Here is a 114,118-nt window from a genome sequence, read left to right on the forward strand (position 1 = left end):
CGAAAGCCCGCAGGGGCTTCCGTTTTACGATCACCATCTCAGGATCATCAGGTCTTCGTCATAATACTTCCCGCAGACTTTCAGGGCACGGGGCTCGGTTCCATACACTTTGAACCCCAAGGACGTGTAGAGCTTCCTGGCAGGGCCGTTATCGGTGACGACTGCCAGATGGATCTGCTCGAGTCCATCGGTTTCCCTGGCCCGCCTGATCAATTCTTCCAGCAGTGACTTAGCCATGCCCCTGCCCCTCGCTTCCGGCGCCACATACATGGCATAGAGATTTCCCCTGTGCCGCATCTTGGGGGACTCTTCGCGCTTGAACGTCACGATGCCGGCCAATGATCCGCCGTCCTGAAATGCCCCCAGGACAAACTGATCTTCATCCGGCTTTAATCGGCTTGCCACAAAATCAAGCGGAAAAGCAGCTTCCCGCTCGAACGTTGAACCAAAGGCTTCCGGATTGTTTTTCAAAGCGCCTAATCGGACTTGCTGGTACGAATGGGCGTCGGACTCGTTTAACAGTCGGATCTCCATCAGGGATTCTCCTTCACTGGTTGTCTGGTGTGTATATTCATTATGTCATTCTTATTTAATTCCGTACTTGGCCTTCCACGTTTCGCGCTGTTCTCCTGGATCGACTTCGCTTAAATCTTCATAGCCGTAGTCCATCTTGAACCGGCCATTTTTCTCCAGGATAAACGTGAAGCTTGTCCACTGTTCCTGCCTGTCTTCTCTGAAGACGCGCTGAAGGGAAAGCCCTGTTTCGCCAAGCTCATACTCCTTCATCTCGAAGTCATCTGGGTCCATATCAAATATCTCCGGAATATCGTGGCTGAGCACTGGACCTGTGCCCTCTGCAGGATAATAAAAGAAATAGGCGGTCGATGAATTATCCCAATCTTCCACGTAAAGAAAGACCTTTTCCCATTGCTCAGGGATCAGGTCATTCAACTGATTGGCGAGTGCTTGATAGATCTCTTCCGCTTCCCGAGCCAAATTCTTCACTCCCTGTTACTCGCTGAAAACATGCTTTGCTTCCCGGTGAACCTATTTTTCAATCAGATCAAGCTCAGACAAGTCCTCATAACCATAATCAACCCTCATGTTCTCGCCTCAATCCCGTACTTGGCCTTCCACGCTTTGCGCTGCTCCCCGGGGTCTGCTTCAGTCAAATCTTCATAGCCATAGTCGATATGGAATGTTCCATCACGGTTGAGAATGAAAGTGAGGTTCGTCCAAGGCTCTTGTCCATTCGACTCGAACGCTTTCTGTAGGGACAAGACCGTACGTCTAATCTTGCGTTCCTGCTGATGGAATTCCATCTTATCAATTGCAAAGCGCTCTGGAATGGAATAACTCAATATTGGTTTTTCATTGTTTTCAGGGTAATAGTAAAAATAGGCTGTGGAGTATCCTTCCCATCCTTCTACATAGAGTTTTACGTTTTTCCACTCTTCCGGTATCGTCTCATCAATCAATTCTGCGATTTCTTGGTAGATTTCTTCCATATTCATCACTTATTCCCCATTTCGAGTCTTGACCGACTTGCTCCATACCTCTATTCTACCGGGATACGGCTGAGCAGGTTTCCGATTGGAAGAAAAGAGGAGGAAAGACCCGGACGGATTGGGCGGAAAGCATCAAAAAGCCGGAAGGGGGATGTCCTCTTCCGGCTTCTGTTATATGGGTTATTACCTGTTGGGTTCGAATGATTACCCTGAATGCCTGAGTCTTAACCGTGGCTATACGAGCGATTACCAGTCGAATAAAACGCTCATTGTTTCGGCCTGAACAGTACTCTTTTCAAAACACCTACCACCAGACCGACAAGCAGGATCATCAAAACCAGGTAGCCGTTCGGCAGTTCTCCGCTATAGGCACTATAAACTACTGCTGAGACGATAATGACCAACAGCAATAAAAACCAGTCAAGCTTATCCAATCTCATCATTTCTCACTGCCTTTAACGAGATCACTCAGATTGTCGTCTTCACCGTAATGAACTTCAGCTCGGTCATACCGTCGATGGCGTATTTGACGCCTTCGCGGCCGTAGCCGCTCATCTTGACGCCGCCGTATGGCATGTTGTCGACTCGGAATGTTGGGATGTCGTTGATGATGACAGCGCCGGCTTCGATTTCGTCTGCGGCTTTCATCGCGGATTCGATGTCGCGCGTGTAGATACCCGCGTTCAGGCCGTACTCAGAGTCGTTGACGAGGTCGATCGCCTCATCGAGGTCCGAGTACTTCATGATCGTGACGATCGGGGCGAACACTTCCTTGCAGACGACGTTCATATCCGGCGTAACGTCGGTCATGACGGTCGGAGCGATGCCGTTCTGGACGCGCTCGCCGCCTGTGCGGACGGTCGCACCGACTTTTTTCGCTTCCTCGATCCATTCCATGGCGCGGTCCGCCTCGCCCGGATGGATCATCGAGCCGACATCGGTCGATTCATCTGCCGGGTCGCCGATCTGGAGTTTCTCCGTTTCTGCGACGAACTGTTCCACGAATTCATCGTAGATGTCGTCATGCACATACACGCGCTGGAGCGAGATGCACACCTGCCCGGCAAAGCCGAATGCGCCGGTGACGGCACGCGGCATGATCTTCTCGAGCGGCACGTCCGGCTCGACAATCAGTGCGGAGTTCGAGCCGAGCTCGAGCGTCAGCTTTTTCAGGCCGACCTTCGACTTGATGTCGAGCCCGACCGGCACGCTCCCGGTGAACGTCACTTTCTTCACGAGGTCATTCGTGATGAGCGGGTCGCTCAGCTCGCTGCCGCTTCCCGTCACGATCTGGAGGGCGCCGTCCGGCAGGCCCGCTTCCTTGAAGATCTCGGCGAGTGCCAGAGAAGATAGCGGCGTCTGTGTAGCCGGCTTCAGGACGACCGTGTTTCCGACAGCGAATGCCGGTCCGAGTTTGTGAGCGACCAGGTTCGACGGGAAGTTGAACGGCGTGATCGCCGCGACAACGCCGAGCGCCTCCCGCTTTGTCCAGCCGATGCGGTCCGTGACGCCTGGCGCCGCGTCCATCGGCACCGTCTCGCCGGATAGCGACTTGGCAGCTTCCGCCGAGAATTGGTATGTCGCGATCGTCCGGTCGATTTCGCCGCGCGCCGTCTTGATCGGCTTGCCCGCTTCCTGCACCAGCAGCTGCGCCAGCTCCTCCTTCCTCGCCTCGATCAGGTCAACCGCCCGGTAAAGCAGTTCGGCCCGCTCGTATGCCGGCCATTTCCTGAACTCGAGAAACGCCTCATGGGCGCCTTCAATTGCCTGTTTCACATCTTCTTCATCCGCTTTTGCAACCGTTGCAATCGCTTCCTGGGAATACGGCGACTTGAGCTCGTACGTGCGCGCCGCGTCCTTCCATTCCCCGTTAATCCATAGTTTCCAGTTTTCCATTTCCCAGCACCTCCCTGAATTCATTCTATACCCGTTCCGCGGGGCATCCAAATAAGGTACTCTGAATAAAACGAATATGGGGGAATGAACGATGAACGAACTGGATGTCGTGCTCCGGACAGGAGAATTCATTTCAAAAGAGACGATCAAAGAGCATTTGGCCGATGCGGGAATCAGAAAAGGTGACCGGATCATCGTCCACACTTCGTTAAAAAAAGTCGGCTGGGTATCCGGCGGCGAGCAGGCATTTGTCGAGGCACTGCTTAAAACCGTAACGGCAGACGGGACGGTCGTCATGCCTTCGCAGTCCTCGGACAACTCAGACCCGAGGCACTGGATGATGCCTCCGGTCCCGGAAGAATGGCATGAGCCGATCCGGCTTACGCTGCCGGCCTATGACCCCCGCCTGACGCACCTGCGCGGAATGGGCAAGGTCCCTGAATGCCTCCACCGCCATCCCGAGACAATCCGAAGCCCGCATCCGGCTCATTCGTTCATCGCCTGGGGACGCGATGCGGCAGAGTGGATGAAGGATCACCCTTTGGAGGACTCCTTCGGGGAGGGTTCCCCGCTCGGGAAGATGTACGGCTCTCGTATGAAGATCCTGCTCGTCGGGACCGGCTACGACTCCTGCACAGCCCTGCATCTGTCCGAATACCGGGCACCCGGCCTTGAGACCTACCGGGACGGCGCGGCCCTGCTGGTGGGCGGCGAGAGGAAATGGGTCGAATACGACATGGCGGATCTGGAATCCGACGACTTCCCGCCGCTCGGCATGGCATTCGAGCGAGAACGTCCGGAAGCGGTGACCCGCTGCAAGATCGGTCAGGCCGACACTCGGGTAATTGATATGGACCTGCTCGTAGATTTCGGAACGGAATGGATCACGAAGTGGCGGGAAAAGAAAAAAGTCGTTCAGACGGAGAAGACCGAATGATTCTGCATCGTTTTGGAGTGCCAACAGTAGGGTAAACTTAGGGAAATCGAATGAAGTGGGGGATGGATATGGCGAAAAAGGAACCGTTCATGGAAGAGACGTACGAGGACCGGAAGCTCCGCGAAGAGCTGGGGCGGCAGACCAACGCGGGATTTGCCCGGCTGGAGAACATGGAGATGGAGGCCGGCGCCATCGACCTTCCGACAGACGAAACCGCACTCGAACCTTTATCCGAAGAGGAAATCAAGCGCCGTGTCGGCTCCGGCAATTTCGAAGCGGCAAAGGATGACAAACAGACAGGATCCATCAACAGCTGACGTATGGCCGCATCGCTGCGGCTTTTTTATATGGGGCGCAGACGTACCGGGGCGAAACATTGACATATTTTATTGAGACGTTGCGTTCTTTCATTGAGATGTTGACATATCGAAGTGAGACGTTGCGTTATTTCATCGAGACGTTGACATAAGCGCTTATCAAACAGGGCTGACACCCGATGCGGATCATTTCCGCTCCGTGTGTCAGCCCTGTTTCCCAATTATTCATCCGCCAATATACGACATGCCGATTTTCTTCCGGTTGCGCGCGGTTTGTTCGGTGCGTTCGTCGGAATAGCGGTCAGCCCGATTTTCCCAGACGCCCGCGATGGCGGCCATGAGTTCTTCATCGGTAGCTCCGTCCCGGATCAGGCCGCGCAGGTCGAATCCGCCTTCCGCGAACAGGCAGGTGATCAGCTTGCCGTCGGATGACAGGCGTGCGCGGGTGCATGTCGAGCAGAACGATTCCGACACCGAGGTGATAAAGCCGATCTCCGCGCCGTTGTCCTTGTGGCGGTATCGCTTGGCGACTTCTCCGTAGTAGTCCTGCCCGACCGGCTCGAGGTCGTACACATCGCTGAGCCTGTCGAAGATCTCCTTCTTCGTCACCACGTCCCTGAAGCTCCAGCCGTTGTCGTTGCCGACGTCCATGAATTCAATAAACCGGAGCGTGATGCCGCGCTCTTTGAAATAAGCGGTCATCGGCAGAATCTCGGAATCGTTGACGCCTTTTTTCACGACCATATTCACCTTGATCTCGAAACCGACGTCCTTGGCGTAGTCGATCTGCTTCAGGATACGCGATGGGTCGACGCCCCGACCGTTCAGTTCACCGGAGATGACCGGGTCCAGGGCATCGAGGCTGATGTTCAGCCGGCGCAGGCCCGCATCATAAAGCGGCTGGGCATGCGCGCCGAGGAGCAGCCCGTTCGTCGTGAGGCCGATGTCTTCGATACTGCCGACGGAGAGGATCCGCTCCACCAGTTCCGGAAGCCCCCGGCGCATCAGCGGCTCGCCTCCGGTCAGGCGGATTTTCTTGACGCCGGCGTCCGCGAACAGGCGGGTCAGCCGGTGGACTTCCTCGAAGGTGAGCAGCTCCGACTTCGGGAGGAAGGCATAGTCGTCCCCGAATACCTCTTTCGGCATGCAGTAGGAACATCTGAAGTTGCAACGGTCTGTGACGGAGATCCGAAGATCACGGATCGGCCGTCCGAACCGGTCAGTCAAAGGCTGTCGGGTCATGTTCGCTTCCTCCTTCTCATTGCTCGTTCGGCGTGTTCACGTTCCGGAATACGGACAGGTCCGGATTCAGTTCCCGCGCGTCGATCCATTCTGTCTCCAAAGAAGCGAGAAACGGCATGACGCCCCGTTCGCCACGTGCAAGCGCTTCTCCGATGCGGCCGGCAAGCTCTCCGCTCCAGACACTGAACAGCGGAATCGGTTGGTTTTTCGTGCGGACGGCGGTCACATCCGCATCCGGGTCAGCCAGCGTGATGAGCTTCCTCACTTCCATCGGGCCGATGCCGGGCATGTCGCATGGCATCACGGCGAACCCGTCCGCGGGCCTCAGTTTCATAGCAGAACAGATGCCGGCAAGCGGACCGGCATCGGCAAACTCCGGAAGGTCCGTAATGACGTCCGCATCGCCAAACCGCCCTGCGTGTTCCGGCCGGGCGGAGACGACGACTCCACTGCAGCCGCCTTCCAGGAGCGCTTTGTGCGCCCTCTCCCAGAACAGCCGGCCTTCGTAATCGGCAAAGGCCTTCGGCGATCCGTATCTCCTGGACTGTCCGCCCGCGAGGACAATTCCCGTCGTCATCAGCCGCCGCTCACCGGCGGGATAATTGCGGCGGTGTCGCCTTCAGCGAGGACGTCCCCTTCCAAGGCATACTCCTCATTCACCGCAACACGCGCCCCGCCTCCGCGGATGCCCGGATACTTTTCCTCCGCCCATTCCAGCAGCTCCCCGACCGTCCTGCCGGCAAGCGGGGCCTGCTCCTCGGGAACACCCGTCAGATCACGGATGCCCGCGAAATACAGAAGATTGATCATGGATTTCGCACCTCCGGTTTTTTGTTCTGGTCGCCGATCCACTGCTCGCCTGTTTCCCAGATTTCCTTTTTCCAGATCGGCACATCCTGCTTGATGCGCTCGATGGCGTATTCATTGGCTTCATAAGCGGCTTTCCTGTGGGGCGAGGAAACGGCGATGACGACGGCGACTTCGCCCACGTCCAGTTCGCCGATCCGGTGGGCGATCGCGACGCAGGTCCCTTCCCACTTTTCTTCGATCTCTCCGCCGATCTGGGCCATCTTCTTTTCCGCCATCGGCACGTATGCCTCATAGCTCAGATAAAGCGTCCGGATGCCCTTTGTCCACTCGCGGACATGGCCGGTGAACGTGACGACGGCCCCTGCCTCGGGACGGAGAACGTGGTCCGCGTAACGTTGCGGGTCGATCGGCTTGTCGGTGATTTCATAGATGGACATGGCCTGTCCCCCCTTTTAGCCAGCGGCCGAACCAGCCGCGGATGGCTTCTGTGTCTTCCCTCATAACGACTTCCGGCGCACCAGGTGCGTCAGTGCCTGCAGTGACGGCGAGCCGGATATCCGGAAGATCTTTCAGTTGTTCCCAGTCCTCCGCGCTCCGCACGAGAACGATTTTCTCGAATGGCGCCTGCTTGAACCCCTCGACGAGGATGAGATCCGGCCGTGCAGCGGCCGCCAAACGAATCAATGGAAGAGGACCGGTCTCCGCTTCTCTCATATGAAGCTGGATCACCCCGTCTCCCGATACGGCGGAAGCCGCCGCCCCGTCCCGGAAGAATTTCATGCTGTCGGTGTCCGGGTCGGGCAGAGCGGGCGGACCTCCGTGGCCATGGTGCTTGACCGTGGCTGTCCGAAGCCCGAGGGAGGCAGCCTCTGCGATCAGTGTCCTGATCAGCGTCGTCTTTCCGCTGTTCTTGAACCCGGCGACCTGGAACACCCTCACAGTGTCCATTGGGCGCTGCCTTCCTCGACGCCGAGCAGCAGGACATCGACTTCGTCACCTTTCCTGAAGCCACGCGTCCCGCCCGGCAAGACGATCATCGCGTTGCCGCGGGCGATCGAGGACACCGCGTTGGACTTGTTGAATCCGGCTGGTGATGCTGTGTTGCCATCATAAACTGCTCGGACGAAACGGGTGAACGGGTTCGGCTTCGTGAAATCCTCGCCGAGCACCGCTTTTGTATGAGGCAAAAACAGCTTGTCCGCGCCCATCATCTTGAGGAGCGCCGGACGCGTGAACAGTTCGAAACCGGTAAAGCAGGACGAAGGGTTACCCGACAGGCCGAACAGCAGCTTGCCGCCGCCAGCGGCGACCGTCGTCACGCTGCCGGGGCGCATCGCGACTTTGTTGAACAGCACTTCGGCGCCAATTCGCTCATAGACGGCCGGCAGATAGTCGAAGTCGCCGACCGACACCCCGCCGGTCGTGATGAGCGCGTCCGTCTCGGAAAGCGCCCGCTCGACTGTCCCGACAACGGCGTCCAGATCGTCCGCCTGTGCACCGTATGTCCGGCATTCGATGCCCATCCGGCGGAGCTGTGCCTCGATCATCGGGCCGTTGCTGTTGCGGATCTTTCCCGGCGCAAGCGGCTCGCCGACGCCGACCAGTTCGGTACCGGTGGCAAGGATCCCGACGACCGGCCGCCTGGGGACCTTGACGTGCGTGTAGCCGAATGTCGCGAGCACCGCGACCGTCCCTGCGTGGATGTAGCTTCCGGCCGGCACAACTTCCTCCCCTTGAGCCAGGTCCTCGCCCTTCAGCGAGACGTTCTCAAGCGGCTCGAACGGCTTGCGGATCGTGAAGGTGTCCCCGTCCTCCACTGTCTGTTCGAACATGACGATGGCATCCGCGCCGTCCGGAAGCGGTGCCCCCGTCATGATGCGGGCGGCCTGTTTTTCGCCGAGGGTTTTATTCGAGACGCTTCCCGCCGGGATTTCATCGATGACGGTAAACCGGAGCCGGTTGCTTCCGGATGCGCCTGTGGTATCCCCCGAACGGACGGCGAATCCGTCATACGGCGACCGGTTAAACGGCGGCACCGGATGGGAGGCGGTTACCGGCTCGGCCAGGATCCTGCCCACGCTTTCTTCGAGCGGGACCGTCTCCGTCCCCGTCGGCGCGGCGTGTGCGAGCACCCGCTCCACCGCTTCCGCTACCGGTATCGGTTTCCGAATCTCCACCATCATGACCGCCTCCTGTTTGCATCTGCTATACTCGGATTATCCTGATTTTAACACAGCCCCCGGAAGGAGGATTCCCGTGTCAGACCTGACTCACTTTAACGACCAGGGCCGCGCCCGCATGGTCGATGTCTCCGATAAAGACGAGACCGTCCGGACCGCCGTTGCCCGCTCGTCCATCCTGGTGAATGAAACCATACACCGCCAGATCAGCGAAGGGACGAACAAGAAAGGGGATGTGTTCGCCGTCGCCCAGGTCGCCGGTATCATGGCGGCCAAAAACACACCCCAGATCATCCCGATGTGCCACCCGCTCCCGCTGAAGGGCATCGACATCTCTTTTAAGTGGAATGTGGATGAGGAAGCCGGCCATTACGAAGTGCTGCTGGAAGCAAGCGTCAAGACGAAAGGCCAGACCGGTGTCGAAATGGAAGCCCTCACTGCCGCATCGGCAGCAGCCCTCACCATCTACGACATGTGCAAGGCGGCCGGCAAAGAAATGATCATCGGCCCGACCATGCTGCTCGAGAAAACCGGCGGCAAGTCTGGGGATTACAAGAGAGACTGAATGATTGATTGGATGAAAACCGCCTGATGGGCGGTTTTTTTGTTGAACCACTAACCATGTACGATCCTGGCAGTTTCCGATACTCCAAGTCTGACCCCTTTACTCCAATTCCGGGCCCCTTACTCCAAACCGGTTGGCCTTACTCCATTTCCGGCCCTCTTACTCCAATTCAGCTGGCCTTACTCCATCTCCGGCGTTCTTACTCCATTTCAGCGTCCTTTACTCCAAATCCAAGATGCATTTCCTGCACTCTGCCTATTTCCTCAGCTCCGCAACAATATGGCGGATTTCCGGGATGATGAGGCGCTTCATGGCGAGGCGGACGGCGCCTCGCGAGCCGGGCAGGATGAAGACGGCCTTGCCCTGCGCGGTGCCGGCGGCGGCCCGGCTGAGCATCGCTTTCGTGCCGACATCCTCGGCGAAACTCAAATAGCGGAACAGTTCGCCGAAGCCGTCCAGTTCCTTTGACAGGAGCGGCCGGATCGCCTCGATCGTGACATCGCGCGCGGCGATCCCGGTACCGCCCGTCGTGATGATGGCGTCGATCTCCGGCTCAGCGAGAAGCGCAGTGATGACGTTTCGGATCTCTTTCGCATCGTCCGCTACCCATCCGCGCCCGTCGACAGCCAGGCCCGCGAGTTCGGCGAAGTGCTCGATGAGGGCGCCCGCGGTATCGTTGTCTTCCGTTCTCGTGTCACTCACCGTGAGGATCGCAATCCTGATTTCATTCGGTTCTTGTCCATGTGCCAACTGACTCCCCCCTTTCTCTAGCCGAACAGCCGGTGATAAAGTGTTTTGCCTTCGTCGGCCGTTTTGGCTCCGTGAATCAGCAACCGGCCGTCGCCAAACAGGACGAACCGTCTGCCGAACGCCCGAAATTCAATAAAATACGGCGTCCGGCGCGTCTTCGGATCGATCCTTCGCCCGATCGCCTCGCCGGCATTCAGCGACACGGCACGGGCGGGGTCGGGCAAAATCTGGACGGCATCGCGCCCGCAGAGGACAGCCGCATCGCCAGCCCGCCGGGGCCGGAGCTCCGGGTAAGACGGCGAATTGCCGCAGGTGGCGCATTCCGGGTCTCGGATCCGGGAAACGCCGATGTCCAGATGCGTGCCCGCCCACAGGTCGAAGTGATGCACCTTCGTCCGCATGGCGCCATGATTTCCGGTCAGCCATTTCATCGCCTCCGCGCATTGGATCGCAGCGGTCGCCGACACGGCCGGCGGAATGATGCCCGCGGTGTCGCATGTCGCACCCGTGGCGGGCAGCACCGGCAGGAGACAGCGGTAACACGCACCGCGGCCCGGGATAAACGGAAAGACTGTCCCCGAGCCCCGGACACACGCACCGTGAATCCACGGGATGCCGTGCTTCATGGAAGCATCATTGATCAGGAGCCGTGTCTCGAAGTTGTCCGTCGCGTCCATGATCAGATCGCTTTCCGACGCAAGCCTCTCCATGAGCGGCCCGCCGGCATTGACGAGTTGGGAACGGATGACGACGTCGCTCCGGATTTCCTTCAAGTGTTTTTCCGCCGCGACAACCTTCGGCAGCATCTCTTCCGCATCGGCCTCGGTGAACAGCGTCTGGCGCTGGAGGTTCGAGAGCTCGACATAGTCGCGGTCAACCAGGATGATTTCCCTGATGCCTGCCCGGACGAGCGTCTCGGCAATGGCGGTGCCGAGCGCGCCGCAGCCGATGACTGCCACCTTTGCTGCTGCGAGCCGCTCTTGCCCGCCTTCCCCGATCGGCCCGAATAATGTCTGCCTCGAATACCGTCCGTCCACGTCAGTTGCCTCCCCGACGGAAAAGAATGCCGGTCAGCGCCGCGCATCCTTTCCGTGTTCTTTCGTGATGTCGCTGAAGGTCCCCACATAGCGTACATGCTCGCCGGTCTCGTCACTGACGGCCGCGATGTTCAGCCACTGCAGGTACTCTTCCCCGTTCTTTTTCCTGTTCCAGATTTCGCCCTGCCACATGCCTTCTTCCTTAATCTGTTTCCACATGTTCCGATAGAACTCCTTCGGCTGGCGGCCGGAAGACAGCATATTCGGATTGTTGCCGACTGCCTCTTCCTCTGTATAGCCTGTCAGCTTCGTGAACATCGGATTGACCGCGCGGATTTTCCCGCCAGCATCCGTCACGAGCACGCCCTGGCCGGTCGACCGAAACACGTCCGCCTGCAGGGACAGCCGGTCAGAGTAATACAGCCACACGACAAGGATGAGGCTTGCGAGCGCCACCTGTGACAGCAGCATGAAGCCGATTGAATAGGCGCCGGTCACCGAATAGATGATCGAGAGGAGGATTGGCGGGAAGAAGCCGCCGAGACCGCCCATCATCGAGACGAAACCATTGGCGATCCCCGCCTGCTTGGCAAAGTAGAACGGCACGAGCTTGAAGATGACCCCGTTGCCTATGCCGGCGCTGATCGCGATGGCAATGCTGCCGACCGTGTACAGGCCGATCGACGGCGAGAACGCCAGGATGATCGCCGCGACCGTATAGACCGCGAATGTCCCGATCAGCAGGAACATCGGCTGGAACTTGTCGGCAAGCCAGCCCCCGATCGGCCGCAGGAATGTCGCGACCGCGATGAAGATGGCCGTTCGGATGCCCGCGTCGACACTGTCGAGCCCGAAGTTCCCGACTAGGAAGTTCGGCAGGTACACCGTGAAGGCGACAAATGAGCCGAACGTGATGAAGTAAAACAGCGAGAACAGCCAGAGTTTCGGATTGTCCGAGACCCCCTTGACCTGCTCGAACATCGACAGCCTGACATCCGGCTTCGGCTCCTTGCGGTCACCGAAGAAGAAGTTCAGGAGCGCAAAGGCGGCCAGGAGGATGAGGAACAGCTTGACCGTCGGCTGCCAGCCGATCTGGCCGGCGATGATCGGCGCGGCGAAGGTCGTGATCGCCGTCCCGATGTTCCCCGCCCCGTAGATCCCGTTGACGAGTCCGTGCTTTTCCTTCGGATAGTACTTCGGCAGCGAGGTGACGCCGACGGAGAACACCGCACCGCCGACGCCAAGGATCAGGCCGCCGATGATGAGGTCCGAGAACGTGTCCGCCTCGCTGATGTACCAGACCGGGAACAGCAGAAGGACGAAGCTCCACATGAACAAGGTGCGCGCGCCGATGAAGTTGGCATAATAGCCGAACGGCATGCGAAGGACCGAGCCCAGAACGACCGGCACCGCGGTGACGATTGCCAAGCGCTCCGGCGGAATTTCGATGTCCTGCGTGATAAATGAAATGAGCGAGGACAAAATGACCCATACCATGAAGCCGACCACGAGGTTTGCCGTCTGGAGCGGCAACTGAATCTTCTTGACCATCTGTTTCACCTACTCGGTTAGAGTTTTGACTACAGGTGCTGCAAGTGAGATCGCGAAAACTTCTCTATGATTCTATTTTAAATGCCTGCTCCGATGTGGGTAATTAGGGGGTTCCCTGTCCATGCCGGGGGAAACCCTGTATGAGAAAAAAGCCGCGCACGGAGGTGTGACAGCGGCCTGTGCCCATCAGACGATGAGCGTGTTCAGTTTTTCTGCGAGCGCGTCCAGGTCGTCCGCCCGGAGAAGCCGCTCGGCCATCGGGAAAAGAACCGTTTCTTCCTTGACGAAGTGGACGGTCAGCACCTCGAATGCTTCTCCGGCATCGCCGACGATCTTCCGGATCTGCTCCAAGGCAAGCTCTGAGAGGTCACCCCGCGTGTGATGGAAAAAATGGCCGATATAGGCGTCAATCTCCCCATGCTCTTCCTGGATGCCGACGATCGGTCCCTGTTCGAGCCCGATGTAGCTGCCGAGAACCGGGAAGAAATGCTCCTCTTCCTTGTCGGTATGGTTCTTCAGCGGGTCGAGGAAGCCGATGAGCTTCGCTTTAAGTTCGGCCAGAAGAGACAAGGCCGTGGCCCTGTCCAAATCTTCTTCCCGCTCGAACCGGAGGACGATGTCATGCCATTCCTCCGCGAGATGCATCAGGTAGCGGTGCTCGTTTTCCAGGAGCCGCACCGCCGGCTCCGTAAACTGCAGTTGTCCGTTTGCCATCTGCGACGCCTCCTGTCTGTTGAGTCAGGGTGGTTGCTTTCCGTTCCGTCACACGTTTTCCGTGGGGAAGCCCAAGAGCCGGCAATCTACTCCCCCTTCCTCAGAAGTTCAGCAGTTTTTTCCTGAGGGCGAATTCGACGAGTTCCGGGCGGCTTTTCAGGCCGAGCTTTTCCATGATTTTGGCTTTGTGCGCCTCGACGGTCTTGACGGAGATGTAGAGCATCTCGGCGATTTCCTTGTTGCCATAACCTTTGGCGACGAGCGGGAGAATCTCGAGCTCTCGCTTGGAAAGGAGCTCATACGGATCATCCGGAGCCATGGTGTGGTCGGCTTTGACGAATTCGCGGACAAGCGAGGTTGTCATCTTCGGATGGATGTATGTGCCGCCGCGCCTGATCGTGCGGATGGCGTGGAGCAGCTCCTCATCAGGGGCGTTTTTCAGCATGTATCCGGATGCGCCGCTTTTCAGGACGTTGAACAGATACTCCTCATCATCGTGCATCGTCAGGATCAGGATCTTCGTGTCCGGAAAATCCTCCTTGATCTTGCCTGTCGCAATCAGCCCGTTTTCACCAGGCGGCATGCTGAGATCCATGATCAGGAGGTCCGGATGATGCCTTGCGACCATCTTGTAGGCTTCGATACCGTCTGCCGCCGTCGCAACGACTTCCATGTCTTCCTGAAAATTGAGGATCATCGAGAAGCCGCTCCGGACGACGGCGTGGTCATCCGCGATGACAATCGAAATCTTGTCCATCAGCGGACCTCCTTTCCCTGGAGCGCCGGGACACTCAGACGGATTGTCGTGCCGGTGCCCGGCGCGGAGTCCACGTCAAGCGTGCCTCCGACCAGCTCCGCGCGCTCCTTCATGCCGTACAGGCCAAGACCCGTTCCCTCCGGTTTGTCGCCGGGACGGAATCCCGTGCCGCCATCCCGGACGGTGAGGAGGAGCCGGCTCCGATCGCCTTTGAGCATAACCGAAACCGAGTCCACATCCGCATACTTGAGCGCGTTCAGGATCGCCTCCTGGCACACCCGGTAAATGACGGTTTCAATCTCTGTTTCAAACCGCTTCACCGGCAGGTCGGATGAATAGTCGACGGTGAGGCCATACGTTTCCTCAAGGCGCTTGAAATGCGAGCGGAACGCCGCATCCAGGCCGAGGTCGTCGAGGGCGGCCGGGCGCAGCTCGACCGAGATGTTCCGGATGTCCTCCAGGAGTCTGGACAACGAGGCTTCGGTCTCCTTCACCTTGGCCAGCACATCCGCGTCACCCGTCATGTACTTCAGCACGCGGAGGTCGACGACCGCGCTCATGAGTTCCTGAGCCACCCCGTCATGAAGCTCACGGGAAATCCTACGGCGCTCGTTTTCCTGCGCATCGATGATATGCTTCATCATCTTGTTCTGATAGGCCTTTTCCTGCATGCGGTGCTGGCGCGTCATGTCGCGCAGCAGGAACACCCGGATGTCGTTTTCCGGGTCGACGGTATGGAATGAGGAGGCATACGGCACGAGGCCCTGCCCCTTCGTGTTCAGGTACAGCTGGAAGGACGAGAAGTCGCTGCGTTCCGGTTGATGGAAGTAGCAGTTCTCACACGTCTTCTGCCCGGTTTCATCCACATATCCGGCGCAGACCTGACAGAGCGCGCCATCATTGCCGTCGAGAAGCGCTTGCAGCACGTCGCGGTCGAGGATCTTTTCCGCCGCCGGGTTGGCGGCAAGCGCCCTGCCCTCCCCGTCAAAAAACAGGATGGCTTCGCTGCTCTTGTCGAACATCTTCAGCATCAGCTCATTCAGCAGATCCTGCTTTACGCTCACCGGGTCACCAGCTCCTTCCCGTCAAATCCGGGAAATGAGGCAGATGCCTCGGCCATCTCCATGCAAAGCGTTTCCGTCACCTCGGCACAGCCGTTCCGGTACCCGCCGAGCAGGACGCCCTTTACGCGCCCGCCGTCATAGAGCGGCACAGCGGCGATGCTGGTCAGCTCTTCGGTTTTGACGATCGGATAATCGAACACAACCGGCGTATGCCGGTCAGGGTCGATAAAGGGCACCAGCAGTGGTTTTCCGGTCTTGAAGACCGTCCCGGCAATGCCCCTGCCGGACCGGAGGACAATGCGGCGGTAGCGGTTGTTCAGGTTTCCGGACGCGAACCGCCAGCGGACCGAATAACCGCTCGGGGCGTCTTCCATCGCCAGCGCCATAAAGTCGAAGCCGAGCCGTTCCCGGAGCCTGTCGATCACATTCTGGTAGTTTGTCAGTTCATTCATCGCGGACCTCTCCCGTTTTTCCGCCCGATCGGCGTTCATTCTTCCTCTCAGCTTAATTCACCTTATGCCTCCTGTACAGGATGTAACTTCTGCCGACATACGACAGCGGGACGCTCCAGACATGGACAAGACGCGTGAACGGCCAGAGCGCGAAAATAAGGAAAGCAGCCAGAATATGAATCTGGAAAGACACCGGAACCCCGAGCATGTAGGATGCATCCGGACGCAGCAGGAACAGGTCGCGGAACCATACAGAAATCGTATCCCTGTAGTCGAATGCAGGATTAACGGCATTCGTCACGACCGTCGCGTACATCCCCATGAAGACGATGATCAGCAAAAGTGTGTTGACGATCATGTCGCTTGCGGAACTGAGCTTCCGCACCGCCTTGATCGAAAATCGGCGGAACGTCAGGATGAACATCCCGAGAAGCGTGACCAGCCCGAAGAACCCGCCGATCCAGATGGCGCCGAGGTGGTACATGTGGTCATTGACACCCATTGCCCGCATCCATTCCTTCGGGATGCCAAGTCCCGAGACATGGCCGAGAATGACCGGGATGATCCCGAGGTGGAACAGCAGGCTCCCGACCATAAGCTGTTTTTTTTCGATGAATTCACTGGACTTGGCCGTCCAGTGGAATTTGTCCACTTTATAGCGGTAGATATGTCCGACGACAAAGACCGCAATGCAGATATAGGGGAAAATCACCCATAGAAATTGGTCAACCATGAGCCGGTGCCTCCTCTAAACACGCTTTGAATGTTTCCCGCAGCCCCTTGATGAGGTGGAAATACGGACTTTCCTCCTTTTCGAGTGCTTTCATCAGGTGGTAGGTGCCGTCTTCTAGAACCCCCATCAGGATCCGGAAACTGTCGGGCGTGCGCGGGTCATCCAGCCATTCGGCGGCATAGAGGAACTCGCACATGAGCGGCAGGTAGTCGGACAGCTCCTCGTCCGGCATCTCCAGGCCGTACATCTCATAGAGCACCTTGAGCTTTGCGAGCATCTGTCCGCGCTCGCGGGCATCCTCGAACTTGAACCAGGTCATGTACAGCGCGCAGTCCTCCTCGAAGTCGAATGTCGCGGTGTACAGTTCCCTGAGCTCATCCAGGCTGAACGTCTGGACCTCCTCCCAGTACCGGAGTACATGGGCCCTTGCCGGATGGTCAGGGCCGAATGCCTCCCCGACCTGGTCCGGATGAAAATCCCGCTTGTCCGGCCACGTCAATTGGTTGGAAAAGAATCCGAATGAATCTTTGAACGTATACAGCTTCCGGTTATCAATCACGCCAGATTCCCCCGTAGAAGTTCTCTTCGTAGATCTCCTTGCCGGTCTTCGTCTCCGTGCCGGCTCCCGGACTCGCCGGTCCGCATCCGTCGCATCCCGCGCCGCCCGTGCCCATCGCGCCAAGGCCCATCGTGTCGCCGCCGAAGCCTGCGGATCCCTGCATGTCGTACGTGTTCATCCGGTTCTCCTTGTGGGAGGTCGGGATGACGAACCGGTCGTCATACTTCGCGATTGCGAGCAGTCGGTACATTTCCTCGGTCTGCAGGGCGGTCAGGCCGACCCGCTCAAGCCGGGATTCATCGAACTCTTTGCCCGACGACAGCGCGCGCATGTACTGGCGCATCATCGCCATGCGCTGGAGCGACCCCTTGACCGTCTCCGTATCGCCCGCCGTCAGCATGTTCGCGAGGTACTGGACCGGCGTGCGCATCTCCTCGATCGCCGGGAAGATCATGTCCGGGTTCTTGATCGAGTCCTTGCCCTCGAAGTAGTTCATGATCGGCGAAAGCGGCGGCACATACCAGACCATCGGGAGCGTCCGGTATTCCGGGTGGAGCGGGAATGCGAGCTGGTGCTCGATCGCGAGCTTGTAGACCGGCGAGTTCTGAGCGGCCTCGATCCAGTCCTCCGTAATGCCGTCGCGGCGCGCCTGCTCGATCACTTCGGGGTCGTTCGGGTCCATGAAAAGGTCGCACTGCGCGCGGTAAAGATCCTTCTCGTCCGGCGTCGAGGCGGCTTCCAGCACCCGGTCCGCGTCATACAGCAGGACGCCGAGGTATCGGATCCGGCCGGTGCACGTTTCCGAGCAGACCGTCGGCAGGCCTTCCTCAATCCGCGGGAAGCAGAACGTGCACTTTTCTGCCTTGTTCGTCTGCCAGTTAAAGTAGACCTTCTTGTAAGGGCACCCGGTCGTGCAGTACCGCCAGCTGCGGCACGCCTCCTGGTCGACCAGCACGATGCCGTCCTCGTCGCGCTTGTAGATCGCGCCCGCCGGGCAGGATGCCACACAGCTCGGGTTCAGGCAGTGCTCGCAGAGCCGCGGCAGGTAGATCATGAACGACTTCTCGAAGTTGAACTTGATCTCTTCCTCGATCTTCTGGATATTCGGGTCCAGCGGGCCGGTCACATCTGCGCCGGCCAGATCATCTTCCCAGTTGGAGCCCCACTCGAGGTCCATCTTCTCGCCCGTCACGGCCGAGTAGGCGCGGGCGACCGGCGGGTGCTCGCCTTCGCCCGCTGTGACGAGGTGGTCGTAGTTGTACGTCCATGGCTCGTAGAAGTCGCGCATCTCCGGCATGTCCGGGTTGTAGAAGATCTTCCCGAGTGCCACCTTGGACAGGCGGTTCCCCGACTTCAGCTCCAGGTTGCCGTTGCGGAGCTGCCAGCCGCCCTTGTACACTTCCTGGTCCTCCCATCGCTTCGGGTAGCCGATTCCCGGCTTCGTCTCCACGTTGTTGAACCACATGTACTCCGCGCCTTTCCGGTTCGTCCAGGTCGTTTTGCAAGTGACGCTGCATGTGTGGCAGCCGATGCACTTGTCCAGGTTCATCACCATTGCAATCTGAGCTTTAATCTTCAAGCCAGTTGACCTCCCTTTTCTTCCTGATCATGGCATATTCGTCACGCTGGTTTCCGATCGGCCCGTAGTAGTTGAATCCGTAGCTGAGCTGGGCGTAGCCGCCGACCATCTGTGTCGGCTTCATATGGATGCGCGTCGGCGCGTTGTGGCTGCCGCCCCGCGTGTCCGTGATTTCCGACCCCGGCGTCTGGATATGCCGGTCCTGTGCGTGGTAGGCAAGCAGCGTGCCTCGCGGAATCCGGTGGCTCGTGACCGCCCGGCATGTGAGCGCGCCGTTCCGGTTGTACACTTCAATCCAGTCGTTGTCCGAGATCCCGTGCTCCGCCGCTTCCTCGTTGTTCATCCAGGCGACCGGTCCTCCGCGGAACAGCGTCAGCATGTGCAGGTTGTCCTGGTACATCGAGTGGAAGTTCCATTTACCGTGCGGCGTCAGGTAACGCAGGACCAGCTTGTCTTTTCCGCCACGCACTTCCCTGTCTCGCGGGCCGAACACCATCGGCGGCAGCGTCGGCTTGTAGACCGGGAGCGCTTCCCCGTACTGAAGGAAGATCTCGTGGTCAATGTAGAAGTGCTGGCGGCCGGTAAGGGTCCGGAACGGCACGAGCCGCTCGATGTTCGTCGTGAACGGCGAGTACCTGCGGCCGGCTTTGTTGGAACCGCTGAACACCGGCGTCGGGATGACTTCCCGCGGCTGGGCGGTGATGCTCTGGAATGTGATCCGCTCCGCCGCGCGCTCCGCCGAGATGTCGGCAAGTTCCACGCCGGAAAGCTTTTCCGCTTCCTTGTAGGCCTTCTGGGAAAGGCGTCCGTTCGTCGCGGACGACAGATGAAGCACCGCGTCAGCCGCCTGGCGCGCCGTCTCGACCTTCGGCAGGCCGCTCTTGATCGACTCGTCGTGGTAGACGCCGTTGATGCGCTTCAGCTCCTCGTATTCTTCGGCTGCCGAGAAGCTGACGCCGTGCGCGCCGGTCTTGCCGACCTGGAGATTCGGGCCGAGCGTGATGTATTTGTCGTAGATCTTCGTATAGTCGCGCTCGATGATACTCAGGTTCGGCATTGTCTTGCCCACGACCGCCTCCACTTCCCCTTTTGCCCAGTCGCGGACAAATCCGAGCGGCTGGGAGATCTCGCTTTCCGAGTCATGGTTCAGCGGCGTGGTGACGAGGTCCTTGTAGACGCCGGGCAGATGGGTCTGCGCCATCCCTGAGAATACTTGCGCCAGCCTTCGGAAAATGTCCCAGTCGGTGCGGGATTCCCAGAGCGGATTGACCGCCGGGTTGAACGGGTGGACGAACGGGTGCATGTCGGTCGATGACAGGTCGGTCTTTTCGTACCATGTCGCGGCCGGCAGCACGATGTCCGAATGGAGCGGTGTCGTCGTCATCCGGAAGTCGAGCGAGACGAGAAGATCGAGCTTGCCTTCCACTTCGTCGCGCCAGACGATCTCCTCCGGCTTCACTTCCTCGTTCGGCCGCGCCATGAGCGCATCGGCCGTGCCGAGCAGGTGCTTCATGAAGTATTCCTGGCCCTTGGCGGAGCTCGAGATCAGGTTCGAGCGCCAGACGAACATTGTCCGAGGGAAGTTTTCCGGCGCCGCCGGGTCCTCGATTGCGAACTTGACTTCGCGGCTCTTGATCTGATCGGCCGCGCGCCCGATGATTTCCTCGTTTGTCGTCTTGCCTTCACGGGCGGCCTCTTCCGCGAACAGCAGGCTGTTCTTATTGAACTGCGGATAGCTCGGCAGCCATCCGAGCCGCGCGGCCATGACGTTGTAGTCGGCCGGGTGGCGGTAATCCAGTTTGTCTGCTAGCGGAGACTTCAGCGATTCGGTGTCCCCTTCCTCGTAACGCCACTGTTCGGTGCCGAAGTAGAAGAACGAAGTCCCGTTCTGGAGGCGCGCCGGTCCCTGCCAGTCTTTCGCAAAGGCGAGCGTTGACCAGCCCTCGATCGGGCGGCACTTTTCCTGGCCGACATAATGTGCCCAGCCGCCGCCGTTGACGCCCTGGGAAGCGGTCAGAATGACGAGGTTCAGGATCGAACGGTAGATCGTGTCGGAGTTGAACCAGTGGTTGATGCCTGCGCCCATGATGATCATGGAGCGGCCGCCCGTATCCAGCGCGTTCTGTGCAAACTCGCGGGCGATCTGGGTCACCACAGATGCCTTGACGCCGGTAATCCGCTCCTGCCAGGCCGGCGTGTAGTGCGATTCCGCATCGTCGTAGCTTTTCGCGTCATACGGATTGTCCGTCCTGCGCACGCCGTACTGGCTCATCATCAGGTCGAAGACAGTCGCCGCGTATTGCTCCGTGCCGTCCGCCAGGCGGACTTTCCGCGCCGGGATGACGCGGCGGAACGTGCCGTCGCCGGAGTCATCGAAGAACGGGAATTCAATCTCCTTCCATTCTTCGCCGTGTCCCTCGACGGTGAGTGCCGGCTCGATGCGCGTCCCGTCCTCTTTGTCGAGGATCAGGTTCCATTTGCCGTCCTTTTCCCAGCGCTGGCCCATCGTCCCGTTCGGCACGACGAACTCGTCCGCCGCCTCATCGAAGATTACCGGCTTCCATTCGGCATTTTTCGTATCGCTGCCGAAGTCACTCGCGCGCAGGAAGCGCCCTGCCTTTAGAGAGTCGTTATGCGGGTCGAGCAAAATCATGAACGGCATGTCCGTATACTGCTTCGCGTAGTCGATGAACATCTTTTCTTTTCGCTCCTGGTAAAACTCACTCAGGATGACGTGGGTCATCGCCTGCGCGAGCGCGGCATCGGTGCCCGGGTGCGGCGCGAGCCAGTTGTCCGCGAACTTCACATTTGCGGCAAGGTCAGGCGCGATCGAGACGACCTTCGTCCCCTTGTAGCGCACTTCGGTCATGAAGTGCGCATCCGGCGTCCGCGTTAGCGGCACATTCGAGCCCCACATCATGAGGTAGCCCGCGTTGTACCAATCCGATGATTCCGGTACGTCCGTCTGCTCGCCCCAGATCTGCGGCGAGGATGGCGGAAGGTCGGCGTACCAGTCGTAGAACGACAGCATCTCCCCGCCGAGAAGCGAGATGAACCGTGCCCCTGACGCGTAGGAGATCATCGACATGGCCGGAATCGGCGTGAAACCGGCAATCCGGTCCGGGCCATATTTGCGGATCGTGTAGATCAGCTGCGCGGAAATCAGCTGTAGCGCGTCATCCCAGGCGACGCGGATCAGGCCGCCCTTGCCCCGGACCCGCTTGTAGCTCATCGCCTTTTCCGGATTCTCGACGATGCTCGCCCATGCATTGATCGGATGGCCGTCGTTTTCCGCGAGCGCCTCGCGCCACAGCTTCCACAGCCTTCCGCGCATGTACGGGTACTTCACCCGATGCGGGCTGTACTCATACCACGAGAACGTGGCGCCCCGCGGACAGCCCCTCGGCTCGAACTCCGGCATGTCCGGACCGCAGGACGGATAGTCGATCTGCTGGTTTTCCCAGGTGATGACGCCGTTTTTGACGAACACCTTCCAGCTGCAGGAACCGGTGCAGTTCACTCCGTGCGTCGTCCTGACGACCTTGTCATGGGACCAGCGCTGGCGGTACATGTTCTCCCAGTCCCGGCTTTTCGCCTCCAGGATCGACCAGTTCCCCGAATAGCTCTCCACGGGCTTGAAGAAGTTCAGGCCATATCTTCTCTTTTTCATTCATCCGACACTCCTTTTTGGCAGGACAATTGGACAGAATGCTAGTAGTACTATTCTGATAGTTTCATTATGGTGGTTTCCGCCAACACTTCCCATTAGGGAAAAACCTATCAGACGGCGGGAATTCCCTTTATTGGGGGGAGCAGCGTGGACTATAAACGGGGGCAGTACGTCAGGGTGGCTGTCGGGGACCGGTCGTGCTTATTTCAAGTTTGGGCGCAGTATTGCAACTTCGAAGCTCTTATTGCAACTTGCGTTTCCTTATTTCAACCTGTGGATCCTTATTTCAACTTCGGAGCATCAATTTCAATTCGCGGAACCTGATTGCAATTCTCGGTCCTTTATTGCAAATTCCGGTTCCTTACCGCAAATCGGGAAAGAGGAATTCGGACTTACAGCTGGCGGTCCGGACTTGGACGCCGTAATTCGGACTTAGACACCGGATTCCGGACTTACAGATTTGATTTCGGACTTACGCATGAGGTTTCGGACTTAAAACCTTGATTTCGGACTTACGCTCCCCATTCCGGACTTACACAGGGTTGCTCCCCCATTTCCCTCGCCGCCCATGGTCCACTAAAGGCAATAAAAAAGCCTCCCTTATCAAAGGGAAGCTTCAGATATCAGAAGTTCGGCCATGCGGCCTTTCTCGATCCGGACGATGCGGTCCGCGGTGCGTCGGGCTTCGTCCATGCTGTGGGTGACCATGAGGACGGGGATCTGCCAGTCCCGATGGATGCGCATCAGCTCGTTCCGGCAGCGCAGCCGGGTTTCGTCGTCGAGCGCGGAGAACGGCTCGTCCAGCAACAGCAGTTCCGGTTTCATCGCGAGCGCCCGCGCCAGTGCCGTGCGTTGCTTTTCGCCGCCGGAGATTTCGTGCGGATACTTGTCCATGAGCGGCCGGATGCCGAGCAGCTCGGTAAGTTCCTTCACATGGAGCGGCTCGGGCTTTCCTGGAAGCCCGAACAGGATGTTCTCACGCACCGTCATATGGGGGAAAAGCGCATAGTCCTGGAACAGGTAGCCGACACGACGCTCCTGGATCCGGAGCGGTTTGCGGCCATCTTCCGCAAACACCCGCCCGCCAAGCTCGATCCGGCCAGAATCCGGCTTGACCGTTCCCGCCAGACAGTTCAGGAAGGTCGTCTTCCCCGAGCCTGACGGGCCGACGATTGCGACGATTTCCCGATCCATCCTAAATTCGGCCTGCAGATCAAACTGCGGCAGCCGTTTGGTGAATTCCGCTTTCAGCACCACGCTCACTCCCTTCCCCGTCTTCTTGAGGTCTTCCTGCGCCAGCCGTTCAGCCAGGTGATGGCGGCAAGGCCGAGCAACGTGATGAGGACGACCCAGAACATCGCCTCGCCGGTGCGTCCGGCCTCATAGGAAAAATAGATGGCAAGCGGAATGGTAACGGTCTCGCCCGGGATGAATCCGGCGATCATGAGTGTTGCACCAAATTCCCCCAGGCCCCGTGCGAACGAGAGGACGAGTCCCGCCAAAATACCCGGCCAGGCAAGCGGGAAGGTCACTTTCCGGAAGATCCGCCATTCGCTGACGCCCATCGTGCGGGCAACGTTTTCCCATCTGGGGTCGACCTTCTCGAACGCCGCCTGCACGCTCTGATACATCAGGGGGAGTGACACGATGAATGAAGCGATCACCGCCCCGACCCATGTGAAGACAATCCGGATGCCGAACCAGTCCTCGAGCAGGCGTCCGATGGGTCCATTCACGCCGAACAGCATGATCAGCCCGAATCCCACCACGGTCGGCGGCAAAACAAGCGGCAGCAAAATCAGCGCTTCGGCCGCGCTCTTGCCCGGGAATTCCCTGCGCCCCATGAACCGGGCGAGAGCGATGCCCGTTACCGCCGCGAGCACCGTGGATAGCAGCGCGACGCGGAGCGACAGCGTGAGCGGCGAGAGGTCCGGAACCGTCACTTGCCGTCCTCCGGCTGCGCAAAGCCGTAGTCTACGATGACTTGCCGCCCATTATCGCCTGTCAGCAGTTCAAGGAAGGCCTCTGCGGCAGCCGTATTTTCCGCCTGTTCCGCAATTCCCGCCGGATAAACAATCGGTGTATCGCCCGGCGGAAGCTCACCCACGACCTCTACCTTGTCCGAAATGGCCGCATCCGACCGATAGATGATGCCAAGGTCCGTATTGCCGCTTTCCACATATGTCAGTACCTGCCGGGCGTCCTTGCCGTAGACCAGGCGGCCGTCCAGATCGTCCCATAGCCCTGCAGTATCGAGAGATTCTTTTGTATAGATTCCGAGCGGCACGCTGTCCGGCTGTCCGACGGCGATGCTGCCTCCCGGATTCCGAAGCACGTCCTCGACATTGCTGTCCATTGTCCCCGCTGAAACGAGGACGAGCCGGTTTTCTGCGAACGGGATGACGGTTTCGGCATCTATGTAACCCGCGTCCGCCGCCTTTTCCATATCCGTACTGCTGGCCGACAAAAACAGGTCGAACGGGGCTCCCTGTTCAATCTGCGCGCGGAGTTTCGTCGAGGAGCCGTAATTGATGACGAGCTCGGTGTCAGGATGCGACTCCCTGAACACCGGCTCCAGTTCCCCGATCGCATCCATCAGGCTTGCGGCAGCCGAAATGCGGAGCGTCTTTTCCTCTTCCGCACCTGATGCCCCGCAACCGGCGAGAAGCATTGCGGCCGCGGCAAACGCGATGATCTTTTTCATGCCCGTCCCCCCTTTTCTTAAAAAATAGTCGAGCCTGCATCGCTTGTCAAACGCGCTCAGGGAATTCCCTGTATCCCCTGTGGACCTTCCCCGTCTTCCGGGAATTCCCTATTTCCTGTGCTATACTGATAGAAAAATCTGAAAGGATGGAAAATCATGCCCGGACCCGCATTAAAGCAACTCCATGCGCATCACGCAATCCATCAGGGCGCGCTCACAGGCGCCATCCAGAAAACCGATGAAGTCAAGCGCCTGCTGAAAGCCGGGGAAGGAGAGGTCGCGAAGATGGCAGCCGACCACCTCCTCGAATACTGGGAAACCCGCATCATCGCCCATGCGGACGCCGAGGAAGACGGTTTCTATCAGGAAATGGTCGGGCTGCATCCGGAGCTGGAGCGCGCAGTCATCCAGCTGACACGTGACCACGACCTGATGAGGACAATGGCGAAGGACATTAAACGGATGCTCACGGAAGAGGGCCTGACCCCGGATGTCATGCAGCAGTTCGAGGCGCTGATCGTGGTCGATGACATCCACAGCCGTGACGAAGAACGCTTGCTCCTGGACGAGCCGAACCGATGAGGGCACAGGAGCGGGATGCTGCCGCCGGGCGCAATGACCCGTGTCCGTGCGGCAGCGGCAAGAAATACAAAAAGTGCTGCGGCGCCGAAAAGGACCGCAAACGGCTGGAGCGGGAGATCGACCAGGACATCGGACGTGTCCTCGAAGGCTTTTTCGCAGCCCATCCGACCCCTTCCGAACTGCAGGAACTGACAGCGTTGAGGCGTGATGAAGGTGAAGTGCTCGCTTCCCTTCACGGGGAAGAAGAGGCCGGCATGATCATCGGCGACCTGTACTTTTTCCAGAAAAGGGCCGATATCTGGAACGATTACATCCGGAAAGCTGCAGAAACAGAAAGCCGCGTAAAAGTCCGGTCGGTCCTGGAAAATTTCCTGGACCCTCTGCTCCTCGCCCTTCTCGTGACGGATTCGGACATGCGTACTGTACATACTGATGACGTACTGACGGGCGACAGATTCCACCTCGCCGCCGGCCCTTCCATCTGTGCACGGGCGGGTGATGTGCTGATCGGATTTTTCGTGAGGGACTCAAGAGCAGATGGCCGTCTTTTGCCGCTCAACAGCCTCGTCACCGCGGAAGGCGCGGAAGAGGAGACCATCGAGAAATTGCGGCAGGCCGCTTCAGGGCAGGATGCCCAAGCGTTTTTCCTGGCGCATCCCCTTGCCGCCTACAGATTGTTCGGCCATGTCATCGAAGAAACCGCACTTCCGGAAAGCATCTCCGGGGCCACAGAGGCGCTCGAGGACTTCATGATCGAAGAAGACCTTAAAGATGACCGCATTGTAGAAGGGTTTTTCCATTTCCTCGGCAGCAAGGAAGATGTCCCGGACGGCGCCATTGCAGGGGCCGTGTGGCACGGCATCCGCTCCGGCGCATTCGGCCTCAACTGGTCGCTCGCCGAGACAGCCGGCCATTTCGGGACGGACCCGGACTCCGCCCGGCAATTCGCACAGGAATTTGGCCGTTTCATGGACGAGGCAGTGGCTCATGAAGACGGTGAGACTCCCGTATACGCACTTGGGGCCGGTACCGATCCGATGCCTGCGGAGTTCAGGAACTGGCAGATGTTCATGCATCTGAAAGATGCGGAAGTTGCTGACCAAAAAGCGCTTCGGCGGCTTATGGAAGCCTACGAAGACCGGCCATATATGCCGCATTCCGCCAAAGAGGAAGCTCAGATCCGTGCATATGAAGCCTATCTCGCAAAAGACGCGGATATTCGTGAAGAAAAGGCCCGGGAAGCCCTGCAGCTTGATCGCGAAAATGCCGATGCCCTTATGCTTCAGGCGGAGCGGACGGAAAACCCGGAAGAGCAACTGGCCCTTCTGCGCCGTGCTGCTGCTTCCGCTGAACGGCAGTTTGAGCCGGACATCGAGATTGCCTGGGGCTATGTGCCAAACCGGCAGTACCTGCGTGCGCGGTTTCGGATCGCCGTCCGGCTCTGGGAGGAAGGGCGGATGGAAGAAGCATTCGATGAACTCTATGCCATCCTCCAGCTAAACCCGGGTGACCATCAGGGGGCACGCTATGTCGCGCTGTCGGCCCTGATCTCCCTCGGAAGGCTGGACGAAGCGGAAAGCCTGATCGCCCATTACGAGGATCCCGATGGGGACAACGCCTTTTTTGCCTGGTTCCGTTGGGGGATTGAACGAAAGAGGAATCTGCTCTCCCCTGCCGCGGAAGGCGCATTCCGGATCGCCGAAGAGCAGAACCCTTACACCGTGAAATATGTTCGCAACCGACCGGAAAGCGACCCGTACCCGAAAAACGCGGCGATTACGCCTCGCTCCCCGGAGGAGGCCCGGCTTATCTGGACACTGCTTGAAAAGACCCTTTAAACAAACGAAGCCCGCAGCGCCTGGCTTGGCGCTGCGGGCTTCGTGTTTTCTCCGGACCAATCAGGAGCCGCCGTCCCCACCCCCGCCGGCCGATGCTGCGGCAGCCGCCGCGGCAGCGCCGCTCGATGCCATGATCGCCTGCTGGGCACGGAGCACTTGTTCCACGGACGCGGCGATGCCGATGTGGGCTGCCTGCTCTCCCGTCGTCATTTCCATGAGCACCGACTGGATGGCCGCGGACAGCGCCATTTCTTTGTACCAGCGGAACAGTTTCATCTCCGAGAGGGCCTTGGCCGTCTCCACGATATGCTCCACTTGCGATTGTTCCACGTGGAACACGGTGAGAAGACCGATTGCCGGATAATGGAGCGGCTTGACTTTCAGCCCTTCCGCTTTCAGCCGGTTACGGATTTCGGAAGCCTTTTCCGCCCGGCTCTCTTCAAAGGCGGCATTGCCGTAAGTGATCGTCTGGGACATCCACTGCAATTCGTTTCCAAAACGGAAACCGCGGGTCTTCAGATCCTGGTAATACTGGTGCATCACTTCTGCCAGCTCCGACGGACTGATTGCCTGGCTGCCGAGCAGCACGGCAAATGTGTAGTCATCATCTGATGTCAGGATGCGGTGCCTCTGCTTCATTTCGTCAAAGAGCATCTTTCCCGCAATCGCCTCACGGCGGGCCTCCCCTTCCTCATCCGAAAGCAGCGTCGCCGCCAGATAGGAATGGATCGTGTTTCTGAATCCAAGTCCTTGGAGGATCTCCTGTTTTTCAAACAGATCGTCTGCCATCTCCTGTGGAAGCTCGCCTTCGCCCGACGCGTCCAACAGTGCAGAAATCAGCGGGTGGAACTGCCCACGGACGGGGGAAAAGAGACCTGACCGCTTTTTCAGCGCATCGGCCACTTCCCTGAGCCTCCCGGCATCAAAACCCTTTTCACCAAGAGCATAAATTCCCGCAATCGACAGCAGCACCCGCTTGTCGACCGTCCAGCTGAACAGGTTCACGAGTTTCGGATAAATCGTCTCATAGCGGTTCTTGATCATGGCCGTTTCCATTCGGATCACCTCTCATGACATATATACGGACCGGCGCCGCAAGAGTTTCGTTTTATCGTGGCAGAGGCCAAGTGTACACCTTTCCACCGGGAAAGGATACGCCCGGCACAAGCCACTCCTCTTTTAGCATACCCAAAAAGGGCATCCCGCTCACCGGGATGCCCTACATCCTATTATTCAGCCGGCACCGCGATGTCTTTCGCAGAGCCGATCAGTTCTTTAATCGGTTCCCTTTCCCCGCGGTGCAGCGCGTCGACAATCGCACTGCCGACAATGACGCCGTCCGCCGTCCGGCCGAAGTCACGGACGTGTTCAGGTGCCGAGATGCCGAAGCCGGCAAGGACAGGAATGTCCGCGATGGCCTTCAGCCGCTCCAGACGGCCATCGGTCGTCCCCCCGAAGCTGTCGCGGACACCGGTGATGCCATCGACGGTGACCGCGTAGATGAAACCTTCCGCAGCTTCCACAATTTTCCGGATCCGGTCTTCCGGAGCGGACAGCGGGATGAGCCGGATCAGGTCGATGCCGTTCATCCGGAGGCAGTCCTCGAGCGGTTCGCTTTCTTCGAACGGCACATCCGGGACGATGACACCGGCAATCCCGGCCTCCTGGCAGTCGTTTGCGAATCCTGCCATGCCGTAGCTGAGCACCGGGTTCAGGTAGGTCATAAAGATGATCGGGATGTGCACCTCTTCACGGATCGCCTTTACTTCTTCGATGACCGCCTTCAATGTGGTGCCTGCCGAGAGCGCGCGGAGACCCGCTTCCTGGATGACCGGCCCGTCAGCAGCCGGGTCGGAAAATGGAATGCCGAGCTCGACGGCCGTCGCGCCCGCTTCCTGCAGAAACAGAAGATCCTCCTTCAGGCGATCGAGTCCGCCGTCGCCCGCCATGATGTACGGGACAAATGCACAGCCGCCGGCTTCGCGTGCCTGAAGGATAGCTTTGGTGATCTCAGACATTACCGTCTCCTCCCTTCAGTGCATCCCGCACGGTCATGACATCCTTGTCGCCGCGCCCGGACAGGCAGATGACGACAATCTGGTCAGGGGACATGCCGGATGCAAGCTCCACGGCGTAATGCACGGCGTGTGAGCTCTCGAGCGCCGGAAGGATGCCTTCCTTCCGGCTGAGCATCTTCAGTGCCTCAAGAGCCTGTTCATCCGTGACCGATGTGTAGGTCACACGCCCCGTATCGCGGAAATGCGAATGCTCGGGACCGGCACCCGGATAGTCAAGCCCCGCGGAGATGGAATGGGCCTCATTGATCTGGCCTGCTTCATCCTGCAGAAGGTACATGTAGGCGCCGTGAAGCGCGCCCGGCCGGCCGCCGGTAAGCGCCGCGGCATGCTTGCCTGTTTCAATGCCGCTTCCCGCGGCCTCGACGCCGTAGAGGGCGACCTCCGTGTCATCCACAAACGGGTGGAACATGCCGATCGAGTTGCTTCCGCCGCCGACGCAGGCGACGACCGCGTCCGGCAGGCGCCCTTCCTTCTCGAGGATCTGGCGCCGGGTCTCGGCACCGATCACCCGCTGGAAGTCACGTACAATCTCCGGGAACGGATGCGGCCCGAGTGCGGAACCGATGACATAATGCGTGTCGGAGACATTTGCCACCCAGTAGCGGAGCGCCTCATTGACCGCGTCCTTCAGCGTGCCGGAGCCCTGGTCAACCGAGACCACAGAAGCGCCCAGCAGTTCCATCCGGAAGACGTTCAGCTCTTGACGCCGGATGTCCTCCTTGCCCATGAACACGATGCATTCCATGTCGAGCAGCGCGCAGGCGGTCGCGGTCGCCACGCCATGCTGGCCCGCTCCGGTTTCCGCGATGATCTTCGTCTTGCCCATCCGCTTGGCGAGAAGCGCCTGGCCGATCGCATTGTTGATCTTGTGCGCGCCGGTATGGTTCAGGTCTTCGCGCTTCAGATAGATTTTTGCGCCGCCCGCGTTCTCTGTCAGACGTTCCGCAAAGTAAAGAGGGTTTTCACGCCCGACATAGTCTTTCAGATAGTATTCCAGCTGTGCCACAAACTCAGGGTCCTCTTTTGCTTCCCGGTAAGCCGTCTCGAGCTCGAGGAGCGCCGGCATGAGCGTCTCGGGGACGAAGCGGCCCCCGTATTCACCGTAACGGCCGGTTTTATCGGGTGCTTGATATGCTTTTTGCTCTGTTGTGTTCACCATCAGGCCTCTCCCCTTTCCTTCACGGCACGGATAAATCCTCGGATCAGATCCGGGTCTTTCCGCTTATCCCGTTCCACGCCACTTGACACGTCGAGTGCATACGGAGTTGTCTGTCTGACCGCCTCAGCCGCGTTGCCGGCGTTGAGTCCGCCGGCGATGATCGTCCGTTCCCGCGGGATGCCGGCCTCGGCAAGGAGCGACCAGTCGAACACATTCCCGCTGCCTCCCCGGAAGTCGGTGCCCGGCGCATCAAACAGATAATAATCCACGTCATATTCGGCAGCCCTCCGGACATCCTCTGCCGTCCGGACGGAAAATGCCTTGATTGACGGCAGGCCGATTTTCCGGATCTGCTCAGGCGTCTCGTCGCCGTGGTACTGCACATAATCCAGCGGAACATTCCGGTAGACGGTGCGGAGCTCTTCGGCATCCGGATTTACGAAGACGCCGACTTTCTTGACGTTCTCCGGTACACGGGCTGCCAGCTCCGCCGCCCATTTCATATCGACGCGCCTCCGGCTCGGGGCAAAGACGAATCCGATGGCGTCGGCTCCTGCATCGATGGCGGCTTTGACATGCTCGGCTTCCATGAGCCCGCAGATTTTCACCCTTGTCATGGCCGGAGCACCCCTTCCGCCCCGCGGTAAGAGCGGATGACCGCACCCGGGTCGCCGCTCCGCATGAGCGACTCCCCGACGAGGATGGCGTCCGCGCCGTTTTCCCGGACGCGTGCGGCATCCTCCGCCGACATGATCCCGCTTTCCGAAATCAGATATCGTCCCTGCTTTTTGCCGGCACGGGCGGCCAGCCGCTCTGTGTTGCCGAGGTCGACTTTGAACGTCTTCAGGTCACGGTTGTTGATGCCGATAAATGCCGGATCCAGTTCAAGCGCCCGGTCCATCTCCTCTTCGTCATGCACCTCGACGAGGACATCGAGTCCTGCTGTCACCGCATAGGCGTGCAGCTCCCGGAGCCGCTCCTGCGGCAGCGCGGCCACAATCAGGAGGATCACGGAGGCACCCGCCTGGAGCGCCCGGTCGATCTGCAGTTCATCGATGATGAAGTCCTTGCAGAGAATCGGGATCCGGACAGCTTCAGCAACAGCTGCCAGATCTTTGTAGGACCCCTTGAAAAATGCTTCTTCCGTCAGGACGGAAATGCAAGATGCGCCTGCCTGTTCATAGCGCAGCGCCTGCTCGGCGGGATCCGCGTTCTCGTTAATGATGCCCTTTGACGGGGAGGCCCGCTTCACCTCGGCGATGACGCCAAGTCCGTCCTTTGCATCAAATGATTCCGACAGACGCGGCCGCTTGTGCCGGATTGCCGGCGTTGCCGGGATTTCTGCCCGCAGTGAAGGAAGCCGCTTCCGCTTTTCTTCCAGAATATCGTCCAGGATCGTCATGGCGTGACCGCCTCCTTTGTTTGCTGGTGGAACCGGATGACGGATTCCAGCTTTTCCATCGCCTTGCCGGACAGGATGATGTCTTTTGCAAGACCGACGCCTTCCTGTGCACTTTCTGCGCGCCCTGCGGCAAACAGGCCGATACCCGCGTTGAAAGCGACAGCATCGAATTTCGGGCCGCGGGCACCGCCGAGGACCGAGCGGAGGATTTCCGCGTTTTCCCGGCCGTCTCCTCCCTTGAGGGCGGACAGCGGGGCAGACGTGAGGCCCACATCTTCAGCTTCGAGCGTGAACGGGATCAGGTCGCCGTTGTCCAGCAGCACGAAGTCATTCGGCCCCGCGAGAGAGGCCTCATCCATGCCGCCCGCTCCGCAGACGACGATCGCTCGCTTGCGGCCCTGCATCCGGAGAACCGATGCATAGTTCATCGTAAAGTCCTTCCGGCTGATGCCGGTGAACTGGGATGCCAGCGGAACGGGATTCGTCAGCGGTCCCGTCAGGTTGAAGATCGTGCGCCGTCCGAGCCGCGAACGGATCTGTCCGATGCGCTTCATTTTCGGATGCAGCCGCGGGGCAAAGAGGAATGCGATGCCTTCCTCGCGCAGCTGCCTTGCCGCCTCCTCCATATCCTGTTCGAGCCCGATGCCGAGTGCCTCCAGCACATCGGAGCTGCCCGAACGGCTGGAGATTTTCCGGTTGCCGTGTTTGGCGACCGGAACACCTGCGGCAGCCAGGACGAATGCCGAGGTCGTACTGATATTGAAGCTGTCCGAACCGTCTCCGCCCGTCCCGCAGTTGTCGGTGTACGGGGCTTCCGGGACATTCGGCTCGATCGCCATTCCGCGGGTCACCTCGGCAAGCGCCGCCACCTCGTAGGTTGTCTCTCCCTTGTCGGCAAGCGCCGCGAGGAATTCGCCGACCTCTTTTTCCGGCGTGCGCTCATCAAACATGAACAGCGCGGCTTCTGTCATTTCCTCGTAGCTCAGATCGTTTCCGTTCCGTACTTTCTGTGTAAACTCTCTCATCTCTGCTCCACTCTCCTCTGCTCTCTATGGTGTTATAGCCCGGGAATCCGCTGGGGACCGGATGCATTTTCTTTCTGTTTGTTGAAGGCCTTGGCCTCTTCCAGGAAGGCGGCCAGCAGCCGCTCCCCCCTTTCCGTTCCGACCGATTCCGGATGGAACATGAGCCCGTAGACCGGATGGCGGTCGTGCCGCACGGCCATGACCGTGTTGTCATCCATCGAGTAGGCGTCAGCGTGCAGGACTTCGGGAAGCGCTCCCTCGTCTAGTGCCGCCGAGTGGCAGCACATCACGCGGAGCGGTTGGGGAAGATAGGCGAACAGGCCGCCCCGCTTGTGCCTTACCATGGCCGGCTTGCCGTGACGGATCTGGGTGCGCCGGCTTTTTCCTTCGCCATAAGCGGCTGCGATGATCAACTGGCCGAGCGAGACGCCGAGGATCGGGACATCCGCCCCGAACTCCCGCACAATCTCCATTGATTCCGGCCAGTCTTCAGGACTCCCGGGACCGGACGACAGGATGATCGCGGTCGGGTCGAACCGCTCGACCTTCGACAGCGTCGCCGCCTTCGCATCCAGGATGCCGATGTCCTCACCCAGCACGGCGAGGGCGCCGGACAGGTTCTGGGTAAATGAGTCTTCGTGATCGATCAGCAAAATCATTTGACCACCTCCGTGAGCGAACGGGCTTTGTTAGCCGTCTCCTTATATTCCAGTTCCGGACGGGAGTCATGGACGACTCCTGCGCCTGCGCGGACCGAAGCAATCCCGTCTTTGATGAAAAAGGTCCGGATGGCGAGCGCCATGTCCATATTGCCGTTAAAGCCGATGTAGCCGACAGAGCCCCCATACAGGCCGCGAGGCGACGGCTCCAGACGGTCGATGAGCGCCATCGCCCTGCCCTTCGGCGCGCCGGTCACGGTGCCGGCCGGAAGGCATGCCTTGATGGCATCGAACGCATCCGCACCCTCTTTCAGCTGCCCTTCCACTTCAGAAACGAGATGCATGACGTGCTCATAGCGGACGACTTCCTGATAGGCGGTCACCTTGACCGTCCCCGGTACTGCAGCTTTCGCGATGTCATTGCGCCCGAGGTCGACGAGCATATCATGCTCGGCCAGTTCTTTCGGGTCGGCGAGAAGTTCCGTCTCAAGCGCCCGGTCTTCTTCCCGGTTTTTTCCCCGACGGCGGGTCCCGGCGATGGGGTTCATCGAGAGGGTGCCCCCCTTCGCCTTCACGACACTTTCCGGAGAAGTCCCGACGATGACCGTCTCTTCGAGGTCGATGATGTACATGTACGGCGACGGGTTGCGCCTGCGGAGCCGGCGGTACAGTCCGAAAGGGCTTCCGGAAAACGGTGCGCTCAGGTCACGGGACAGGACCACCTGATAAAGCTCGCCTGCAGCGATGGCGCCGATTCCCTGCCGGACCGCTTCCTCGAAGGCTTCTTTTTCGGTATCCGATGTGAACTCGCCGAGCGTGAAAGCTTCCGTTTCCGGCTCGCCGGACAGGATCTGGGACTCGACTTTGTCAAGATCATCATCCGCCGGCCCATCCCCTAGATTGGTGCGGACAATCGAGACTGTGCCCTCCAGATGGTCGAAGACGATGACGGTGCTGTAGACATTCAGGAGAACATCCGGCCCTGCACCGCCGGTTACCTTGTGCTCTCCCGCCCCGTATCCGATCGCCCCGACGGCGCCTCCCGCAAACGGGAAGGCTTCCGGTGAAGCGACCCTCGGCAGCAATCGCTGAAGCAGCTCCAGCGGCTCGCCCTCATGCCGGAATACTCTGCCCGTTCTGCAGTCCCGCTCTTCAAGGACACGGCCCTCCGCGCGGTATGTCTTCACCGGGTCCTGTCCGATGTAGGAATAGCGCCCCGGTCCGTCATGCGCGCCCGAGCTTTCCAGCATGAACTTCCTGCTGCCCTTCAGCCTGCCGAATACGGCCACCGGCGTCAGCGCATCCGCCGCAATTCTTCTGACGGCCACCCGTCCTGACTCTGTCTGTTCTCTGACTGTGCTCATCTCTGCTCAGCTCCCTTTTCTCAGAAAATCAAAAAGTCCCCCGCAACAGGCACAGCAGTCCTGTTGCGGAGGACGGAGAATATCCGCGTTGCCACCTCCGGTTGGGGCGGATCGCCCCCTCTCGGCCATGCCGCAGATCGCGGCACGTTCCCTTAACGCGGGAAGGTCGTCCGCCGGGCCCGGGCCACGGCGGCTCTCATAAGTCCATTCACATGCGGGGCGCTCCGGCTTCCACCTGCCGCCGGCTCTCTGGGCCGCCTGTCGCATGCTACTCCTCTTACTCTGCAATTTCTCGGCTATGCTGTGCTCTACTCTGCTCTTTGATCCAAGGGCGATGCCGCTCCCGGCACCTTCTGCCCCTACCGGACTAAAAAGTTAACACTCATCTTACATTGTTTAGAAAATACCGTCAAGTCCGTTTTCAGATTTTCTTCAGGCTGGCTTTTCAGACTGCCGCCGGTTATTCCAGTTCTGCGATGGCTTCTGCGATCTCATCCTGGATCGGTGTGACGGAGCCCGCCAGATAATTGTTGAACAGGATGGAGAAGATGTACTCCTCCCCATTTTCCGCGGTCACATAGCCGGACAGTGACGAGACACCGGTGAGCGATCCGGTCTTCGCTTTAACGTTCTCCGCAGCTGCGGTGTCCTTCATGCGGGTGCGGAGCGTGCCGCCGGTCATCCGGTCCGGATGGCCCGCGACAGGAAGTGAATTCAGGAAGACCGGGAACCACGGCTCTGCCTGGGCCTTATAGAGAAGGACAGAAAGCTGCTCCGCGGTCACAAGGTTCTTATGCGACATGCCGGAGCCATCACGCAGGCGCATGCCGGCCGGGTCGAGGCCATATGCTGCAAGCACATCCTCCATCACGCTGAGTCCGGCATCCCACGAGCCTTCTCCGGCACCCTTGCGGCCGATTTCCTTAACGAGCACTTCCGCATGACCGTTATTGCTGAGCTTCATGAACGGGATATACAGCTCGCTAAGCGGCATTGATTCCTTTGAAGCCAGGGCGGTCGCACCTTCAGGGGTTTCACCCTCCGCAAGCTTCCCGGAAACTGTGATGCCTTCCTGCTTCAAAGCCTGTTTGAACAGATCAAGCGCATAAATCGTCGGGTCCTCGACGGCCGTCCAGGAACGCGATGCTGTCGCTCCGACCGGAATCGTTCCCGTAATTACAATGTTATTCGTGCCGTGCTCGCGGGTGATGGAAATCGATTTCTTCCCGTCTTTGGCAACGGTCTCTGCGCGGTTGTCGATCGTCACGGATTCCGTAAACGGCTCGAGCGTGATCTCCGCCGCGGCACCTGCTTCATTGGCCGGATTGACGTTCACGATGACGGTGCCCGCGTCATAGTCGTTGTTCGGCGAAGCGGTCAGTGCTGACACGCCGGCTCCGGTGTAGTTGTGCTCATCTGACCAGTTCAGGTCTTCCGACAGCAGCACGTCATCATACCAGCTGTCATCCGCGATGAGGCTGCCGTGGACTTTCTTGACGCCCTTCGCCTTCACATCCTTTGCGAATTGGGCAAAGTCTTCCTTGAGCAGAGTCGGGTCGCCCTTGCCTCGAAGATACAGGTCACCCTTCAGGACGCCTCCAGGAGTCAGCTTGCCCGTATGAAGGACATCCGTCATGAACCGGTGGTCAGGCCCAAGCACTTCAAGTGCAGCGACGCCGGTCAGGATCTTCATGTTCGAGGCCGGATGGAGCAACAGATCATCGGTGCGCTCGAAAACCGTCTCCCCCGTAGAGGCCTTTGTCACATTCACCCCGAATGAGGCGCCATCCAGCCTCGGGTCCTTGAGGATTTCGCTCAGTGCGTTGCCGAGTGCGGCACCTTCTTCAGTCGCGACGGCGGGCTGCAGGCCGGGTGCGGCGCCTGCGGGTACGAGAAGAAGCGCTGAAAGTGTCATTGCGGTTAGCCATTTTTTCTTCGTGGCCGGCATGGATTTTCCCCCTTAAGAATCAGTTTGAACCAGTGTAGCAATAAAATTCTGAATTCTCTATCTTATGATGGGCTTATTTTCTTCTTGCATGAGCGGGAGAAAAGTCCCGGCCACAGACTAAGCACCCGCCGGATGGGTATAGTGAAAATAGTGGAAGGAGGCGATGGAGCATGGCGGCTGACATGAAATCCGAACAGCTGACAATCGCCCTCGTCCGGCAGCTGAAGGAAGGCGACCGGAAAGGGTTTTTGAAGCTGTTTATGGATCTGCGCCCGTATGACCAAGCCGTACAGTACATGGAAATCCCGAAAAAACATCACCCGCTGATTCTGGAATGGCTCGACCTTCCGGCCATTACGGAGATGCTTCCGTACCTAGAGCCGGAGAATCAGATGGAATTCATCAGAGCCCTCGGGCCCGACAAGGCCGTTCCTGTCCTCGACATGATGCAGAACGACGACCTTGCTGCGATGCTGACGGACCTCTCGCCGGAAGAGATCGACCGGCTCACCGGCCAGATGCTCAAGGAAGAAGCGGAAAGCGTACGGAAGATTCTCGACTATCCGCCGGAGACGGCCGGCCGCATCATGACGAACCGCTTTGTCTGGGTCCACGAGGACTATACAGTCGGGCAGGCGGTCGAAAAGCTGAAAAACTACAGCGACTACGCGGAATACCTGAACTATACATACGTCATCAACAGCGACAAGCAGCTGATCGGCGTTTTGTCGTACCGACAGCTGCTCCTGACAGATGCGGACACGCCGGTCAGGGACGTCATGTCCCGCCGTGTCATTTCGGCGAACGCCCGGACTGACCAGGAAGACGTGGCCAAGCAGTTTGCGCGCTATGATTTTGTCGCGGTCCCTGTCACCGATGATGACAATGTCCTCGTCGGCATCATCACCGTTGACGACGTGATCGATGTCATCGTCCAGGAAGCGGATGAAGACATCGAAATGCTGATGGCGAGCGGTAAGCAGATTGACTTCCGGACAAAGCCGGTCACGGCCGCCATGCGGCGTCTGCCTTGGCTGATCCTGCTTCTGTTTATCGGACTCGTTTCGGGCAGCATCATCAGCGGATTCGAAGACACCCTTAACCAGGTGGTCGCCCTTGCATTCTTCATGCCGCTCATCGCCGGCATGACGGGGAACACCGGCACACAGTCTCTGTCGCTGATCGTCCGCGGGCTCGCAACGGAAGACCTGGACATGAAAACCGCTATCCGGGTCGTGCTCCGCGAACTGATGGTCGGCATCCTCATCGGTATCATATGCGGCGTGCTCATCTCGATCATCGCCTTTATCTGGCAGGGCAGCTTCATCCTCGGAATCGTGGTAGGCGCCTCACTCGTCATCACGCTCATCATCGGGACGCTGGCGGGCACGATCATCCCTCTCGTCCTCAGCCGGTTCAAATTCGACCCGGCCGTGGCAAGCGGCCCCCTCATCACGACTGTCAACGACATCCTCTCGCTCCTGATCTACTTCGGGATCGCGACGATGTTCCTGAATTACCTGACGTGACGTCAATCCGTGCCAGACTGTGCACAACAACAAAGCAGCTGACCGCCATCCCATCCGGGTGCGTCAGCTGCTTTCATCCTGCCCGATCTTTGCGATCAGCTGTTCCATCATTGCATTCAGCCGCTCGATGTCCGGCGAAGGTTGCCGGTCCAGTTTCTGTGCCATTTCATCGATCTGTTTTTGCATCAGTTCCATCTGCTGCTGACTTTGCTGTTCCTGCTGGTCATTCAGCTGTTTCTTCAGATCATCCAGCTGTTGCTGGAATTGCGCATGCAACTGGTCCTCCTGCTCTTGCTCGATGCGGGCTTCCTCTATGGCAATGGCGGCGCCGATCACTCCAAGCGTATCACCGATCGCTGCAAGGATTCCGCCAAACAGTCCGATTGCAGCTCCACGGCTGACCGGTGAGCCGCCCGAATTATTGCCGCAATTACCCGCCTGGTATTGTTGGCTTGGCGGATATTGAAGGCCTCCGCCATTCTGATAGGGAGGTCCCTGCCACATATCCATCTCTCCCCCGGTTCGCTTCCCTTTATGGATCCACTTCTCCACTATCATATGAACCGGGCGTGCAAATGGACCATCAGCACAACGTTTCAACATTTTTAATCAGTTGTGTAACACTTACGGCCCCTTATGTAACATCAGTCCCCGACCCCATACACTCGGGACATTTCCTCATCGCTCATACCGGACAAACCACTCATTGCCGTCCCCCACCAAAGCAGTTCCTGCCCAGCCAGCCGCGAGCAGCGCCTGCTGGCCGGAGATGTCATCCATCGGAATTTCGCGGGCATCAGTTCGCTGCCGCTCAGGTGTCTGCAGGTCTTTATAGAAAACATACCGGAGCTTGCCGCCGTACTTCTCCTTGAGTGCACGGACTTCGAGGCCGTGCCTGAACTTATCCTTCAGGCTCGGGATGTTCCCCGGCATGACCGTCGAGCAGACATAGCGGTAGCGATTCGCGTCCACGCGGTCCATGAGGACACTCCCCATGAGCGTCTGGAGCGAAAATCCGCGCCACTTCGGGGAGACGGCGGAGATCTCCTGATAGATGACCTTGCCGATCTCGTCTTCCGGCACGCCAACATCGCGGCCGAGCCCTTCATGATCATTGTCCGGGATGAGCATTGCCCGCCAGGCGATCATCTCGCCGTCCGCATACACCCCGATCATCTCGCCGTTGCCGTCCAGGATAAATCGGAATTCATCCTCCGTCAGCGGCTGAAGGCGCTCCTTCACCTCAAGCGCTCCGATGACTTCATCCTGGAGCGAGAGAACCTCCGGCAACTGCTCCGGAGTAAGCCTGCGCATATGGATGGGCTGGCCGTTTCTCAGTTCACCCTCAAAGATATGGTTCTTCATCACAATCCCCGCCTTCCGTTCTCAATCGTACTTTACAAAGGATACACTGAAAAGTATCTTTGGGATAACAATGGAAAGGGGATGGGGAAATGGGGATAACGACAATCGGACAGATCGGCCTGCCGGCGGAGGATATCGAAAGGGCTGCTGTCTTTTATTCGGAAAAGCTGGGTCTGCCGCTTTGGTTCAAGACGGACAACATGGCGTTCTTTGACTGCGGAGGCGTCCGCCTCATGCTGACGGTGCCGGAGCACGAAGCCTTCGCATCAAACGGATCGGTCATCTATCTGAATACGGATGACATCCACACCCGCGCAAAGGAACTGCAGGAGGCCGGTGTCCCGTTCATGGGCGAGCCTCACATGGTCGCCAAAATGGGAGGAACGGAGACATGGATGGCATTTTTCGCAGATACGGAAGGCAACCACCTTGCGCTTATGAGTGAAGTCCCTTCGGACGGCGAGACACAGTGAGCAGCACACCGGACAGGAGATTCCTGCCGGTGTTTTTAAATGCATCAAAAAAGAGCCGGATACCCGGCTCTGACAATAGGTAACGGAAAAATCCGTGCTCCGAAGGAAATGCTGCAGTTTCTGAATGATCACCTGTCCGCAGAAAGAAGTGCTCAGACGACCTTTGCTCCGAGCGTGTTCGTGAAATGCGCCAGCGCCCATTCGTGTCCTGCCGGGTTAAAACTTGCCACCGCGTCTTTGTGGATGGTGATGGAAAAGCCTTTGTTATAGGCATCCACTGCAGTATGGAGTACGCAGATGTCCGTGCAGACGCCGACGATGTGCAGCTCATGGATGCCTCGTTCGCGGAGTTTGATCTCCAGGTCCGTGCCCGCAAATGCACTGTAGCGGGTCTTGTCCATGTAATGGACATTCACATCATCATGATGGGCCTCGAATACCTCCTGCAGTTCGCCATACAGATCCCGGCCTTCGCTGCCGGCTATGTTGTGCGGCGGGAACAATTTGCTTTCCGGGTGGCATGTATCGCCCTCTTCATGCCGGTCGATGGCAAAGACGACGTAATCCCCCCGCTCAAGAAATTCCCGTGTCAGGCGTACGATTTCCCCCTCGATCGCCTGTCCGGGTTTCCCGCAGGTCAGCTTTCCGTCATCCGCGACAAAGTCGATCGTGTAATCCACATTCAGCAAAGCTCTCATATCCATACCCCTTCCGTGAACCGTATTTCCTATCATCATATCAGGGAAGCCCATCACCTGTCATGACACATCCGGACAAGAAAACCCCTGCCGCAAACGGGCAGGGGTGCATAGAATTTATTTTGCTTCGACGACTTCCTTGTCCATCTTCATCGTGCCATGCTCGGCAAGATGCTGATGCCAGGAGAAAGCCTTTTCGAGAACGTGAGGCGTCTGGCCACCACGCTCGAGTGCTTCCTGATAGTACGCCCAAAGCTGCTTTTTGTAATCCGGGTGTACGCAATTTTCGATGATGAGCGGCACGCGTTCGCGCGGTGCAAGGCCGCGGAGGTCCGCATAACCCTGTTCCGTGACGACGATGTCCACATCATGCTCGGTGTGGTCGACGTGCGAGACGAACGGCACGATGCTCGAGATGTTGCCGCCTTTGGCAACCGATTTTGTGACGAAGATGGCAAGGCGCGCGTTGCGGGCAAAGTCGCCCGATCCGCCGATGCCGTTCATCATCTTCGTGCCGGATACGTGTGTGGAGTTGACGTTTCCGTAGATGTCGAACTCAAGAGCCGTATTGATCGAGATGAGGCCGAGGCGGCGGATCAGTTCAGGATGGTTCGACATTTCCTGAGGGCGCATGATCAGCTTGTCACGGTACTTTTCGAAGTTGCCGAAGACCTGCTTCATTTTCTCATCGGAAAGCGTGATCGAGCAGCACGAAGCAAAGTCGACCTTGCCTGCATCCATCAGGTCAAATACCGCGTCCTGGAGCACTTCCGAATAGACTTCAAGATTCTTGAACTCGGAGTCGATCATGCCGTGGAGGACCGCATTCGCCACGCTGCCGATTCCCGACTGGAGCGGTGCAAGCGTTTCATCAAGGCGGCCAAGCTCGATTTCCTTGCGGAGGAAGCTGAGCAGATGCTCCGCCATGATTTTTGTTTCCTCATCCGGCTGGACGATCGTGGACGGAGAGTCCGCCTGGTCAGTGAATACTATTCCGCGGATCAGTTCCGGGTCCACTTTGATACCCGGTGCGCCGATGCGGTCATCCGCTTTCAGAATCGGAATCGGGCCGCGCTCACCCTGCTTGCCCGGCTCATAGATGTCATGGATGCCTTCCAGAAGCGGTGTCTGCGCCATATTGATCTCTACAATGATATTTTTCGCGTGGGTGGCAAAGAGAGACGAGTTGCCGACAGATGTCGTCGGGATGATCGTGCCGTCTTCCTTGACCGCAATCGCTTCGACAATGGCGAAGTCGATCGGGCCCATGGCGCCGGAGCGCACAAGCTCGGCTGTATGGGAAAGATGCTGGTCAACGAAGAACATATCGCCGGCATTGATGCTCTTGCGCATCGTCGGATCTGCCTGGAACGGAAGTCGCTTGTTGACGATGCCCGCCTCGGCAAACAGCGTGTCGACATCCGACCCGAGGGATGCCCCTGTGAATACGTTCACTTTGAAGCCATTTTCTTTCGCACGGTCGACGAGGGCGAACGGAACCGCTTTCACGTCGCCGGCACGGGTAAAGCCGCTGAGGCCGAGCGTCATGCCGTCCCCGATCCAGGATGCTGCCTCCTCAGGTGTCACAACACGATTGCGCAATGCTTCATTTTCAATGCGATCAAGTTGGATATTAGTCATCGTATAATCAACCTCTTCTGAAAAGTTTTAGTTGGAATTAGGAGCAAGTATAAATTTACTTATTTTCATTATTCCCTAAAACGCTTTCATGGAAGAGGTTTTTGGTCAGAAAAGCCGGTTTCGTGTGTTACCTACAGAAAAATGTGGCTAAAAGCGCACAATTTTAGTATCCTAGAATCTTCCTGAAATAACTGGAATAGGATTGACTGACCGGCACCCGGTCTCCATTGTCCATCTCCAGCAGGAATGTCGAGTGGGAATCCGGATAGATTTCTCTGATATGGTGGACGTTCACAATAAACGAACGGTGGCAGCGGACGAACATATCCCTTGGCAGGACATATTCAAACTCCTGGAGCGTGTTTTTATGGGTCCCAGTCAGACCTTCGGTGACAACTTGCGTCTTGCGGTCTTTTACCTCAAAGTATTTGACGTCTCCAAACGGGACAGGCTTCCAGCCATCTTCGGTCCTGACCGTCACGACCGACTTTCCTTCCGTGTAGGTAGGATAAACAGCGAGGACCGTTCCCTGCAGTTCCCCGTCTTTATGGAACGGGACTGCCATGCCGTGGTACGGAACGCCGAATACCTGCCGGTCGATGAACTCGGATTCCTTCTGTCCGGAAGAAAGCGCCTTGTGGGCAATCGTGCCTTCCTTCACCGGGTCGCCCGGCCGGATTTTCAGATCGACCCGTTTGCTCGGACGGTAATAAATATATTGTTCAGTATCGGTGACACCGATCGAAATTTCATCGGAGAACAGTTCTCCCAACACATCAAGCAGTTCTTTTTCTGTTATTTTTTCCACTATGTCACCTTCCTCCGTCGTTTTTCATTGTTCCCATTATAACGAAAACAGTTAACGCCGCCTATCACGCCCATATTGTTATGAGTGACAAATATTAATTTAGTGCTTTATACATACTAAAGGCTCCCCGGAATGCCCGATCGTTGGGCGTTCCAAGGAGCCGGGTCAGTGATGGGTGCTGCTGACCTTTATTCGTAGAACGACTCGGGGATAGCATCAAATTTACGCCGATGATAGAGAAGCGGTTCTTTTCCGTGATGATCGATCTGCTGTACCTCGCCGATCAGGATGCGGTGGTCGCCTCCTCCGACTGTTGTATGCATGCTGCAGTGAAGAACGCCGGCTGCTCCTTTGATGATCGGAAGTCCTTCCGCTGACATCTCCCAATCACAGTTTTTAAACCGGTCGAGTCCATGGCTTGCGAACAGGGCACACATTTCCGCCTGATCCGCCGCCAGGATATGGACTGCGAACTGCTTGGCATTTGTGAATGTATCATAAGTGGAGACCCGTTTATCAATCGACCATAGAATCAGCATCGGGTCGAGTGATACGGACGCGAACGAGTTGACCGTCATGCCGACTGGTGTACCGTCCGGAGCCGTCGTTGTGATGACTGTTACGCCGGTCGGATAGTTCCCCATCACTTGTTTGAAGGCATTGACTTTCTCATTTTTCATTTATGTATTCACCTCTTTTCCTGGTGGTGGGTTTGCAAGACTTTCATACAGCCCAACTATATCAGAACCGTCCAACACTTTTCGACATGGACGCTTTTCTGTTTCACGTGGAACTTTCGAATCGCCAAAGCGAGAATCGCTCATTTGGATTTTTCTCTGCAAGCCCCGGTACAGGGACATCTTTCAGATGAAGAAATGGGGAATGGTTCTCGAGTTGGCTGAGGTAATCAAGAGTCGGGTAGTAAAGAATCAAATCGACGGTCCGCGGGCTTTCTTCCACCGACTTCAGAATGTTCGATAAAACTTTGGCGAACAGGCTTACGGAAAACGGATTAAAGAAATAAAAGACATCATCAAGAGGCTTCACCTGGTAATCTTCGGCCCGGCACCGGATGAATGTAATGGACCCCTTTAACCGGTTCTTTTTCTTTATCATATACAAATCCCGGTTTTCCAGTGAATCCAGATAAAGCTGGCCGTCCATTTCCACTCCGGTTACCGCTGCCCCGGTCCTGTGGTTGATGTAAAAGGCCGTCCGCCCCTTGCCGCATCCGAAGTCCACGATTGAACTTGTTCTGCCGGGCCGGTATTCATCCAGCAGAGCATCCAGCCCCTCGTAAGGGGTCGCTTCGTACCGGTTGTCATGGATGGAGCGGATGCCCCAGTCCTGGACGCCCGCCGTCCGGATGCCGAGCAGCCGGTCTGTTTCATGTTCGTTCATCCGAATGCCTCCAAAAAAGAACTCACCCGCAATGCGGGTGAGTTTATTATATCGCACGTTACTGCCCCGGAGGCTTTGTCCGGTATGTCTCTGATTGGCCTTTCGGAATGCTGAGGGTTTCCCAGTTCTCGCCCGTCAGCATCTTGGCAATGTAGACAATCTGGCCGATATGGGAAGCGACATGGCTTAAGTGCCGCTCCATCGCATCAATCACGGTATGGCGTTCCCCGCGGATAAAGATCTCTTTAAGCAGATCGTCTTCATCAAGACTATCCAGCGCCCCGAACAGGGTCTTCCACCCTGCTTCGGAAATCTCCCGCAGCTCCGCCTTTGTGACTGAGACAATTTCGAATTCCCCGTCCCGGTTGCGGTCGGGCTTTTCACCGTCGGTCGTGAGAAAGTCGGTCCACCTGGAGATCATGTTCCCCGACAGATGGCGGACAATCACCGCTATGCTGTTGGATTCCGGTCCGGGGACATGATGGATTTCTTGGTCGTTCAACTGAGCGACTGCCCGGTCACCTAGGTCTTTCAGTTGATCGAACCGTCCGCGGACAGCCCTGAGATATTCTTGACCGATACTCATCGTGTCTCCCCCTCAATCAATAATGAGCATGTCCTGCCCGTCAAACTGCCAGTCCGGCCCGTAAGCGACTTCCCATACATAGCCGTCCGGATCCGAGAAATAGCCGGAGTAGCCGCCCCAAAAGACACGCTCCGGCTCCTTCAGAACTGTCCCTCCGGCCTTGCGGGCCTGATCCATGACGGCCTCCACTTCCTCTTGCGACTTGGCATTGAAAGCGATCGTGATGCCGGAAAAGCCGCCTCTTTGGGGAGGATCGGCCGCATCGATATCCTTGGCCAGTTCCTCCAGCGGATAAAGCGCCAGGCGGGTGCCGCCGTTCTTGAAGAACACAACGTCCGGATTGTCTTCCGTGACAGAGGTCTCAAAACCGAGGCCGTCACGGTAAAAGCGGAGTGAGGCGGTCATGTCAGCAACGCCGAGCGTCAGCAGGTTAATTCTGTTCATCAGTTCCCCTCCGTTGAATGAAGATATTCTTCGAATGCTTCCATCATTGGGTACGCGCCTTCCGACTTGTTCGAGGCCGCCGTGAATACCGCTCCTGACGCAGGATAAATGGCGGAATGGAAACTGACGCCCGGGTCATAGCCCATGACATGGATGCGCTCTGTCCTTTCCTCTTCCATGTCGATCCACACCCCGTATCCATATCCATCGCCGTCCTCATCCGCCGCATGCCGGGTGAGCAGGCGGGTGGTAAGTTCTTCCCCGATCATGCGCCTGCCGAGAAGTGCGTCCCAGAACTTGTGCATATCCGGCACAGTCGTGAACGCCCCGCCGTCGGAACCTCCCTGCACCGGAAGCGAATAGACATTCGTCCGCCACGTGCCGTCTTCTTCATCGATATAGCCGGTGGCTGTGTTTGCCGGCAGGCGGTCTAGCGGCCAGTAGCCGGAATCCATCATGCCGGCAGGACGGAAAACATGCTTTTCCACGTAGTCGGTAAAGCGCATGCCCGAAGCCTGCTCGACGATCAGGCCGAGCAGGATGTAGCCCGCATTGTTGTAGTGGAACCGTTCACCCGGCGCGAACATCATCCCGCGGTCGCTGAAAAGAGGCAGAAAATCCTTCAGGCTGCGGATCATGTACATTGGAACACCCTTCCACAGCTCCTCAAAATCGTCCATGACAGCCTCGTCAAAGTAATCCGGCACGCCTGATGTATGTGTGAGCAGATGATGGACGGTGATGTTCCGATCAAAATTCGGGAATGTTTCTTCCAGGCATTCTCCAAGTGTTGATTCCAGAGAAAGCTTTTCTTCCTCCACGAGTTGGAGGATGGCAACTGCCGTAAATATCTTGCAGCCCGAGGCAATGCCGAATTTTGTATCCGGACGGTTCTCCCGCTCAGCGGAGCGGTCTGCAAGTCCCCATGCGAATGCCCGGACTTCGCCGTCTCCCATGTCCGCTCCTGCAGCACCGGAGAACCCCTCTTTCTCTGCGGCTTGATCAAGCCCGTATACCATCGTCCCTTCTTTTCCAGATGCAGTTTTCATCAATTCTCCCCCATTTATGTCCAGTCCTTTATTTACTGTTCGACAAAACCGCCGGCAGCCCTTTACCCATCAATATCTTTTTTCGCCAGCACACCATGAATGGGTTACTTGCGTATAGGTCAGCCGGTTCGGCAAAGACTGAATAGAGGACAAAACGAAGGAAGTGAGAATAGTGGAAACGGCCTATAAAGGGACAAACAAATTAATCATCGGGATCGTATTTGGGGTACTGACCTTTTGGCTTTTTGCCCAAGCCATGGTCAACATCGTTCCGGCAATCCAAGAGGACCTGGGCGTATCGGCGGGAACGGTAAATATCGCAATCAGCCTGACCGCCCTTTTCTCAGGGATCTTCATTGTTGCTGCGGGCGGTCTTGCCGATAAAATCGGCCGAAAGAAAATCACGAATGTCGGCCTGATCTTAAGCATCATCGGTTCACTTTGTTTAGTGTTGGCAAACGGATCATTCTTACTCATTCTCGGCCGGGTCATTCAAGGCGTATCGGCCGCCTGTATCATGCCGTCAACGATTGCCCTGATCAAAGACTACTTTGAAGGGGCAGACCGGCAACGGGCACTCAGCTACTGGTCAATCGGTTCTTGGGGAGGCTCCGGCCTTTGTTCGCTGTTTGGCGGAGCGGTGGCCACTTATATGGGGTGGAAGTGGATTTTTATCTTATCCATCATTTTTGCCGTTCTGGCTTTGTGGCTGATCAAAGATACGCCTGAGAGCAAGGCAAAGCAGACCGGACATTCCAAATTTGACGTTGGCGGTCTGATCGTTTTCATCATCGCCATGCTGGCCCTGAACATTTTCATCACACAAGGCGCCGACATGGGCTGGGGCAACTGGCTGACGATCTCCCTGATTGTCGTTGCAGTCATTGGTACCATTGTCTTTATCAAGATTGAAAACGGGAAACCGAATGCACTCATCGATTTCAAGTTATTTAAAAACGGGCCCTATACGGGTGCAACCATTTCAAACTTCCTTCTCAATGCCATTGCCGGAACACTTGTTGTGGCAAACACGTATGTACAGGAAGGAAGAGGGTATACGTCGTTTCAGTCGGGGCTGCTTTCCATCGGCTATCTGATTGCCGTCCTTTCCATGATCCGTGTAGGAGAAAAGATTCTTCAACGGGTTGGTGCAAAGAAACCGATGCTCTGGGGTAACATTTTGACGGTGATCGGGGTAGGGCTGATGGGCCTGACCTTCTTGCCGGATCTCGGATACACCATCGTCGTCATTATCGGATTTGCCTTATTCGGTTTGGGATTGGGGATTTATGCGACGCCATCTACAGACACCGCAGTTTCAAATGCTCCGGATGAAAAAATCGGGGCTGCATCGGGAATTTATAAAATGGCGAGTTCCCTCGGCGCTGCTTTCGGGGTCGCGATTTCCGGAACTGTCTATGCCTCGATTGCAGCCAACGTTGGGCTGGATGTTGCAGCAACCGCAGGAATTATCACCAACGTCATCTTCGGAGTGCTCGCATTGCTGTCGATCATGTTCCTGGTTCCGCATGACGCAGGAAAAAGTGAAGTGAAATAACTCAATTGATGAAGGCGGCCACTTTTTCAGGCCGCCTTTACCATGTTTCCGAACGTGCATCTCAAGATAGAGTGCCGTAATCAAATCTAATACGGTGATCCGAAAATAGAGAGGTAAGTACGCCCCAGCCGATAGTACGAAAATGCAACACATACTACGCATCCCGTCTCTATCCCGAAAAACCTCATCCGTCAGATTTCCACAAACTGTGGCGCCTAGTCCATTATCCCGTTCTGCCGGCAGATTCCCGACAGAATCTCCATTAACAATGTAGAACTACCAAAAAAGCCCCCGGTAACCGGGAGCCGCAAAGTTGGATCAGTGGATGGAACCAAAGTATAGCTGACCGCTGTCCAAGTCGATCACCTTCAGCATGTCAGTCCGCTTGATGAAGATGGTCTTGTATTGTGGCCGGCTGTTTGCGTCCTTATACAGAATAATACGCTTGCCGTAGTTGTCCTCCACCACCTTAGGTGTCAAACCATCCATATCGATAATGGATTCAGTTTTGGGGACTTCGGGATATTGGCTGATTGCACTACCTGCAGTGACGGCTTTTGCTGCTTCCGCCTCGTCTGTCTGGAACATACTTGCCGTCCCGATTCCCGCTCCGGCAATAAGCATTGTGCTGAGTGCAATGGTGATTACTTTGTTTCCCACCATGATCCTCTCCTTTTCTCAAGGTCTGCTCTAAGCGTACCCGGGTTTTCTGAGAAGATGATGAGAAGGCGGTTAAAATTTCCATAGAATGGGGCCCTCAGTCCGAATCCATTGGAATGCGTATTCGGCAATAGTACAAATTCGCAGCCGATAGTACGAAATCCGAATCTATAGTGCGATAAGGGAAAATTAAGTACGAAACCGTGCCTGGTAGTACGAAAATGAAGTGCATACTACGATACTCATCCCTATACTACGAAACCCCATCACTCAGAACCCCGGAAAGCTGCCGCGCATACCATTCCGTGATCCGGTTCTGCAGACGGATTCCTTGGAGGTTCCCCTCCTCGGCATTCCAACAGGCGGACATGATGGTCATCGCGATGCAGGCCCGGAACAGCCGCTCCCTGCCGACCGGGAGCCGCGAGAGCATGACCGAAGTGCGCAGATCAAGCGTTTCTTCAAGTGGTTTGCCTTCCAGCTCGTTATAGAGATAAGGCGCAAGATCACAGGCGGGGTCCCCCGCATAGCCATGCGGGTCGATCGCCATCCAGCCGCGCTTTTCATCCAGCAGGATATTCTGATGATGAAGGTCGCCGTGAAGCAGTTCTGTCGTGCCATGATGCTCGAACCAGCTAAAGCAATCTTCTGCAAGCGTGACATGAGACTCTGGAATCGGGCCGCCATCCGGATGCATGGCCCGGTATTTGGCGCAAGCTTCCTTCCCCATCCTTCCGACCGGGCGGATTTCCGCACCATACGGAAGCGGCCTGCGGATCCTTGTCCAAACGTTACAGAAGCTCTCCGTCGCTTCCTTTTCATCCCGGAAAGCCCGGAGCATGGTGCCCGGTGACAGGTGCTCGATCAGCTGCACCCCATCTTCGGGCACGGCACGGAGAAGCCGGGCGCATCCGCCCCCTCCATATTCAGACACTGCCAGGATTTCATTCCGGCTGTCCTCCGTCGGCACACTTATTTTCATCACGGCTTCCGTCCCGTCCGCACATGTCACGAAAAGCACATAATTATAGGACAGATTGGGAGCGGGACCTTTCACCGACAGCCCCCAATCCCGCGTGTAACGGGCAACCGTTTCCCCAAGCCCTTCCAGATAGGTCTTACCCGCCACTCCAAAGACCGCAACCATCCGATCTTTGAATTCCTGCGGCGGATTTGCCTGATGATTTGAAGGTTCCATGAACTCTCTCCTATCTCCGGATTCTTCCCAGTTGAAAATGTATACATTATGCAATTCGATGTATACAAAACAAAAAACATGCGCGGATAATACGCAATATATTGTCTGAAAACACTTTCATATACAGATTCCGTAAAAACCCAGTTATAATTATACAAAACGACGCGTTACGGAAGGAAGGTTTTCAGATGGACGGACTCCTGGGATACATTACAATAGCGGCGATGATTGTCATTATGCCGGGTGCGGACACGATTCTGCTTGTCCGCAACACCCTGAGCCATGGGACGAAAGCCGGCCGGTATTCGACGCTGGGCATGGCGACGGGCCTCCTTTTCTGGACGCTCATCGCTGTACTCGGACTCGCCGTCGTCATTGCGAAATCGGTCGTGCTCTTCACCATCATCAAGTATCTCGGAGCCGCTTATCTGATTTACCTCGGCATCAAGAGCCTGTTCACGAAAAACCTTCTTTCTGTAGAAGAACTCGAAGCGGACACTTCCTCAGGGGCGAAATCCTATCACAAGGAATCATTCAGGCAGGGACTGTTCAGCAACATCTTTAATCCGAAAACTGTGATCGCTTATGTAACGATTATGCCACAGTTCATCAACCTGGACGGCAACGTACCGGAGCAGCTGGTCATCCTTGGACTAATCCTGACGGGCCTCGCGGTCGGCTGGTTCTTTACCCTCGTCTTCATCATGGACCATGCCAAGCGCTGGCTGAACAATGCCCGCTTCCAGAACGGATTCATGAAGGCGGCGGGAGCCCTGCTCGTCGGCTTCGGAATCAAGACAGCATTATGAGAACATTCTCGATCGGCAAGGGGTCGCGCCCTTGCCGATTTTCTTTATGGGCCATCCATCGGATCAGAACCGCCAAATACAAGAGACATCCGGGATTAAGCGTCCCGGATGTCTCTTCTTAATATTTTCAGACCGGCTCCGCCATTTTCGGCATTTCAATCTCAAAGCCGAGATCTTGGAGCATCTTGAAGTCACTGTTTTCTTCCTGGCCTTCAGTCGTCAGATAGTCGCCGACGAAGATGCTGTTGGCCGCGTACAGGCCGAGCGGCTGGAGGGAGCGCAGATTGACTTCGCGGCCCCCGGAGATGCGGATCTCCTTGGTCGGATTGATGTAGCGGAAGAGGGCTAGCACCTTCAGGCAGTAGCGCGGATTCAGCTCGTCCGTGCCTTCCAGTTTCGTCCCGTCAATGGCATGGAGGAAGTTGACCGGAATCGAATCGGCATCCAGTGCGCGCAGCGACCGTGCGATATCGATGACATCCTCCTTTGTCTCCTTCATGCCGACGATGGCCCCTGAACACGGTGACATGCCGTTGCGCTTCGCCATCTCGACCGTGCCCACCCGGTCTTCATATGTATGTGAGGTCGTGATGAAATCATGATGGCGCTCGGAGGTGTTGAGGTTATGGTTGTACCGGTCGACACCGGCTTCCTTGAGCTTGGCTGCCTGCTCCTCTTTCAGGATACCGAGGCAGGCGCATACCGTCAGGCCGTACTTCTCCTTGATTTCTTCGACTGCCTCGCTGACCACACGGACGTCTTTCGTCGTCGGGCCCCGGCCGCTCGCCACGATGCAGTACGTGCCGGCCTTATTTTCATAGGCCCTTCGTGCGCCTTCCAGAATCTGCTCCTTCGTGATGAACGGATACTTCTCGATCGGCGCGGTGGAGTCCCTGGATTGTGCACAATAGCCGCAGTTTTCCGGGCAGTAGCCGCTTTTTGCATTGATGATCATGTTCAGTTTCACTTTTTTCCCGTAGTAATGCTTCCGGATCGTAAACGCTCCGTGCAGGAGCGGCAGAAGATCGTCATCATCCGTCTCCAGGATCGCCATGGCTTCCTCATCCGTCAGAACCTTTCCCCCGATTACTTCTTCAGCAAGCGTCTGCCAGTTCATCGCATTTCCCCCTCATTGGTTTTGATAGGAATGATCTTCAGCACTTTCTGCATCCGGAAAGCAAAGAACCCGGCCAGTACCGCAAGCACAATATCCTTCGGCAGCGGCGGCATCATCCACGCCCACGCCATCCAGTAGGAGAAGCCTTCCGGTGCGCTGAACCACAGGCTGTATGCCGCGTACATCCAGTTTGTCCCGAACAGGTAGTTGATGACTGTCGCAACCAGAGCTGCAGTCACAAATGACTTGAGCGTCCCCCTGTGCTCAACAATCCGTCCCGCCACGTAGGCGATCAGGATAAACGAGACGATAAAGCCGAATGTCGGCGACACGAGCGATGAGGCTCCTCCGCCGAACCGGGCAAAAACCGGCGCACCCGCGAGACCGATCAGCATATACACCGTGCAGGCGATCGCCCCTTTCCGGCTGCCCAGGATGAGCCCTGCCAGGATGGCAAAAAACGTCTGAAGTGTAATCGGCACGCCCCCGACGACCAAAAACGGCACAAACGATGTAATGTTGGCCCCGATCATCATCAGTGTTGCGAACAGCGCGCAATGCACGAGATCTAGCGGATGCCATCGTGCATGGGATCTTGTTGGTGCGGTTGCTTGCATCATTCATTTCCCCCTCAATTAGGTTAACCACCAGATATAATTTGTTAACACAAATATCATAGATAGAGAAACGCCCCTTAGTCAACCTATTATTTATTTTAGTTAACCCATATCCCCATATCCCCTTGTATCTGTCTCTCCCCTTTCGTTAAGATGAAGGCAGGTGATAAAAATGAAACCCAAAATCTATATGAACGATCATGTTCTTGCCGGCATGACGATGAAAGATACGGCCCGGCCGGAAGACAACAATATGGCGCTCCATTCGTGTGAAAACCCTGAAAGAGTCATGGAAAACCGCAGGGTCCTTACAGATTGGGCCGGCGTGCCGCTTTCCCGGTTTGTTCTTGCCCACCAGACGCACAGCGACAGATTTCATAAAGTGACCGCTGACGACTTCGGACGCGGGGCGGACAGTGCCGATACCGCAATTCCGGACACCGATGCCCTCTACACTTTTGAGCCGGGTGTGCTGATCGGAAGCTTCACGGCGGACTGTGTGCCGGTCATATTTTCCCATGAACAATCGGGACTGATCGGGGTGATCCACTCCGGCTGGCAGGGCACCGTGAAGGAAATCACGCCAAAGCTGTTCAGACACCTCCAGGACGCGGAAAACTGCGCTCCCGAAGCCTTCCGTGTTCAGCTCGGTGCCGCACTCAGCCAGGAAAAATTCGAAGTAGACCGGGATGTGTATGAGAAGTTCAAGGCACTCGGCTATGCCGATGATTTCGTTGAATACAACGAAGCAACCGGCAAATGGCATATCGATAACCAGAAGACGGTCGAAGCCCAGCTCCTGCAGGCAGGCATTCCGGCCGACCGGATTGTCCTCGACCGCACCTGCACGTTCAAAAGCCCCGACGGCTTCTCGTACCGTGAGGACAAGAAGGCGGGGCGTCATCTGAGCTTTATCGTGAGGAAAACACACTGAATCCTTCCGCCCGGCAGGCCCGGGCGGATTTTTTATTCATCTCCAGGTGCGGTCCAGCTTGTCCGCGTAAAAACGGATTGCCTTCCCGTAATCCCTTATTCTCGGGTCCGATGTGGTATCCGCAAGGTTGTTCAGCAAAAGCTCCATCGCTTCTGCGTGCCGGCCGAGATTGTGAAGTACCATGGCATGGAACACCTGAAGGGCGCGGCTTTCCGGGAATTCTTCCCTTCCCCAGGTAAAGGTTTTATCCGATTTTTCGTATTCACCGAGCGCCCTGTACGTGCTGCCTAGTCCAAGAAAGGCGCCTTCCCGGTCTTTTCCCGACAGGCCCATCCGAATGGCCTCTTCATAATGCGGCACGGCCGAAGCCTCTTCTCCAAGCGCATCAAAACTCCACGCTGCCTGGTATTGGATCTCCGGGTCATCGGGGTGTTTCTTCGCCAGTTCCACAAACCGTTCATTCGATTCCTTCAGCCGCCCTTCCTTCCGGAGCCGGACGGCCGTTCCGATTTCTTCTCTCACAGGATTCCTCCCCTTCCTTGTCCCCTTAAGACGTTCAGCTATAATTAAATGACAGTTCTTCCTGACATGGAAGAGGAAAGGAGGCCGCCGGTCTTGGAAAAAAGGAACATTCTCTCCGGACGGTTCAGCTTGAGAGGGAAAATGATCTTACTCATCAGCCTGCTCATTGCGGCGGTCTCCCTTCTGTTCGCTTCTCTCCTGTATGATCTCATCTCGGATACGGTCGAAGATCAGGCCGGCAAGCGGGCGATCAGCATCGCACACAGCGTCGCAGAGATTCCCGAACTGCAGGACGCCTTTTCCCTGGAAGACCCCGCTTCCGTCATACAGGACATCGTCACCCCCATTCTGGAAAAAACAGAAGCGGAGTTCATCGTTGTCGGCAACCTGGATGGAATCCGCTATTCCCATCCTGAACCGGAGAAGATTGGAGAAGAAATGGTCGGGGGCGACAATGAGCGCGCACTCCGATTCGGGGAATCCTATATTTCAAAAAAAAGAGGCACTCTCGGGCTGTCGATCCGGGGAAAGGTTCCGGTCTATCATGAGGGAGAGATTGTCGGCGTTGTATCGGTCGGCATCCTGAACGACAGTGTGCAGACCCTGATCGAACAGAGGGCCCGCTCCCTATGGCTGACGCTGGGGCTCATTTTGCTGATCGGGATCATCGGTGCCGTTGCCATCTCCAACTACATCAAGCGGCTTCTCGGCAACAAGGAACCCGAAGAAATCTCCGACCTGTATTCTCGGCAGGAGGCCATTCTCCAGTCAACCCATGAAGGCATTCTCGCCACGGATGCAAACGGACGGATCACACTCATCAACACGGCGGCCAGCCAGATTCTGAACGGCAGTCCCGAGATGGTCCAGGGCGGTTCCATCGACCGTCTCCTTCCCCCCAATATCGGTCTTGGCCGAGAGTATCAAGGAAGGGAAATGGTGCTCGGCAACCAGACGGTCCTTGCCAATCAGACTCCCCTTTCGGGAAGCGGGACATATGCCGGTTCCGTCATCACCTTTCAGAGAAAAAGCGAAATCCAGAAAATCACGGAAGAGCTTTCCAGAATCCGCCAGTATGCAAATACGCAACGGGCGCAGACGCATGAACACTCGAACAAGATGCATGTGATTCTCGGCCTGCTGATGAACGGCCGTCCTGAAGAAGCCATCGACTATATCCAAAAAGAAAACAATGTCAAGCACAGTCAGCTCAAGTTCCTGGAAGACCGCCTGTCCGATCCCCTCATTCAGGCCCTCCTGCAGGGCAAGCAGATCCGGGCGGAAGAACTCGGCGTCAAGCTGTTTATCAACCCGGACAGCAGACTGTCCCATGAATTGTCCGAAGAGCAGCAGGATGCCGTCCTGACCGCACTTGGCAACGTGATTGAAAACGCCTTTGATGCCGTTCGCGGGAAAGCCGACGGGGAGCGTGCCGTCTCGGTTTACTTCACTGACCTGGGGAATGATGTCCTGTTTGAGGTCGAGGACACCGGGGGCGGTGTCGCTCCTAGCACCTTCAGCCACCTGTTCGAGCAGGGTTTCTCCACCAAAAACGGGGAGGGCCGGGGCATCGGCCTCGCCCTCTCCAGGCAGTCACTGGCGGAAGCCGGTGGCGAAATCACTTATGAAGAAGGGGAAGACGGCGCCTGCTTCATCATCAGCATCCCGAAAGAAGAGGAGGAAGAATCATGAAGGACTTCTCTGTCCTGATCGTCGAAGACGATTTCAGGGTGGCCGATATCAACCGGCAGTACATCGAGGCCGTGGCAGGATTCCGGGTAGCCGGCACGGCACGGAGTGGACGCGAGGCGCTGGATTTCCTGGCCCATCCGGATCCGCTCCCCGATCTGGTCCTGCTTGATCTCTATATCCCGGATGTGCAGGGACTGGAGCTGTTCCGCACGATCCGGCATCAGTATCCTGACATGGACCTGATTGCTGTCACTGCGGCCAACGAAGCCGAGACGGTCCGCGGCTTGTTGCGGGGCGGCATCTTTGACATTATTATCAAGCCGTTTGATGTGGACCGGTTCGCCAAAACACTGGAAAAATACCGGGCGTTCCGCGAGCAGACCGACAGTATGGCAGCGTATAGCCAACAGGAAATCGACCGGCTCACAGGTTTCCAGAGCCTTCCCTCGGCTGCCGCGTCAGGCGGGGATGAACTGCCCAAGGGCATTGACCCGATCACACTCGGCGAGATTCTCGGATTTTTCGAAGAGTCCCGGACAGACGGCATCACAGCAGCCGAACTCAGCAAAGAGATCGGGACGAGCCGCTCGACTGCGCGGCGATACCTGGAGTACCTGGTCTCCGCCGGCAAGATCCGGACGCATCTGATCTACGGAACGGTCGGACGGCCGGAACGCCGATACACCCCACTGTGAAACTTATGAACTTTATTTGTTCTAATGAGGAATATTTGATTTATCAGAGTAATCTTTATCCCCTTCCCTTCCATGTGATATTTTCACTACAATGCGAAACGCGGAAAGTTTCACTCTCTTGCAAGCGTATTCATTCTTGGAATCGGAAGGGGATTTATAAATGAGCCTAAGTGTCATTGGATTTCTAACCATACTGGTAATCGTCGCCCTGCTGATCAGCGGGAAGGTCACTCCGATTGTTGCGATGGTCATTCCGCCGATTATCGGTGCTTTGATCGCGGGGTTCACCTTCTCCGAACTGGGGACTTTCTTCGATGACGGGATCGCCACAGTCATCTCAGTCGCTGTCATGTTCATCTTCGCAATCATCTTCTTCGGCATTATGCAGGATGCCGGGTTGTTTGACCCGATCATCAGCAAGATGGTCACCTGGTCGAGGGGAAATGTCATCCTCGTCAGCATCGCCACGGTCCTGATTGCCGCAATCGCCCAGCTGGACGGCTCGGGGGCTTCTACATTCCTGATCACGATCCCCGCCCTTCTCCCGCTCTATAAGCGGCTGAAGATGAACCCATATCTGCTGCTTTTGCTGGTCGGAGGTTCGGCCGCAATCATGAATATGCTTCCGTGGGGAGGCCCTCTTGGCCGTACGGCTTCCGTCCTCGGCATGGATGTCACGGAGCTTTGGAGACCGCTTATCCCGATTCAGGGAATCGGACTCGTTCTGATGTTGATTCTCGCCGTCCTTCTTGGAATGAGGGAACAGCGAAGGATCATCAAAAAGTATGGTTCTCTCGAAGTGGCAGCCACAATTGATCTGACCGCTGATGATGCCTTTCAGAGCGGGCCGGAGACAGCAGAAGCGGACAACTCCCTTGCACGGCCGAAACTGCTCTGGGTCAATGCGATCCTGGCCATCACCATCATTGCCCTGCTCATGTCGGGTATCATCCCGGCAGGCCTGGCCTTCATGATCGGGGTTGCCATCGCCCTGCCGATCAACTATCCGAGCACGAAAGACCAGATGGACCGGATCCGCGCACATGCACCAAGCGCGCTCACAATGGCCTCCATTATCCTGGCGGCCGGACTGTTCCTCGGCATCCTGAACGGGACAGGCATGCTGACTGCCATCGCGACTGACGCAGTCAATATCCTGCCGGCCTCTGTCGCGCCTTATCTTCATATCATCATCGGGATTCTCGGCGTTCCGTTCGACCTGCTCCTCAGCACGGACGCCTACTACTTCGGCCTATTCCCTGTAGCCGAGCAGATCGCAGCGACGTACGGCGTACCTTCGCTGTCCACTGCCTACGCGATGATCATCGGGAACATCGTTGGTACGTTCGTCAGCCCGCTTGCACCTGCCGTCTGGCTCGCGCTTGGGCTTTCCGGGCTCGAGATGGGCAAGCACCTGCGCTACTCCCTTTTCTGGTTGTGGGGACTGGCCCTCGTGCTTCTGTTCATCGCCGTATTGATGGGACTTATCCAGGTTTAATCAGACAACCCGCTCCGGGTCCGGAGCGGGTTGTTTTGTGTTCTCCAGTATCAGAATTGCACGCTGAAGCTTGCGAACCGATGGATACCCGTGCCAAACCTTATTAGTTCCCGATTCCGCAGATCCCTGACAGCTTCCTTAACCTCTGTAAGAATCTGCGCGTCCAGCCCCACTGTGTTATGCGATCCGAAGACCCTGCTTACCCCCGGAATATCCGCAATGCGTTCCAGTGAACGGACCAGGTCTTCCGGATTCGTGGTCGGATAAAACGCGTAAATCGGCGTCTCATCGTACAGCAGATCCCCCGTGAACAGATAGCCCTTCGTTTCATCGTGGATGGTGATGTGTCCCGGCGAATGTCCCGGCGTGTGGTAGATTCTCAGCACCCTGTTACCGAGGTTGAAGACATCCCCCTCTTTCAGAGTACCTGCGGGAACTCCCCGGAACGGACGGTAGGTTTCCGGATCGAAGCCGTGCGGCGTCGGAATGGTGATGTCACGAGTCATCTCTTTCCTGATCTGCTCGTCAGTCCGCCCTTTGATGCCGTTGACAATCCAGTCCAGCTCCTTTTCGTGGACATAGAACGTATCAAACTGCCCGTGACTGCCGATATGGTCCGCATGGACATGTGTCGTCAGCACTTCAACCTGCAGATCGGTCAGCCGGTCGGTGATCTTCCTGATATTGCCGATTCCGAGTCCGGTGTCGATCAGTATCGCCCTGTCCAGACCGATCAGTAAAAACGAATGTACTTTTTCCCAATGGCCGTATTCGCTGATGGCGTATGTATCGGAATCAATTTGTTGAACTGTGAACCAGTCATCCCGGATCATCCTATCCCCCCTTATCCGATAACCACCGGACTCCCTTGGTTTTTCAATGCAGCCAGGACGCTGAGAGCCGCCAGATAACTTGTTTTCGGATTGCCCGGCATGGGCAGGTTTTCGATTGTCGCCGCCATGCTTCCGAAACTCCCCTCCGCCTCGACCGTATGGGTGTTCCGATTCACGGACGGATCCGCGATCACTCTGACCTTCGCCATTTCTGTTCCGATGCCGGCGAGCGACAGGGCAAGGGCGACATTGACGTTTTTCGGGAACTTCTTGATCGCCTCGCCCGCAGGGCCCTCAAAAAGCAGCTTTTCTTCGCTGATGCCCTCAAGCCCGAGAGATGCCGGTGATTTTCTTGTAGTGATCATCACCTTCTCCAATCCGCCTGAAGCATTCGCGGATTTCAGCAGATCCAGGCCGCCGATCGCACCCGACGGCAGGTGGACGGTGCATCCGTTCTTCTTGGCGGTTTTCCTGACTTCCTCCAGAAAAACGGCGTCCGCAAATGCGCCAATGCTGCTGACGATCAGATCTTTTTCATTCTCCAGAACCGGAACCGAATAGGCGGCGGCCACTTCCACCGCCGCCGCCTCGACCACGATATCGACGTCAGATCCGATGAATGATTCAAAATCATGATGAAACTGAGCCTCGTACTGTTCCGACAGTTGCCCGCCGGTCTCCCGGTTGCGTCCGAAAATGGCGGTGACGGTTCCCGCGGTCTGTTTTTCTTCGTTGATGCTCTTAAGCAGGTAACTCGCTATATTTCCGGTTCCCATAATGCCGATTTTCACAATGAGTCTCCCCCTCAGCAATTGTCTAATCAGGATGCACGACCATGGACTGTCTTCCACACCGGCCTGTCCGACTCCTCCGGATGGATTTACTTGACTAGACCACTGATGCTTTTAAAAGAAAGCTCCGTCAATGCAACAAGTAAAGGGGCTGTCCGAAAAGTGTATTTCCATCATAAAATGCAAAACAGCAGTGGCTCTGATCGCTTTCCGCGGGCGTTGCCTTAGTCTCCTCGGACTCCGTCCTGCGGGGTCTTCGGCTAACGCTATTCCCGCAGGACAGGGAAGCCTCCTCGAACAAGCCTCGCACGAAGGAAATGCGAAAGCATTTTCGAGGAGTCTCTCGACGCCACTGCTGTTTGCCATAGATACAAGAATTTAATTACTTATTGGTCAGCCCCTTTTTCTGAGTCACTTCCTGACCGCCTGGGCTTTTGAGAGAAGCGGGCGCCCATTGTCCCAGATGACATTGACCGGAATGCCGAAGAATTCGGACATGCGCTCTCTTGTGACAAGTTTTTCCGTGGCACCGGCATCGAAAACCTGCCCTTCCTTCAGAAGTAGTGTCTTGTTGAAGGCCGGCAGGATCTCCTCGATGTGGTGCGTGACATAAAGGATTGTAGGCGCGTCCGGCCTTTGTGCGATCCGCCCGATCGATTCCAGCAATTCCTCACGCGCAAGGAAGTCGAGCCCGTTTGTCGGTTCATCCAGGATCAGCAGTTCCGGATCAGCCATCAGCGCACGCCCGATCAGCACCCGCTGTTTTTCACCTTGTGACAGCGTGTCGTAGCGGCGGTTGGCATATTCGAGGCAGCCGAGTTCCCTGAGGATGTCGACCCCCTTCCGGTCGATCTCTTCCGTCGTCTCCTCATGCAGCCCGAACGATGCGTACGCGCCGCTCAGGACGACCTCATACGCATTGTCCCCCGGCTCAAGCTTTTCCTGGACCAGTGACGAGACAAATCCGATCCTTCTGCGCAGCCGCTCCGCAAGGTACGTCTTCCCGAACTCCATCCCGAGCACACGGATCGTTCCTGTTGTCGGGAACAGATAGGCGTTGATGAGTTCAAGCAGCGATGTTTTCCCTGCCCCGTTCAGCCCGTACAGCACCCAGTGATCCCCTTTTTCGACCTTCCAATTGATGTCTTTCAGTATCCATTTCCCCTCCCGCTTGCGGGAGACGTTTTCCATCTCGATGATCACAGCTTCACCTTCTTAATGTTCTGACTATATTGTACACCTGATTGAACATAGGAAAAAGAGGCCCCTCGCCGGAGCCTCTTTTAATCATTCATTCAGATTCAGTGTTTTCCCCTTGACCATGAAAATGATATTCTCGGCCATGTTCGTGACGTGGTCGCCGACCCGTTCGAGATGGCGGCTGATAAAGGCCAGCTGGGTGATCTGGTTGACATAGTCCGGGTTCCGGTGCATGTAGCCCATGAGTTCCTGGATCATCCGGCCGTATGCCTCGTCGATCGCATCATCTTCTTTGGCAAGCTCGAATGCAAGGTCGATGTCCTCCAGGTCATAGGCGTCAAACGCCTTCCTGAGCATGACTCCCACGGCATCCGCCATTTTCGGGATGTCAACGATCGGTTTGATGAGCGGTTCTTCTCCGATGTGGAGCGTACTTTTCGCGATGTTCACCGCGAGGTCGCCAATACGTTCAACGTCGGTCGAGATTTTGAGCGCGACAATGATTTTACGGAGGTCGGTCGCAACTGGCTGCTGCTGTGTGATCAGCTGGATCACTTTCTGGTTGATCTCCTCATCCAGCGCGTTGATCTCGGCGTCTTTCTGTTTGACCGCTTTTGCCAGTGTCAGGTTTTGCGTTTTCAGTGCGTCCATCGAATCCCCGAGCTGGCGCTCCGCGAGATCCACCATCCGGAGAAGCTTACCCTTCAGTTCTTCCAGTTCCGATTCAAACGTTTTGCGTACATTTCCCATATTCCTCAACCTCGTGTCCCCCTTCTTAGCCGAACCGGCCGGAGATGTAATCTTCGGTCCGCTGGTCGGCCGGGTTTTGGAAAATCTTATTCGTGTCATCGAACTCAATGACTTCCCCGTTCAGGAAGAACGCCGTTTTGTCCGATATCCGCGCGGCTTGCTGCATGTTGTGCGTGACAATGATGATCGAGTAGTTTTCTTTGAGTTCCTGTACGAGTTCCTCGACTTTAAGCGTGGAAATCGGGTCGAGGGCGGATGTCGGTTCGTCCATCAGGATGACGTCCGGCTCGATCGCCAGTGCGCGGGCGATGCAGATCCGTTGCTGCTGACCACCCGAGAGCGAGTAGGCATTCGTGCTCAGACGGTCCTTGACCTCATCCCAGATTGCCGCGCCGCGAAGGCTCTGCTCAACAATCTCATCAAGAATCTTCTTGTTCTTGATGCCGTGAATGCGCGGGCCATAAGCGATGTTGTCGTAGATTGATTTCGGGAACGGGTTCGGCTTCTGGAACACCATGCCGACCCTTGTGCGGAGTTCCTCTACAGAATACTTGGCGTCGAAGATGTTGCGGCCACGATAGAGGATTTCGCCGGATGTCCGGACGCCGTCGACAAGTTCCACCATGCGGTTGAGCGTTTTGATGTAGGTGGACTTCCCGCAGCCCGAAGGACCGATGATTGCCGTGACTTCGTTTTCGCGGATCGGCAGGTCGATGTTCTTCAGAGCGTGGTGGCTGCCATACCAGAGGTTCAGCTGCTTTGTATCATAAACGACCGGCTTTGCCGTTTCCCGGATTGGTGCTTCCACCGGGCTCACGGCTGCTTGGGTCTCTTTATCGGTTCGGTTCATAAGTTGTACCATTCCTTTTTTCCTCCCAGTTCTCAGTATCGCTTCTGGAATTTATTCCGGATCAGGACAGCAATCGAATTCATCAAAAGCAGGAACGCCATGAGAACAATGATGCCCGCGGAGGCAACTTTCTGGAAGTCTGCCTGCGGCCGTTTCGCCCAGTCGTAGATCTGCATCGGCAGTGCCGTGAAGGTATCCATGACACCCGACGGCAGGAATTGGATGATGACCGGCACACCGATGACGATGAGCGGCGCGGTCTCTCCGACCGCCCGGGATAGGGCGAGGATGCTGCCTGTCAGGATGCCCGGGATCGCACTTGGAAGAACGACACGGACAATGGTCTGCCATTTGGTCGCGCCCATCCCGTAGGACGCTTCACGCACATGCTGGGGCACGGCACGGATCGCTTCCTGGGCGGCAACAATGATGACCGGAAGGATGAGCAGGCTCATCGTGAATCCGGCGGCCAGGATGCTGTTTCCGAGAGCCAGCGCCCGTACGAAGATCGTCAGGCCGAGAAGACCGAAGACGACGGACGGGACGCCTGCCAGATTCGAGATGTTCATGCGGATAAAGTCATTGACCCGATTTTTCTTGGCGTATTCCTCCAGGTAGATCGCCGTGCCGATTCCGTGGAACATCGAAACCGGTGCGACGACCGCCATGAGCCAGAGCGATCCGACGAGGGCAGCCTTGATGCCTGCCTTCTCCGGGAAGCGCGATGCAAAGTTCTGGAAGAAGTCGGCAGACAGGAAGCCGATGCCCTGCGACAGGATCCTGTAGAACAGGATGCCGAGCACGAGCAGCGCCACAAGTGTCGCCATGAAGAACAAAGTTTTGAAAACGCTATTGGTAATTTTCCGGCCGTCCATCCGCTTGGACACGGACGCCGGATCAATAAAGCGTTTGTTGACGCCGGGTTGCTGTTCAGTGATTCTCATCTTAATACGCCTCCCTGAATCGTTTCGTGATGCGGCTGGCCAGGAAGTTCATCAGGAGTGTGAAGAGGAACAGTGTGAAACCGACAGCATAGATCGAATAGTAGATCGGCGTGCCGTACCCTGCGTCACCCGTGGAGACCTGCACGATATAAGCAGTCATCGTCTGGATGGAGCCGGTGAAATCCGCATCGAAGCGCGGGGTCGAACCGCCTGCGAGTGACACGATCATCGTCTCTCCGATCGCACGCGATGTAGCCAGAACAACCGATGCGAGGATTCCGGAAAGGGCCGCCGGAAGGACTACTTTCATCGCGACTTCAAATTTCGTCGCGCCCATCGCAAGGGCCCCTTCCCGCATGGCATTCGGGACTGCACTCATGGCGTCTTCGGAAAGTGAAGCGATCATCGGAATGATCATAAAACCGACCACGATCCCGGGACTGAGGGCATTGAAAATCTTCAGGTCCGGAATGATTGTCTGCAGGACCGGCGTCACGAATGTCAGAGCGAAGAATCCATAGACGATCGTCGGGACGCCCGCCAATACCTCAAGGACCGGCTTGATGATCCGGCGCGCGTTGTCCGTTGCATATTCGCTCAGATAGATCGCAGCTGCCAGGCCGATCGGAACTGCCACAACCACAGCAATCAGTGTGATCTTGAGCGTACCGACAATCAGCGGCAGGATGCCAAATTTCGGTTCCTTATTGGAAAACGGCAGCCATTCTGTTCCGAAGATGAACGACAGGATCGGCACTTGTCTGAAGAACGTCACCGTCTCAAAGATCAGCGTGGCAACAATGCCTACAGTTGTCAGCACAGAGACGCCAGCAATCAGAAAGAGGATGACCGGGATGATTTTCTCGATGATTTTTTTTCTTTTGTTGTTTCCCGCTTTGGCGATCAGTTCCTGTACGGATGCCCGTTCCCGGGTAGTCGGATTTACCATCATTTACCTCCATTTATTTGAAAAGCAGAAAGAAATGAGCAGCGGAATGCCGCTCATTTACTCTGCAAAGAGATTAGAGATTAAAATCAGTTTTTGAATTCTTCAAGCTTGGCAATCTGTTCGTCGGTATCTTCCTGTGGGAGGCTGACATAGCCTACAGCTTCAGCCATCTCACCTGCATTGTTAAGCGCGAATTCAAAGAAGTCGTAAGTTGCTGCGTCGTTCTGGAGCGACTCGTTGCTGACGTAAGTGTAGAGCGGACGGGACAGCGGCGAATATTCACCGGCTTCGATCGTATCATGTGTCGGCTCAACACCGTCGATTGCGACAGCTGTGATGGAGTCCTGGTTGGCTACGTAGTACGAGAAGCCGAAGAAGCCGATGGCGTTCTTGTCACCTTGTACGCCTTGTACGAGGACGTTGTCGTCTTCAGAGAGTGTTGCGTTCTGAACCATGTCTTCTTCTTCAAGGATGACTTCGTTAAAGTAGTCATATGTGCCGGAGTCTGTGCCCGGAGAGTAGAAGACAATTTCTTCTTCAGGCCATTCCGGATTGATATCGGACCATTTCTTGGTTGTGCCGTCTTCGACCCAGATCTTCTTCAGGTCTTCGACTGTCAGCTCTGTTGCCCAGTCGTTTTCCGGGTTAACAACTACTGTCAGGCCATCGTAAGCCAGAAGGAACTCGGTGTAGTCGACGCCAGCTTCTTCAAGCTTCTGCTTTTCTTCGTCTTTGATCTCACGGGATGCGTTCGAGAAGTCAGTCTCGCCTGCGATGAATTTCTCGAATCCGCCGCCTGTTCCGGATACGCCGACCGTTACCTGGACGTCAGTGCCTGTTGCTGCATATTCTTCGACGAGGGCTTCCATGACCGGCGCGACTGTACTCGAGCCATCGCCGGAAACTTGGCCTTCAACTGCTGCTTCAGAAGACTTATCTGCAGATTCGCTTGCCGTGTCGCTTTCAGCTGCCTGTTCTTCAGTTGCTTCGTCTGTTGCTGCATCTTCTTCTGTGTCGCTTCCGCATGCGCCAAGCAGCAGAGCCGATGAGACGACAGTGAGTCCGAGATAGTGTTTCCAGCTTTTCATGTAATTGTTCCCCCTGTTAGTCGTAGTCGTTTTGTTTACAGTCCCTACTTTACCAACGTGTTATTGAGGGCAAATGAATAGAATGTAAAGGGATTGTTAATGTGGAGATGAGGGGAATTTACAAAGTTAACAGAGCACCGGGAAGACGGAAGGACGATATCCCAGGAATTCTGCTGGTAATGGCGCCGTACATAAGAAGGATGGTGAATGAGCACATCTAGCCAATCGTATTAAAATACAGTCTTGCAAATCAGGAAATAAGAATCGGCAGCAAATCAGCATCATAGAGAGAAAGTCATATAGAAAGAAAATTATATTTAGGTATATTAGACGGATACAACCTCTTAATTATTAGAAGCTGTACTCATAAAAAGACTGATGCCGTTTTAGGAGTGTTCCATTCCTTTACCTCTGAATATTGACGGTCCGGTCACGATACGCGATAGTTTAAGCTAATCTGACCCCTTCAGTTCGGTTAAAATTGAACCTTTTCATAAGCCAGCAATCAGGTATGATAAGTCATATCTTTCAGAAAAGAAGGGGTCATCTTGCAGAAAACACATCCGGTTTCCGTCACACGAAACAAAACCTACGATATGATCATCACCGGGATGCTGATTGCGCTCGTTTTCATGGCGACACTGTTGCTCAATATCAAACTGCCGATTACAGCAAACGGCGGCCTGGTGCATCTGGGTACCGCCATGCTCTTCATTTCCTCCATCATGTTCGGACCAAAAAAGGGCGCCATGGCTGGCGGTTTCGGCATGGCGCTCTTCGATCTGGTGTCCGGCTGGACATTGTGGGCGCCGTTCTCCCTTCTGACTCGTAGCCTGCAGGGCTATATCGTCGGGAAAATCGCCTGGTCCGGCGGCCGGGAAGGAAAGAGCCCGGTCTTCAATACGATTGCGGCCATTGTCTCGCTGCCATTCATGCTGGCAGGCTACTATCTATGCGAAGCAGTACTCTTCAGCAACTGGATCATTCCGGCGGCCTCAATTCCGGGCAATATCACGCAGAACGTAGTCGGCCTGATTGTCGCCATCCCGGTCTGTATCGCACTTAAAAAGATCCCTGCATTTAAATAACAAACAAAACAGAGCGCCGTCCCATGCGGGATGCGCTCTGTTTTATATATCAGTTATGGACAGGCTCTTTTTCACTTTCGTTCAGGCCGAGCACTTCTGCAGTCTCGGAGTGGATCTTCTCGAAGAGTTCAGGATTCTCGGAGAGTGAAATGCCATAGGATGGAACCATCTCCTTGATCTTTGGCTCCCAATCGCCGTACTGCTCTGGGAAGCATTTCTCGAGAATCTCAAGCATGACGTGGACTGCCGTGGACGCACCCGGAGATGCTCCAAGCAGCGCCGCAACCGAACCGTCCTGGGCCGTTACGACTTCTGTGCCGAACTGGAGCGTACCTTTGCCGCCCTGCTCGGTGTCTTTGATGACCTGGACGCGCTGACCTGCGATGACGACATCCCAGTCCTCGCTTTTCGCATTAGGGATGAACTCACGCAGCACGTCAACGCGCTGTTCCTGGTTCAGCATCAGCTGCTCAATCAGGTATTTCGTCAGTTTCATTTCCTTAGCGCCTGCGGACAGCATCGTCAGCAGGTTATTCGGCTTCACGGACTTGATCAGGTCCAGATACGAACCCGTCTTCAGGAACTTCGGCGAGAAGCCGGCGTAAGGCCCGAAGAGGAGGGAACGCTTGCCGTCGATATAACGGGTGTCGAGGTGGGGCACTGACATTGGCGGCGCGCCGACCTTCGCTTTGCCGTATACTTTCGAACGGTGCTGCTCGATGACTTCCGGGTTGTTGCAGACGAGGAACAGCCCGCTGACCGGGAAGCCGCCGATCTGCTTGGATTCCGGAATGCCTGTTTTTTGGAGCAGGTGCAGGCTGCCGCCGCCCGCTCCGATAAAGACGAACTTCGCCGTATGGTACTCCAGCTTATTGCCGTCGAGGTCGCGGACCTTCACTTCCCACTTGTCGCCGGAGCGCCGGATGTCCTCGACACTGTGGCGGTAATCGACCGATACATCCTGGCGCTGCAGGTGGTCAATGAGGACACGCGTCAGCTCACCAAAGTTGACGTCCGTGCCGGAGTCGATTTTCGTGGCTGCGATCGGCTCGTCGGCATTGCGGCCTTCCATCATCAGTGGGATCCATTCCTTCAGCGTCTCCGGAGAGTCGCTGAACTCCATCCCCTTGAACAGCGGATTGCCGGAAAGTGCTTCGAAACGTTTTTTCAGGAACGAAACATTGTCCTCGCCTTCCACAAAGCTGATATGCGGAAGCGGCATGATGAACTTCTCAGGATCCTGGATCAGATTATTCTTGACCAGGTGGGCCCAGAACTGACGGGAAAGCTGGAACTGTTCGTTTACACGGATCGCTTTCTTTGTTTCGACCGTGCCGTCTTCTTTCTGGGGCGTATAGTTCAGCTCGCACAGCGCAGAGTGGCCTGTGCCCGCGTTGTTCCATTCGTTGGAGCTTTCTTCCCCCGGTTTATCCAGTTTCTCAAACACCTTGATCTTCATGTCCGGCGAGAGCTCTTTCAGCAAGGATCCCAAAGTCGCGCTCATGATACCGGCACCAATCAAAATCACATCTGTCTGCTTTTGCATGCTGCTCATGACAACCTTCCTTATCCCCTGGATTTATAATAATAAAACAGAGCTCCTGCCCCGGTGACCAACAGGCACCGGCCGGGAACACAGTTATGTTAATTCTTAATCTTTATTATAACATAGTTCGATAATTGACTTTCCTATTTACTTCCGATTGCACACAGTACAATTATACCTTTTTTGCATCTTCAATCAGGCCTCGCGGACCGAACAAGGAACACCATGCGTAAAAGAGCATTCAGCGGCACAGACTAGAAAAGGCTTTCATCCGCATGATACGGATGAAAGCCTATGAATTCGTTCTAACGCTGGAGCAGTATAAATTCTGAGCGGTGCCAAGCAGTGTTTATTATTACAATCCATCAATGTTACGGTTCGTCCCTTTTTCCTCAGCATCCCGCTCTTTACTGAAATCGGGCTCCTCACCGAATTCTGTGCGCAGATCCTGGTTGGAAATTCTTGAGGGTCGGTCACTGTCAGCCACGGTGTCAATCTCCTCGCTCGGTTTAAACAACAGACCGATACAGACTAGGGCACTGATTCCGACAAGACCATAAACCACCCTGGACAAGAATGCATCTTGACCGCCAAATAGAGTTGCAACTAAATCAAACCGGAAAAAACCGATCAATCCCCAGTTTATCCCACCAATAATCAAAAGCGCCAGCGCAATCCGTGAAAGCACACTCATATATGGACTCCTCCTTCCTGATTCGTATTTATCCTTTACCGAAACCCATTTTTAATACATATTTAATCATGAAGGCAGGTACTCAAATGATGATCTGTATTTGAACTGGTCCACTTTCGAGCCGGCTCTCAGGACGGCTCTGTAATCAAAATTTGTGATTCACCCATAAAACAACGTATAGTAAGCATCAAACCAAACAATCCTCTGATAAGGGATGTGCAGACATGCGTATTAATAAATACATCAGTGAATCCGGAAAGACATCCAGGCGCGGTGCCGATAGGCTCATTGAAGAAGGGCGCGTGACGATCAACGGCAAACGTGTCTCGATCGGCACTCAAGTCGAACCCGGAGATGATGTCCGGGTGGACGGAAACCCCGTCCGGGTCGCAAGAAACAATGTCTATCTTGCCTTGAACAAACCTGTAGGCATTACGAGCACGACAGAAAAAAGCGTAAAAGGGAATATTGTCGACCTGGTCAATCATCCCTTGAGAGTATTTAACATCGGGCGCCTTGATAAAGATTCTGAAGGCCTGATCCTTCTTACGAATGACGGCGATATCGTCAATGAAATCCTGCGTTCCGAAAACAGGCATGAAAAAGAATACATCGTTTCAGTGGATAAACCGATCAACCCTGAATTCCTGAAGAACATGGAAGAGGGCGTCAAGATATTGGGAACAAAAACACTTCCCTGCAAGACAGAGCAATTATCAAAATACGATTTCAAGATCATTCTGACACAGGGGCTGAACCGTCAGATCCGCCGCATGTGCGAGGCGTTGGGATATCAGGTTTACCGGCTGCAGAGAATCCGGATCATGAATATCCATCTGGGCAACCTTCCTCCCGGACAATGGAGGGACCTGTCGAAAAAAGAACGGACCGCATTATTTAGAGAGTTAAACTACGAGCCGAAAGAATGGTAATGGCCATAGAACGTAAAATGATCATCGAATCCTTGTCCAGTCAATGGGACAGATCCGATGATCATTTCTTTTGGTCGTCTGCTGTTACTCACCGTGCTGGCGATCCAATGCTTGATATTCCTTCATATAAGGACCGTCATCCGCTACGGTTGAATGATACAGCGCTTTGATGGCCAAGTTTTTCTCCAGGCCCATTTCGGATTTGATCTTCTTTAGTTCATCATGCAAATCTCGGTGCTGGTTGATCAGCTTGGTCATGACGGTTTTGCTGTATCTCATCTGGTCACATCCTTTTTTTATCTGCCTTAAGTGTAGCCTATGAAAGGTCATTTAGTCTGGCTGCAGCTAATTTCTGGTATGATTGTCTGGAATGAATCATTGAAAAGAGAGTGAATGATGGACCGTTTAATTCAGAACCTCACAGGCTGGATCCGCAACTCCGATAAGCAGTTGATCATCGGTATTTCGGGTCATGGAGCTGCCGGTAAAACCACTTTTGCTCAACAGCTGATGGATGCCCTAAAGTTAGAGGCGAATTACTTGAATACAGATCCCTATATCGTCAGTTCAAGCATCAGGAAACACTCAGATATTAAGTACCCTTACAAGGGAACGTTACACCACTTTAAAATGACGGCCTGCCATCCCGCAGCACATCACATCCCTTCACTGGAAAGAGACATCCGCATGATTAGAGAAGGCTTGGATCTGCTGACAATTGAAACACATTATTCTTCAGCTGAGCGACTCTCTTCAGAAAATAATGTAACGATTGTAGAGGGAATGAGTGTGGCGTTCGCTGACCCCGAACTATTCGATCTGCTGATTTATTTTTATACGGACGGCAGCACAGAGCTCGAACGGCGATTTGGAAGAGATATAGAGGAGCGGGGAACAGAACTTGAATATCTAAAGCAATCCCACAACGAGAGACGTATACAGTACGAAGTCTTTATGCACCCATACAGTGAACATTTCGATACGATCATAAAAAGTACGAAAGAAGGAACCATGAGTATCGAGAAAAATACGTTTGATCCATCTATTTAGCGTGCAAACGATAAAACCACCTGGAAGCTGTCCATTCAGCTTCCAGGTGGTCATTTATTTCCGTCCCTTTACATTTATTCATGAGACTTGTGTTATTTATTCGTCTCCCTCATACACGGCTACCAGACGGCCTTGTACTTCTCCGGCTTTTAGTTTTTCAATGCCTTCAGGGATGTCTTTGAATTTAATCTTCGTTAGTTTTGGATTCAGTTTGCCCGCTGCCATCAGTTCATAGATATCAGCGATATCCTGAGGTGTCCCGCCCACATTCGCCAGTAATCTCTTGGCGCCTGTGATAAATGAAGTCGTATTGATTGTCGTTTCCAGTTTCCCCATGCCTACCAATACAACCGTTCCGCCTGGTTTCACAACTTCCAATGCATCAGAAGTGGTGACTCCAAACCCTGCGTAATCCACAATCAGGTCCAGGTCTTTGTCTGCCAGATCTTTAATATCGGATACCACTTCTGCTGCCCCGATTTCCTTGGCCAATTCACGCGCCTTCTCACTCACATCGGCTGCATAGATATTCTTGATTCCTTTTGCTACAGCCGCCTGCAGTGCGAATTGACCGAGTCCGCCAATACCGATCAGGGCAATGTTCATGCCTGGTTTTGCTTGTCCCACATTAAACAAAGCGGAGTATGAAGTCATACCCGCATCCGTCGCTGATGCGGCCATTTCCATGGAAAGCTCATCCGGAACACGGACCAGATCTTCTGCAGGCGCATGAATTTTGGTCCCGAAACCACCGTCATAAGCATATCCTGGAGCTGTTCTGGATGGTCCGGTTGGGCATATAGCTACACGATCCCCGACCTTAAAATCAGTAACACCTTCGCCTACTTCAGAAATGACGCCGGCATTTTCATGGCCCATAATGACCGGTGCATCCATCAATGTCATCCAGCCCTCATCCTCCAGAGACCCAACATCAGAATGGCATAAACCTACTGCCTTCGTATCAATTACTACACGTCCTGGAGCCGCCTTCGGATCTTCTTGCTCTACGAGTTGAAGTGGTTCATGTGTTTTAGTGAATTGCCAACCTTTCATGATCTCTCCACCTTTTTAATTATCTTTAATTCAAACTAAATATAACAGGGTTATTATTAGTAATCAATGTTTACGTCTTTGGGTTTATTTACATGAAACTGCACTTATTTATGGTATGGCTCATTCTTCATAATCCGGAACGCCCTGTAGACCTGCTCCATCAATACCAGTTTCATCAGCTGGTGGGGGAAGGTCATCTTGGAAAAGCTGAGTTTTTCGTCCGCTCTATTCAGGACATCGGCATGCAGGCCAAGTGACCCGCCGATGACAAATACGACCTTGCTCTTGCCGTAGGTCATCAGTGATTCCAGGTTCCCCGCAAGCTCTTCTGATGACCGCTGCCTACCGTCGATGGCGAGTGCGATCACGTGGGCATCGGAGGGAATCTTCGACAAAATCCGGTCTCCCTCTTTTTTCTTCACCATTTCCATCTCCGCATCACTCAACTGCTCGGGGGCTTTTTCGTCAGGTACTTCGGTCAGTTGCATTTTCGCATAGGGCCGAAGCCGTTTTTCATATTCCTCAATGCCCATTTTCAGATACTTTTCTTTGAGTTTTCCGACTGTAACAATTGTAATATTCACAGCTTGTCCACCTTTATCAAATCGGTTGTTCACAGGAATTATGCACATATCCACAGCCTAAATCAAGATATGGTGGGCGAGTGTATGTTCGATACCACATATATTGCAGCCTGTTGGCAATAGTCACAAGGTGTGGATAACTCCTCGTTATTGTTGATGGCTTCCATGTTCGGAAACGCAGCTGTCTCGGCAGTAACTTCGTCTAAAGCCCGGTATATATGGGTTCCGCACGCTTTTTTCTTGACGATTTCCAATCAAATACCTCCTTTTCCACTACAGAAAGTTATAAACATTTGCAAATAGTTATCCACATTAGTGGACAATTGCAATTATTCTTTCCAAAAACACAGGCAGCCGGTTTAAATCTTACCGTGCTGCCCCTTGTGGATAGTTATATTTGTAATACTAGACCAAAATTTCAGTTATTTAGTTGCAACTTGCTAGAATTTAATCTCGGTCTTCATGGATTCACCGGCCCGATACACCTCGAGCGTTACCGTATCGCCCTGTTTCACCTCATTATACAAGTACTTCCGCAAGTCGATCAAATTCGCAATCGGTTCCCCGTCCATTGCAATGATGACGTCATACTGGCGAAGTCCGGCTTTCTGTGCCGGGGATCCCTGCATCACCTGATCCACAACCACGCCTTCCGTGACCTCTTTCGGAAGGTTCAGTTCCTCCTGCTGATAAACTGCCGGAATATCGATCAGGTCAAACAGAGTCACCCCCATTTGCGGACGGCGGACTTCCCCGTGTTCCTCCAGGTCTTCGATGATCGGCACAGCGGAATTGATCGGAATGGCCAGGCCGATCCCCTCGACCGAAGCTTCGGCGATTTTCATCGAGTTGATCCCGATCAGCCTGCCGTTCAGGTCGACAAGTGCGCCTCCCGAGTTGCCCGGGTTGATGGCAGCATCGGTCTGGAGGACTTCTGCGTTCCAGTCAATAGACTGATCCCCGTTCAGGTCGACCGGTATGGACCGCTCCTTTCCTGATATGACGCCGACTGTAACCGAACCCGAAAAACCGAGACCGAGCGGGTTGCCGATGGCGATTGCGGTCTGTCCCCGTTTCAACTCATCAGAATCCCCGAACTCAATGACATCCTGCACATCGGCATCATCCATTTCGACAACGGCCAGGTCAGTCCAAATATCCGCGCCAAGCAGCTTGGCGGGAACTTTTGTGCCGTCCTCCAACGTGATTTCGATTTGTGAAGCGCCCTCAACGACATGGTTGTTCGTGACGACGTACGCTTTTCCCTCTTCCTGCTTATAGATTACGCCCGAGCCGACACCTGCCGGAACAGTCTCTTCGGAGCCGGTCCAGTAGTTACCGGCAGTCTGGAGGTTGGTCACGCCGACAACAGCGGCGGACGCTTCATCGACTGCGCCGACGATGCCATCCTGCAGCTCAAGCGCCGTTTCCGGTGCATCACTGCCCTTTCCGTTTCCTTCTGCCGACTCTGTATCCGCAACGGTATTGATATTGTTATCCTCTCCCTTTGCATCCTTCTCGGGGGAGAGACAGCCCTGCAGGAGAAGCGCTGCCGACAGCATGCCGGCCGTGCCTGCATAACGCAGTCTTCGCCGCCCCGTTTCCAAGTTGACCATCCAATCCATCCTTTCTTCATGAAAAACCGCATTTACGGTTAATCTACCCGATTGGAGGAAATTGAACACAGCAAGGCTTGTTGTGTCTCTCCAAAACAAAAATCCGCCCCCTCAAGGGACGGATTCTGTTCAGACGGTGACCAGCTCGGTCGGTTCTTCTGCATCGGTGTCAAACAGATGCACGAATTCGCCGGGCCGGACGCCGCAAGTTTCAAGCGTCTGCGAAACACTCAGTCTCGCAAGGTCTTTCATATTGTTGTCTTTTGACAGATGGGAAAGGTAGATGCGTGTTTCCTTCTGCTCCACCACTTCACTCATTGCGACCGCCGCATCCTCATTCGATACGTGGCCGACATCGCTCAGGATGCGCCGCTTGACGTTCCATGGGTAGCGGCCCATCTGGAGCATGCCGACATCATGGTTGCTTTCAAAGACGAATGCGTCCGACCCGGAAATCCAGCCTTTCATCCGGTCGCTCACATAGCCGGTATCTGTGATGAGAGCAAGCTTGCGCCCGCTGTCATGGAAAACATAAAACATCGGGTTAGCGGCGTCATGCGAAACCGCGAACGACTGGATGTCAAGACTGCCGAACGACTTCACCGCTTCCATATCAAAGGTGTACCGCTGGCCGACCGGAATGTCTCCGACCAGGCCGTCCATCGCTTTCCACGTCTTTTCGTTTGCGTAGATCGGCATGCCATACTTCCTGGCCGCCACGCCCAGACCTCTGATGTGATCACTGTGTTCGTGCGTGACGAAGATGCCGTCGACCTGCTTCATGCTGCGGCCGATGCCTCCGAGAAGCCCCTCGAGCTTCTTGTTGCTCAAGCCCGCGTCCACAAGGAAGGCATGCTCATCGTTTTCTATATAAATGCAATTGCCCGTACTGCCGCTGGCCAATACACTGAATCTCACGTTTCGGCCTCCTACTGTTCTTCTTCTTCTGTGTCTGGTTCGGAAAGTTTGTCCATTATCTTATTATCCACTGCGTTGACGAAGTGATCGGCCGTAGTGCCATCGTCCAATTCTACATGAATATGCCAGGTCGGCACCAGTACTTGCGTCTGAGTTAACTGCACAAGCGGAGAGTAGCCCAGTTTCACTTCCCTGACGTCGGAACCCGGCTGCAGACTGCCCGACCGGGACAGCAAGCTGATTGCCTGGAGAGGCGTATTCAGGGTTTTCTTTTCGTTAATATCCTTCAGATTGTACAACATGGACTGCTCGTACCGGGTGACTTCCCGTTCTGCATTCCAATGGACGGTCAGCGTCGAATTCTCATTATAAAAGATTGTTCTGCCGTCATATTCCTGGAAAAAGGTCGCAACCCGATTTTCCTCATCCACTTCCCATAGCGTGTAATCCTTGCCGTTCGTCACATATTTTTCAAGGAAGTCCTCAAAGTTCAGCTTGCCTTTACTGTCTTCCAGGCCAAACGGTTCCTCGAGCTCTGAAATGAGTGTATTTTCCCCAGTAATCCTGGGCGTCTGGCCTGCCAGTTCCCTCAGCTCTGTCGTGCTGACAGGCATCAATTCGCCGGAAACACGAAAGGCTTCCTTGGTCTCCGGAAGATCACCGTAAGTGATATCGTCCACCCTCAGCCGGTCTTCAATGCTCGTTTCACCAAGCACCTCGAGATTTTCGGACCGGTTCAAATATAGCGAGAACAGGAAAACATTCAGGATGGCGAATACGACGATGAAAATGGTCTTTGTCTTACTCCAGTCCACTCCTGCCACCTCCTGTTCCGGCTTTTTTCACAGGATACCATTCCCCGCTCTCCTCGTAGAACCAAGCCGGCTCCAGCGTGTATAACGTTTCTTCATTTCGCTGGAGTTCGTATCCCCGGACAATGTCACTTACATGATCAAAGTCGACTTCCGGTTGTTGACGAAGGTATTCCGCCACATCCGTTCCGGCCGGAAGGCGTTTTTCCGAACTTTCCGGGAGGGGTTGACCCAGCTGGTAATAAGGTCTTGAATAGCTGGAGATTTGGCCGTTGCCCCAGATCTGGGTGATTTCAGTGAAAGTAAGCGAGCTATCACTGAAAACGGGGTACCCCTCGACCTCCATCCGGTATTTGATCAGTTTACGGAGCGGGTCCATCGAGGACAGGACGAAGTCATTGGTCCAGCCTCCATGCTTGTTGACGAAATTCATACTGTCCAGAAGAAGTTCACTTGGGATGGAAACCCCTTCATTTTCACTTCTCATACTGATATTCGTAAATTTCAATGTTTTCATCTGTGTATCAACGATCATCTGGTAATTGATATCAAAGTATTTTTCCGAATGCTCACCGAAGGGTTCCTTCTTTACCATGCTTATATCAGGGAACAGCGCTTCACTGAAGTCTGAAGGACTGATATCCTGCTGGAAGAAGGTCATGTTGCTGACCGAATTACTTGTTGCGGGAAGATAAAGCGTCCTGGCTGTTTCACGCTCGACTGCGGCAAAAGGTTCGTACTCTTCGGCTCCCGCCATAAGGCTGCTCAGCCGTTCCGGCTTCACTCCGGTCACATGGGCTGTAAATCTCCGCCCGCCGTCTGCTCCGATAAAGTGGACAAGACCGATGTCCGATTGTGTTTCAATGACAACCTGGCTGAAGCTTGACTCTGTCGTCACTGAATCACTGAACCGGAACAGACTGTCCACGACTCCGAACGGAATAGGAGACCGGAAAAAGAGCGTAACGGATTCGGGCTGGCTGATGATTTCGTCCGCCTCATCTGCTGTGATCTCCTTGTCAGCCTCGGCCAGGTTCTGGAATGACCAGGTCTTCATGAAGTCCATCAGCGTCTTGATGTCCTCCCTGTCCGTGGTGCCGGTTATGCCGTCCCGGGAAGTGGAGATTATCTTGTAGGGAAGTATTACTTCACTGAGTTTCTGTTTATCCCCGAGGGTGATTTCAGATGTCGGTGACTGTTCGATCGGCTCGTAATTGGGACGGAATGTCCATATGGAGAAAGTCAGTGTGACGCTAAGAAGGATAAGGAGAATGAGGACTGCCGTTTTGATATGCTCTATATATTTCAATCCCACTCACCCGCCTCTACAACTTCGAATGGAAGTGTGAAGAAGATGGTGGTCCCCTTGCCTTCCTCACTCTCCGCCCAGATGTGGCCCCCGTGCGCCCCGATCATTTCCTTGGCGATGGCCAGCCCGAGTCCCGTACCGCCCATCGCACGCGAGCGGGCCTTGTCCGCTCTGTAGAACCGCTCAAAGATGCGCTTCACATTTGTTTCCGGAATACCCATTCCTTCGTCTGAGACCGCTACTTTTATATGATCATCTTCCGCTTGTACAGTAAACCGGACATTGCCGCCGTCCGGGGAGTATTTCAGGGCGTTGGAGATGATGTTGTCGATGACCTGGGTCATCTTGTCCATGTCCAGCTCCGTGTACAGCGGACCCGGCGGGATCAGCCTGATAAACTGGACATCTTTGGATTTCATGAGTTCAAACCGGTCGATGATCCGGTGGAAGAATTTCACGAAATCCACGATGTCGGTGTTCAGCTCATATTCTCTGCTGTCCATCCGCGACAGCTGCAGAAGATCCGTGACAAGACGGATCATCCGTTCCGTCTCTGTCTGTGTGACATGCAGGAAGGATGGAGCAATCTCCTCGTCTTTCCAGGCTCCGTCAGCCAGCGCCTCCAGGTAGCTCCGCATCGAGGTAAGCGGCGTGCGCAGTTCGTGGCTGACATTCGAAACAAATTCCCGGCGCTCCATCTCAATTTTCTCCTGCTCGGTGATGTCATGAAGAACAACGATCAGGCCGTTTACAAATCCGGTCTCCTTCTGAATGACCGAGAAGTTTGCCCGGAGGATGTATGGCCTTTCCTCATCACTGAAATCGATCGTGACCGGTTCCTGCATATCGACCAGATCCTCGAAGGTATGCTCCTGTTCAAGGCCGAGCACAGCCGGCACGGGGCGATTCAGCACATGCTCGCGCGGAACGCCCAGCATGCCGAGCGCTGTATCGTTGATCAGGATGATGCGGCCCTTCCTGTCGGTCGAGATGACGCCGTCGGTCATGTTGGAAAGGACCGAAGCAAGCTTCCTCCGCTCGGATTCGGTCGATGACTGCGCCTCCTGAAGGCGGGTTGTCAGGTGGTTGAATGCCTTTGCAAGGTCGCCGATCTCATCCTGGCCGTAAACCCGCACCTTTCGGGCAAAGTTTCCTTTTGCCATGGCGCTTGCCTGCTTCGTCATATCAGCAATCGGGCGGGTGATTGTCTGGGCAAGGAGAATACCCAGAATCACCGTAATTCCGAGTGAGAAAGCCGTCCCGCCGGCGAGGATCTGGTTAATATCGTTGATTTGGCTGTATACCTTCTCGACGTTCGACTGGATATGCAGAACGGCGATCACTTCGCCTCCGGACACAATCGGTACCGCCAGCACCCAGATTCTTCGCTGTGACTCATTCAGGTAGGTGCTCTTGGTTTGGGTACCGGACTGAATGGAATTCCATACAAGCTCATCCACCGAGCTTTGATTGACCAGCTGCTGATTTTCATATTCGGATGTGGCGAGGATCCGCATCTTGGAGTCGATGACCCTCACTTCGATGATGTCCTCGGAGGAAAAACCGGAAAGGACCGATTTCAGACTTTCCTCGGGTGAGGGGTCTTCCTCGGTCCTCTGCCGTATCAATTCCTCCCTGACGCTGAATTGCAGGAGATTTACCCGGTCCTGTATGGATTCCTCGAAGTTGGCCTTCAATGTCTTCTCAAGTTCCTGGGCAAAGTAAATGCCGATGATCTGCATCGCGATCAGGATGAGAAGAACGTACATCAGGACAAACTTCAGATGAATGGACCGGAAAAAGCCGACTTTCTGCATGAGACGTTACTCCTGTTCCGGATTTCTCAGGTAATAGCCGACGCCGCGCCTTGTCACGATCCATGCCGGATGGCTCGGGCTGTCTTCGATCTTCTCGCGGAGGCGGCGGATCGTCACGTCAACCGTCCGTACATCGCCGAAGTAGTCGTAGCCCCAGACCGTCTGGAGCAAGTGCTCACGCGTCATCACCTGGCCGATATGCTTGGACAGATAGTGGAGCAGCTCGAATTCCCGGTGGGTGAGCTCGATCTGCTCGCCGCGCTTCTGGACGAGATAGGCGTCCGGCTGGATCGTCAGATGGCCGACGGTGATGTCGTTGGACACTTCCTCTTCCGACTCTGCCGGCGCCGCCTGGTGGCGTCGCATATTGGCCTTTACACGCGCGATCAGTTCACGGGTGCTGAACGGCTTTGTGACATAATCATCTGCGCCGAGCTCCAGTCCGAGGACTTTGTCGATCTCGGAATCCTTTGCTGTCAGCATGATGATCGGAAAGTCATACTTCTTCCGCAGTTCACGGCAAACTTCCATACCATCCTTTTTTGGCAGCATGATATCCAGCAGTGCAAGATCCGGAACCGTCTCTTCAACACGCTCAAGCGCCTCTTCACCGTCATATGCGGTGATGACGTTGTAGCCTTCTTTTTTCAGATTGAATTGGAGGATGTCCGCAATCGGTTTTTCATCATCCACTACAAGAATCGTCTTGTCCATGATGGTCTTCCCTTCTCATTATCAGGTTCGTTCCTGTTTCCCTTATGCTATCACGAGTTTGCAAGTTCCGCATCTTTGTGGGGTTGGCTCTCAACCTATTTAATAGTCCGCTTTAAGGGTTTCGTGTGATAAAGGCAAAGGCAGTCGAATCCGGGAAATAAAACATCATTTCCCGGGCAATAATCGTCCTGAAACGACATATTTCCCGGAAAAAATACCGGGAAATTTAAAATGTCCGAAAAAGACGGCGAGCCCTGCGGCCTGCCGTCCTTTTCCTTCATTATTTGAATTACTGGCTCACAACGGTGAGCGGATTGATAAGCTGTCCATTTTTGCGCACTTCGAAGTGAAGATGCACACCCGTCGAGTTGCCTGTGCTGCCCATCACGCCAAGTTTCTGTCCCCGTGCAAGCTTCTGTCCTGGCTTGACACTGATTGAGGCAAGGTGGGCATACAGAGTCGTATAGCCATTCCCGTGGTCGACCACGACACGATTGCCGAAACCGCCCAGAGGTCCCGTTTCGGTGACCGTTCCCGCATCAGCTGAAAGAATCGCTTTTCCCTTCGGGCGGGCAATATCGATGCCATTGTGCTGGCGGCCCCACCGCTGCCCCTTTTGGCTCGAGATGTAACCGCCCTGCGCCGGCCAGATGAATTTCCCTGTGGAAACGCCTTCCACGGCTTTCGTGCCGTTCAGGACGAGTTCGTCTACCGGCTCTTCGACTACCTTGTCTTCCAATACCTTCTTGGATACCGTCTTCCCGTTCACGGTCTCCGTGACCGACAGCATCTCTTTTCTGCCGTCTTTACCGGCTTGGGCAACTTTTTTCTCGCCTTTCAGTATCGTCTTGTCATCCTTCGTGACCTTTTTATGTGCGATCGGTGAGGCTTCGAGATGCTTCCGGGTGACAGTAACATCCACATACGGTTCTTCTTTGAGGACTTTTATCTTGTCGCCGGCAGCAAGATCTGCCTGTTCATCCATCCCGGTGTTCAACTCGAGAAGTTGCTGAACGCTCATGCCATGCGACTTTGCGACTGCTTCAGGCGTGTCACCTTCTGCCGCTGTATAATCACGCTCGACCTGCCTGCCGGAAAGCAGGAGATCAAGTGCTTCTTTTTCCGTCTTGATGTTCTCCGGAGCGGTATAGACTTCTTTTGCCTGCAGGTCCGCCTTCACGGAAAGATTCGTCACCTGAGTCTGGCCTGCTTCAGGCTCAGGGAATTCGCCTGCTTCCCGAGCGGTTTCATAGTCGGACAGTTCTTCCTCTGTCATATGGTTTAGCTTGACACCGCGGATAACACGGTCAAATGCATCTGCATCCTTGAGGTAAAACAGGGTGTCTCCGCCTACTTGGACAGCGACAGACTCTGCTTCTACAGTAAGCGCTTCTTCCAGTGTCTTCTTGACGGATTCCTCATCCTCAGAAGCGGCGTTCCCAAAAACTTTCTCTTTTACGACGGAGAGATCACGGCCTACAACGAGGTCAAGATCTTCATGGGCGGCCTCTGCCTTGGCTTTCTTCTCGTCAACCGCATGGTCAACAACTTCCGGGTTCTTGACTGTCCCGATATACTCGCCATTTTCATAGACATAGTACTGGTCATGGAGGCTTTCACTCGCAAAGCCTGTCCCGGTGAAGAGCAGTGAACCTATGAGTGCCGCCAATGAAAATTTCCTTATTTTCCCCATCCTTTTGTGTTTGTTGGATGGAGGATTTACATTGGAATTATCTGTGCTTCCTTGCATCTCATTTCCTTTTCCTTTCTGTGTTTCTCTATCTATATCTCTTTATTTATTAACTCAGCCTTAGCCACTTTAACAGTTCAAATTTATAGGTACAAGAAATGTGGGTCGTTTGTAATCCAAATGTAAAATGGGACCCAATACCCAGACAACATTCCAAAATATTCGTTTATTATTTCAGCTAAATGACAGATATAACAGCTGAAGTAGACAGAAAAAGGAAAGGAATTTCATATGAATGCCCTCCGGAAACAACAGAAAAAAACCACCCTCCGGGCAGGAGGGTGGCTTCAGGCTTCGGCTTATCGCCAAACGCTCTTGATGATATTGGTCTGTGTACGATCGGGACCAACCGAGAAGATGGAGATCTCGACGCCTGTCAGCTGGGCAATCCGCTCCAGGTAATGGCGTGCATTTTCCGGCAGTTCGTCAAGGGAACGGACACTTGTGATGTCTTCGCTCCAGCCGGGCATCTCTTCGTAAACCGGCTCGCAGTCGTCCAGCACCCGGAGGTTCGCCGGGTACTCGGTGATCAGCTCGCCCTGATAACGGTAGGCCGTGCAGATCTTGACTGTGTCGAGGCCCGTGAGCACGTCAATGGAGTTGACCGTCAGATCGGTCAGCCCGCTTACGCGGCGCGCATGGCGGACGACAACACTGTCAAACCAGCCGATGCGGCGGGGGCGGCCCGTCGTCGTGCCGTATTCCTTGCCCACTTCGCGGATGCGGTCGCCGGTTTCGTCAAACAGTTCCGTCGGGAACGGTCCGTCTCCGACACGGGATGTATAGGCCTTGCACACGCCGACAACGTGGTCGATCTTTGTCGGACCGACGCCGGCACCGATCGTGACGCCGCCTGCCACAGGGTTCGATGACGTGACGAACGGGTACGTCCCCTGGTCGATGTCGAGCATGACGCCCTGTGCGCCTTCAAAGAGGACACGGCGTCCTTCATCAAGTGCGTCGTTCAGCACTTTTGAGGTATCCGTCACATACTGTGCGATCTTTTGTCCATACTCGTAGTATTCGTCGAGGATGTCTTCCACCCGGAAGCCTTCCGTCTCATAGAACTTCTCAAGCAGGCGATTTTTTTCCTTAAGGTTGCGGGTCAGCTTTTCCTCGAACACTTCCTTATCGAGGAGGTCCGCAATCCGGATACCGATGCGGCCGGCCTTGTCCATATATGCAGGCCCGATGCCCTTGCCGGTCGTGCCGATCTTGTTGTCGCCCTTGCGGAGTTCCTCGACTTCATCCAGCTTGATGTGGTAGGGCAGGATGACGTGCGCGCGGTTCGAGATGCGGAGGTTATCCGTCTCGACCCCACGGGCATGGAGCCCTTCCAGCTCGGTGACAAGCGCCTTCGGATCGACGACCATTCCGTTGCCGATGACCGAGATTTTATCCTTATAGAAAATTCCCGACGGAATCAGGTGTAGCTTATACGTCTCTCCGCCGAAAATAATCGTATGGCCTGCGTTGTTTCCGCCCTGATAACGGGAGATGACCTCCGAGTTCTCCGACAGGAAGTCGGTGATCTTCCCTTTTCCTTCGTCTCCCCACTGCGTTCCGACTACCACCACTGATGGCATAGATCTGCACCTCCGATGGACGGCCTATTGTTCACGTCCGATTTCAAACAGATATAGTGTACCAATGATCGGGTAACGGGTCAAGAAAAACCCGAACGCACAGATGCACTCCAGCATCGAACGTTCGGGTTTTTTGTTATGCCGGCGGCGCCTCATGCTGGCTCCAGTCGACATTGACGAATTTGTTGTATTCCTTCACGAATGCAAGCTTTACCGTACCGGTCGGGCCGTTCCGCTGCTTCGCGACGATGATTTCAATCATGTTCTGATCTTCGGTCTCTTTGTCGTAATAGTCCTCGCGGTAGAGGAATGAGACGATATCGGCATCCTGCTCGATCGAACCCGATTCACGCAGGTCGGACATCATCGGCCGCTTGTCCTGGCGCTGCTCGACACCACGTGACAGCTGGGACAGGGCGATGACGGGCACCTGCAGTTCACGGGCGAGGCCTTTGAGCGAGCGGGAAATCTCAGAGACTTCCTGCTGGCGGTTCTCGCCCGGCTTGCCGCTGCCCTGGATCAGCTGAAGGTAGTCGATCATGATCATGCCGAGTCCGTGCTCCTGCTTGAGGCGGCGGCATTTGGCGCGGATTTCGCTCACCCGGATGCCCGGTGTGTCATCGATATAGATTCCGGCGTTCGACAGGCTTCCCATCGCCATCGTGAGCTTGCGCCAATCTTCAGCTTCAAGTGCGCCGGTCCTGAGCACCTGCGCATCGATGTTGCCTTCAGCGCAGAGCATCCGCATGACCAGCTGGTCGGCGCCCATCTCAAGACTGAAGATGGCGACATTCTCGCCGGCCTTCGTCGCGACGTTCTGGGAGACGTTCAGCGCGAAGGCCGTCTTACCGACAGACGGCCGTGCCGCAACGATGATCAGGTCATTTCGCTGGAAACCGGCCGTGATGTGGTCGAGGTCACGGAATCCTGTCGGGATGCCGGTGACCTCGCCTTTGCGGGTGTGGAGCAGTTCGATATTGTCGTATGTCTGGACGAGGACGTCCTTGATGTGTTTGAAGTCGCCCGCGTTCTTGCGGCTGGCGACCTCCATCATCTTCTTCTCGGCCTCGGCAAGCACCGCATCGACCTCATCCTCACGGGTGAAGCCGTCTTCGACGATGCCTGTCGCAGTCCGGATCAGCCTCCGGAGAAGCGCCTTCTCCTCGACGATTTTCGCGTAGTATGCGACGTTCGCAGCGGTCGGCACGGCATTTGCAATCTCCGTGAGATAGGAGATGCCGCCAACGTCCTCCAGCTCTTTTTTCGCCGAAAGTTCCTCGGTGACGGTGACGACGTCGATCGCTTCACCGCGGTCGCTGAGCGTCACCATCGTCCGGAAGATTTTCTGGTGGGATACCCGGTAGAAATCTTCCGGAACAAGCGTCTCCGCCGCCGTGATGAGTGCCTGCGGCTCGAGGAAGATCGCCCCGATCACCGACTGTTCGGCTTCGTTGCTGTGCGGCGGGATGCGGTCAAACTGCTGTTCCATTCCGTTCTCTCCTTATTCTTCCGTCACATGCACCTTGAGCGTCGCGGTGACGTCCGGATGGAGCTTGATCGGAACGTTGGTATAGCCGAGCGATCGGATTGCATCCGGCAGGTCCATCTTCCGCTTGTCGATCTTGATGCCCTGCTGCTTTTCAAGCGCAGATGCAATCTGCTTCGACGTAATGGAACCAAACAGCCGGCCGCCTTCGCCGGATTTCGCCTTGAGCTCCACGGTCAGCTGCTCGAGCTTTGCCTGCAGTTCCTTTGCTTCGGCAAATTCCTCTGCAGCATCCTTTTCGGCACGCTTTTTCTGGCCTTCCAGCTTGCTCAGGTTTGCTTGCGTCGCTTCAACAGCGACGTTGTTCTTAAACAGGAAGTTCTGTGCGTAACCGACGGAAACTTCTTTGATATCGCCTTTTTTTGCTTTGCCTTTTACATCTTTAAGGAAGATCACTTTCATTCTTCGGTTCCCCCTTCTGTCATTTCGATAATGGTCTCCTTCAGCAGGGAGAGTGCCTCACTGACGGAGTCCGTATCCAGTTGTGCGGCGGCATTGGTCAGATGTCCGCCGCCGCCGAGCCGCTCCGCAATCAGCTGGACATTCAGGTCGCCGAGCGAGCGTGCACTGATGCCGACCCGACCTTCAGGCCGGAGCGCCACGACAAATGATGCGACGACGCCCTTCATCGTGAGCAGTGTATCCGCCGTCTGCGCGACAAGGACCGGGCTGTGGGGCTCCCCTTCCGCGCCGATCGCGATGGCGATGCCGCCTTCCAGAATTTCGACGGTCCTGATGATGTCCGCCCGTTCAAGGTACGTGCCGATGTCCTCTCTCATGAACCGCTGAATCAGTACCGTGTCGGCACCATTCGAGCGGAGATAGGAAGCGGCCTCGAACGTACGGGATCCCGTGCGCAGCGTGAAGCTTTTCGTGTCGACAACGATGCCGGCAAGCATCGTCGTAGCCTCCAGCGGCGATATTTTCTCGCCTTTCGGCTGGTATTCCAAGAGTTCGGTGATGAGTTCGGCCGTCGATGATGCATACGGCTCCATGTAGACCAGTAGTGTGTCCTCGATAAACTCCTCGCCGCGGCGGTGGTGGTCGATAACAACCGTCTTTTCCGCCTTGCCGAGAAGACGCTCATCGACGACAAAGTTCGGCCGGTGCGTATCCACGATGACGAGGAGCGTCCGGTCGGTAATGATGCCGAGCGCTTCATCCGGCGTGATAAAGTGCCGGAAGAGGTCAGGCTCCGAGCGGATCTCCTCCATGAGGCGGATGACGCTTGCGTCAAGTTCGTCCGGGTTGATGACGACAAAGCCTTCGACGCCATTTAGCTGGGACATCCGGCGCACCCCGACGGCCGCGCCGATGGCGTCCATGTCGGGGAGCTTGTGTCCCATGACAATCACCTTGTCGCTTTCCTGGATCAGGTCGCGCAGCGCATGCGAGATGACGCGCGCGCGGACGCGGGTGCGCTTCTCGACAGGATTCGTCTTGCCGCCGTAGAACTTCACTCGGCCGCTCGGCTGCTTGATGGCAACCTGGTCGCCGCCGCGGCCGAGGACGAGGTCAAGTCCGGACTGGGCGAGTTCCCCGAGTTCGGGAAGGGAGGCGGAGTCCGCCCCGATTCCGATGGAGAGCGTAAGTGCCGAACTTTCACGCGCCGTTTCCTCACGGATGGAGTCAAGGATCCTGAACTTGTCCTTTTCCAGTTCATGGAGAATCGACTCATTGAGTACGGCAAGGAACCGGTCCGAACTGAACCGCTTCACATAAATGCCGTATTCGGCTCCCCAATCATTGATGCGGGTGGTCACCAGGCTGTTCAGACGGCTTTTCGTCTGATCATCCATGCCGGAAGAGAGTTCATCGTAGTTGTCGACAAGAATCATGCCGAGAACGGTCCGGTCCGCATAGTAGAGCGTCTCGATCTCGAGCTGCTCGGTAATGTCGAACAGGTAGAACAGCTTTTCTTCCGGCTTATAGATCACCTTGTATTGCCTATTACCGAGGGAGATGACCCCTTCCGGATCTGCGCCTTCCTTGACGAAGGAGCGGAAATCCTCGGACAGCCCGAACAGTTCCTCGCCGATGAGCGTATCGTGCTCAAGCAGCTGGGACATGTACGGGTTCGACCATTCAATCGTGAACTGGTCGTTGATGAGGATGATTCCGATCGGCATCTCAAGCAGTGCTTCCTCTCCGACCTTTTTCATCCGGACGGACAGGTTTTCGATATGTTTCTCGGTCTCTGCATAGGTCCTTGCCTCAATGCGCCATGCGGCAGCAAGCGCGAGAATGGCAACGATCAGCCATGCAGCAGCAACCCATTCATTGTAAAGCCATATCGGGACGGTCGCCCCGAGAACAATCACCGTCAGGACCGCAAGCGGTGTCCGTATCGGCCGTTGTCTGAAAAAACTTCCCATTCGTCAGCCACTCACTTTCCTTTGCTTCCCGTAATGTACCCCCTCAGCTTGAAGCCGGTGTCGATGATCCCGAGCAAGGAAATGATCGGGAACAGCAGCGGCGCCAGGAAGACCGCAAACACGAGGAGCCAGCCCGGTTTGCCGGAGGCATGGAGAAGATATGCGATCAGCGACAGTCCCTGCAGGAAAAATAGCGTCCGCAGGATGAGCATCGCATTCATGACGATCAGATAGCCCGTCGAGCCGGGCTCGAATTCCCCGATCAGCGACGCGATCAGGATGATCACGTAGTAGATGAGGAGTACCGCAGGCAGTTTCATGTCGCGGAACGGCGGAAACTTTGGCACCGCCGTCCCCAGCTTCCGCATGACCGGGAAGAGGATAGCGAGTGTCACCAATGCAGTACCGTAGGAGACAAAGATGAAGGCCGAAGGGATGAGCGTCTCTACCTGCAGAAGCGCGGTGGAAACCATTTCATCGTATTCCGGCGGCTTTTGTCCCATCCGGTCCATCAGCTCGCCCGCCTGCGCGTACATTTCGCGCATCTGGCCGGTCAGCTCTGCGATGATGTTCAGGTTCATCAATAAAGCGGCAGCCGCGTATTGCAGCACCCCGGTGATGAGGACTGCCAGACCCGACGCCATGAAAATATACAATTTGGATTTTCCGGTTCTCACGCCATCCCCGATGATGAATCCGACGGGGGCGTTGAGCAGGGCCAGGATCAGCCCGCCCGGACCGGCGATCAGGAGGGAGAGGATGACCCCTGCGCCCGTCACCGTCAGTGAAGGGCCGCGGCTGTAGCGCGCGCTGTAAAGCGCCACCGGAAGCGGGATAAAGAACACCGTGAGCACACCGAGGACCGGCACATAGTAAGTGATGGCCGTGAGCAGTGTGAACAAGGCGGCCATCATCGCGCCGAAGGTCAGTCTTCTCGCGTTGTCATTACCCATGGTCAGCCTTCTTTCGGATAGGATACCCACCAGATTTTGAAGTGGAATCTTCCTATCATTGTATCATGTTTTGCTGTAGCGACCAAAAAGGGACGGGACTACGGCGGCTGCCCGCGGTGCCCGTCCCCCGATAGAAAAAAAGACATTCCGGCAAAGGCCGGAACGTCTTTCGTTCTCATAATTAGCGTTCTTCCGCTGTGAATGGAAGAAGGCCCATGATCCGGGCACGCTTGATAGCAACTGTAAGCTTGCGCTGCCATTTTGCGCTAGTACCCGTCACACGGCGTGGGAGGATTTTCCCGCGCTCGGAGATGAATTTTTTAAGCAGATCGACGTCTTTGTAGTCGATGTGCGTGATGTTGTTGGACGTGAAGTAGCAGACCTTACGGCGTCTGCGTCCGCGACGTGGTGCCATACTGGTTCGCCTCCTTTGTTCTTGGATTTACGGTGTGATGATCAGAACGGCAGGTCGTCGTCCGATACTTCGATCGGTCCGCCGCCCGGCGAGAACGGATCATCATCCGTGCGTGTATAGTTATTCTGATTCGGGGATTGCCCCTGATAATTGTTATTGTTGTAGGACGGCTGGCTCTGCTGAGGCTGTCCGCCGTAGGACGGCGATGCCTGCTGGCCACGGTCGCCGCCCGCTCCGCGAGGTTCGAGGAACTGGACGCTGTCCGCCACGACTTCCGTCATGAAGACGCGCTTTCCGTCCTGGCCGTCGAAACTGCTCGTCTCGATGCGGCCATCGATACCCGCGAGGCTTCCTTTATGCAGGAAGTTGGCCACGTTCTCGGCCTGCTTCCTCCAGGTCACCACGTTGATGAAGTCCGCATCCCGCTCTCCGCGCTGGTTCGTGAACGGACGGTTCACGGCAAGGGTGAAGCGGGTGACGGCGATGCCCGACTGCGTGTATTTCAGTTCAGGATCCTTCGTTAGTCGGCCGACCAGGACAACACGGTTAATCATCAGACAACAACCCCCTTTTGAGATTTCTGTTTAACGGAGAATCACTTCTCGTCTTCGCGGATCGCGATGTGACGGATGATGTCTTCGTTGATATTCGCAAGACGTGTGAATTCATCGATCGCAGTAGTAGGCGCGTTGGTTTTTACGATGTGGTAAACCCCTTCGCGGAAGTCGTTGATCTCGTAAGCGAGACGACGCTTGCCCCATTCTTTCGACTCGATGATTTCCGCACCTTCAGAAGTGAGGACTCCATCAAAGCGCTCAACGAGTGCTTTTTTCGCCTCATCCTCGATTTTCGGCTGGATGATGTACATGATTTCGTACTTGTTCATCAAGATGTCACCTCCTTGTGGACTTGTGGCCGGCCGCGATGCGGCAGGCAAGGAGTAAAATATTCAATACTTACTCACATCGGTTTATTCTACCACGGTGCCTGTCCGTTTTCAACTATTTTCTATGGAAAGTCCGGAGAAGGAAGTTGTCGTATAATTTGTTGTATGGGGCAGGTTGATTTTCGCTCCAGGCGGACGCTTTCCGCGGGCTTGGCCTTAGCCCACGCACCACTCCGCTTTTTGCGGTCTTCGGCTCAAGCTATTCCCGCTGGAGTCGCGGCCTTCCGCTGCAATCAACACCAAACAGACATTTAAAACTAGGGGGCAATTAAGTGAACATGGAAGATTTGGAATCGCGGGAGCCGGATCGGGTGATTGAGCTGGATCTCCGGCGGGTGATGAAGCAGAGTCTCTGGCTGACGGTTGGGGGTGCGGCTGTCCTATATCTGGTCAGTTTCCTCGTGCGGGGAGAGCTTTCGGTGTCCGTCTCGTTCGGGGGTTTCATGCTCGGATTGCTGCTGTTCGCCGTCGGCTATGTGGTGCTCATCGTGCTGCATGAGGCTTGTCATCTGCTTGGTTTCCGGGTGTTCGGAGGTGTACCGTTCAAGAAAATGGCCTACGGGGTGAACCTGGAGATGGGCATCGCGTATGCGACGACCGAGATTCCGCTCCGAAACAAACCGATGCGCCGCGCATTGCTTCTGCCTCTATGGCTCACGGGAATTCTTCCGGGCATTATCGGCATCTGGCTCGACAGCCATCTTCTGATCCTGCTGTCGGCCTTTCTGATCGGCGGGGCGGCGGGCGATCTGGAGATGAACCGCCGGCTAAAGAAGCTTCCGGACAACTGGCTGATCAGGGACGATCCCGAGATGCCGAAACTTTACGCCTATGATCCGCAAGGAAAGGCGGCAACACCGGATGAACCCGTTGCGACGGAAGAAGGGCCGCATAGCGGCACGACTCACGAAAGCTGACTGCCCGTAGTTGCCTGGTCTTTTATATTCCCTGCATGGACTCTCATGTCCCTTGCCTGGACTCTTATTCTCTTTGCCTGGTCTTTCGGCACCGTTTCCCGGTCTCCCGTTATGATCGTCCCTCAAATTCAAAGCCCCGGCACCGCATCATTAGCGGAGCCGGAGCTGTTTTGTTTATCAGACATTAAAGCGGAACAGCATGACGTCGCCGTCCTGGACAACGTATTCCTTGCCCTCCAGGCGGACCTTGCCCGCTTCCTTGGCTGCGGCCATCGATCCTGCTTCAAGCAGGTCTTCATAGGAGACCGTTTCGGCGCGGATAAATCCGCGCTCGAAGTCGGTGTGAATCACACCGGCACACTGCGGGGCCTTCATGCCCTTGCGGAACGTCCAGGCGCGCACTTCCTTCTCACCGGCCGTGAAGTAAGTGGCCAGGCCGAGCAGGTTGTAAGATGCACGGATCAGCTGGTCCAGGCCAGCTTCCTCGATGCCGAGTTCCTCGAGGAACATCGCTTTCTCGTCATCATCGAGTTCAGCCATTTCTTCCTCGATTTTCGCGCAGACTACGATGACTTCGGCATTGTCTCCTTTTGCGAATTCGCGGACCTGCCGGACGTATTCATTGTTGCCCGGATCCGAGATCTCGTCTTCCGAAACGTTTGCCACATACAGCATCGGCTTGATTGTAAGCAGGTTCATGCCCTTGATGACTTTCAGCTCGTCTTCGGTGAAGTCGACCGAGCGGGCCGGCTTTTCGTTTTCGAATGCTTCTTTCAGGCGCTTCAGGATCGGCTCCTCAATGAGCGCCTCCTTGTCCTTCGACTTGACCATCTTCGACACACGAGTCAGGCGCTTGTCGACGCTCTCCAGGTCGGCGAGGATCAGTTCAAGGTTGATGACTTCGATATCATCAATCGGATTGACCTTGCCGGAGACGTGTGTGATGTTTTCATCGGCGAAGCAGCGGACGACCTGGCAGATTGCGTCGACTTCACGGATATGCGAGAGGAATTTGTTGCCGAGGCCTTCGCCTTTGCTGGCACCTTTGACAATGCCGGCGATATCCGTGAACTCGAATGCTGTCGGCACTGTCTTCTTCGGTTTGACGAGTTCCGTCAGTTTGTCAAGGCGCGCGTCGGGCACTTCGACGATCCCGACGTTCGGGTCGATCGTACAGAACGGATAGTTGGCCGCTTCCGCTCCGGCTTTGGTGATGGCGTTGAACAGTGTCGACTTCCCGACGTTCGGGAGCCCGACGATTCCGGCAGTTAATGCCATGGGTTTCCACAACCTTTCAATCTATATACAAAAAAAATAAACAGTCTGATTCAATCCCTACAACTTTATAAGTATAAGAAGAAAAGGCAGGGATGTCCATCATTCCCCTGCCTCTGCACGTTCAAGCACTTTTTTCAACTTTTTCTCGAAGTCTCGCCGCGGGATCATGACGCTGTGCTGGCATCCGGTGCATTTGATCCGGATATCCGCTCCCAGACGAATGATCTTCCAGGCATTAGTGCCGCACGGGTGCGGCTTTTTCATCTCAACCACGTCTCCGATGCCATATTCTCTCGGCTCCACCGGGACCACCTCCGGGATTCTGCTTCTACTCCTGATTCTAACATGTCATTCCGATGGTTTCGAATCCACCATGACCATTTTTGGATACGGAATCTCGATTCCGTTTTCCTGAAGGAATTGCTTCAGGTCCATGCGCAGTTGGCGCGCCAGGCCGAAGTGCATCATCGGGGCGGTTTCCGCGGATATCCGCATGACGACGTAGTTCGGATCGAGGCTCTGCACACCGAGCAGCTCAGGAGGAGCCAGCAGGTCCCCGTACTTCTCGTTATCCATGAGTCCATCCAGGAATTCCCTGATCAGCCGCTCGGCTTTTGGAATATTCGTCTCGTAAGAGATCCGGGCGTCGATGATCGCCAATGAATTATAGATCGACGAGTTGACGACCTCCTGGATATTGCCGTTCGGGATGATGTGCAGTTCCCCCGTATAGACCTTGATCTTCGTCGTGCGGAGACCGATCTCCTCGACGGTGCCCTCGGCTTCGCCGATCCGGACATAGTCACCGACCGAGAACTGGTCCTCGAAGATGATGAAGAATCCGGTGATGACGTCCTTCACAAGACTCTGCGCGCCGAAACCGACAGCAAGACCAAGAACTCCCGCTCCGGCGATGAGGCCGGCAACATTGATATTGAATGTCGACAATATGGCGAGGATCGCAGCGAAGTAGACGACGTAGGAAATGACGTTCTCCAGCAGTTTAAGGAGCGTGCGCTCCCGCCGGTCGGACAACGGACGCCGGAGCCTGACGCTGAAGACACGGCGGAGGACCGCCTTGCCGATGCGGACGACCAGTCCGGCAAGAATGATGATGAGCAGGATCTTCAGGGCAACCAGCCCGACATTCAGCCAGAGCTCCTCACTGAACAATGCATCCTTTGCACGGCCGATCAAATCAAACGTCCGCTTGGCCTCTTCGCCGACTGTCTCCGCCACTGTAGGTTCTTTGGCCATATAGGCATCAACCTCCTTCAACTTCTGTATATCCTCTCACTTTTGCGCGTATACTTCCAAAAACACGCATAGAAAAGAGGTTCATATGATCCGCATCGGGACGAGTTCTGAACAGGGACGTTTCCATTACGCGGAGGCGGGGGCTGCCTGGAGGATCGCCACCGTCCTTCTCCGCCACATACCATTCGGCGAGCGGCCGGTCCGGTTTGTCTGCATCGGGACGGACCGGTCGACCGGAGACGCCTACGGTCCGCTGACCGGCACCTCGCTCACCGAACAGGGGAGCCTTCGCCATCCGATTCTCGGAACGCTTGACAGGCCGGTCCATGCGCTGAATCTTCAGCGGATCGCCGAGACCGATGAGGATGTATTCACCGTGGCGATTGATGCCTGCCTCGGCAGGACCGAGCACATCGGGCAGATTGTCATTGAAGACCGCCCACTTTTCCCCGGGAGGGCTGTAGGAAAGACACTGCCGCCGATCGGGGACCTGTCGATCAAGGGCGTCGTCAATGCCGCCTCATCCAACAGCCAGGAAGTCCTCCAGAATACCCGGCTTCACCTTCCCTTCATGATGAGCCGTGTGACTGCAAGGGCGATCTCACTCGCCTGCTGCCGGCATGAAACCAAACCCGTACAGGAGTCCGGTCACGACAGCCACGATGAGTATGCCCGGAATGAGGTTTGCCACCCGGATCTTCGTCAGCCCGATCAGGTTTAGTCCGATTGCGATGATCATGAGCCCTCCGGTCGCCGTCATTTCCTCGATGAAAAACTGCAGCATGTCATCCGGGATAAACCGGCTGATGACGGATGCGAGCAACGTGATTGCGCCCTGGTAAAGAAAGACGGGCACTGCGGACAGGATGACTCCGATGCCGAGCGTCGAGCTGAGGATCAATGCCGTGAATCCGTCAATGATGCCTTTTGCAATCAGGACGTCATGATCGTTGCGGAGCCCGCTGTCGATCGCCCCGATGACTGCCATTGAACCGATTACGAAGATGAGTGTCCCTGTGACAAACCCCTGGGCGATGCCGCCCTGGCCATCTTCTCCCGGAGTCTTGCCTGCCTTGGACTCCATCCAGCGGCCAAGGCGGTTCAGCTGTCCGTCCAGGTCGAGCCATTCGCCGATCGCCGCTCCGACGACAATCGAGATGATGACGATGATAATCTGTGACGTTGCAAAGCTCATCTGGATGCCGATGACCATGACTGCAAGCCCGATGGCATAAGTCACCGTCTCCCTGATCCGTTCGGGTATCCTTCCGAGAAACCGGCCGATGACCGAACCGATGATGATGAGCAGCACGTTCACCAGTGTGCCGAATAATGCCATAAGGATCTCCCTTTTCACAAAAAATAGACCGCCCTTTTTCTCTGCAGAAAAAGGGCAGGTTGTTATCACTGCTGATCAAGGAGCTCGAGAATCCGTTCGAGGTCATCATCAGAGAAAAACTCGATCTCGATTTTCCCCCGATTTTTCGTCTTCCTGATATTGACACTCGTACCGAAGAAGTCACGGAGCTCCGTTTCTTTTTCGGTGATGAAGATGTCTTTCTTTTCTTTCTTTGTTTCACGTGGAACATCTTCGTTCATCCGCTGGACAAGCGCTTCGAGCTGTCGGACATTCAGATTGTCAGCGGCTGTTTTTTGGGCAACAGGCTCTATTTGCGTTTTTTTCTTTAATCCGAGCAGCGCGCGGCCGTGTCCCATCGACAACCGGCCATCCGAAAGCATGGAACGGACCTGTTCCGGAAGAGATAGGAGGCGCAGATGGTTCGCGATATGAGGACGGCTCTTACCAAGGCGGAAGGCCAGCTGCTCCTGTGTCAGGCCGAGCGTGTCCATTAGCTGCTTGTAGGCTTCCGCCTCTTCGACCGGGTTCAGATCTTCTCGCTGAAGATTCTCCAGAATCGCCAGTTCCATCATCTGCTGGTCGGTCATATCGCGCACTACTGCGGGCACGGATTCTAGTCCTGCCTCCCCGGAAGCCCGGAATCTCCTTTCGCCGACAACGATTTCATACTTCCGGCCTTTTTTCCGGACGATGATCGGCTGGAGAACACCATGTTCGCGGATGGATTCGGTCAGTTCTTTGAGACTTTCCTCCTCGAACACCTTCCTTGGCTGGTACGGGTTTGGCTTCAGAAGTTTCAGGTCGATCAGTTCCACTTGTTCGGACTGTTTCAGCGACTCTCCGGGAAAGAGTGCATTCAGCCCCTTACCTAGCCCCTTCGCCATTGCGGATCACTTCCTTCGCCAATTCTAGATAAACTTCCGCTCCGCGTGACCGCGGATCGTAGACAATGATCGGTTCACCGTGGCTCGGTGCCTCACTCAGCCGGACATTGCGCGCAATGACCGTATGGTACACCTTGTCCTGGAAGTATTTTTTCACTTCCTCGATGACCTGGATGCCGAGGTTGGTACGCGCGTCGAACATCGTCAGGAGAACGCCGTCGATCATCAGGTCCTGATTGAGGTGCTTCTGCACAAGCCGGATGGTCGAAAGAAGCTGGCTCAGACCTTCGAGTGCGTAGTATTCGCACTGGACCGGGATGATGAGGCCGTCAGATGCGGTGAGCGCATTCAGCGTCAGCAATCCGAGGGAAGGCGGGCAGTCGATGATGATGTAATCATAATCATCCTTCAGCTCATCCAGCGCATGCTTGAGACGCACTTCACGAGATATCGTGGAGACAAGCTCAATCTCCGCGCCGGCAAGTGCGATGGTGGCCGGAATGACGCTAAGCCCCTCCACTTTCGTCGGCATGACCGCACTCCGGACATCGGCGTCATCGATCAGGACATCGTATATGCAGTTCTGGACATCGCCTTTGTTGATGCCGACCCCGCTCGTCGCGTTCCCCTGGGGGTCCGTGTCGATGAGCAGCACCTTCTTGCCCAGATGTGCGAGGCAAGCGCTCAGATTGACGGAGGTCGTCGTTTTGCCGACTCCGCCCTTCTGATTGGCGATCGATATGATTCTTCCCACAATGCACCTGCTTTCCAACTGCTTCGTTGCGGTATTGACTTTGCCCGCACGGAGCGGGCCGTTTCTTACATTCTACCAAATTTCCGCCTATCGGTCTTTCGGCCGACAGAAAAAACTCTTGCCAAAAAGGCAAGAGACGGTTACTTCTGTTTCGGGATCCGGACTGTGATCTTGTAGAACTCTTCCTCGTCTTCTTCTTCCGTCTGCAGCCGGATGCCGCTCTGGTTGACGAGGGAGAGGGACTGCCGGATCGTATTAAGCGCGATGCGGACGTCCTTGCTGACTGCCTTGCGCCGCTTTTTTGGTTTCTGCTCGGGTGCCGGCTCTTCTTCCGGGGGATTCAGGATCTCCTGGATCCTTGCTTCGAGCTGTTTGACATTATATTGATGCTCCCTGATTTCTTCAAACACCTGAATTTGCAGTTCTTCTTCCTTCAGAGGTATCAGTGAGCGGGCGTGCCGTTCGGATATCTCACGGTCAAGGATGCCCCTTCTGATCGGTTCGGGAAGCTTTAGGAGACGGAGCTTGTTGGCTACCGTGGACTGCCCCTTTCCGAGCCGCTGCGCAAGCGCTTCCTGTGTGAGGGAGTGGAGTTTCAGCAACTTGTCATATGCCATGGCCTCTTCGATCGCCGTCAGTTCTTCCCGCTGCAGGTTCTCGATAAGGGCAACAGAAGCGGTCTCTTTGTCGTCCATGTCCCGGATGATTGCAGGGACTTCTGTCCACTTCAGCTTTTTCATCGCCCGGTATCGGCGTTCACCTGCGATGATTTCGAACTTGCCGTCCTCGATCGGACGGACGACGATCGGCTGGATGACGCCGTGGATATTGATGGTCCTCGCCAATTCATCGATCTTCTCTTCATCAAAGATCGTTCTTGGCTGGAATCGGTTAGGTATGATATCGGCCAGGCGGACCTTGATTACATCCTCGGAACGTTCCGCCCCGCTCGCTTCAAATAATTCATCTTTATCGCTGTTCCCGAAAAAGCGCGAGAAAGTGCTTTTCAAAACGGGCACCCCCTTATGGACATCCTACTACAAGACAATTCGATGCGGGACCGGAAATTCCTTCCCGGAGTGTTCAAATGTAAGAATATAAAAAAAATGTTCCACGTGGAACAGGAGTTTGTAAAATTTTATAAAAAAGAGGCTGATTTCCGCTACAGGCCCTTCGCTTACCGCGGGCGTTGCCTCAGCCTCCTCGAGCTACGCTCTGTGGGGTCTTCGGCTAACGCTTTTCCCGCAGGTGTCTCGGGCCTTTCGCTTCAATCAGCCATCAATTAAGAATAGTTTTCGTTTCAATCATCACCTAAGCATGAGTCCATCTCAAATTTCTTTACTTAACAAGCGGAAGTTTGCCCGGGGTACCCGGTTTCCGAGGATATTTTTTCGGCGTGCGGGCGACTTTCTCAATGACAAAGATATTGCGCTCGCTGTCTTCGACCGGCAGGAGGAATGAATGGGATTCCTTCAGGCGGCCGCCGAGAAGTTTCACGGCGTATTCCGCTTCCCGCATCTCCTCGCCGGCAGCCGCCGCCTTCATAGAGATGAACCGGCCGCCTTCCTTTACAAGCGGGAGGCAAAGCTCGGCAAGTACCGGAAGGCGTGCGACCGCGCGGGCGGTCACGACGTCGAACGCTTCCCGGAAGTCCGGATTGCGGCCGGCTTCCTCTGCACGCGCATGGACGAAACGGACATGGTCGAGACCAAGTTCTTTTCCGAGTTCATCAAGGAACGTGATCCGCTTGTTGAGGGAGTCGATGATCGTCACATGCAGTTCCGGGAAGCAGATCTTGAGCGGAATGCTCGGGAAGCCTGCTCCCGCTCCAACGTCACAGACAGTCAGTGCACCGTCGAACGGGGCTTGGAATGCGGCGCTCACCGAATCATAAAAATGCTTCAGATACACCTGCTCCCGGTCCGTAATGGCCGTCAGGTTCATTTTTTCGTTCCATTCAACGAGCAGTTCATAGTAGCGTCGGAACTGGGCAATCTGCTGATCGCTCAGCATGATTCCGCGCTTTTCAAGTTCCTGCACAAATTGTTCTTCATTCATTGAGACGGTTCCCCTTCCATAAAACAGGCCGATGCGAATCTTGTTCACATCGGCCTATTGGTGTTTAACCGGATACTTTCGCAATCCTTCCCTGTTCAATATAAACGAGCAGGATGGAGATGTCTGCCGGGTTGACGCCCGAAATCCGGGAAGCCTGCGCGATTGAGAGCGGTCGGACCTCCTTGAGGTTGTGGCACGCTTCGGAGGCAATGCCCTGGATGGCATCGTAGTCGATGGCTTCAGGGATTTTCTTGTCCTCCATCTTCTTGAGGCGTTCCACCTGCTGCATCGACTTGTTGATGTAGCCCTCATATTTAACCTGGATCTCGACCTGTTCCTTGACCTCTTCCGGCAATTCCACATCCGACGGAGCGGCGGCTTCGATCAGGCCATAGTGGACTTCCGGTCGGCGCAGCAGGTCAGAAGCGTGGATCGCTTCCTTGAGTTCGGTGCCGCCGGTTTCACGGATGGCTTCCTGGAGAGCGTCGTCCGGTTTCAGGACAGTGCGGCCAAGACGTTTGATCTCGTCTTCGATCATTCGCTTTTTCTCGATAAACAGAGCATAACGCTCCTCGCTCTGCAGCCCGATTTTATAGCCGATTTCCGTCAGGCGGAGGTCAGCGTTGTCGTGGCGCAGCAGCAGGCGATATTCCGCACGCGAAGTGAGGAGGCGGTAGGGCTCGCTCGTGCCTTTGGTCACGAGGTCGTCGATCAGGACGCCGATGTAGGCATCGGAGCGGCTCAGGATGACTTCCTCGCGGCCAAGCATCCGTGCAGCCGCATTGATGCCGGCCATGATGCCCTGTGCAGCGGCTTCTTCATAGCCCGACGTGCCGTTGATCTGGCCGGCGGTGTAGAGGCCGCGGATCCGCTTTGTTTCAAGTGTCGGCCAAAGCTGTGTCGGCACGATCGCATCGTATTCGATGGCGTAGCCGGCTCGCATCATTTCGGCCTTTTCCAGACCCGGGATCGTTTCAAGCAACCGGCGCTGGATGTGCTCCGGCAGGCTGGTGGACAGTCCCTGTACATACACTTCACGTGTATTGCGGCCTTCCGGCTCAAGGAAGATCTGGTGCCGCGGCTTGTCGCTGAACCGGACGATCTTGTCTTCGATCGACGGGCAGTAGCGCGGGCCCTTGCCTTTGATCATGCCGGAGTACATCGGCGACAGGTTCAGATTGTCGTTGATGATTTCGTGTGTTTCCCCGGTCGTATAGGTCAGCCAGCATGGCAGCTGGTCGGTGATGAACTCGGACGTCTCGTAGCTGAACGCCCGGGGTTCTTCATCACCCGGCTGGATTTCCGTCTTGCTGTAGTCGATCGTGCGGCTGTTCACACGAGGAGGTGTCCCTGTTTTAAAGCGGACAGTCTCAAATCCGAGTTCCTCGAGGTTTTCCGCAAGGCGAATCGACGGCTGCTGGTGGTTCGGTCCGCTGGAGTATTTCAGGTCGCCGATGATGATCTCTCCGCGAAGGAATGTCCCCGTCGTGACGACGACGGTTTCGGCGCGGTAAACGGCGCCGACCTGTGTGATGACACCCTTCACTTCATTATCTTCGACGATCAGTTCCTCGACAATGCCCTGATGGAGGTGAAGATTCTCCTGTTCCTCAAGCATGCTCTTCATTTCCTGCTGATAGAGCACTTTGTCGGCCTGCGCGCGGAGTGCCCGCACCGCCGGCCCTTTTCCTGTGTTCAGCATGCGCATCTGGATATGCGTTTTATCAATGACTTTCCCCATCGCGCCGCCGAGCGCGTCGATTTCGCGGACGACGATCCCTTTCGCCGGGCCGCCGATCGACGGATTGCACGGCATGAACGCGATCATATCGAGGTTCATCGTGAGCATGAGGGTCGATGCACCCATTTTCGCTGCGGCCAGGCCGGCTTCGACGCCCGCGTGGCCCGCTCCGATGACGATTACATCGAACTTGCCTGCTTCAAATTGTGGCATGTTCGTTCATCCTTCCTAATATCTGAATATATGAAGCCGGCACCAAACCGGCATTTACTTCCCTAGACAGAACTGCGAGAACAACTCATTGATGAGGCTTTCCTGCACGGTATCCCCGACGATTTCCCCGAGGATTTCCCATGCACGGGTCACATCGATCTGGACCATATCAACCGGTACCCCTGCCTCCGCCGCCGAAAGGGCATCATCAACGGAACGGCGGGCCTGGTGGAGCAGCGCCACGTGGCGGGCATTCGAAACATACGTCATGTCCTGGGATCCTGTCCGGCCCTCAAAGAACATCGAGGCGATGGCCTCTTCCAGCTCATCGACCCCTTCATCTTTAAGAAGGGAGGTCGTGACGACAGGCGCATTGCCCGTCTGGCTGCGGACCTCATCAATATCCAATTTGCGCGGAAGGTCGGTCTTGTTTGCGACGACGATGACGTCCATGCCGCGGACCGCCTCGAACAGGCGGCTATCCTCTTCGCTCAGTTCCTCCGAACTGTTCAGCACGAGGAGGATCAGGTCTGCTTCCTTCAGCACCTTGCGTGAACGCTCTACGCCGATCCGCTCCACGATGTCCTCGGTTTCCCGGATGCCGGCCGTGTCGACCAGCTTCAGCGGAACCCCGCGCACATTGACGTATTCTTCAATGATATCGCGAGTCGTGCCTGCAATATCGGTGACGATCGCCTTGTTTTCCTGGAGGAGACTGTTGAGAAGGGATGACTTGCCGACATTCGGTCGGCCGATGATCGCCGTCGACAGCCCTTCCCGGAGAATCTTGCCCTGGCCGGATGTGCGGATAAGCCCGTCAATCTCTGAGCGGACCCACGTGCACTTCTCGATCAGGACGGGAAGCGTCATTTCCTCTACATCGTCATATTCCGGATAGTCAATGTTCACTTCCACCTGTGCAAGCGTCTCAATCAGCGCCTGGCGAAGATCCCCGATAAGCCGGGACAGCCGGCCATCCATCTGCCCCAGTGCAACATCCATCGCGCGGTCGGTCTTGGAGCGGATCAGGTCCATGACCCCTTCCGCCTGGGACAGGTCGATCCTGCCGTTAAGGAAAGCGCGCTTCGTAAACTCGCCGGGTTCGGCAAGACGCGCGCCGCTCCGGAGGACCAGTTCCAGAACGCGATTCACCGAAACAAGGCCCCCGTGGCAGTTGATCTCGATGACATCTTCCCGTGTATAGGTTTTTGGTGCCTTCATCATGGACACCATCACTTCTTCTGCCGTTTTCCCAGTCTCCGGGTCGACGAGATGGCCGTAATGGATCGTATGCGATGCCGATTCGGCCAGCGTCTTGCCGGAAGGCGAACGGAACAGGCGGTCGGTAATACCGACCGCTTCATCCCCGCTCAGCCGGACGATGGCGATTGCGCCCTCGCCCATAGGTGTGGATATCGCCGCAATTGTATCAAATTCCATTCCGGCCACCCCTTTCTATATTGTTATCCACATGTGGATAATCCGCATGCAGGCATGGTTATCTAACATAATATAGTACCACAAACACTCCACATGGAAAAGTGGCGGGATCGAAAGGAAAAAATCCCCGGCCGGATCCCTTGCAGGATGGCGGCCACCGATTTCAGACACTATCGGCAGCCGGCTGTTGTGCAACAGGGTATCCCGGCCATTCTGCCGTCGGACGCAAAAAATACCGGACAGCATGGGATGCTGTCCGGCTCTGTTTACTTATGCGGTTCAATCACGATATGGCGGTGCGGTTCCTTGCCTTCGGAATGAGTGTCAACATCAAACCGCTCCGAAAGGGCATGATGGATGATTTTCCGCTCGGAAGCAGGCATCGCCTCAAGCGCGACGCGCGATCCGGTGCGGACGGCCTGGTCGGCTTTCCGGTCGGCCAGCGTCTTCAGCGTTTCCGCCCGTTTGGCGCGGTAGTCACCTACATCAACCGAAACGACGAGAAACTGTTTGGCGTAGTTGTTGGCGACCACCTGGACAAGCTGCTGGAGCGCGTTCAGGGTCTGGCCGCGCTTGCCGATCAGCATCGCGGCCTTTTCGCTTTCAAGCCGGAACTCAAGGTTCTTGCCGTCCAGCATGTGGAACACTTCCGCATCCTCCGCACCCATCTCCCGCACGACCGATTTCAGATAACCGGCTGTCAGGCCGATCGCCTCGTCAAGGTTGCGCTCCCGGTCTTTTTCGGATTCTTCCGGCAGGACCGGCTCAAGCGGTTCCACAGGAACCACCGGTGCGGCCGGACCCTTTTCTTCTTCCGGCTCCTTTTCAAGAGGTACGGGATCCGGTTCTGCAGGATTATCCGGCTGGGCGGTGCCGCCCAGCTGATCAGGGTCTCGGGAAGTGAGCGGCTCCATTGGAACTGCCGGTTCTACTTCTGGTTCCTCCGCCGGTTCAACCTTGGCCGCAACGGATGCGGCCTCCGGCTCGGTCCCGACCACTTCGGCCGTGACGCGCACCGAAGCTTCGCGCGCACCGAATCCAAGAAACCCTTTTTTGCCTTCATCAATGATCTCGATTTTCACCTGATCACGGGTCAGGCCGAGTTTGGCCAGTGCGTTCGAGACTGCCTCATCGACCGTGGTGCCCGTCGCGACCGTCTGAATCATTTTTTCTTCCCTCCTGATTTGCCGCCCTTTTTGTTCGCTTTCGGCTGAGCCGCGGGACGGGAGCCCGCCGGCTTCTGCTGTGCAGGACGCTTCCCTGTATTAGGAGCGGCTACAACTGCCGGTTCCTCTTTTTTCTTGAACGGCTTGTACATGAAGATATTCGTAATGAACGAAATGATGTTACCGATGATCCAGTAGAGCGTGAGCGCGGACGGCAGGAACGTACCGAACGCGAAGATCATGACCGGCATGAAGTACATCATTGCCTTCATCTGCGGATTGTCCATTGCAGGTCCCGTGCGGAGCACTACGAACTGCGCTGCTGCAGCGATAAACGCCAGAATGATGCTCGGTTCGGCAAGATGGACGCCGAAGATGTCACCGAGAGCGATTTCAGGCGTGTTGTTCATCCGGCTGATCGCGTGGTAGAAACCGATCAGGATCGGCATCTGGACAAGGACAGGCAGGCAGCCTGCTGCCGGATTGACATTCCGTGTCTTGAGGAGCTGCTGGAACTCCTCCTGATATTTCTTCTGTGTAACCGCGTCTTTTGACGGATATTTTGCCTGGAGAGCCTTGATCTCCGGCTGGATTTCCTGCATCCGTTTAGAGCTCTGCACCTGCTTGATCATAAGCGGCAGGATGACGAGACGGATCAGGATCGTGACCGCGATGATCGCAAGGCCATATGTGCCAAGCAGACTCTTGAACATCGTGATAAGCGAGACAAGCGGCCAGACAACAAACTTATTCCAGAAACCTTCGCTGTCCTCATAGATCGGCTCATTGAATTCCGTACAACCCGCGAGGAACGCGGCCAGGAATGCGACCATGAGAACCAGCCACAACTTCTTCTTCAAAACCTTTCCCCCAGACGTTCATTCTTTTCCGCCGGCGGCAAAACCGCCTTTCCCACCATCGTACCATGCGGGAGCGGTGCATTCTACTTCTTTCTGAGCACCCTGGCGATCCTCATAATATGGATCAGGCTCTTCTTCGTGTCATGGAAGTCAATGGATGCCGCCTGACTGCGGGCGATGATGATGTAGTCCCTGTCCTGGCGGAGTTCATCTTTAAGTTCGTGCACCGCCTGGCGGACATAACGCTTGATCCGGTTTCGCGTGACCGCATTTCCGATCTTTTTCGAGACGGAGATTCCGATTCTGAACTCTTCCTGCCCCTCTGTTCTGACCGAATAGATGACGAACTGACGGTTCGCGAACGACTTTCCGTGCTTGAAAACCCGCTGGAAGTCCTTATTCTTCTTTACCCGCTGGTGTTTGTTCATGGTTGGATCCACCTGCTTCTTGATTACTTTCTACCTTATAAGGAAGGGATCGGCGCAACGCCTTACCTATTCATATCCTTCACAGCTGCCCCTAAACGAAAAAAAAGACCACTGAAGTGATCAGTGGACTTATGCGGAAAGTACTTTTCTTCCCCGGCGGCGACGTGCAGCCAGAATGCGGCGGCCGCTCTTTGTCTTCATGCGCGCGCGGAATCCGTGTACTTTGCTGTGCTTGCGTTTATTTGGTTGATACGTACGTTTCATAGTCAAGGCACCTCCTAATCGTTGCCGTTTAAACATCAGACAGTCTTGCATATTATATAAGACCCCACAAAACATGTCAACCGTTTATTTCATCCCCAGAGCGGGATCGCTGCATACAGGCTTTTCAGCTGTCCGCCAAGTTATCCACGGTTGCTCAGGATGGGCTGTGTGCACCATTCGACACGAAAAAAGTTATTCACAACGCTTATCGACATGTTTCGCACAACCCAATACCCTGTGGATAAAGGATTTGTGCACAGGAAACGGGCGTGTGGATAAGTGCCGCAAGCGGTTGTCAGTGCCGGGTTTTTCTGTTACGATGTTGGAGCATAACTTTTCCGCGGAAAATACCCGGCTAAACATTATCCACAATTGTTGATAGGTTGTGGATAATTTTTTCCGCATTTTTTAATAGTGCTTGTCCACAGCTTGTGGATTTGTTCGCAAATCCTTCTAATAGGGTTCACGATTCGACAAACAAATAAAAAGAAAAGGAGGTTTTGTGTTGGAACAGTTCGATGATTTATGGAATCAGGTGCTTGCCAGAGTCGAACAGCGGATCTCCAAGCCAAGCTTCGACACGTGGCTGAAATCGACCCGCATGATCGATTACCGGAACGACACCATCATCATCGGCGCGCCCAATTCGTTCACACGGGACTGGCTGGAGAACCACTATATCCAGCTGATCGCCGGCATCATGAGCGAACTTACCGGCGAAGACGTACATATCCGTTTTACCGTGCCCGAAGACGCCAAGGAAGACGCGTTCGACATGCCGAAGCCCGCACCCAAACCGAAAAACGGGCGCCATGTCGATCAGTCGGACGGCATGCTCAACCCGAAGTACACGTTCGATACGTTCGTCATCGGTTCAGGCAACCGGTTCGCCCACGCCGCTTCCCTCGCTGTTGCGGAAGCACCTGCCAAGGCTTACAACCCTCTTTTCATTTATGGGGGCGTAGGATTGGGCAAGACCCACCTGATGCATGCAATCGGCCATTATGTGCGCGAGCACAAGCCGGATGCAAAAGTCGTGTATCTTTCCTCGGAGAAATTCACGAATGAGTTCATCAACTCGATCCGTGATAACGAAGCTGTCGAATTCCGGGACAAATACCGGAACGTTGACGTGCTGCTGATTGATGATATTCAGTTTATCGCGGGAAAAGAACAGACCCAGGAAGAGTTTTTCCATACCTTCAATACACTGCATGAATCTTCGAAGCAGATTGTCATCTCCAGTGACCGTCCTCCAAAAGAGATTCCAACACTCGAGGACCGGCTCCGATCGCGCTTTGAATGGGGACTGATCACAGACATCACGCCGCCCGACCTCGAAACCCGGATTGCCATCCTCCGCAAGAAAGCGAAGGCCGACGGGCTTGTTGATGTGTCCAATGAAGTCATGATGTACATCGCGAACCAGATCGATACCAACATTCGGGAACTTGAAGGTGCCCTCATCCGCGTTGTGGCGTATTCGTCGCTTGTCAATGAGGACATCACACCGAAATTGGCCGAAGAAGCGCTAAAGGATATCATCCCGAATGCGCGGCCCCGCCAGGTCACGATCCTCGACATCCAGAAAGCCGTCGGAGAGCACTTCAGCATCCGTCTCGAGGATTTCGCCGCGAAAAAACGGACAAAATCGATCGCTTTCCCCAGACAGGTCGCCATGTACCTTTCCCGGGAAATGACCGAGTTCTCTCTGCCGAAGATCGGAGACGAGTTTGGCGGCCGCGATCACTCGACCGTCATCCATGCGCACGAGAAAATCTCGAAAATGCTCAAGGAAGACCAGAATCTCCAGCAGGACATCAAGGAAATCCGGGCCGCACTCGGCAAAAACTGATGTGGATAACCCCCTTTGATGCGATCATTCCTGCCAACAGGTTATGCACATGTAGATAAGTATGGGACGATTGATCAAAAGGCACTTATCAACTTATCCACAGCCCCTACTACTATTACTATCTATCTTTTTACTTTTAAATTAAATATATAAGCGAGGTATCGAGATGAAATTTGAGATTGCGAGGGACCGGCTTCTCGACGGCCTGAGTGACGTCATGAAAGCTGTCAGCTCAAAAGCCGCAATTCCGATTTTGACTGGGATCAAATTGGACGTGGACGAAGAAGGGCTTCACCTGACAGGAAGCGACTCGGATATTACGATCCAGACATTCATCCCGGCAGAGGAAAACGGAGAGCAGCTGATCCGCACTTCCCAAAGCGGTTCGATCGTGCTGCAGGCCAAGTACTTTAACGAGATTGTCAGGAAGCTTCCGACAAACGACATCGAAATTGAAGTGAGCGGTCATCTGCAGACGCATATCCGGTCCGGGAAATCCGAATTCCATCTGATCGGCTCCGATGCAGAGGACTATCCGCAGCTGCCGGAGATTGATGACGATCGGCATTTCGCCATCCCAGCGGATCTTCTGAAGTCGATCATCCGGGAAACGGTGTTTGCCGTGTCCGCATCCGAGTCCCGTCCGATCCTGACCGGAGTCCACTGGCAGGTACAGGAGGGGGAACTTGTCTGCGTTGCAACGGACAGCCACCGCCTGGCCCGCCGCAAGACCCGGCTTGAGAACACACCCGAAGATGACTACAGTGTCGTCATTCCGGGCAAAAGCCTTCAGGAACTCAACAAGATCCTTGGAGATTCCAATGAGCCAGTCGGCATTACGATGAGCAACAAGCAGGTGCTGTTCCGTGCGGGACATGTCCTGTTTTACTCGCGTCTTCTGGAGGGGAATTATCCGGACACGAGCCGCCTGATCCCTTCTGAGTACAAGACTGACATTCATGTGAACGGCAAGACCCTTCTCCAGTCGATCGACCGCGCCTCCCTGCTTGCACGAGAAGAGAGGAACAATGTTGTCCGCTTTACGGCAGACGGCAGCAATATCGTCGAACTCTCCTCAAATTCCCCTGAAATCGGGAAAGTCGAAGAGCAGGTCGAAACTGCTTCCGTTGAAGGGGAAGAGTTAAAGATTTCCTTTAGTGCCAAATATATGATGGATGCACTCCGGGCGATCGAAGGACAGGATATTGTCATCCGGTTCACCGGAGCGATGCGGCCGTTTATCCTGAAGTCGGCCGAGGACGACACGCTGCTGCAACTGATCCTTCCGGTCCGCACATACTGATTTTGGAAACAATCGCTAAGAAAGGGACAGCCCGAATGGCTGTTCCTTTTGTTTATCGCCGGAAAGCGATAAAATAGGGGGAAGGACCAATATTGGACGAAGGGCGGTGTCGACCGTGGAACGACTTGCGATCGATGCGGAATTCATCACACTCGGACAGGCGCTGAAAATGACCAACACCATCTCCTCAGGGGGCATGGCGAAATGGTTCCTGTCCGAACACGCCGTTTATGTGAACGGCGAACCGGAGAACCGGCGCGGCCGGAAACTGCGTGACGGGGATGTCCTCAATATCCCCGGAACGGGCAGGTTCCGTGTTTCAGGGCCGGCTCCGGGTGAAAGCTGATGCATATCGAGCAACTCAAGCTGAAGAACTATCGGAACTATGAATCACTGGACCTGTCATTTTCACCGAACATCAATGTGCTGATCGGCGAAAATGCGCAAGGTAAAACCAATGTCATGGAAGCGATCTACGTGCTTGCCATGGCAAAATCACACCGTACGTCCAATGATCGTGAATTAATACGCTGGGGCGCGGATTATGGTAAAATAGAAGGAGCGGTCCAGCGGAAATACGGCGTTCTGCCACTCGAGCTGACGCTCTCCAAAAAAGGCAAGAAAGCCAAGGTCAATCATTTGGAACAGCAGAGGCTGAGCGATTACATCGGGCAGCTGAATGTCGTCATGTTCGCGCCTGAGGATCTGCACCTCATCAAGGGCAGCCCGCAGGTGCGGCGCCGTTTTCTGGATATGGAAATCGGCCAGGTGTCCAGGGTTTACCTGCATGACCTGCTTCAGTTCCATAAGGTGATGCGCCAGCGCAATGCCATCCTGAAAGCCAACCAGGGCAGGAATGGGCTCACAGATGTCATGTTCGATGTCTATACAGACCAGTATGTCGACCTGGCAATCCGCATTATCCGGAAACGCTTCGAATTTGCGGAGATGCTCCAGAAATGGGCAGAGCCGATCCACAAGGGGATTTCCCGGGGTCTTGAAGAGCTCGTGATCACGTACGAAACGCTGAAAGACATCGAGTCTGACCAGTCGGCGGAAGAGATGTCCGCCCGTCTGAGGGAGCGGCTGGATGGTCTGCGGCAGCGTGAGCTTGACCGGGGTGTCACGCTCGCCGGCCCGCACCGGGACGATCTGACGTTTTTCGTGAACGGACACAATGTCCAGGTATACGGGTCGCAGGGCCAGCAGAGGACGGCTGCCCTGTCCCTGAAGCTAGCGGAAATCGAGCTTTTGCGGCAGGAAACGGGCGAATCGCCGGTGCTTCTTCTGGACGATGTGCTGTCCGAACTGGACGACTACCGGCAGTCGCATCTGCTGAATACGATCCAGGGCCAGGTGCAGACACTGGTCACGACAACGAACGTGGACGGCATCACGCATGAGACGATCCGTAAAGCGGATCTGTACCGGGTAACCGCCGGCACGGCGGAACACGAGAATCAAGACGACTGAACACGCGGCAGGGTCATCCCTCCGCGGGTTTTCACGCATACAGGAAATCGTTGCATCATGTTTTGGCATGAAAGGGCAGGTGAACGGAATTGGCGATGGAAGAAGAGAACCTTCGCAACAATGATTACGGGGCGGATCAGATACAGGTCCTCGAAGGGCTGGAGGCAGTCCGCAAGCGTCCCGGCATGTATATCGGCTCGACCAGTTCAAAGGGTCTGCACCATCTTGTCTGGGAAATCGTCGACAACTCGATTGACGAGGCACTGGCGGGATACTGTGACCATATCGAGGTGGCTATTGAGAAGGACAACTGGATCCGCGTAACAGACAATGGCCGCGGTATGCCGGTCGGCATCCAAGAAAAGACGGGCCGTCCGGCGGTCGAGGTCATCATGACCGTCCTGCATGCCGGGGGCAAGTTCGGCGGCGGCGGATACAAGGTGTCCGGCGGACTTCATGGTGTCGGAGCATCCGTCGTGAACGCACTGTCGGAGCGGACGGAAGTGACTGTGTCCCGTGACGGCCAGCTCTATTTCATCGCGTTCGAACGCGGGCTGGTCGAAGAGGAGCTGCGGGTCATAGGGGAAGCGGAAGCGACCGGGACGCAGGTGCGCTTCAAGGCCGATCCGGAAATCTTCACGGAAACCACTGTCTATGAATACGACATCCTGGCTCACCGGCTCCAGGAGCTCGCCTATCTGAACCGCGGAATTCGCATTACGCTCAGTGATGAACGCGGGGAAGAAGTGCGATCTGACGCCTATCACTACGAAGGCGGCATCAAATCCTATGTCCAGCACATCAACGAAGACAAAGAGCCGATCCACGAAGAGCCGATTTTCATCGAAGGCGAGAAGGACGGCATTTCCGTCGAAGTCGCCATGCAATATAACGCAGGTTACGCGTCGAACATCTTTTCGTTCGCGAACAATATCAATACCTATGAAGGCGGTACGCACGAATCAGGCTTCAAGACGGCGCTTACACGGGTCATCAACGACTATGCACGAAAAAACGGCCTTCTGAAGGACAATGATGCGAACCTGTCCGGAGACGATGCCCGGGAAGGGCTGACGGCCATCATCTCCGTCAAGCATCCGGATCCGCAGTTTGAAGGACAGACAAAGACGAAGCTCGGAAACTCTGAGGTAAGCCAGATTGTCGGCTCGCTTTTCTCTGAGGGACTTGATCGTTTCCTCATGGAGAACCCGACCGGTGCCCGAATGATTGTCGAGAAGGGACTTATGGCTGCGCGTGCACGCGTTGCTGCGAAAAAAGCACGGGAACTCACTCGACGGAAGTCGGTTCTTGAAATATCGAATCTTCCGGGCAAACTGTCCGACTGTTCGTCCCGCGACCCGGCGATCAGTGAACTGTATATCGTTGAGGGGGACTCGGCGGGCGGCTCGGCAAAAAACGGCCGTGACCGACACTTCCAGGCAATTCTCCCGCTGCGGGGCAAGATCTTGAACGTCGAAAAAGCCAACATCAACCGGATCCTTTCCAATGCGGAGATCCGTGCGATGATCACGGCTCTCGGCACGGGAATCGCCGACAATTTTGACCTGTCCAAGGCCCGCTATCATAAAGTCGTCATCATGACGGATGCGGATGTCGACGGCGCCCATATCAGGACGCTGCTGTTGACATTCTTCTACCGCTTTATGCGGCCGCTCATCGAAGCGGGTTACGTCTACATTGCCCAGCCACCGCTTTATCAGGTCAAGCAGGGCAAACATATCGAATATTGCTATACGGACGACGAGCTGCAGGAAATTCTCGGCCGCCTGCCGCAGGTGCCGAAACCGGTCATCCAGCGGTACAAAGGTCTCGGGGAGATGGACGCGGAGCAACTGTGGGACACGACGATGGATCCCGAGTACCGCACACTTCTCCAAGTCAGGCTCGAGGACGCACTCGATGCCGATGCCATTTTCGAGCAGCTGATGGGTGACGAAGTCGCCCCGCGCCGCCAATTCATCGAAGAAAACGCAGTTTACGTCAAAAATCTTGATATATAAGGCTTTACTTGAAAGGGGTCAAAGACCATGGCAGACACGCCGGACCGTGGCGTCCAACGCATCAATATAAGTACGGAGATGAAAACCTCGTTCCTTGACTACGCGATGAGTGTCATCGTGTCTCGTGCGCTGCCGGACGTCCGTGACGGGCTCAAGCCGGTCCACCGCCGGATTTTGTATGCCATGCAGGACCTCGGCAACACCGCGGACAAACCGTATAAGAAGTCTGCCCGCATCGTTGGGGACGTCATAGGTAAGTACCACCCTCACGGTGACAGCGCAGTATACGACACGATGGTGCGGATGGCGCAGGATTTCAACTACCGGTATATGCTCGTCGACGGCCACGGGAACTTCGGATCGGTAGACGGAGACTCCGCAGCCGCGATGCGGTACACGGAATCACGTATGTCGAAGATTGCCGCAGAGCTTCTGCGCGACATCAACAAGGATACGATTGACTACCAGGCGAACTACGACGGACAGGAAAAAGAGCCGATTGTGCTCCCAAGCCGTTTTCCGAACCTGTTGGTGAACGGCTCCTCCGGGATTGCGGTCGGGATGGCGACAAACATCCCGCCGCATAACCTCGGGGAAGCGATCAACGCGGTGCTCGCGCTCGCGGACAATCCGGACATCACGACAGAGGAGCTCATGGAGATCATTCCGGGACCCGACTTCCCGACCGGAGGTCTCATTCTCGGCCGGAGCGGCATCCGCCGCGCCTATGAAACAGGCCGGGGCTCCATCCTGACCCGCGGTAAGGTAGAAATTGAGACCGCGGCGAACGGCAAGGAAACGATTCTGGTCCATGAACTTCCTTACCAGGTGAACAAGGCACGGCTCATCGAGAAAATCGCTGAACTCGTGCGCGAAAAACGGATCGAGGGCATCACCGATCTTCGCGACGAGTCTGACCGCCGGGGCATGCGCATCGTCATGGAAGTCCGCCGCGACGCGAATGCAAACGTAATCGTCAACAACCTCTACAAGCACACTGCGCTCCAGACAAGCTTCGGCATCAATATGCTGGCGCTGGTGGACGGCCAGCCAAAGGTGCTCAGTCTCAAAGAGATGCTGTTCCATTATCTGGAGCACCAAAAAGTAGTCGTCACGCGGCGGACGCGGTTTGAGCTGAACAAGGCGGAAGACCGCGCGCATATTCTCGAAGGCCTGCGCATTGCACTTGACCACATCGACGAAATCATCGCGCTGATCCGCGCTTCGAAGACGACGGAAGAGGCAAAGAATGCGCTCATGGAACGGTTCAGCCTCTCGGAGCGGCAGTCCCAGGCGATCCTCGACATGCGTCTCCAGCGCCTCACCGGCCTCGAGCGCGACAAGATCGAGGAAGAGTACAAGGAACTGCTCCTTCTGATCGCTGAACTCCGTGCGATCCTGGCAGACGAGCAGAAGCTTCTCGAAATCATCAAAGAGGAACTTGCCGACGTGAAGGAACGGTTCACGGATGCACGCCGATCGGAAATCACCGCAGGCGGCTCGGAGATGATCGAGGACGAGGACCTGATCCCTGTCGAGAACTCCGTCATCACACTCACGCACCGCGGCTACATCAAGCGGCTGCCGGCAAGCACGTACCGCAGCCAGCGGCGTGGAGGGCGCGGCGTCCAGGGCATGGGCACGAACGAGGATGACTTTGTCGAGCATCTGCTCTACACATCCACCCATGACCGGATTCTGTTCTTTACAAACACCGGTAAAGTGTACCGGCTGAAAGGCTATGAGATTCCTGAATTCAGCCGGACGGCGAAAGGTCTCCCGATCATCAACGTGCTCGGTCTTGATAAAGGCGAAAGTGTCACCACGATGCTGCGCGTGGACGAGTATGACGAAGAGGCCTACCTGGTCTTCACGACCAAGCAGGGGGTGGCCAAGCGGACACCGGTGACGCACTTTGCCAACATCCGTTCAAACGGTCTCATCGCCCTTTCGCTCCGCGAGGACGACGAGCTTGTCCAGGTAAAGGTCACCGATGGCACGAAAGATGTGGTCATCGGCACCCGCGGCGGCATGCTGATCCGGTTCCTGGAAGATGACCTGCGACCGATGGGGCGGACGGCAACCGGCGTGCGCGGCATCCATCTGCGCGACGGCGACTATGTTGTCGGCATGGATGTTGTCGAGGACGGCCAGGAGATCCTGGTCGTCACTGAGCAGGGCTTCGGAAAACGAACACCTGAACATGAATATCGGACACAGTCACGCGGAGGATATGGGCTGAAGACGGTCCAGGTGACCGACAGGAACGGCCCGCTCGTCTCCATGAAGTCGATCGACGGTACAGAAGACATCATGATCATCACGATCCACGGGATCCTGATCCGGATGGACGTCGCAGACATCTCGGTCATCGGCCGGATCACGCAGGGTGTGCGTCTTATCCGTCTTGGTGAAGGTGAATATGTGGCGACGGTCGCTAAAGTGGAAAAAGAAGAGGAGGAAGATCTTCCGGACGGAGAGATGGAAGATGTCCTCGGGGAACAGTTCGACGATCCCGAAAAGCTGGAACCGGAATCCGCAGTGGAGGGAGAATTCCCTTCTATCGAGGAAGACGGAGAAGACTTCGGATCCGAACAGGATGATGAAAACTGATATACAGCGGGAGAACGGTTTTGAACTGTTCTTCCGTTTTTTTGTTTATTAGGGGTTGCGTTTTCTACGGTAAGCGAGTATAGTAGAGAAGTTGTCGCTTGAAACACAGTCCACAAAAATAAATTCACATTTTATGTTGACTTTCTGAAGTGGCAATGATATGATAGTTAAGCTCTCGTTAAGGGAAATGAAACTTTGCGGCGAGCACAATGAACCTTGAAAACTGAACAGCAAAACGCTGATGAAATGAGTTCCCGGAACCCGACCCGTCGGGGAAACGGAACAAATGATATCGGACATATCACAAGATATGCCAGCTTTAAAGTATGAGCTTACTCATACTCTCTTATGGAGAGTTTGATCCTGGCTCAGGACGAACGCTGGCGGCGTGCCTAATACATGCAAGTCGAGCGGATGACGGGGAGCTTGCTCCCCTGATTCAGCGGCGGACGGGTGAGTAACACGTGGGCAACCTGCCTGTAAGATCGGGATAACTCCGGGAAACCGGGGCTAATACCGGATGGTTCCTTCCTCCGCATGGAGGAAGGCGGAAAGACGGTTTCGGCTGTCACTTACAGATGGGCCCGCGGCGCATTAGCTAGTTGGTGGGGTAACGGCTCACCAAGGCAACGATGCGTAGCCGACCTGAGAGGGTGATCGGCCACACTGGGACTGAGACACGGCCCAGACTCCTACGGGAGGCAGCAGTAGGGAATCTTCCGCAATGGACGAAAGTCTGACGGAGCA

At 55.6% G+C, this 114,118-nt stretch carries 116 protein-coding genes and 1 rRNA gene; 25 read left to right on the top strand and 92 right to left on the bottom strand.

From position 1 onward, the window contains the following. Positions 1 to 30: 30 nt before the first annotated feature. The 5 genes from DZC51_RS07430 to DZC51_RS07450 form a co-directional block, all read right to left on the bottom strand. Entirely contained in the window at positions 31 to 534 is a 504-nt protein-coding gene (locus DZC51_RS07430) for a GNAT family N-acetyltransferase (protein WP_157294750.1), read from the bottom strand. Positions 535 to 585: 51 nt separating this feature from the next. Further along, positions 586 to 996 (bottom strand): immunity protein YezG family protein, encoded by a 411-nt coding sequence (locus DZC51_RS07435; protein ID WP_157294751.1) that lies wholly within the window; start codon positions 994 to 996, stop codon positions 586 to 588. 104 nt (positions 997 to 1,100) lie between these two features. Next, a complete protein-coding gene (locus DZC51_RS07440; RefSeq protein WP_232524085.1) occupies positions 1,101 to 1,514 on the bottom strand; it encodes an immunity protein YezG family protein in 414 nt (137 codons plus the stop codon). 260 nt (positions 1,515 to 1,774) lie between these two features. Next, on the bottom strand, positions 1,775 to 1,942 hold the full coding sequence (locus tag DZC51_RS07445) for a hypothetical protein (RefSeq protein ID WP_157294752.1): 168 nt from the start codon (positions 1,940 to 1,942) through the stop codon (positions 1,775 to 1,777). A 34-nt stretch (positions 1,943 to 1,976) separates the two neighbouring features. Beyond that, a complete protein-coding gene (locus DZC51_RS07450) occupies positions 1,977 to 3,404 on the bottom strand; it encodes an aldehyde dehydrogenase family protein (RefSeq protein WP_157294753.1) in 1,428 nt (475 codons plus the stop codon). A gap of 91 nt (positions 3,405 to 3,495) precedes the next feature. Between DZC51_RS07450 and DZC51_RS07455 the strand changes: the two genes are divergently transcribed. Both DZC51_RS07455 and DZC51_RS07460 read left to right on the top strand, forming a co-directional pair. Then, complete coding sequence (locus tag DZC51_RS07455) at positions 3,496 to 4,341, top strand: AAC(3) family N-acetyltransferase (protein ID WP_157294754.1); 846 nt, start codon at positions 3,496 to 3,498, stop codon at positions 4,339 to 4,341. Between the two features lie 68 nt (positions 4,342 to 4,409). Further along, on the top strand, positions 4,410 to 4,658 hold the full coding sequence (locus DZC51_RS07460) for a hypothetical protein (protein ID WP_157294755.1): 249 nt from the start codon (positions 4,410 to 4,412) through the stop codon (positions 4,656 to 4,658). 225 nt (positions 4,659 to 4,883) lie between these two features. Here the strand turns inward: DZC51_RS07460 and moaA are convergent, their stop codons facing one another. The 6 genes from moaA to DZC51_RS07490 are packed head-to-tail and all read right to left on the bottom strand — an operon-like array spanning position 4,884 to position 8,890. Next, entirely contained in the window at positions 4,884 to 5,900 is a 1,017-nt protein-coding gene (gene moaA / locus DZC51_RS07465; RefSeq protein WP_157294756.1) for a GTP 3',8-cyclase MoaA, read from the bottom strand. Between the two features lie 16 nt (positions 5,901 to 5,916). After that, positions 5,917 to 6,477 carry a molybdenum cofactor guanylyltransferase gene (gene mobA, locus DZC51_RS07470; protein WP_157294757.1) on the bottom strand — a complete coding sequence of 187 codons (561 nt, stop codon included), beginning with the start codon at positions 6,475 to 6,477 and terminating at the stop codon, positions 5,917 to 5,919. Beyond that, a complete protein-coding gene (moaD, locus tag DZC51_RS07475; RefSeq protein ID WP_157294758.1) occupies positions 6,477 to 6,710 on the bottom strand; it encodes a molybdopterin converting factor subunit 1 in 234 nt (77 codons plus the stop codon). Before moaD ends, mobA begins: the two co-directional genes overlap by 1 nt. Then, complete coding sequence (locus DZC51_RS07480) at positions 6,707 to 7,147, bottom strand: molybdenum cofactor biosynthesis protein MoaE (protein WP_157294759.1); 441 nt, start codon at positions 7,145 to 7,147, stop codon at positions 6,707 to 6,709. Before DZC51_RS07480 ends, moaD begins: the two co-directional genes overlap by 4 nt. Then, positions 7,134 to 7,658 (bottom strand): molybdopterin-guanine dinucleotide biosynthesis protein B, encoded by a 525-nt coding sequence (gene mobB / locus DZC51_RS07485; RefSeq protein ID WP_157294760.1) that lies wholly within the window; start codon positions 7,656 to 7,658, stop codon positions 7,134 to 7,136. The genes DZC51_RS07480 and mobB overlap by 14 nt, the downstream gene beginning before the upstream one ends. After that, positions 7,646 to 8,890, bottom strand: a complete 1,245-nt coding sequence (locus DZC51_RS07490; protein WP_157294761.1) for a molybdopterin molybdotransferase MoeA — start codon at positions 8,888 to 8,890, stop codon at positions 7,646 to 7,648. The genes mobB and DZC51_RS07490 overlap by 13 nt, the downstream gene beginning before the upstream one ends. A gap of 76 nt (positions 8,891 to 8,966) precedes the next feature. Here DZC51_RS07490 and moaC point away from each other — a divergent pair, with 76 nt between their 5' ends. After that, entirely contained in the window at positions 8,967 to 9,455 is a 489-nt protein-coding gene (gene moaC, locus DZC51_RS07495; RefSeq protein WP_157294762.1) for a cyclic pyranopterin monophosphate synthase MoaC, read from the top strand. A gap of 255 nt (positions 9,456 to 9,710) precedes the next feature. Here moaC and DZC51_RS07500 read toward each other — a convergent pair whose 3' ends face one another. The 14 genes from DZC51_RS07500 to modA all read right to left on the bottom strand — a co-directional run bounded on the left by DZC51_RS07500 (position 9,711) and on the right by modA (position 25,025). Further along, on the bottom strand, positions 9,711 to 10,205 hold the full coding sequence (locus tag DZC51_RS07500) for a MogA/MoaB family molybdenum cofactor biosynthesis protein (RefSeq protein WP_157294763.1): 495 nt from the start codon (positions 10,203 to 10,205) through the stop codon (positions 9,711 to 9,713). A 17-nt stretch (positions 10,206 to 10,222) separates the two neighbouring features. Continuing rightward, the gene (locus tag DZC51_RS07505) at positions 10,223 to 11,242 is read right to left on the bottom strand and encodes a ThiF family adenylyltransferase (protein ID WP_157294764.1); all 1,020 of its coding nucleotides are present in this window, start codon (positions 11,240 to 11,242) and stop codon (positions 10,223 to 10,225) included. A 33-nt stretch (positions 11,243 to 11,275) separates the two neighbouring features. Continuing rightward, positions 11,276 to 12,793 carry a nitrate/nitrite transporter gene (locus DZC51_RS07510; RefSeq protein WP_157294765.1) on the bottom strand — a complete coding sequence of 506 codons (1,518 nt, stop codon included), beginning with the start codon at positions 12,791 to 12,793 and terminating at the stop codon, positions 11,276 to 11,278. 186 nt (positions 12,794 to 12,979) lie between these two features. Then, positions 12,980 to 13,507, bottom strand: coding sequence for a hemerythrin domain-containing protein (locus DZC51_RS07515; RefSeq protein ID WP_157294766.1), 528 nt, complete (start codon positions 13,505 to 13,507; stop codon positions 12,980 to 12,982). Positions 13,508 to 13,607: 100 nt separating this feature from the next. Beyond that, positions 13,608 to 14,255: a response regulator transcription factor gene (locus DZC51_RS07520; RefSeq protein ID WP_157294858.1), complete on the bottom strand. Its 648-nt coding sequence runs from the start codon at positions 14,253 to 14,255 to the stop codon at positions 13,608 to 13,610. Between the two features lie 8 nt (positions 14,256 to 14,263). Further along, positions 14,264 to 15,328 (bottom strand): sensor histidine kinase, encoded by a 1,065-nt coding sequence (locus DZC51_RS07525; protein ID WP_370513680.1) that lies wholly within the window; start codon positions 15,326 to 15,328, stop codon positions 14,264 to 14,266. After that, positions 15,325 to 15,780 (bottom strand): GAF domain-containing protein, encoded by a 456-nt coding sequence (locus DZC51_RS07530; RefSeq protein WP_157294767.1) that lies wholly within the window; start codon positions 15,778 to 15,780, stop codon positions 15,325 to 15,327. The genes DZC51_RS07525 and DZC51_RS07530 overlap by 4 nt, the downstream gene beginning before the upstream one ends. Positions 15,781 to 15,832: 52 nt before the next feature. After that, positions 15,833 to 16,513, bottom strand: coding sequence for a respiratory nitrate reductase subunit gamma (gene narI, locus DZC51_RS07535; RefSeq protein ID WP_157294768.1), 681 nt, complete (start codon positions 16,511 to 16,513; stop codon positions 15,833 to 15,835). Beyond that, entirely contained in the window at positions 16,506 to 17,072 is a 567-nt protein-coding gene (gene narJ / locus DZC51_RS07540) for a nitrate reductase molybdenum cofactor assembly chaperone (RefSeq protein WP_157294769.1), read from the bottom strand. Before narJ ends, narI begins: the two co-directional genes overlap by 8 nt. After that, complete coding sequence (gene narH / locus DZC51_RS07545; protein ID WP_157294770.1) at positions 17,065 to 18,651, bottom strand: nitrate reductase subunit beta; 1,587 nt, start codon at positions 18,649 to 18,651, stop codon at positions 17,065 to 17,067. The genes narJ and narH overlap by 8 nt, the downstream gene beginning before the upstream one ends. Then, on the bottom strand, positions 18,641 to 22,321 hold the full coding sequence (locus DZC51_RS07550) for a nitrate reductase subunit alpha (protein WP_157294771.1): 3,681 nt from the start codon (positions 22,319 to 22,321) through the stop codon (positions 18,641 to 18,643). The genes narH and DZC51_RS07550 overlap by 11 nt, the downstream gene beginning before the upstream one ends. A gap of 603 nt (positions 22,322 to 22,924) precedes the next feature. Further along, positions 22,925 to 23,575 carry an ATP-binding cassette domain-containing protein gene (locus tag DZC51_RS07555; protein ID WP_157294772.1) on the bottom strand — a complete coding sequence of 217 codons (651 nt, stop codon included), beginning with the start codon at positions 23,573 to 23,575 and terminating at the stop codon, positions 22,925 to 22,927. Positions 23,576 to 23,580: 5 nt separating this feature from the next. Next, positions 23,581 to 24,264 carry a molybdate ABC transporter permease subunit gene (gene modB / locus DZC51_RS07560; protein WP_157294773.1) on the bottom strand — a complete coding sequence of 228 codons (684 nt, stop codon included), beginning with the start codon at positions 24,262 to 24,264 and terminating at the stop codon, positions 23,581 to 23,583. Continuing rightward, positions 24,261 to 25,025 (bottom strand): molybdate ABC transporter substrate-binding protein, encoded by a 765-nt coding sequence (gene modA, locus DZC51_RS07565; protein ID WP_157294774.1) that lies wholly within the window; start codon positions 25,023 to 25,025, stop codon positions 24,261 to 24,263. The genes modB and modA overlap by 4 nt, the downstream gene beginning before the upstream one ends. A gap of 156 nt (positions 25,026 to 25,181) precedes the next feature. Here modA and DZC51_RS07570 point away from each other — a divergent pair, with 156 nt between their 5' ends. Next, positions 25,182 to 25,607 (top strand): hypothetical protein, encoded by a 426-nt coding sequence (locus DZC51_RS07570; protein WP_157294775.1) that lies wholly within the window; start codon positions 25,182 to 25,184, stop codon positions 25,605 to 25,607. Next, positions 25,604 to 27,445 (top strand): SEC-C metal-binding domain-containing protein, encoded by a 1,842-nt coding sequence (locus tag DZC51_RS16215; protein WP_198304079.1) that lies wholly within the window; start codon positions 25,604 to 25,606, stop codon positions 27,443 to 27,445. Before DZC51_RS07570 ends, DZC51_RS16215 begins: the two co-directional genes overlap by 4 nt. A gap of 60 nt (positions 27,446 to 27,505) precedes the next feature. On the opposite strand, the gene DZC51_RS07580 is transcribed toward DZC51_RS16215, so the two are convergent. The 9 genes from DZC51_RS07580 to dacB all read right to left on the bottom strand — a co-directional run bounded on the left by DZC51_RS07580 (position 27,506) and on the right by dacB (position 37,080). After that, entirely contained in the window at positions 27,506 to 28,501 is a 996-nt protein-coding gene (locus DZC51_RS07580; RefSeq protein ID WP_157294776.1) for a DUF4003 family protein, read from the bottom strand. 173 nt (positions 28,502 to 28,674) lie between these two features. Further along, complete coding sequence (gene trpA / locus DZC51_RS07585; protein ID WP_157294777.1) at positions 28,675 to 29,463, bottom strand: tryptophan synthase subunit alpha; 789 nt, start codon at positions 29,461 to 29,463, stop codon at positions 28,675 to 28,677. Further along, a complete protein-coding gene (trpB, locus tag DZC51_RS07590; protein ID WP_157294778.1) occupies positions 29,456 to 30,682 on the bottom strand; it encodes a tryptophan synthase subunit beta in 1,227 nt (408 codons plus the stop codon). The genes trpA and trpB overlap by 8 nt, the downstream gene beginning before the upstream one ends. Continuing rightward, a complete protein-coding gene (locus DZC51_RS07595) occupies positions 30,682 to 31,299 on the bottom strand; it encodes a phosphoribosylanthranilate isomerase (RefSeq protein ID WP_157294779.1) in 618 nt (205 codons plus the stop codon). Before DZC51_RS07595 ends, trpB begins: the two co-directional genes overlap by 1 nt. Further along, positions 31,296 to 32,084, bottom strand: a complete 789-nt coding sequence (gene trpC, locus DZC51_RS07600) for an indole-3-glycerol phosphate synthase TrpC (RefSeq protein ID WP_157294780.1) — start codon at positions 32,082 to 32,084, stop codon at positions 31,296 to 31,298. The genes DZC51_RS07595 and trpC overlap by 4 nt, the downstream gene beginning before the upstream one ends. Next, positions 32,081 to 33,109, bottom strand: a complete 1,029-nt coding sequence (gene trpD, locus DZC51_RS07605) for an anthranilate phosphoribosyltransferase (RefSeq protein ID WP_157294781.1) — start codon at positions 33,107 to 33,109, stop codon at positions 32,081 to 32,083. Before trpD ends, trpC begins: the two co-directional genes overlap by 4 nt. A gap of 32 nt (positions 33,110 to 33,141) precedes the next feature. Next, positions 33,142 to 33,768, bottom strand: a complete 627-nt coding sequence (locus tag DZC51_RS07610) for an anthranilate synthase component II (protein WP_157294782.1) — start codon at positions 33,766 to 33,768, stop codon at positions 33,142 to 33,144. Continuing rightward, positions 33,765 to 35,132: an anthranilate synthase component I family protein gene (locus DZC51_RS07615; RefSeq protein WP_157294783.1), complete on the bottom strand. Its 1,368-nt coding sequence runs from the start codon at positions 35,130 to 35,132 to the stop codon at positions 33,765 to 33,767. Before DZC51_RS07615 ends, DZC51_RS07610 begins: the two co-directional genes overlap by 4 nt. Positions 35,133 to 35,592: 460 nt before the next feature. Beyond that, a complete protein-coding gene (gene dacB / locus DZC51_RS07620; RefSeq protein ID WP_157294784.1) occupies positions 35,593 to 37,080 on the bottom strand; it encodes a D-alanyl-D-alanine carboxypeptidase/D-alanyl-D-alanine endopeptidase in 1,488 nt (495 codons plus the stop codon). Between the two features lie 170 nt (positions 37,081 to 37,250). On the opposite strand from dacB, the gene mgtE reads away from it, so the two are divergent. Next, positions 37,251 to 38,609 (top strand): magnesium transporter, encoded by a 1,359-nt coding sequence (mgtE, locus tag DZC51_RS07625; RefSeq protein WP_157294785.1) that lies wholly within the window; start codon positions 37,251 to 37,253, stop codon positions 38,607 to 38,609. Positions 38,610 to 38,672: 63 nt separating this feature from the next. Here the strand turns inward: mgtE and DZC51_RS07630 are convergent, their stop codons facing one another. Together DZC51_RS07630 and DZC51_RS07635 are read right to left on the bottom strand one after the other, a co-directional pair. Then, on the bottom strand, positions 38,673 to 39,113 hold the full coding sequence (locus DZC51_RS07630; RefSeq protein WP_157294786.1) for a hypothetical protein: 441 nt from the start codon (positions 39,111 to 39,113) through the stop codon (positions 38,673 to 38,675). Between the two features lie 174 nt (positions 39,114 to 39,287). Next, the gene (locus DZC51_RS07635) at positions 39,288 to 39,974 is read right to left on the bottom strand and encodes a GNAT family N-acetyltransferase (RefSeq protein WP_157294787.1); all 687 of its coding nucleotides are present in this window, start codon (positions 39,972 to 39,974) and stop codon (positions 39,288 to 39,290) included. An 89-nt stretch (positions 39,975 to 40,063) separates the two neighbouring features. Here DZC51_RS07635 and DZC51_RS07640 point away from each other — a divergent pair, with 89 nt between their 5' ends. Next, positions 40,064 to 40,447 carry a VOC family protein gene (locus tag DZC51_RS07640; protein WP_157294788.1) on the top strand — a complete coding sequence of 128 codons (384 nt, stop codon included), beginning with the start codon at positions 40,064 to 40,066 and terminating at the stop codon, positions 40,445 to 40,447. 152 nt (positions 40,448 to 40,599) lie between these two features. Here DZC51_RS07640 and DZC51_RS07645 read toward each other — a convergent pair whose 3' ends face one another. The 8 genes from DZC51_RS07645 to DZC51_RS07680 form a co-directional block, all read right to left on the bottom strand. Next, complete coding sequence (locus DZC51_RS07645; protein ID WP_157294789.1) at positions 40,600 to 41,151, bottom strand: cysteine hydrolase family protein; 552 nt, start codon at positions 41,149 to 41,151, stop codon at positions 40,600 to 40,602. A gap of 111 nt (positions 41,152 to 41,262) precedes the next feature. Continuing rightward, the gene (locus tag DZC51_RS07650) at positions 41,263 to 42,786 is read right to left on the bottom strand and encodes a succinyl-CoA:acetate CoA-transferase ScpC (RefSeq protein ID WP_157294790.1); all 1,524 of its coding nucleotides are present in this window, start codon (positions 42,784 to 42,786) and stop codon (positions 41,263 to 41,265) included. Positions 42,787 to 42,949: 163 nt separating this feature from the next. Further along, the gene (locus tag DZC51_RS07655; RefSeq protein ID WP_157294791.1) at positions 42,950 to 43,594 is read right to left on the bottom strand and encodes a LytTR family DNA-binding domain-containing protein; all 645 of its coding nucleotides are present in this window, start codon (positions 43,592 to 43,594) and stop codon (positions 42,950 to 42,952) included. 188 nt (positions 43,595 to 43,782) lie between these two features. Next, complete coding sequence (locus tag DZC51_RS07660; protein ID WP_157294792.1) at positions 43,783 to 44,274, bottom strand: flavin reductase family protein; 492 nt, start codon at positions 44,272 to 44,274, stop codon at positions 43,783 to 43,785. Positions 44,275 to 44,377: 103 nt separating this feature from the next. Then, a complete protein-coding gene (locus DZC51_RS07665) occupies positions 44,378 to 44,995 on the bottom strand; it encodes a class I SAM-dependent methyltransferase (RefSeq protein WP_157294793.1) in 618 nt (205 codons plus the stop codon). Between the two features lie 58 nt (positions 44,996 to 45,053). Then, positions 45,054 to 45,581, bottom strand: a complete 528-nt coding sequence (locus tag DZC51_RS07670) for a DUF1572 family protein (protein ID WP_157294794.1) — start codon at positions 45,579 to 45,581, stop codon at positions 45,054 to 45,056. Positions 45,582 to 45,593: 12 nt separating this feature from the next. Continuing rightward, positions 45,594 to 46,025: a VOC family protein gene (locus DZC51_RS07675; RefSeq protein WP_157294795.1), complete on the bottom strand. Its 432-nt coding sequence runs from the start codon at positions 46,023 to 46,025 to the stop codon at positions 45,594 to 45,596. Further along, positions 46,025 to 47,074, bottom strand: a complete 1,050-nt coding sequence (locus tag DZC51_RS07680) for a serine hydrolase domain-containing protein (protein WP_157294796.1) — start codon at positions 47,072 to 47,074, stop codon at positions 46,025 to 46,027. Before DZC51_RS07680 ends, DZC51_RS07675 begins: the two co-directional genes overlap by 1 nt. A 169-nt stretch (positions 47,075 to 47,243) precedes the next feature. Between DZC51_RS07680 and DZC51_RS07685 the strand changes: the two genes are divergently transcribed. Further along, on the top strand, positions 47,244 to 48,632 hold the full coding sequence (locus DZC51_RS07685) for an MFS transporter (RefSeq protein ID WP_157294860.1): 1,389 nt from the start codon (positions 47,244 to 47,246) through the stop codon (positions 48,630 to 48,632). A gap of 318 nt (positions 48,633 to 48,950) precedes the next feature. On the opposite strand, the gene DZC51_RS07690 is transcribed toward DZC51_RS07685, so the two are convergent. Continuing rightward, complete coding sequence (locus tag DZC51_RS07690) at positions 48,951 to 49,292, bottom strand: hypothetical protein (RefSeq protein WP_157294797.1); 342 nt, start codon at positions 49,290 to 49,292, stop codon at positions 48,951 to 48,953. A gap of 253 nt (positions 49,293 to 49,545) precedes the next feature. Continuing rightward, positions 49,546 to 50,490 (bottom strand): aminoglycoside phosphotransferase family protein, encoded by a 945-nt coding sequence (locus DZC51_RS07695; RefSeq protein WP_157294798.1) that lies wholly within the window; start codon positions 50,488 to 50,490, stop codon positions 49,546 to 49,548. Between the two features lie 188 nt (positions 50,491 to 50,678). Between DZC51_RS07695 and DZC51_RS07700 the strand changes: the two genes are divergently transcribed. Further along, on the top strand, positions 50,679 to 51,299 hold the full coding sequence (locus DZC51_RS07700; protein WP_157294799.1) for a LysE family transporter: 621 nt from the start codon (positions 50,679 to 50,681) through the stop codon (positions 51,297 to 51,299). A gap of 127 nt (positions 51,300 to 51,426) precedes the next feature. Here DZC51_RS07700 and bioB read toward each other — a convergent pair whose 3' ends face one another. Then, complete coding sequence (bioB, locus tag DZC51_RS07705) at positions 51,427 to 52,416, bottom strand: biotin synthase BioB (protein WP_157294800.1); 990 nt, start codon at positions 52,414 to 52,416, stop codon at positions 51,427 to 51,429. Then, positions 52,413 to 53,033 (bottom strand): biotin transporter BioY, encoded by a 621-nt coding sequence (locus DZC51_RS07710; protein ID WP_157294861.1) that lies wholly within the window; start codon positions 53,031 to 53,033, stop codon positions 52,413 to 52,415. The genes bioB and DZC51_RS07710 overlap by 4 nt, the downstream gene beginning before the upstream one ends. A 172-nt stretch (positions 53,034 to 53,205) precedes the next feature. Here DZC51_RS07710 and pgeF point away from each other — a divergent pair, with 172 nt between their 5' ends. Continuing rightward, complete coding sequence (gene pgeF / locus DZC51_RS07715) at positions 53,206 to 53,967, top strand: peptidoglycan editing factor PgeF (protein ID WP_157294801.1); 762 nt, start codon at positions 53,206 to 53,208, stop codon at positions 53,965 to 53,967. Between the two features lie 36 nt (positions 53,968 to 54,003). On the opposite strand, the gene DZC51_RS07720 is transcribed toward pgeF, so the two are convergent. Beyond that, the gene (locus DZC51_RS07720; protein ID WP_157294802.1) at positions 54,004 to 54,489 is read right to left on the bottom strand and encodes a tetratricopeptide repeat protein; all 486 of its coding nucleotides are present in this window, start codon (positions 54,487 to 54,489) and stop codon (positions 54,004 to 54,006) included. 93 nt (positions 54,490 to 54,582) lie between these two features. On the opposite strand from DZC51_RS07720, the gene DZC51_RS07725 reads away from it, so the two are divergent. The 3 genes from DZC51_RS07725 (at position 54,583) to DZC51_RS07735 (ending at position 58,374) form a co-directional block, all read left to right on the top strand. After that, positions 54,583 to 56,181: an ATP-binding protein gene (locus DZC51_RS07725; RefSeq protein ID WP_232524086.1), complete on the top strand. Its 1,599-nt coding sequence runs from the start codon at positions 54,583 to 54,585 to the stop codon at positions 56,179 to 56,181. Further along, on the top strand, positions 56,178 to 56,876 hold the full coding sequence (locus tag DZC51_RS07730) for a response regulator (RefSeq protein ID WP_157294803.1): 699 nt from the start codon (positions 56,178 to 56,180) through the stop codon (positions 56,874 to 56,876). The genes DZC51_RS07725 and DZC51_RS07730 overlap by 4 nt, the downstream gene beginning before the upstream one ends. Before the next feature lie 160 nt (positions 56,877 to 57,036). Then, positions 57,037 to 58,374, top strand: coding sequence for a CitMHS family transporter (locus tag DZC51_RS07735; RefSeq protein WP_157294804.1), 1,338 nt, complete (start codon positions 57,037 to 57,039; stop codon positions 58,372 to 58,374). 50 nt (positions 58,375 to 58,424) lie between these two features. Here DZC51_RS07735 and DZC51_RS07740 read toward each other — a convergent pair whose 3' ends face one another. The 8 genes from DZC51_RS07740 to DZC51_RS07775 form a co-directional block, all read right to left on the bottom strand. Continuing rightward, complete coding sequence (locus DZC51_RS07740) at positions 58,425 to 59,207, bottom strand: MBL fold metallo-hydrolase (RefSeq protein WP_157294805.1); 783 nt, start codon at positions 59,205 to 59,207, stop codon at positions 58,425 to 58,427. Positions 59,208 to 59,218: 11 nt separating this feature from the next. Further along, on the bottom strand, positions 59,219 to 59,998 hold the full coding sequence (gene nadX, locus DZC51_RS07745; protein WP_157294806.1) for an aspartate dehydrogenase: 780 nt from the start codon (positions 59,996 to 59,998) through the stop codon (positions 59,219 to 59,221). Between the two features lie 411 nt (positions 59,999 to 60,409). Continuing rightward, the gene (locus DZC51_RS07750; RefSeq protein ID WP_157294807.1) at positions 60,410 to 61,201 is read right to left on the bottom strand and encodes an ABC transporter ATP-binding protein; all 792 of its coding nucleotides are present in this window, start codon (positions 61,199 to 61,201) and stop codon (positions 60,410 to 60,412) included. 84 nt (positions 61,202 to 61,285) lie between these two features. Continuing rightward, entirely contained in the window at positions 61,286 to 61,948 is a 663-nt protein-coding gene (gene phoU, locus DZC51_RS07755; RefSeq protein WP_198304081.1) for a phosphate signaling complex protein PhoU, read from the bottom strand. A gap of 25 nt (positions 61,949 to 61,973) precedes the next feature. Continuing rightward, positions 61,974 to 62,810, bottom strand: a complete 837-nt coding sequence (pstB, locus tag DZC51_RS07760; RefSeq protein WP_370513681.1) for a phosphate ABC transporter ATP-binding protein PstB — start codon at positions 62,808 to 62,810, stop codon at positions 61,974 to 61,976. A 20-nt stretch (positions 62,811 to 62,830) separates the two neighbouring features. Continuing rightward, on the bottom strand, positions 62,831 to 63,673 hold the full coding sequence (gene pstA, locus DZC51_RS07765) for a phosphate ABC transporter permease PstA (protein ID WP_370513682.1): 843 nt from the start codon (positions 63,671 to 63,673) through the stop codon (positions 62,831 to 62,833). 70 nt (positions 63,674 to 63,743) lie between these two features. Then, positions 63,744 to 64,691, bottom strand: coding sequence for a phosphate ABC transporter permease subunit PstC (gene pstC / locus DZC51_RS07770; protein WP_157294810.1), 948 nt, complete (start codon positions 64,689 to 64,691; stop codon positions 63,744 to 63,746). Between the two features lie 86 nt (positions 64,692 to 64,777). Next, on the bottom strand, positions 64,778 to 65,779 hold the full coding sequence (locus DZC51_RS07775) for a PstS family phosphate ABC transporter substrate-binding protein (RefSeq protein ID WP_157294811.1): 1,002 nt from the start codon (positions 65,777 to 65,779) through the stop codon (positions 64,778 to 64,780). A gap of 548 nt (positions 65,780 to 66,327) precedes the next feature. Here DZC51_RS07775 and DZC51_RS07780 point away from each other — a divergent pair. After that, entirely contained in the window at positions 66,328 to 66,867 is a 540-nt protein-coding gene (locus DZC51_RS07780) for an ECF transporter S component (protein WP_157294812.1), read from the top strand. A gap of 49 nt (positions 66,868 to 66,916) precedes the next feature. On the opposite strand, the gene DZC51_RS07785 is transcribed toward DZC51_RS07780, so the two are convergent. Then, a complete protein-coding gene (locus tag DZC51_RS07785) occupies positions 66,917 to 68,422 on the bottom strand; it encodes a malate:quinone oxidoreductase (protein WP_157294813.1) in 1,506 nt (501 codons plus the stop codon). Positions 68,423 to 68,768: 346 nt separating this feature from the next. Then, positions 68,769 to 69,107 (bottom strand): DUF378 domain-containing protein, encoded by a 339-nt coding sequence (locus DZC51_RS07790; RefSeq protein WP_157294814.1) that lies wholly within the window; start codon positions 69,105 to 69,107, stop codon positions 68,769 to 68,771. Positions 69,108 to 69,331: 224 nt separating this feature from the next. Here DZC51_RS07790 and rluF point away from each other — a divergent pair, with 224 nt between their 5' ends. After that, entirely contained in the window at positions 69,332 to 70,039 is a 708-nt protein-coding gene (gene rluF, locus DZC51_RS07795; RefSeq protein WP_157294815.1) for a 23S rRNA pseudouridine(2604) synthase RluF, read from the top strand. Between the two features lie 84 nt (positions 70,040 to 70,123). Here rluF and DZC51_RS07800 read toward each other — a convergent pair whose 3' ends face one another. Continuing rightward, on the bottom strand, positions 70,124 to 70,318 hold the full coding sequence (locus tag DZC51_RS07800; RefSeq protein ID WP_157294816.1) for a hypothetical protein: 195 nt from the start codon (positions 70,316 to 70,318) through the stop codon (positions 70,124 to 70,126). 117 nt (positions 70,319 to 70,435) lie between these two features. Between DZC51_RS07800 and DZC51_RS07805 the strand changes: the two genes are divergently transcribed. After that, entirely contained in the window at positions 70,436 to 71,089 is a 654-nt protein-coding gene (locus DZC51_RS07805; RefSeq protein WP_157294817.1) for a uridine kinase family protein, read from the top strand. A 96-nt stretch (positions 71,090 to 71,185) separates the two neighbouring features. On the opposite strand, the gene DZC51_RS07810 is transcribed toward DZC51_RS07805, so the two are convergent. From DZC51_RS07810 to rpsF, 18 genes are all read right to left on the bottom strand, one after another. Continuing rightward, positions 71,186 to 72,145 carry a zinc-binding dehydrogenase gene (locus DZC51_RS07810; protein WP_157294818.1) on the bottom strand — a complete coding sequence of 320 codons (960 nt, stop codon included), beginning with the start codon at positions 72,143 to 72,145 and terminating at the stop codon, positions 71,186 to 71,188. A gap of 104 nt (positions 72,146 to 72,249) precedes the next feature. Beyond that, positions 72,250 to 72,729 carry a 23S rRNA (pseudouridine(1915)-N(3))-methyltransferase RlmH gene (rlmH, locus tag DZC51_RS07815; protein WP_157294819.1) on the bottom strand — a complete coding sequence of 160 codons (480 nt, stop codon included), beginning with the start codon at positions 72,727 to 72,729 and terminating at the stop codon, positions 72,250 to 72,252. Between the two features lie 62 nt (positions 72,730 to 72,791). Continuing rightward, positions 72,792 to 72,983: a CxxH/CxxC protein gene (locus tag DZC51_RS07820; RefSeq protein ID WP_232524087.1), complete on the bottom strand. Its 192-nt coding sequence runs from the start codon at positions 72,981 to 72,983 to the stop codon at positions 72,792 to 72,794. A 186-nt stretch (positions 72,984 to 73,169) separates the two neighbouring features. Then, positions 73,170 to 74,345, bottom strand: coding sequence for a S1C family serine protease (locus DZC51_RS07825; RefSeq protein WP_157294820.1), 1,176 nt, complete (start codon positions 74,343 to 74,345; stop codon positions 73,170 to 73,172). A 129-nt stretch (positions 74,346 to 74,474) separates the two neighbouring features. Beyond that, on the bottom strand, positions 74,475 to 75,263 hold the full coding sequence (locus DZC51_RS07830; RefSeq protein WP_157294821.1) for an MBL fold metallo-hydrolase: 789 nt from the start codon (positions 75,261 to 75,263) through the stop codon (positions 74,475 to 74,477). 11 nt (positions 75,264 to 75,274) lie between these two features. Next, positions 75,275 to 76,078 carry a two-component system regulatory protein YycI gene (locus DZC51_RS07835; RefSeq protein WP_157294822.1) on the bottom strand — a complete coding sequence of 268 codons (804 nt, stop codon included), beginning with the start codon at positions 76,076 to 76,078 and terminating at the stop codon, positions 75,275 to 75,277. Then, entirely contained in the window at positions 76,065 to 77,390 is a 1,326-nt protein-coding gene (locus DZC51_RS07840) for a YycH family regulatory protein (protein ID WP_157294823.1), read from the bottom strand. The genes DZC51_RS07835 and DZC51_RS07840 overlap by 14 nt, the downstream gene beginning before the upstream one ends. Then, entirely contained in the window at positions 77,381 to 79,201 is a 1,821-nt protein-coding gene (walK, locus tag DZC51_RS07845) for a cell wall metabolism sensor histidine kinase WalK (RefSeq protein WP_157294824.1), read from the bottom strand. Before walK ends, DZC51_RS07840 begins: the two co-directional genes overlap by 10 nt. Before the next feature lie 6 nt (positions 79,202 to 79,207). Further along, a complete protein-coding gene (yycF, locus tag DZC51_RS07850; RefSeq protein ID WP_157294825.1) occupies positions 79,208 to 79,915 on the bottom strand; it encodes a response regulator YycF in 708 nt (235 codons plus the stop codon). 289 nt (positions 79,916 to 80,204) lie between these two features. After that, positions 80,205 to 81,584, bottom strand: coding sequence for a peptidoglycan DD-metalloendopeptidase family protein (locus DZC51_RS07855; RefSeq protein WP_198304080.1), 1,380 nt, complete (start codon positions 81,582 to 81,584; stop codon positions 80,205 to 80,207). A gap of 380 nt (positions 81,585 to 81,964) precedes the next feature. Then, positions 81,965 to 83,251, bottom strand: coding sequence for an adenylosuccinate synthase (locus DZC51_RS07860; protein ID WP_157294827.1), 1,287 nt, complete (start codon positions 83,249 to 83,251; stop codon positions 81,965 to 81,967). A gap of 136 nt (positions 83,252 to 83,387) precedes the next feature. Beyond that, entirely contained in the window at positions 83,388 to 84,740 is a 1,353-nt protein-coding gene (gene dnaB, locus DZC51_RS07865) for a replicative DNA helicase (protein WP_157294828.1), read from the bottom strand. 12 nt (positions 84,741 to 84,752) lie between these two features. Further along, positions 84,753 to 85,199 (bottom strand): 50S ribosomal protein L9, encoded by a 447-nt coding sequence (gene rplI, locus DZC51_RS07870; protein ID WP_157294829.1) that lies wholly within the window; start codon positions 85,197 to 85,199, stop codon positions 84,753 to 84,755. Next, positions 85,196 to 87,172, bottom strand: a complete 1,977-nt coding sequence (locus DZC51_RS07875) for a DHH family phosphoesterase (protein WP_157294830.1) — start codon at positions 87,170 to 87,172, stop codon at positions 85,196 to 85,198. Before DZC51_RS07875 ends, rplI begins: the two co-directional genes overlap by 4 nt. 11 nt (positions 87,173 to 87,183) lie before the next feature. Then, positions 87,184 to 88,125 (bottom strand): YybS family protein, encoded by a 942-nt coding sequence (locus tag DZC51_RS07880; RefSeq protein ID WP_157294831.1) that lies wholly within the window; start codon positions 88,123 to 88,125, stop codon positions 87,184 to 87,186. A gap of 181 nt (positions 88,126 to 88,306) precedes the next feature. Further along, entirely contained in the window at positions 88,307 to 88,540 is a 234-nt protein-coding gene (gene rpsR / locus DZC51_RS07885; protein ID WP_008300433.1) for a 30S ribosomal protein S18, read from the bottom strand. A gap of 41 nt (positions 88,541 to 88,581) precedes the next feature. Continuing rightward, positions 88,582 to 89,094 carry a single-stranded DNA-binding protein gene (gene ssb, locus DZC51_RS07890; RefSeq protein ID WP_157294832.1) on the bottom strand — a complete coding sequence of 171 codons (513 nt, stop codon included), beginning with the start codon at positions 89,092 to 89,094 and terminating at the stop codon, positions 88,582 to 88,584. A 41-nt stretch (positions 89,095 to 89,135) separates the two neighbouring features. Then, a complete protein-coding gene (gene rpsF, locus DZC51_RS07895) occupies positions 89,136 to 89,426 on the bottom strand; it encodes a 30S ribosomal protein S6 (protein ID WP_008300436.1) in 291 nt (96 codons plus the stop codon). A 338-nt stretch (positions 89,427 to 89,764) separates the two neighbouring features. On the opposite strand from rpsF, the gene DZC51_RS07900 reads away from it, so the two are divergent. Continuing rightward, complete coding sequence (locus DZC51_RS07900) at positions 89,765 to 90,403, top strand: DUF3267 domain-containing protein (protein WP_232524091.1); 639 nt, start codon at positions 89,765 to 89,767, stop codon at positions 90,401 to 90,403. Between the two features lie 177 nt (positions 90,404 to 90,580). Here the strand turns inward: DZC51_RS07900 and ychF are convergent, their stop codons facing one another. The 3 genes from ychF to DZC51_RS07915 form a co-directional block, all read right to left on the bottom strand. Continuing rightward, positions 90,581 to 91,681, bottom strand: coding sequence for a redox-regulated ATPase YchF (gene ychF / locus DZC51_RS07905; RefSeq protein ID WP_157294834.1), 1,101 nt, complete (start codon positions 91,679 to 91,681; stop codon positions 90,581 to 90,583). A 99-nt stretch (positions 91,682 to 91,780) separates the two neighbouring features. Further along, a complete protein-coding gene (locus tag DZC51_RS07910; RefSeq protein ID WP_157294835.1) occupies positions 91,781 to 91,984 on the bottom strand; it encodes a DUF951 domain-containing protein in 204 nt (67 codons plus the stop codon). Positions 91,985 to 92,029: 45 nt separating this feature from the next. After that, a complete protein-coding gene (locus DZC51_RS07915; protein ID WP_157294836.1) occupies positions 92,030 to 92,938 on the bottom strand; it encodes a mechanosensitive ion channel family protein in 909 nt (302 codons plus the stop codon). Between the two features lie 85 nt (positions 92,939 to 93,023). Here DZC51_RS07915 and yyaC point away from each other — a divergent pair, with 85 nt between their 5' ends. Next, the gene (gene yyaC, locus DZC51_RS07920) at positions 93,024 to 93,659 is read left to right on the top strand and encodes a spore protease YyaC (protein WP_157294837.1); all 636 of its coding nucleotides are present in this window, start codon (positions 93,024 to 93,026) and stop codon (positions 93,657 to 93,659) included. Here yyaC and DZC51_RS07925 read toward each other — a convergent pair. The 11 genes from DZC51_RS07925 to rpmH all read right to left on the bottom strand — a co-directional run bounded on the left by DZC51_RS07925 (position 93,540) and on the right by rpmH (position 104,106). Further along, on the bottom strand, positions 93,540 to 94,277 hold the full coding sequence (locus tag DZC51_RS07925) for a DUF554 domain-containing protein (protein WP_157294838.1): 738 nt from the start codon (positions 94,275 to 94,277) through the stop codon (positions 93,540 to 93,542). The two genes, yyaC and DZC51_RS07925, sit on opposite strands and share 120 nt — an antisense overlap. A gap of 65 nt (positions 94,278 to 94,342) precedes the next feature. Beyond that, entirely contained in the window at positions 94,343 to 95,182 is an 840-nt protein-coding gene (locus tag DZC51_RS07930; RefSeq protein WP_157294839.1) for a ParB/RepB/Spo0J family partition protein, read from the bottom strand. Continuing rightward, entirely contained in the window at positions 95,163 to 95,936 is a 774-nt protein-coding gene (locus tag DZC51_RS07935) for a ParA family protein (RefSeq protein ID WP_157294840.1), read from the bottom strand. Before DZC51_RS07935 ends, DZC51_RS07930 begins: the two co-directional genes overlap by 20 nt. Positions 95,937 to 96,076: 140 nt before the next feature. Further along, a complete protein-coding gene (noc, locus tag DZC51_RS07940) occupies positions 96,077 to 96,946 on the bottom strand; it encodes a nucleoid occlusion protein (protein ID WP_157294841.1) in 870 nt (289 codons plus the stop codon). A 328-nt stretch (positions 96,947 to 97,274) separates the two neighbouring features. Next, positions 97,275 to 97,994 carry a 16S rRNA (guanine(527)-N(7))-methyltransferase RsmG gene (gene rsmG / locus DZC51_RS07945; protein ID WP_157294842.1) on the bottom strand — a complete coding sequence of 240 codons (720 nt, stop codon included), beginning with the start codon at positions 97,992 to 97,994 and terminating at the stop codon, positions 97,275 to 97,277. A 64-nt stretch (positions 97,995 to 98,058) separates the two neighbouring features. After that, a complete protein-coding gene (gene mnmG / locus DZC51_RS07950; protein ID WP_157294843.1) occupies positions 98,059 to 99,948 on the bottom strand; it encodes a tRNA uridine-5-carboxymethylaminomethyl(34) synthesis enzyme MnmG in 1,890 nt (629 codons plus the stop codon). Positions 99,949 to 100,002: 54 nt separating this feature from the next. Next, the gene (mnmE, locus tag DZC51_RS07955) at positions 100,003 to 101,388 is read right to left on the bottom strand and encodes a tRNA uridine-5-carboxymethylaminomethyl(34) synthesis GTPase MnmE (RefSeq protein ID WP_157294844.1); all 1,386 of its coding nucleotides are present in this window, start codon (positions 101,386 to 101,388) and stop codon (positions 100,003 to 100,005) included. A gap of 266 nt (positions 101,389 to 101,654) precedes the next feature. Then, positions 101,655 to 102,554, bottom strand: coding sequence for an RNA-binding cell elongation regulator Jag/EloR (jag, locus tag DZC51_RS07960; protein ID WP_232524088.1), 900 nt, complete (start codon positions 102,552 to 102,554; stop codon positions 101,655 to 101,657). Continuing rightward, positions 102,551 to 103,414: a membrane protein insertase YidC gene (yidC, locus tag DZC51_RS07970; RefSeq protein WP_157294845.1), complete on the bottom strand. Its 864-nt coding sequence runs from the start codon at positions 103,412 to 103,414 to the stop codon at positions 102,551 to 102,553. The genes jag and yidC overlap by 4 nt, the downstream gene beginning before the upstream one ends. A gap of 83 nt (positions 103,415 to 103,497) precedes the next feature. Continuing rightward, complete coding sequence (gene rnpA / locus DZC51_RS07975) at positions 103,498 to 103,842, bottom strand: ribonuclease P protein component (protein ID WP_157294846.1); 345 nt, start codon at positions 103,840 to 103,842, stop codon at positions 103,498 to 103,500. Positions 103,843 to 103,971: 129 nt separating this feature from the next. After that, on the bottom strand, positions 103,972 to 104,106 hold the full coding sequence (rpmH, locus tag DZC51_RS07980) for a 50S ribosomal protein L34 (RefSeq protein ID WP_081607183.1): 135 nt from the start codon (positions 104,104 to 104,106) through the stop codon (positions 103,972 to 103,974). A 505-nt stretch (positions 104,107 to 104,611) separates the two neighbouring features. Between rpmH and dnaA the strand changes: the two genes are divergently transcribed. From dnaA to DZC51_RS08015, 7 genes are all read left to right on the top strand, one after another. Continuing rightward, positions 104,612 to 105,961: a chromosomal replication initiator protein DnaA gene (gene dnaA / locus DZC51_RS07985; protein ID WP_157294847.1), complete on the top strand. Its 1,350-nt coding sequence runs from the start codon at positions 104,612 to 104,614 to the stop codon at positions 105,959 to 105,961. Positions 105,962 to 106,127: 166 nt separating this feature from the next. After that, positions 106,128 to 107,264, top strand: a complete 1,137-nt coding sequence (gene dnaN / locus DZC51_RS07990) for a DNA polymerase III subunit beta (RefSeq protein ID WP_157294848.1) — start codon at positions 106,128 to 106,130, stop codon at positions 107,262 to 107,264. A 115-nt stretch (positions 107,265 to 107,379) separates the two neighbouring features. Further along, the gene (gene yaaA / locus DZC51_RS07995) at positions 107,380 to 107,610 is read left to right on the top strand and encodes a S4 domain-containing protein YaaA (protein WP_157294849.1); all 231 of its coding nucleotides are present in this window, start codon (positions 107,380 to 107,382) and stop codon (positions 107,608 to 107,610) included. Continuing rightward, complete coding sequence (gene recF / locus DZC51_RS08000) at positions 107,610 to 108,737, top strand: DNA replication/repair protein RecF (RefSeq protein WP_157294850.1); 1,128 nt, start codon at positions 107,610 to 107,612, stop codon at positions 108,735 to 108,737. Before yaaA ends, recF begins: the two co-directional genes overlap by 1 nt. A 95-nt stretch (positions 108,738 to 108,832) precedes the next feature. Next, positions 108,833 to 110,758, top strand: a complete 1,926-nt coding sequence (gyrB, locus tag DZC51_RS08005) for a DNA topoisomerase (ATP-hydrolyzing) subunit B (RefSeq protein ID WP_157294866.1) — start codon at positions 108,833 to 108,835, stop codon at positions 110,756 to 110,758. Between the two features lie 27 nt (positions 110,759 to 110,785). Then, positions 110,786 to 113,371 carry a DNA gyrase subunit A gene (gene gyrA / locus DZC51_RS08010; protein ID WP_157294851.1) on the top strand — a complete coding sequence of 862 codons (2,586 nt, stop codon included), beginning with the start codon at positions 110,786 to 110,788 and terminating at the stop codon, positions 113,369 to 113,371. 345 nt (positions 113,372 to 113,716) lie between these two features. Beyond that, positions 113,717 to 114,118, top strand: a 16S ribosomal RNA gene (locus tag DZC51_RS08015); the annotation flags it as partial.

Origin of the sequence: Bhargavaea sp. CC-171006 (genome assembly GCF_009761675.1) — a bacterium.
Classification (GTDB): Bacteria; Bacillota; Bacilli; order Bacillales_A; family Planococcaceae; genus Bhargavaea; species Bhargavaea changchunensis.

Bases quoted from the DNA above. Each gene is read 5' to 3' on its own strand.
- DZC51_RS07430 (WP_157294750.1), bottom strand. From the start codon at position 534: ATGGAGATCCGACTGTTAAACGAGTCCGACGCCCATTCGTACCAGCAA.
- DZC51_RS07440 (WP_232524085.1), bottom strand. From the start codon at position 1,514: ATGAATATGGAAGAAATCTACCAAGAAATCGCAGAATTGATTGATGAG.
- DZC51_RS07450 (WP_157294753.1), bottom strand. From the start codon at position 3,404: ATGGAAAACTGGAAACTATGGATTAACGGGGAATGGAAGGACGCGGCG.
- DZC51_RS07455 (WP_157294754.1), top strand. From the start codon at position 3,496: ATGAACGAACTGGATGTCGTGCTCCGGACAGGAGAATTCATTTCAAAA.
- DZC51_RS07460 (WP_157294755.1), top strand. From the start codon at position 4,410: ATGGCGAAAAAGGAACCGTTCATGGAAGAGACGTACGAGGACCGGAAG.
- moaA (WP_157294756.1), bottom strand. From the start codon at position 5,900: ATGACCCGACAGCCTTTGACTGACCGGTTCGGACGGCCGATCCGTGAT.
- mobA (WP_157294757.1), bottom strand. From the start codon at position 6,477: ATGACGACGGGAATTGTCCTCGCGGGCGGACAGTCCAGGAGATACGGA.
- moaD (WP_157294758.1), bottom strand. From the start codon at position 6,710: ATGATCAATCTTCTGTATTTCGCGGGCATCCGTGATCTGACGGGTGTT.
- DZC51_RS07480 (WP_157294759.1), bottom strand. From the start codon at position 7,147: ATGTCCATCTATGAAATCACCGACAAGCCGATCGACCCGCAACGTTAC.
- mobB (WP_157294760.1), bottom strand. From the start codon at position 7,658: ATGGACACTGTGAGGGTGTTCCAGGTCGCCGGGTTCAAGAACAGCGGA.
- DZC51_RS07490 (WP_157294761.1), bottom strand. From the start codon at position 8,890: ATGGTGGAGATTCGGAAACCGATACCGGTAGCGGAAGCGGTGGAGCGG.
- DZC51_RS07510 (WP_157294765.1), bottom strand. From the start codon at position 12,793: ATGGTCAAGAAGATTCAGTTGCCGCTCCAGACGGCAAACCTCGTGGTC.
- DZC51_RS07515 (WP_157294766.1), bottom strand. From the start codon at position 13,507: ATGGCAAACGGACAACTGCAGTTTACGGAGCCGGCGGTGCGGCTCCTG.
- DZC51_RS07530 (WP_157294767.1), bottom strand. From the start codon at position 15,780: ATGAATGAACTGACAAACTACCAGAATGTGATCGACAGGCTCCGGGAA.
- narI (WP_157294768.1), bottom strand. From the start codon at position 16,513: ATGGTTGACCAATTTCTATGGGTGATTTTCCCCTATATCTGCATTGCG.
- DZC51_RS07550 (WP_157294771.1), bottom strand. From the start codon at position 22,321: ATGAAAAAGAGAAGATATGGCCTGAACTTCTTCAAGCCCGTGGAGAGC.
- modA (WP_157294774.1), bottom strand. From the start codon at position 25,025: ATGAAAAAGATCATCGCGTTTGCCGCGGCCGCAATGCTTCTCGCCGGT.
- DZC51_RS07570 (WP_157294775.1), top strand. From the start codon at position 25,182: ATGCCCGGACCCGCATTAAAGCAACTCCATGCGCATCACGCAATCCAT.
- DZC51_RS16215 (WP_198304079.1), top strand. From the start codon at position 25,604: ATGAGGGCACAGGAGCGGGATGCTGCCGCCGGGCGCAATGACCCGTGT.
- DZC51_RS07580 (WP_157294776.1), bottom strand. From the start codon at position 28,501: ATGGAAACGGCCATGATCAAGAACCGCTATGAGACGATTTATCCGAAA.
- trpA (WP_157294777.1), bottom strand. From the start codon at position 29,463: ATGTCTGAGATCACCAAAGCTATCCTTCAGGCACGCGAAGCCGGCGGC.
- trpB (WP_157294778.1), bottom strand. From the start codon at position 30,682: ATGGTGAACACAACAGAGCAAAAAGCATATCAAGCACCCGATAAAACC.
- DZC51_RS07595 (WP_157294779.1), bottom strand. From the start codon at position 31,299: ATGACAAGGGTGAAAATCTGCGGGCTCATGGAAGCCGAGCATGTCAAA.
- trpC (WP_157294780.1), bottom strand. From the start codon at position 32,084: ATGACGATCCTGGACGATATTCTGGAAGAAAAGCGGAAGCGGCTTCCT.
- trpD (WP_157294781.1), bottom strand. From the start codon at position 33,109: ATGAGAGAGTTTACACAGAAAGTACGGAACGGAAACGATCTGAGCTAC.
- DZC51_RS07610 (WP_157294782.1), bottom strand. From the start codon at position 33,768: ATGATTTTGCTGATCGATCACGAAGACTCATTTACCCAGAACCTGTCC.
- DZC51_RS07615 (WP_157294783.1), bottom strand. From the start codon at position 35,132: ATGAGCACAGTCAGAGAACAGACAGAGTCAGGACGGGTGGCCGTCAGA.
- dacB (WP_157294784.1), bottom strand. From the start codon at position 37,080: ATGCCGGCCACGAAGAAAAAATGGCTAACCGCAATGACACTTTCAGCG.
- mgtE (WP_157294785.1), top strand. From the start codon at position 37,251: ATGGCGGCTGACATGAAATCCGAACAGCTGACAATCGCCCTCGTCCGG.
- DZC51_RS07630 (WP_157294786.1), bottom strand. From the start codon at position 39,113: ATGTGGCAGGGACCTCCCTATCAGAATGGCGGAGGCCTTCAATATCCG.
- DZC51_RS07635 (WP_157294787.1), bottom strand. From the start codon at position 39,974: ATGAAGAACCATATCTTTGAGGGTGAACTGAGAAACGGCCAGCCCATC.
- DZC51_RS07640 (WP_157294788.1), top strand. From the start codon at position 40,064: ATGGGGATAACGACAATCGGACAGATCGGCCTGCCGGCGGAGGATATC.
- DZC51_RS07645 (WP_157294789.1), bottom strand. From the start codon at position 41,151: ATGGATATGAGAGCTTTGCTGAATGTGGATTACACGATCGACTTTGTC.
- DZC51_RS07650 (WP_157294790.1), bottom strand. From the start codon at position 42,786: ATGACTAATATCCAACTTGATCGCATTGAAAATGAAGCATTGCGCAAT.
- DZC51_RS07660 (WP_157294792.1), bottom strand. From the start codon at position 44,274: ATGAAAAATGAGAAAGTCAATGCCTTCAAACAAGTGATGGGGAACTAT.
- DZC51_RS07665 (WP_157294793.1), bottom strand. From the start codon at position 44,995: ATGAACGAACATGAAACAGACCGGCTGCTCGGCATCCGGACGGCGGGC.
- DZC51_RS07670 (WP_157294794.1), bottom strand. From the start codon at position 45,581: ATGAGTATCGGTCAAGAATATCTCAGGGCTGTCCGCGGACGGTTCGAT.
- DZC51_RS07675 (WP_157294795.1), bottom strand. From the start codon at position 46,025: ATGAACAGAATTAACCTGCTGACGCTCGGCGTTGCTGACATGACCGCC.
- DZC51_RS07680 (WP_157294796.1), bottom strand. From the start codon at position 47,074: ATGAAAACTGCATCTGGAAAAGAAGGGACGATGGTATACGGGCTTGAT.
- DZC51_RS07695 (WP_157294798.1), bottom strand. From the start codon at position 50,490: ATGGAACCTTCAAATCATCAGGCAAATCCGCCGCAGGAATTCAAAGAT.
- DZC51_RS07700 (WP_157294799.1), top strand. From the start codon at position 50,679: ATGGACGGACTCCTGGGATACATTACAATAGCGGCGATGATTGTCATT.
- bioB (WP_157294800.1), bottom strand. From the start codon at position 52,416: ATGAACTGGCAGACGCTTGCTGAAGAAGTAATCGGGGGAAAGGTTCTG.
- DZC51_RS07710 (WP_157294861.1), bottom strand. From the start codon at position 53,033: ATGCAAGCAACCGCACCAACAAGATCCCATGCACGATGGCATCCGCTA.
- pgeF (WP_157294801.1), top strand. From the start codon at position 53,206: ATGAAACCCAAAATCTATATGAACGATCATGTTCTTGCCGGCATGACG.
- DZC51_RS07730 (WP_157294803.1), top strand. From the start codon at position 56,178: ATGAAGGACTTCTCTGTCCTGATCGTCGAAGACGATTTCAGGGTGGCC.
- DZC51_RS07735 (WP_157294804.1), top strand. From the start codon at position 57,037: ATGAGCCTAAGTGTCATTGGATTTCTAACCATACTGGTAATCGTCGCC.
- DZC51_RS07740 (WP_157294805.1), bottom strand. From the start codon at position 59,207: ATGATCCGGGATGACTGGTTCACAGTTCAACAAATTGATTCCGATACA.
- phoU (WP_198304081.1), bottom strand. From the start codon at position 61,948: ATGGGAAATGTACGCAAAACGTTTGAATCGGAACTGGAAGAACTGAAG.
- pstB (WP_370513681.1), bottom strand. From the start codon at position 62,810: ATGGTACAACTTATGAACCGAACCGATAAAGAGACCCAAGCAGCCGTG.
- pstA (WP_370513682.1), bottom strand. From the start codon at position 63,673: ATGGACGGCCGGAAAATTACCAATAGCGTTTTCAAAACTTTGTTCTTC.
- pstC (WP_157294810.1), bottom strand. From the start codon at position 64,691: ATGGTAAATCCGACTACCCGGGAACGGGCATCCGTACAGGAACTGATC.
- DZC51_RS07775 (WP_157294811.1), bottom strand. From the start codon at position 65,779: ATGAAAAGCTGGAAACACTATCTCGGACTCACTGTCGTCTCATCGGCT.
- DZC51_RS07785 (WP_157294813.1), bottom strand. From the start codon at position 68,422: ATGAGCAGCATGCAAAAGCAGACAGATGTGATTTTGATTGGTGCCGGT.
- DZC51_RS07790 (WP_157294814.1), bottom strand. From the start codon at position 69,107: ATGAGTGTGCTTTCACGGATTGCGCTGGCGCTTTTGATTATTGGTGGG.
- rluF (WP_157294815.1), top strand. From the start codon at position 69,332: ATGCGTATTAATAAATACATCAGTGAATCCGGAAAGACATCCAGGCGC.
- DZC51_RS07800 (WP_157294816.1), bottom strand. From the start codon at position 70,318: ATGAGATACAGCAAAACCGTCATGACCAAGCTGATCAACCAGCACCGA.
- DZC51_RS07805 (WP_157294817.1), top strand. From the start codon at position 70,436: ATGGACCGTTTAATTCAGAACCTCACAGGCTGGATCCGCAACTCCGAT.
- DZC51_RS07810 (WP_157294818.1), bottom strand. From the start codon at position 72,145: ATGAAAGGTTGGCAATTCACTAAAACACATGAACCACTTCAACTCGTA.
- DZC51_RS07825 (WP_157294820.1), bottom strand. From the start codon at position 74,345: ATGGTCAACTTGGAAACGGGGCGGCGAAGACTGCGTTATGCAGGCACG.
- walK (WP_157294824.1), bottom strand. From the start codon at position 79,201: ATGCAGAAAGTCGGCTTTTTCCGGTCCATTCATCTGAAGTTTGTCCTG.
- yycF (WP_157294825.1), bottom strand. From the start codon at position 79,915: ATGGACAAGACGATTCTTGTAGTGGATGATGAAAAACCGATTGCGGAC.
- DZC51_RS07860 (WP_157294827.1), bottom strand. From the start codon at position 83,251: ATGCCATCAGTGGTGGTAGTCGGAACGCAGTGGGGAGACGAAGGAAAA.
- dnaB (WP_157294828.1), bottom strand. From the start codon at position 84,740: ATGGAACAGCAGTTTGACCGCATCCCGCCGCACAGCAACGAAGCCGAA.
- rplI (WP_157294829.1), bottom strand. From the start codon at position 85,199: ATGAAAGTGATCTTCCTTAAAGATGTAAAAGGCAAAGCAAAAAAAGGC.
- DZC51_RS07875 (WP_157294830.1), bottom strand. From the start codon at position 87,172: ATGGGAAGTTTTTTCAGACAACGGCCGATACGGACACCGCTTGCGGTC.
- DZC51_RS07880 (WP_157294831.1), bottom strand. From the start codon at position 88,125: ATGGGTAATGACAACGCGAGAAGACTGACCTTCGGCGCGATGATGGCC.
- rpsR (WP_008300433.1), bottom strand. From the start codon at position 88,540: ATGGCACCACGTCGCGGACGCAGACGCCGTAAGGTCTGCTACTTCACG.
- ssb (WP_157294832.1), bottom strand. From the start codon at position 89,094: ATGATTAACCGTGTTGTCCTGGTCGGCCGACTAACGAAGGATCCTGAA.
- rpsF (WP_008300436.1), bottom strand. From the start codon at position 89,426: ATGAACAAGTACGAAATCATGTACATCATCCAGCCGAAAATCGAGGAT.
- DZC51_RS07900 (WP_232524091.1), top strand. From the start codon at position 89,765: ATGGAAGATTTGGAATCGCGGGAGCCGGATCGGGTGATTGAGCTGGAT.
- ychF (WP_157294834.1), bottom strand. From the start codon at position 91,681: ATGGCATTAACTGCCGGAATCGTCGGGCTCCCGAACGTCGGGAAGTCG.
- DZC51_RS07915 (WP_157294836.1), bottom strand. From the start codon at position 92,938: ATGGCCAAAGAACCTACAGTGGCGGAGACAGTCGGCGAAGAGGCCAAG.
- yyaC (WP_157294837.1), top strand. From the start codon at position 93,024: ATGATCCGCATCGGGACGAGTTCTGAACAGGGACGTTTCCATTACGCG.
- DZC51_RS07925 (WP_157294838.1), bottom strand. From the start codon at position 94,277: ATGGCATTATTCGGCACACTGGTGAACGTGCTGCTCATCATCATCGGT.
- DZC51_RS07930 (WP_157294839.1), bottom strand. From the start codon at position 95,182: ATGGCGAAGGGGCTAGGTAAGGGGCTGAATGCACTCTTTCCCGGAGAG.
- rsmG (WP_157294842.1), bottom strand. From the start codon at position 97,994: ATGAATGAAGAACAATTTGTGCAGGAACTTGAAAAGCGCGGAATCATG.
- mnmG (WP_157294843.1), bottom strand. From the start codon at position 99,948: ATGCCACAATTTGAAGCAGGCAAGTTCGATGTAATCGTCATCGGAGCG.
- mnmE (WP_157294844.1), bottom strand. From the start codon at position 101,388: ATGGAATTTGATACAATTGCGGCGATATCCACACCTATGGGCGAGGGC.
- jag (WP_232524088.1), bottom strand. From the start codon at position 102,554: ATGATTCAGACGGTCGCGACGGGCACCACGGTCGATGAGGCAGTCTCG.
- rnpA (WP_157294846.1), bottom strand. From the start codon at position 103,842: ATGAACAAACACCAGCGGGTAAAGAAGAATAAGGACTTCCAGCGGGTT.
- rpmH (WP_081607183.1), bottom strand. From the start codon at position 104,106: ATGAAACGTACGTATCAACCAAATAAACGCAAGCACAGCAAAGTACAC.
- dnaN (WP_157294848.1), top strand. From the start codon at position 106,128: ATGAAATTTGAGATTGCGAGGGACCGGCTTCTCGACGGCCTGAGTGAC.
- recF (WP_157294850.1), top strand. From the start codon at position 107,610: ATGCATATCGAGCAACTCAAGCTGAAGAACTATCGGAACTATGAATCA.
- gyrB (WP_157294866.1), top strand. From the start codon at position 108,833: ATGGAAGAAGAGAACCTTCGCAACAATGATTACGGGGCGGATCAGATA.
- gyrA (WP_157294851.1), top strand. From the start codon at position 110,786: ATGGCAGACACGCCGGACCGTGGCGTCCAACGCATCAATATAAGTACG.